101 protein-coding genes and 1 tRNA gene (2 of these 102 cut by a window edge) are annotated in these 112,430 nt (G+C 73.2%); 43 read left to right on the plus strand and 59 right to left on the minus strand.

The genetic code is table 11. The features are described 5' to 3' along the window. Positions 1-584, plus strand: the 3' portion of a protein-coding gene (locus tag ACE1OA_RS06190) for a hypothetical protein (RefSeq protein WP_432752431.1). The gene continues 124 nt to the left of window position 1, outside the view; only the last 584 of its 708 coding nucleotides appear in the window; its start codon lies off the left edge, out of view; it ends in the stop codon at positions 582-584. Between the two features lie 71 nt (positions 585-655). Here the strand turns inward: ACE1OA_RS06190 and ACE1OA_RS06195 are convergent, their stop codons facing one another. Beyond that, positions 656-913: a WhiB family transcriptional regulator gene (locus tag ACE1OA_RS06195; RefSeq protein WP_147976569.1), complete on the minus strand. Its 258-nt coding sequence runs from the start codon at positions 911-913 to the stop codon at positions 656-658. 249 nt (positions 914-1,162) lie between these two features. Here ACE1OA_RS06195 and ACE1OA_RS06200 point away from each other — a divergent pair, with 249 nt between their 5' ends. The 3 genes from ACE1OA_RS06200 to ACE1OA_RS06210 all read left to right on the plus strand — a co-directional run bounded on the left by ACE1OA_RS06200 (position 1,163) and on the right by ACE1OA_RS06210 (position 3,765). Beyond that, complete coding sequence (locus tag ACE1OA_RS06200) at positions 1,163-2,020, plus strand: hypothetical protein (RefSeq protein WP_384866286.1); 858 nt, start codon at positions 1,163-1,165, stop codon at positions 2,018-2,020. 165 nt (positions 2,021-2,185) lie between these two features. Continuing rightward, complete coding sequence (locus tag ACE1OA_RS06205) at positions 2,186-2,977, plus strand: IclR family transcriptional regulator (RefSeq protein ID WP_386544898.1); 792 nt, start codon at positions 2,186-2,188, stop codon at positions 2,975-2,977. A gap of 107 nt (positions 2,978-3,084) precedes the next feature. Beyond that, positions 3,085-3,765, plus strand: coding sequence for a TetR/AcrR family transcriptional regulator (locus ACE1OA_RS06210; protein WP_386544901.1), 681 nt, complete (start codon positions 3,085-3,087; stop codon positions 3,763-3,765). Positions 3,766-4,092: 327 nt separating this feature from the next. Here the strand turns inward: ACE1OA_RS06210 and ACE1OA_RS06215 are convergent, their stop codons facing one another. Beyond that, positions 4,093-4,974, minus strand: coding sequence for an alpha/beta fold hydrolase (locus tag ACE1OA_RS06215; RefSeq protein ID WP_386544903.1), 882 nt, complete (start codon positions 4,972-4,974; stop codon positions 4,093-4,095). A 164-nt stretch (positions 4,975-5,138) separates the two neighbouring features. Further along, complete coding sequence (gene ligD, locus ACE1OA_RS06220) at positions 5,139-6,158, minus strand: non-homologous end-joining DNA ligase (protein ID WP_356600480.1); 1,020 nt, start codon at positions 6,156-6,158, stop codon at positions 5,139-5,141. A gap of 52 nt (positions 6,159-6,210) precedes the next feature. On the opposite strand from ligD, the gene ACE1OA_RS06225 reads away from it, so the two are divergent. The 3 genes from ACE1OA_RS06225 to ACE1OA_RS06235 all read left to right on the plus strand — a co-directional run bounded on the left by ACE1OA_RS06225 (position 6,211) and on the right by ACE1OA_RS06235 (position 10,478). Continuing rightward, positions 6,211-7,272, plus strand: coding sequence for an ATP-dependent DNA ligase (locus ACE1OA_RS06225; RefSeq protein ID WP_384866278.1), 1,062 nt, complete (start codon positions 6,211-6,213; stop codon positions 7,270-7,272). A gap of 686 nt (positions 7,273-7,958) precedes the next feature. Continuing rightward, on the plus strand, positions 7,959-8,156 hold the full coding sequence (locus ACE1OA_RS06230) for a hypothetical protein (RefSeq protein ID WP_384866583.1): 198 nt from the start codon (positions 7,959-7,961) through the stop codon (positions 8,154-8,156). Between the two features lie 237 nt (positions 8,157-8,393). After that, entirely contained in the window at positions 8,394-10,478 is a 2,085-nt protein-coding gene (locus ACE1OA_RS06235; RefSeq protein ID WP_432752432.1) for an MDR family MFS transporter, read from the plus strand. Between the two features lie 24 nt (positions 10,479-10,502). On the opposite strand, the gene ACE1OA_RS06240 is transcribed toward ACE1OA_RS06235, so the two are convergent. Next, a complete protein-coding gene (locus tag ACE1OA_RS06240) occupies positions 10,503-10,946 on the minus strand; it encodes a YchJ family protein (protein ID WP_384866276.1) in 444 nt (147 codons plus the stop codon). 168 nt (positions 10,947-11,114) lie between these two features. Here ACE1OA_RS06240 and ACE1OA_RS06245 point away from each other — a divergent pair, with 168 nt between their 5' ends. Then, positions 11,115-12,896 carry a hydroxysqualene dehydroxylase gene (locus ACE1OA_RS06245; RefSeq protein ID WP_432752433.1) on the plus strand — a complete coding sequence of 594 codons (1,782 nt, stop codon included), beginning with the start codon at positions 11,115-11,117 and terminating at the stop codon, positions 12,894-12,896. Positions 12,897-12,933: 37 nt separating this feature from the next. Here the strand turns inward: ACE1OA_RS06245 and ACE1OA_RS06250 are convergent, their stop codons facing one another. Next, a complete protein-coding gene (locus tag ACE1OA_RS06250; RefSeq protein WP_356776646.1) occupies positions 12,934-13,320 on the minus strand; it encodes a VOC family protein in 387 nt (128 codons plus the stop codon). Positions 13,321-13,337: 17 nt separating this feature from the next. Here ACE1OA_RS06250 and ACE1OA_RS06255 point away from each other — a divergent pair, with 17 nt between their 5' ends. Beyond that, positions 13,338-14,681, plus strand: coding sequence for a 6-phospho-beta-glucosidase (locus ACE1OA_RS06255; protein ID WP_432752434.1), 1,344 nt, complete (start codon positions 13,338-13,340; stop codon positions 14,679-14,681). Between the two features lie 68 nt (positions 14,682-14,749). Continuing rightward, positions 14,750-16,651: a M64 family metallopeptidase gene (locus ACE1OA_RS06260; protein ID WP_384866270.1), complete on the plus strand. Its 1,902-nt coding sequence runs from the start codon at positions 14,750-14,752 to the stop codon at positions 16,649-16,651. A 241-nt stretch (positions 16,652-16,892) separates the two neighbouring features. On the opposite strand, the gene ACE1OA_RS06265 is transcribed toward ACE1OA_RS06260, so the two are convergent. From ACE1OA_RS06265 to ACE1OA_RS06275, 3 genes are all read right to left on the minus strand, one after another. Then, positions 16,893-17,699, minus strand: coding sequence for an SAM-dependent methyltransferase (locus ACE1OA_RS06265; protein ID WP_356600496.1), 807 nt, complete (start codon positions 17,697-17,699; stop codon positions 16,893-16,895). A 77-nt stretch (positions 17,700-17,776) separates the two neighbouring features. Beyond that, complete coding sequence (locus ACE1OA_RS06270) at positions 17,777-18,013, minus strand: DUF397 domain-containing protein (RefSeq protein WP_137992288.1); 237 nt, start codon at positions 18,011-18,013, stop codon at positions 17,777-17,779. After that, positions 18,014-18,886: a helix-turn-helix domain-containing protein gene (locus ACE1OA_RS06275; protein ID WP_147976581.1), complete on the minus strand. Its 873-nt coding sequence runs from the start codon at positions 18,884-18,886 to the stop codon at positions 18,014-18,016. Between the two features lie 258 nt (positions 18,887-19,144). On the opposite strand from ACE1OA_RS06275, the gene ACE1OA_RS06280 reads away from it, so the two are divergent. From ACE1OA_RS06280 to ACE1OA_RS06290, 3 genes are all read left to right on the plus strand, one after another. After that, a complete protein-coding gene (locus ACE1OA_RS06280; RefSeq protein ID WP_147976664.1) occupies positions 19,145-19,570 on the plus strand; it encodes an ATP-binding protein in 426 nt (141 codons plus the stop codon). A 5-nt stretch (positions 19,571-19,575) separates the two neighbouring features. Then, the gene (locus tag ACE1OA_RS06285; protein ID WP_432752435.1) at positions 19,576-19,980 is read left to right on the plus strand and encodes a hypothetical protein; all 405 of its coding nucleotides are present in this window, start codon (positions 19,576-19,578) and stop codon (positions 19,978-19,980) included. Positions 19,981-20,058: 78 nt separating this feature from the next. Further along, positions 20,059-20,838, plus strand: a complete 780-nt coding sequence (locus ACE1OA_RS06290; protein ID WP_386544115.1) for a class I SAM-dependent methyltransferase — start codon at positions 20,059-20,061, stop codon at positions 20,836-20,838. Here ACE1OA_RS06290 and ACE1OA_RS06295 read toward each other — a convergent pair. Together ACE1OA_RS06295 and ACE1OA_RS06300 are read right to left on the minus strand one after the other, a co-directional pair. Continuing rightward, positions 20,804-21,832, minus strand: a complete 1,029-nt coding sequence (locus ACE1OA_RS06295) for a TolB family protein (RefSeq protein ID WP_432754037.1) — start codon at positions 21,830-21,832, stop codon at positions 20,804-20,806. The genes ACE1OA_RS06290 and ACE1OA_RS06295 overlap by 35 nt on opposite strands. A 2-nt stretch (positions 21,833-21,834) precedes the next feature. After that, the gene (locus ACE1OA_RS06300) at positions 21,835-23,262 is read right to left on the minus strand and encodes an MFS transporter (RefSeq protein ID WP_432752436.1); all 1,428 of its coding nucleotides are present in this window, start codon (positions 23,260-23,262) and stop codon (positions 21,835-21,837) included. A 596-nt stretch (positions 23,263-23,858) separates the two neighbouring features. Between ACE1OA_RS06300 and ACE1OA_RS06305 the strand changes: the two genes are divergently transcribed. The 9 genes from ACE1OA_RS06305 (at position 23,859) to ACE1OA_RS06345 (ending at position 33,472) form a co-directional block, all read left to right on the plus strand. Then, complete coding sequence (locus tag ACE1OA_RS06305) at positions 23,859-25,001, plus strand: hypothetical protein (RefSeq protein ID WP_432752437.1); 1,143 nt, start codon at positions 23,859-23,861, stop codon at positions 24,999-25,001. Then, positions 24,998-25,771 carry a WecB/TagA/CpsF family glycosyltransferase gene (locus tag ACE1OA_RS06310; protein ID WP_356600507.1) on the plus strand — a complete coding sequence of 258 codons (774 nt, stop codon included), beginning with the start codon at positions 24,998-25,000 and terminating at the stop codon, positions 25,769-25,771. Before ACE1OA_RS06305 ends, ACE1OA_RS06310 begins: the two co-directional genes overlap by 4 nt. Then, positions 25,771-27,027: a nucleotide sugar dehydrogenase gene (locus ACE1OA_RS06315; protein ID WP_384866261.1), complete on the plus strand. Its 1,257-nt coding sequence runs from the start codon at positions 25,771-25,773 to the stop codon at positions 27,025-27,027. The genes ACE1OA_RS06310 and ACE1OA_RS06315 overlap by 1 nt, the downstream gene beginning before the upstream one ends. Before the next feature lie 3 nt (positions 27,028-27,030). After that, the gene (wecB, locus tag ACE1OA_RS06320; protein WP_356600511.1) at positions 27,031-28,134 is read left to right on the plus strand and encodes a non-hydrolyzing UDP-N-acetylglucosamine 2-epimerase; all 1,104 of its coding nucleotides are present in this window, start codon (positions 27,031-27,033) and stop codon (positions 28,132-28,134) included. A 151-nt stretch (positions 28,135-28,285) separates the two neighbouring features. Then, positions 28,286-29,143 carry a chain length determinant protein gene (locus tag ACE1OA_RS06325; protein WP_356600513.1) on the plus strand — a complete coding sequence of 286 codons (858 nt, stop codon included), beginning with the start codon at positions 28,286-28,288 and terminating at the stop codon, positions 29,141-29,143. A gap of 39 nt (positions 29,144-29,182) precedes the next feature. Beyond that, complete coding sequence (locus ACE1OA_RS06330) at positions 29,183-30,745, plus strand: lipopolysaccharide biosynthesis protein (protein WP_356600515.1); 1,563 nt, start codon at positions 29,183-29,185, stop codon at positions 30,743-30,745. 1 nt (position 30,746) lies between these two features. Further along, complete coding sequence (locus tag ACE1OA_RS06335; protein WP_356600517.1) at positions 30,747-31,868, plus strand: hypothetical protein; 1,122 nt, start codon at positions 30,747-30,749, stop codon at positions 31,866-31,868. Between the two features lie 99 nt (positions 31,869-31,967). Beyond that, complete coding sequence (locus ACE1OA_RS06340; RefSeq protein WP_356600519.1) at positions 31,968-32,645, plus strand: class I SAM-dependent methyltransferase; 678 nt, start codon at positions 31,968-31,970, stop codon at positions 32,643-32,645. A 35-nt stretch (positions 32,646-32,680) separates the two neighbouring features. Further along, positions 32,681-33,472 (plus strand): glycosyltransferase family 2 protein, encoded by a 792-nt coding sequence (locus ACE1OA_RS06345; protein ID WP_432752438.1) that lies wholly within the window; start codon positions 32,681-32,683, stop codon positions 33,470-33,472. Here the strand turns inward: ACE1OA_RS06345 and ACE1OA_RS06350 are convergent. Together ACE1OA_RS06350 and ACE1OA_RS06355 are read right to left on the minus strand one after the other, a co-directional pair. After that, positions 33,451-34,422 carry a glycosyltransferase family 2 protein gene (locus ACE1OA_RS06350; RefSeq protein ID WP_432752439.1) on the minus strand — a complete coding sequence of 324 codons (972 nt, stop codon included), beginning with the start codon at positions 34,420-34,422 and terminating at the stop codon, positions 33,451-33,453. The two genes, ACE1OA_RS06345 and ACE1OA_RS06350, sit on opposite strands and share 22 nt — an antisense overlap. Continuing rightward, positions 34,422-36,473 carry an O-antigen ligase family protein gene (locus ACE1OA_RS06355; protein ID WP_384866247.1) on the minus strand — a complete coding sequence of 684 codons (2,052 nt, stop codon included), beginning with the start codon at positions 36,471-36,473 and terminating at the stop codon, positions 34,422-34,424. The genes ACE1OA_RS06350 and ACE1OA_RS06355 overlap by 1 nt, the downstream gene beginning before the upstream one ends. A gap of 59 nt (positions 36,474-36,532) precedes the next feature. Between ACE1OA_RS06355 and ACE1OA_RS06360 the strand changes: the two genes are divergently transcribed. Continuing rightward, entirely contained in the window at positions 36,533-37,192 is a 660-nt protein-coding gene (locus ACE1OA_RS06360) for a hypothetical protein (protein ID WP_356600527.1), read from the plus strand. Positions 37,193-37,220: 28 nt separating this feature from the next. Here the strand turns inward: ACE1OA_RS06360 and ACE1OA_RS06365 are convergent, their stop codons facing one another. The 8 genes from ACE1OA_RS06365 to ACE1OA_RS06400 form a co-directional block, all read right to left on the minus strand. Further along, entirely contained in the window at positions 37,221-37,829 is a 609-nt protein-coding gene (locus tag ACE1OA_RS06365; protein WP_356600529.1) for an acyltransferase, read from the minus strand. A gap of 47 nt (positions 37,830-37,876) precedes the next feature. Then, positions 37,877-38,923: a glycosyltransferase family 2 protein gene (locus tag ACE1OA_RS06370; RefSeq protein ID WP_356776618.1), complete on the minus strand. Its 1,047-nt coding sequence runs from the start codon at positions 38,921-38,923 to the stop codon at positions 37,877-37,879. A gap of 96 nt (positions 38,924-39,019) precedes the next feature. Continuing rightward, the gene (locus tag ACE1OA_RS06375; RefSeq protein ID WP_356600533.1) at positions 39,020-42,280 is read right to left on the minus strand and encodes a DUF4082 domain-containing protein; all 3,261 of its coding nucleotides are present in this window, start codon (positions 42,278-42,280) and stop codon (positions 39,020-39,022) included. Positions 42,281-42,342: 62 nt separating this feature from the next. Beyond that, positions 42,343-43,458 (minus strand): DegT/DnrJ/EryC1/StrS family aminotransferase, encoded by a 1,116-nt coding sequence (locus ACE1OA_RS06380; protein ID WP_432752440.1) that lies wholly within the window; start codon positions 43,456-43,458, stop codon positions 42,343-42,345. Then, positions 43,455-44,180, minus strand: a complete 726-nt coding sequence (locus ACE1OA_RS06385) for an acetyltransferase (protein ID WP_356600537.1) — start codon at positions 44,178-44,180, stop codon at positions 43,455-43,457. The genes ACE1OA_RS06380 and ACE1OA_RS06385 overlap by 4 nt, the downstream gene beginning before the upstream one ends. Beyond that, positions 44,177-46,372 carry an aminotransferase class I/II-fold pyridoxal phosphate-dependent enzyme gene (locus ACE1OA_RS06390; RefSeq protein WP_356600539.1) on the minus strand — a complete coding sequence of 732 codons (2,196 nt, stop codon included), beginning with the start codon at positions 46,370-46,372 and terminating at the stop codon, positions 44,177-44,179. Before ACE1OA_RS06390 ends, ACE1OA_RS06385 begins: the two co-directional genes overlap by 4 nt. After that, entirely contained in the window at positions 46,369-47,478 is a 1,110-nt protein-coding gene (locus ACE1OA_RS06395) for a Gfo/Idh/MocA family protein (RefSeq protein ID WP_356600541.1), read from the minus strand. Before ACE1OA_RS06395 ends, ACE1OA_RS06390 begins: the two co-directional genes overlap by 4 nt. Before the next feature lie 16 nt (positions 47,479-47,494). Further along, a complete protein-coding gene (locus ACE1OA_RS06400; protein ID WP_356600543.1) occupies positions 47,495-48,964 on the minus strand; it encodes a sugar transferase in 1,470 nt (489 codons plus the stop codon). A gap of 351 nt (positions 48,965-49,315) precedes the next feature. On the opposite strand from ACE1OA_RS06400, the gene ACE1OA_RS06405 reads away from it, so the two are divergent. Together ACE1OA_RS06405 and ACE1OA_RS06410 are read left to right on the plus strand one after the other, a co-directional pair. Further along, entirely contained in the window at positions 49,316-50,371 is a 1,056-nt protein-coding gene (locus ACE1OA_RS06405; protein ID WP_361312321.1) for a glycosyltransferase, read from the plus strand. Positions 50,372-50,613: 242 nt separating this feature from the next. Further along, complete coding sequence (locus tag ACE1OA_RS06410; protein ID WP_432752441.1) at positions 50,614-51,492, plus strand: ABC transporter substrate-binding protein; 879 nt, start codon at positions 50,614-50,616, stop codon at positions 51,490-51,492. Positions 51,493-51,544: 52 nt separating this feature from the next. On the opposite strand, the gene ACE1OA_RS06415 is transcribed toward ACE1OA_RS06410, so the two are convergent. Together ACE1OA_RS06415 and ACE1OA_RS06420 are read right to left on the minus strand one after the other, a co-directional pair. Next, a complete protein-coding gene (locus ACE1OA_RS06415) occupies positions 51,545-54,328 on the minus strand; it encodes a SpoIIE family protein phosphatase (protein WP_384866231.1) in 2,784 nt (927 codons plus the stop codon). A gap of 158 nt (positions 54,329-54,486) precedes the next feature. Next, positions 54,487-54,574, minus strand: a tRNA-Leu gene (locus ACE1OA_RS06420). A 213-nt stretch (positions 54,575-54,787) separates the two neighbouring features. Between ACE1OA_RS06420 and ACE1OA_RS06425 the strand changes: the two genes are divergently transcribed. After that, the gene (locus ACE1OA_RS06425) at positions 54,788-56,089 is read left to right on the plus strand and encodes a DUF2254 domain-containing protein (protein ID WP_432752442.1); all 1,302 of its coding nucleotides are present in this window, start codon (positions 54,788-54,790) and stop codon (positions 56,087-56,089) included. 73 nt (positions 56,090-56,162) lie between these two features. Here ACE1OA_RS06425 and ACE1OA_RS06430 read toward each other — a convergent pair whose 3' ends face one another. The 18 genes from ACE1OA_RS06430 to ACE1OA_RS06515 form a co-directional block, all read right to left on the minus strand. After that, entirely contained in the window at positions 56,163-57,230 is a 1,068-nt protein-coding gene (locus ACE1OA_RS06430) for a sugar phosphate isomerase/epimerase family protein (RefSeq protein WP_356776600.1), read from the minus strand. 64 nt (positions 57,231-57,294) lie between these two features. Continuing rightward, positions 57,295-58,701: a nucleotide pyrophosphatase/phosphodiesterase family protein gene (locus ACE1OA_RS06435; RefSeq protein WP_432752443.1), complete on the minus strand. Its 1,407-nt coding sequence runs from the start codon at positions 58,699-58,701 to the stop codon at positions 57,295-57,297. Next, positions 58,698-59,867, minus strand: a complete 1,170-nt coding sequence (gene eboE / locus ACE1OA_RS06440) for a metabolite traffic protein EboE (protein ID WP_356600557.1) — start codon at positions 59,865-59,867, stop codon at positions 58,698-58,700. The genes ACE1OA_RS06435 and eboE overlap by 4 nt, the downstream gene beginning before the upstream one ends. Before the next feature lie 13 nt (positions 59,868-59,880). After that, positions 59,881-60,729 carry a TatD family hydrolase gene (locus ACE1OA_RS06445; RefSeq protein WP_432752444.1) on the minus strand — a complete coding sequence of 283 codons (849 nt, stop codon included), beginning with the start codon at positions 60,727-60,729 and terminating at the stop codon, positions 59,881-59,883. After that, complete coding sequence (locus ACE1OA_RS06450) at positions 60,729-61,283, minus strand: EboA domain-containing protein (protein ID WP_432752445.1); 555 nt, start codon at positions 61,281-61,283, stop codon at positions 60,729-60,731. Before ACE1OA_RS06450 ends, ACE1OA_RS06445 begins: the two co-directional genes overlap by 1 nt. After that, entirely contained in the window at positions 61,277-62,188 is a 912-nt protein-coding gene (locus ACE1OA_RS06455; RefSeq protein WP_432752446.1) for a sugar phosphate isomerase/epimerase family protein, read from the minus strand. The genes ACE1OA_RS06450 and ACE1OA_RS06455 overlap by 7 nt, the downstream gene beginning before the upstream one ends. Next, positions 62,185-63,072 carry an SCO3242 family prenyltransferase gene (locus tag ACE1OA_RS06460; protein ID WP_432752447.1) on the minus strand — a complete coding sequence of 296 codons (888 nt, stop codon included), beginning with the start codon at positions 63,070-63,072 and terminating at the stop codon, positions 62,185-62,187. The genes ACE1OA_RS06455 and ACE1OA_RS06460 overlap by 4 nt, the downstream gene beginning before the upstream one ends. A 266-nt stretch (positions 63,073-63,338) precedes the next feature. After that, entirely contained in the window at positions 63,339-64,451 is a 1,113-nt protein-coding gene (locus ACE1OA_RS06465) for an inositol-3-phosphate synthase (RefSeq protein WP_386544461.1), read from the minus strand. A gap of 207 nt (positions 64,452-64,658) precedes the next feature. Continuing rightward, positions 64,659-68,366, minus strand: coding sequence for a ThuA domain-containing protein (locus ACE1OA_RS06470; RefSeq protein WP_432752448.1), 3,708 nt, complete (start codon positions 68,364-68,366; stop codon positions 64,659-64,661). A 258-nt stretch (positions 68,367-68,624) separates the two neighbouring features. Next, positions 68,625-69,629: a sugar phosphate isomerase/epimerase family protein gene (locus ACE1OA_RS06475; RefSeq protein ID WP_356600571.1), complete on the minus strand. Its 1,005-nt coding sequence runs from the start codon at positions 69,627-69,629 to the stop codon at positions 68,625-68,627. Between the two features lie 77 nt (positions 69,630-69,706). Further along, positions 69,707-70,858: a Gfo/Idh/MocA family protein gene (locus ACE1OA_RS06480; protein ID WP_432754038.1), complete on the minus strand. Its 1,152-nt coding sequence runs from the start codon at positions 70,856-70,858 to the stop codon at positions 69,707-69,709. A 194-nt stretch (positions 70,859-71,052) separates the two neighbouring features. Next, entirely contained in the window at positions 71,053-72,090 is a 1,038-nt protein-coding gene (locus tag ACE1OA_RS06485; protein WP_356600573.1) for a substrate-binding domain-containing protein, read from the minus strand. A 113-nt stretch (positions 72,091-72,203) separates the two neighbouring features. Beyond that, on the minus strand, positions 72,204-73,211 hold the full coding sequence (locus tag ACE1OA_RS06490; RefSeq protein ID WP_356600575.1) for an ABC transporter permease: 1,008 nt from the start codon (positions 73,209-73,211) through the stop codon (positions 72,204-72,206). After that, positions 73,208-74,746, minus strand: coding sequence for a sugar ABC transporter ATP-binding protein (locus tag ACE1OA_RS06495; RefSeq protein ID WP_432752449.1), 1,539 nt, complete (start codon positions 74,744-74,746; stop codon positions 73,208-73,210). The genes ACE1OA_RS06490 and ACE1OA_RS06495 overlap by 4 nt, the downstream gene beginning before the upstream one ends. Before the next feature lie 141 nt (positions 74,747-74,887). Then, positions 74,888-76,069, minus strand: coding sequence for an ROK family transcriptional regulator (locus ACE1OA_RS06500; RefSeq protein ID WP_356776584.1), 1,182 nt, complete (start codon positions 76,067-76,069; stop codon positions 74,888-74,890). 152 nt (positions 76,070-76,221) lie between these two features. Further along, entirely contained in the window at positions 76,222-76,929 is a 708-nt protein-coding gene (locus ACE1OA_RS06505) for a class F sortase (RefSeq protein ID WP_432754039.1), read from the minus strand. A gap of 140 nt (positions 76,930-77,069) precedes the next feature. Further along, on the minus strand, positions 77,070-77,918 hold the full coding sequence (locus tag ACE1OA_RS06510) for a hypothetical protein (protein ID WP_432752450.1): 849 nt from the start codon (positions 77,916-77,918) through the stop codon (positions 77,070-77,072). A 236-nt stretch (positions 77,919-78,154) separates the two neighbouring features. Beyond that, complete coding sequence (locus ACE1OA_RS06515; RefSeq protein WP_384866206.1) at positions 78,155-79,102, minus strand: beta-ketoacyl-ACP synthase III; 948 nt, start codon at positions 79,100-79,102, stop codon at positions 78,155-78,157. A 322-nt stretch (positions 79,103-79,424) separates the two neighbouring features. On the opposite strand from ACE1OA_RS06515, the gene fdhD reads away from it, so the two are divergent. Then, on the plus strand, positions 79,425-80,273 hold the full coding sequence (fdhD, locus tag ACE1OA_RS06520; RefSeq protein WP_361312299.1) for a formate dehydrogenase accessory sulfurtransferase FdhD: 849 nt from the start codon (positions 79,425-79,427) through the stop codon (positions 80,271-80,273). Between the two features lie 311 nt (positions 80,274-80,584). Here the strand turns inward: fdhD and ACE1OA_RS06525 are convergent, their stop codons facing one another. From ACE1OA_RS06525 to ACE1OA_RS06535, 3 genes are all read right to left on the minus strand, one after another. Next, positions 80,585-80,986: a (2Fe-2S) ferredoxin domain-containing protein gene (locus ACE1OA_RS06525; protein ID WP_356776574.1), complete on the minus strand. Its 402-nt coding sequence runs from the start codon at positions 80,984-80,986 to the stop codon at positions 80,585-80,587. Continuing rightward, a complete protein-coding gene (locus ACE1OA_RS06530; protein WP_384866200.1) occupies positions 80,983-81,507 on the minus strand; it encodes an isochorismatase family protein in 525 nt (174 codons plus the stop codon). The genes ACE1OA_RS06525 and ACE1OA_RS06530 overlap by 4 nt, the downstream gene beginning before the upstream one ends. 180 nt (positions 81,508-81,687) lie before the next feature. Next, a complete protein-coding gene (locus tag ACE1OA_RS06535; protein ID WP_432752451.1) occupies positions 81,688-82,731 on the minus strand; it encodes a bile acid:sodium symporter family protein in 1,044 nt (347 codons plus the stop codon). A gap of 240 nt (positions 82,732-82,971) precedes the next feature. On the opposite strand from ACE1OA_RS06535, the gene ACE1OA_RS06540 reads away from it, so the two are divergent. Both ACE1OA_RS06540 and ACE1OA_RS06545 read left to right on the plus strand, forming a co-directional pair. After that, positions 82,972-83,838 carry a LysR substrate-binding domain-containing protein gene (locus ACE1OA_RS06540; protein ID WP_356600591.1) on the plus strand — a complete coding sequence of 289 codons (867 nt, stop codon included), beginning with the start codon at positions 82,972-82,974 and terminating at the stop codon, positions 83,836-83,838. A gap of 313 nt (positions 83,839-84,151) precedes the next feature. Continuing rightward, a complete protein-coding gene (locus tag ACE1OA_RS06545) occupies positions 84,152-85,981 on the plus strand; it encodes an AMP-dependent synthetase/ligase (RefSeq protein WP_432752452.1) in 1,830 nt (609 codons plus the stop codon). A gap of 502 nt (positions 85,982-86,483) precedes the next feature. Here the strand turns inward: ACE1OA_RS06545 and ACE1OA_RS06550 are convergent. Next, positions 86,484-86,948, minus strand: coding sequence for a DUF6221 family protein (locus ACE1OA_RS06550; protein WP_432752453.1), 465 nt, complete (start codon positions 86,946-86,948; stop codon positions 86,484-86,486). Between the two features lie 340 nt (positions 86,949-87,288). On the opposite strand from ACE1OA_RS06550, the gene ACE1OA_RS06555 reads away from it, so the two are divergent. The 6 genes from ACE1OA_RS06555 (at position 87,289) to ACE1OA_RS06580 (ending at position 91,088) form a co-directional block, all read left to right on the plus strand. Then, positions 87,289-87,417, plus strand: a complete 129-nt coding sequence (locus tag ACE1OA_RS06555; RefSeq protein ID WP_432752454.1) for a hypothetical protein — start codon at positions 87,289-87,291, stop codon at positions 87,415-87,417. A gap of 110 nt (positions 87,418-87,527) precedes the next feature. Then, positions 87,528-87,737: a hypothetical protein gene (locus tag ACE1OA_RS06560; protein WP_432752455.1), complete on the plus strand. Its 210-nt coding sequence runs from the start codon at positions 87,528-87,530 to the stop codon at positions 87,735-87,737. Between the two features lie 652 nt (positions 87,738-88,389). Then, positions 88,390-88,569, plus strand: a complete 180-nt coding sequence (locus tag ACE1OA_RS06565; protein ID WP_386542426.1) for a hypothetical protein — start codon at positions 88,390-88,392, stop codon at positions 88,567-88,569. A 63-nt stretch (positions 88,570-88,632) separates the two neighbouring features. Then, positions 88,633-89,427 carry an aldo/keto reductase gene (locus tag ACE1OA_RS06570; RefSeq protein WP_356600712.1) on the plus strand — a complete coding sequence of 265 codons (795 nt, stop codon included), beginning with the start codon at positions 88,633-88,635 and terminating at the stop codon, positions 89,425-89,427. A 144-nt stretch (positions 89,428-89,571) separates the two neighbouring features. Then, complete coding sequence (locus ACE1OA_RS06575; RefSeq protein WP_356776562.1) at positions 89,572-90,627, plus strand: GlxA family transcriptional regulator; 1,056 nt, start codon at positions 89,572-89,574, stop codon at positions 90,625-90,627. Continuing rightward, the gene (locus ACE1OA_RS06580; protein WP_432752456.1) at positions 90,624-91,088 is read left to right on the plus strand and encodes an RICIN domain-containing protein; all 465 of its coding nucleotides are present in this window, start codon (positions 90,624-90,626) and stop codon (positions 91,086-91,088) included. The genes ACE1OA_RS06575 and ACE1OA_RS06580 overlap by 4 nt, the downstream gene beginning before the upstream one ends. Positions 91,089-91,174: 86 nt before the next feature. Here ACE1OA_RS06580 and ACE1OA_RS06585 read toward each other — a convergent pair whose 3' ends face one another. Both ACE1OA_RS06585 and ACE1OA_RS06590 read right to left on the minus strand, forming a co-directional pair. Next, positions 91,175-92,188, minus strand: coding sequence for a class I SAM-dependent methyltransferase (locus ACE1OA_RS06585; RefSeq protein ID WP_432752457.1), 1,014 nt, complete (start codon positions 92,186-92,188; stop codon positions 91,175-91,177). A 76-nt stretch (positions 92,189-92,264) separates the two neighbouring features. After that, a complete protein-coding gene (locus ACE1OA_RS06590; protein WP_432752458.1) occupies positions 92,265-93,197 on the minus strand; it encodes an AraC family transcriptional regulator in 933 nt (310 codons plus the stop codon). A 133-nt stretch (positions 93,198-93,330) separates the two neighbouring features. Here ACE1OA_RS06590 and ACE1OA_RS06595 point away from each other — a divergent pair, with 133 nt between their 5' ends. Then, positions 93,331-94,182: an NmrA family transcriptional regulator gene (locus ACE1OA_RS06595; RefSeq protein WP_356600613.1), complete on the plus strand. Its 852-nt coding sequence runs from the start codon at positions 93,331-93,333 to the stop codon at positions 94,180-94,182. Positions 94,183-94,303: 121 nt separating this feature from the next. On the opposite strand, the gene ACE1OA_RS06600 is transcribed toward ACE1OA_RS06595, so the two are convergent. Continuing rightward, the gene (locus ACE1OA_RS06600; RefSeq protein ID WP_356776552.1) at positions 94,304-95,260 is read right to left on the minus strand and encodes a helix-turn-helix transcriptional regulator; all 957 of its coding nucleotides are present in this window, start codon (positions 95,258-95,260) and stop codon (positions 94,304-94,306) included. Positions 95,261-95,299: 39 nt separating this feature from the next. Here ACE1OA_RS06600 and ACE1OA_RS06605 point away from each other — a divergent pair, with 39 nt between their 5' ends. Next, the gene (locus ACE1OA_RS06605) at positions 95,300-95,779 is read left to right on the plus strand and encodes a hypothetical protein (RefSeq protein WP_356776550.1); all 480 of its coding nucleotides are present in this window, start codon (positions 95,300-95,302) and stop codon (positions 95,777-95,779) included. Then, entirely contained in the window at positions 95,776-96,246 is a 471-nt protein-coding gene (locus ACE1OA_RS06610; protein WP_386542417.1) for a hypothetical protein, read from the plus strand. The genes ACE1OA_RS06605 and ACE1OA_RS06610 overlap by 4 nt, the downstream gene beginning before the upstream one ends. Here ACE1OA_RS06610 and ACE1OA_RS06615 read toward each other — a convergent pair. After that, positions 96,224-96,979, minus strand: a complete 756-nt coding sequence (locus tag ACE1OA_RS06615; RefSeq protein ID WP_432752459.1) for a methyltransferase domain-containing protein — start codon at positions 96,977-96,979, stop codon at positions 96,224-96,226. The two genes, ACE1OA_RS06610 and ACE1OA_RS06615, sit on opposite strands and share 23 nt — an antisense overlap. Before the next feature lie 122 nt (positions 96,980-97,101). Beyond that, complete coding sequence (locus ACE1OA_RS06620; RefSeq protein WP_356600623.1) at positions 97,102-97,404, minus strand: 4a-hydroxytetrahydrobiopterin dehydratase; 303 nt, start codon at positions 97,402-97,404, stop codon at positions 97,102-97,104. Between the two features lie 209 nt (positions 97,405-97,613). Here ACE1OA_RS06620 and ACE1OA_RS06625 point away from each other — a divergent pair, with 209 nt between their 5' ends. Then, positions 97,614-98,423 (plus strand): helix-turn-helix domain-containing protein, encoded by an 810-nt coding sequence (locus ACE1OA_RS06625; RefSeq protein ID WP_432752460.1) that lies wholly within the window; start codon positions 97,614-97,616, stop codon positions 98,421-98,423. On the opposite strand, the gene ACE1OA_RS06630 is transcribed toward ACE1OA_RS06625, so the two are convergent. After that, on the minus strand, positions 98,413-98,835 hold the full coding sequence (locus ACE1OA_RS06630; RefSeq protein WP_356600627.1) for a hypothetical protein: 423 nt from the start codon (positions 98,833-98,835) through the stop codon (positions 98,413-98,415). The two genes, ACE1OA_RS06625 and ACE1OA_RS06630, sit on opposite strands and share 11 nt — an antisense overlap. A 242-nt stretch (positions 98,836-99,077) precedes the next feature. On the opposite strand from ACE1OA_RS06630, the gene catA reads away from it, so the two are divergent. After that, positions 99,078-99,746 carry a type A chloramphenicol O-acetyltransferase gene (gene catA / locus ACE1OA_RS06635; protein ID WP_432752461.1) on the plus strand — a complete coding sequence of 223 codons (669 nt, stop codon included), beginning with the start codon at positions 99,078-99,080 and terminating at the stop codon, positions 99,744-99,746. A 45-nt stretch (positions 99,747-99,791) separates the two neighbouring features. On the opposite strand, the gene ACE1OA_RS06640 is transcribed toward catA, so the two are convergent. Both ACE1OA_RS06640 and ACE1OA_RS06645 read right to left on the minus strand, forming a co-directional pair. After that, positions 99,792-100,568 carry a MerR family transcriptional regulator gene (locus tag ACE1OA_RS06640; RefSeq protein WP_432752462.1) on the minus strand — a complete coding sequence of 259 codons (777 nt, stop codon included), beginning with the start codon at positions 100,566-100,568 and terminating at the stop codon, positions 99,792-99,794. A 155-nt stretch (positions 100,569-100,723) separates the two neighbouring features. Continuing rightward, complete coding sequence (locus ACE1OA_RS06645; protein ID WP_432752463.1) at positions 100,724-101,845, minus strand: serine hydrolase domain-containing protein; 1,122 nt, start codon at positions 101,843-101,845, stop codon at positions 100,724-100,726. A gap of 272 nt (positions 101,846-102,117) precedes the next feature. On the opposite strand from ACE1OA_RS06645, the gene ACE1OA_RS06650 reads away from it, so the two are divergent. Then, positions 102,118-103,332, plus strand: a complete 1,215-nt coding sequence (locus tag ACE1OA_RS06650) for a low temperature requirement protein A (protein WP_356600635.1) — start codon at positions 102,118-102,120, stop codon at positions 103,330-103,332. Positions 103,333-103,491: 159 nt separating this feature from the next. On the opposite strand, the gene ACE1OA_RS06655 is transcribed toward ACE1OA_RS06650, so the two are convergent. The 4 genes from ACE1OA_RS06655 to ACE1OA_RS06670 all read right to left on the minus strand — a co-directional run bounded on the left by ACE1OA_RS06655 (position 103,492) and on the right by ACE1OA_RS06670 (position 107,310). Next, complete coding sequence (locus ACE1OA_RS06655; RefSeq protein ID WP_356600637.1) at positions 103,492-103,677, minus strand: hypothetical protein; 186 nt, start codon at positions 103,675-103,677, stop codon at positions 103,492-103,494. Positions 103,678-103,730: 53 nt separating this feature from the next. Beyond that, on the minus strand, positions 103,731-104,186 hold the full coding sequence (locus ACE1OA_RS06660; RefSeq protein ID WP_432752464.1) for a hypothetical protein: 456 nt from the start codon (positions 104,184-104,186) through the stop codon (positions 103,731-103,733). A 450-nt stretch (positions 104,187-104,636) separates the two neighbouring features. Further along, positions 104,637-106,778: a phage holin family protein gene (locus tag ACE1OA_RS06665; protein ID WP_432752465.1), complete on the minus strand. Its 2,142-nt coding sequence runs from the start codon at positions 106,776-106,778 to the stop codon at positions 104,637-104,639. 127 nt (positions 106,779-106,905) lie between these two features. Beyond that, positions 106,906-107,310 carry a hypothetical protein gene (locus ACE1OA_RS06670; RefSeq protein WP_386542409.1) on the minus strand — a complete coding sequence of 135 codons (405 nt, stop codon included), beginning with the start codon at positions 107,308-107,310 and terminating at the stop codon, positions 106,906-106,908. Positions 107,311-107,646: 336 nt separating this feature from the next. Here ACE1OA_RS06670 and ACE1OA_RS06675 point away from each other — a divergent pair, with 336 nt between their 5' ends. Next, on the plus strand, positions 107,647-108,426 hold the full coding sequence (locus ACE1OA_RS06675) for an MBL fold metallo-hydrolase (protein ID WP_356600645.1): 780 nt from the start codon (positions 107,647-107,649) through the stop codon (positions 108,424-108,426). Between the two features lie 11 nt (positions 108,427-108,437). After that, positions 108,438-109,154: a DedA family protein gene (locus ACE1OA_RS06680; protein WP_432754040.1), complete on the plus strand. Its 717-nt coding sequence runs from the start codon at positions 108,438-108,440 to the stop codon at positions 109,152-109,154. On the opposite strand, the gene ACE1OA_RS06685 is transcribed toward ACE1OA_RS06680, so the two are convergent. The 3 genes from ACE1OA_RS06685 to ACE1OA_RS06695 form a co-directional block, all read right to left on the minus strand. Then, a complete protein-coding gene (locus tag ACE1OA_RS06685) occupies positions 109,134-110,162 on the minus strand; it encodes an MBL fold metallo-hydrolase (protein ID WP_384866156.1) in 1,029 nt (342 codons plus the stop codon). The two genes, ACE1OA_RS06680 and ACE1OA_RS06685, sit on opposite strands and share 21 nt — an antisense overlap. 14 nt (positions 110,163-110,176) lie before the next feature. Then, positions 110,177-111,460: an aminotransferase class I/II-fold pyridoxal phosphate-dependent enzyme gene (locus ACE1OA_RS06690; protein ID WP_361312275.1), complete on the minus strand. Its 1,284-nt coding sequence runs from the start codon at positions 111,458-111,460 to the stop codon at positions 110,177-110,179. A gap of 93 nt (positions 111,461-111,553) precedes the next feature. Beyond that, positions 111,554-112,430: the 3' portion of a sulfite oxidase gene (locus tag ACE1OA_RS06695; protein ID WP_432752466.1), read on the minus strand. It continues 332 nt past the right edge of the window; 877 of the gene's 1,209 nt are visible here — the last part of the coding sequence; the start codon falls outside the window, past its right edge — the gene reads right to left on this strand; it ends in the stop codon at positions 111,554-111,556.

The raw sequence follows: 112,430 nt of genomic DNA on the forward strand, positions 1-112,430 counted from the left end.
ACCGCGCCGCTCGCGCGGCACGGGAGTCCCGGGCGCTCTTCGGCCTGCTGGAGCAGTTGCGCGGCCGGGGCGTCCTGCACACGGCGATCGGGCTCCACGCGGGCGACGAGACGCGGGCCGGCGAGGCGACGGGCGGGGAGACGCGGGACGAGACGCGGGTGTCGGTGTTCTCGCTGTCCGAGGTCGAGACGGGCGCGCCGAGCTCCGCCGCCGCGGCGGCCCGGTGCGCGCTGGATCTGGCCACGGCCGGCCTCGGCGACGTCCGGGAGTCCGGACTCGTCGACCTGCCGTGCGGCACTCCCGCCGCGCTCGTGACCTCCCTGCTGCCGGAGTCGCCCGAGGGGCCGCTCGACGGCGTGGGCGGTCCCGTGCCACGGGTGTTCCAGGCACGTCTCGCGATCGCCCGGCCGCGCGGCTCGCGCGTCGTCGTCGCCGACCTCACCACCGCGCACCCCGCCGAGGCGGCGGCGTACACGGACATCCTGCTGGCCGTCGGCGGGACGGTCCGCTTCACCGATCCGGAGGGCCCGGCCGAGCCGGACACCGCGCCGGCCCGCAGCCGGCTGCTCGACGTCCTGCTGTGACCGGAGCCCGTGCCGTCCCCGCGCCCCGGCGGTGCCGGGGCGGCCCCGGGGGAAGGCCTCGTGAGGGTCGTTCAGCCCTGCCGGCGCTTCAGGCGGAAGCGTTCCTTCTCCGAGAGCCCGCCCCAGACGCCGAAGCGCTCGTCGTGCGTCAGCGCGTACTCCAGGCACGCCACGCGCCCCTCGCAGGCGCCGCAGAGCTGCTTCGCCTCGCGGGTGGAGGAACCGGGCGCCGGGAAGAAGAACTCCGGGCCGGCCTGGGCGCACAGGGCGTTCTCCTGCCAGGACATGTCGGGCTCCGGTGCGGTCAGTACGGTCGTGTCGGTCTGCATGGCGTACACGCTGCCCGAGGGTCGTAAACGAGCCATCAACGTTCGATCAATGCGGCGCGCCGTAAGGGTTTGTCACGGACCCGCGAGTCGGCGATGATCGAACGCATGACGACCAGAAAGGGCCATGCGGCCTAGGATCCCCGCCCACCTCTCCTCCGTTCGCGCGCCCCCGGGCTCCGCCCGCCGCCCGCGCCGGACGCCCGTCGCGGCCCACGCCCCGCGTCCCGCCCCACAGAGGAGAGCCCGCCCGTGCAGAAGACCGCCCTCGAACCGTACGCCCGCCTGCCCCGCGCCCATCACGGCCGGCACGTCCTGGCCGCCACCGTCGACGACTTCGGTGTCGCCCACTGGCTCCTCGTCGACCGCCCGTCGCGGCCCGGCGGCGACCCGAAGCCCTACGACGCCCTCGTCGTGTCGGTCGGCGACGGTGGCGTGGAGGTCACCGAACTCAACGCCGTGCACGCCCGGCGGCCGCTTCTGGACCGGCTGCCGGACGGCGGGTTCGTCCTCGCGGCCGCCCGCGACCGTGGGGCGGACAAGCAGCGCCAGGTGCAGGTCTTCGACGCCCTCGGTCGCCAGACCTGGTCCTTCGGGGTCGGGGACGCGATCGAGCACCTGCTCGTCGACGCGACGGGCGAGCTGTGGGTCGGGCACTTCGACGAGAATCCGGTGGGCATCCGCCGCTGGAGCGCGACGGGCGAGCGCCGCTGGACCTCCGGTTCCGTTCCCGGAGCCGGCTGGATCATGGACTGCTACGCCCTGAACGTGGCGGGGTCCGTCGCCTGGGCCTGCCCGTACACCGACTTCCCGCTGCTGGAGATCCGGCCCGGGGAGCCCGTGCGGGTGCGGGCCAACTCCCTCCACGGCGCCCACGGTCTGGCCGTCCACGCCGACCGGGTCGCCTTCGTCGGCGGCTACGGCGAGGACCGGGACCGGGTCAGGTTCGGCGCCCTCACCGAGACCACCGTCGAGCCGGTGGAGGTCGCCGAACTGACCCGGCCCGACGGCGGCTCCCTCGGCCGCCGCCGGATCGTCTGCCGCGGCAGCAGGGTCTACGTCCTGGAGGAACCGTCCACCGAGTGGGCGGTGTTCGACATCGGCGGCTGAGCCCCGGGGCCGCGGCCGCCACGGCGGGCGTGCCGCCGCCGGGGGCACGGCGCCGCGCTCCCCTGCCGGGGCCCGTGAACGGCGTGTTTCCGGCCTCGCCACCGTGCTGATCCGGCTCCCGCCATGTGGGAGCGTGGAGGCCGACCACGCAGGGGAGCGGACGATATGACGACCCAGGCCGACGCCGGCGCCGTACGCGCGCCGTCCGGAGCCCAGGCGGTGCGGCGCGCGCTGGACGTACTGCACTGCTTCCACGACAACGGGCCGGACCTGAGCGCCTCCGACCTCGCGCGCCGGCTGGGCCTGTCGACCTCGACCGCCCACCGGCTCGCGCGGACGCTGCTCGCGACCGGATTCCTGGAGCAGGACGCCCGTACGGCCCGCTATCGGCTCGGGCCCGCCGTGACGGAGCTCGGCCGGCTCTCGTACCACCAGCGGGGTCTGCACCTGGCCGCGCCCGAGCTCGCCGATCTGGCCGAACGCACGGGCGCCGCTGCCGACTTGGCCCTGCGCAGCGGCCCGCACGCCGTCATCGTGGCGGGCGGCTCCATCACCCCCAAGGTGGGGCTGCGTCGCCCGCTGATGTCGACGGCGCTCGGCAAGGTGCTGCTGGCCTGGCCGCGGGCGGGCGAGGGCAACGCCCGCCCGCTGCCGCCGCCGTCCGCCGTCACGGAGCGCGCGCTCACGGAACCTGCCCTCCTGGAAGGCGAGTTGGCGCGCGTTCGGGAGCGTGGCTACGCACTGGACGACGGCGAGTCGGCCCACGAGGGCCGGACGGTGGCCGTCCCCGTCCTGGAGCGATCGGGGCACGCGCGCTTCGCGCTCGCGGTGCGGGCGACGGCCGAGGTGATCACGGAGGCGCGCCTGGACTGGTTCCTGGCGCAGGCCCGGTCCTGCGCGCGGGCGCTCGAGGTGCTGCTCCTGCCTCCCGGGGAACGCCGGGCCCCGGCCGCCTGAGGGCCCCGCGCGCGCGTGTCCCGATCGCCCAAGGGGACGGGTCCGGGCGCCCCGGATCCCCCTCCGCACCCATGTCCGCACGACCGTGCGTTCAGTACGATGGGGGGATGAGCGGGAGCGGCGGGACCAAGACGGACGGACGCGTCGAGCGTGGCAACCAGACGCGTCGCCTGGTGCTGGGCCGCACGATGGACATCGCCTCGGTGGAGGGCCTCGACGGCCTGTCCCTGGGCCGGATCGCGACCGAGCTGAAGCTCAGCAAGAGCGGGGTCTTCGCCCTGTTCGGCTCCAAGGAGGAGCTGCAGCTCGCCACCGTCCGCGCTGCCGTCGCCGTCTTCGCCGACCAGGTGGTGGCGCCGCTCGGCGACCTGCCGCCGGGCCCGGGCCGGGTGTGGGCGCTGTGCCGGAACTGGCTCGCGTACTCGGCCGGCCGGGTCTTCGCCGGGGGCTGCTTCTTCTACGCGGTCTCGGCCGAGTTCGACGCCCGCAGCGGTCCGGTCCACGACGCGATCGCCCGGACCCGCGCCGACTGGGCCGCGTACATGGAGCAGGAGCTGGCGGCGGCCCGCGACGCGGGCGGCCTGGTCGAGGACGTCGACGTGCCCCAGCTGGCCTTCGAGATCATCGCCCTGATGGAGGCGGCCAACGCGCAGTCCGTGCTGCTCGGCGACGCGGAGATCTACCGGCGGGCGGGCCGGGGCATCGTCCGCCGCCTGCGCGCCGAGACCTCGGACGGGGCACGCGCCGAGATCGACGGCGCCGGGTTCACACCGCCCCCCTCGGCTTGAACCCGCCGTCCGCGGGTCCGCCCACCGGGCGGCCCGCGAACGGCGGACCGGGCACGCCCGCCTGACGCCAGGGCGGCCGGCGCCTCAGCGCGCCGCGTCGGCCTCCGCCGGTGGCCGCAGGTCAGCGAGAAGTGCGCGCCGGACTGCGGCACGCTCGCCCGACCGACCACCCGAACCCCGCCGCCCCCGGCGGCGCGCACCCCCCCTCGGCGGGCCGTCCGAGCGCCTTCCGGGGCCGCGCACCCGGGCCACTTTCCCGACGCCCCTCCCGGCCCGGACATGACCTGGCGGCGTCTTGTCGATCCTGCCGGGAGGGGGCCGCCCGGCTCATCCCGCGGCCGGGGCCTCGCTCGGGCTGAGCGCGGGCGCCGTCACGAAGCGCACGGCCTCCGCGACGACCTCCGGGTCGGCGAGGATCCGGCGGTGGCCGAGGCCGCAGGTGACCACGAGACGGGCCCGGGCGCCGTGGGCGCGGGCGAGCGCCCGGGACTGGGCGGGCGGCACCATGTCGTCCTGGTCGTCGTGGAACAGCAGGACGGGCGCGGCGAGTTCCTCGGGCGCGTGGGTGGCGCTCAGCCGCCGCCAGATGTCGGGCTCACCGGGGAAGAGCGTCGTCTCCACGTGACGGCGCATCCCGTCGATGACGCGTTCGTCCAGGCCGAGACCGGTCCGGAACCCCTCGACCAGCCAGTCGAAGCGGCCTACGCCGCCGAGGCCGACGAACCGCTCGGTCCGCACCCCGTCGCGGAGCGCGAAGAGTGCGGCGAGCACACCGAAGGAGTGGGCGATCACGGCCTCGAAGTCACCGTGTTCGGCGTGCAGGTGACGGATGATCTCGCGGTACTCGCGGATGTTCGTGGCGCGCCCCTCCGAGGCGCCGTGTCCGGGGCCGTCGAACAGGACGGGGCTGTAGCCCTGTTCACGCAGGGCCCGGACGAAGGCGGCGAAGCGTGCTCCGCGCGAGGACCAGCCGTGGACCAGCAGGACCGGGCGGGATCCGTCGCCCCAGGCGTAGGTGACGACCCCCTTGCCCCGCACCTCCAGCCGGCCGGGGCGCGCTTCGGCGAGCAGCCGTTCCTCCTCCGGCCGCAGCCCGGCCCGGCCCTGCGGGCGGACGAAGAGGTGGAAGGCGGCGCGTCCGGCGAGCCCGGGAGTCAGGCGGGCGGTGGCGTTCAGGGAGGTGCGCAGGAGTGGAACCAGGGGGTGCATGCCGGGTCTCCTCGGTCGGCCGGAACGATGAGAAAATGCTAGCACGATCGTTCGTGTTGTTTCCTGGCTCGGCAATACCCCTGGCACCGAGCGGCGGACGGGCGCGGCCGGAGCCGGGCTCGTCCGCCGGTCGACCGCTTCGCCGCCGGTCGCCCGCTTCGCCGTCAGTCGGCCTTCTTCGCCCGGCTGGGCTGCACCCGCTTCGGCTCCCCCGGCATCTTGGGGTACTCCGGCGGGTACGGCAGGTCCCCCAGGCCGTGCTCGGCCTCGTCCCGCCGGGCCAGTTCCAGCAGGCTCTCCAGACTGAAGCGCTGGTCGTCCATGTCCGCGTGGACGTCGCCGACCTCGGCGTAGCGCGCGGGCATCGTCCTGATGTCGAAGTCCTGCGGCACCGCGTCGTCGATCTCGTCCCAGCGGAGCGGTGCCGAGACCGGCGCGTGCGGGCGGGGCCGTACGGAGTAGGCGGAGGCGATGGTGCGGTCGCGGGCGGTCTGGTTGTAGTCGACGAAGATCCGTTCGCCCCGCTCCTCCTTCCACCACTTGATGGTGACCCGGTCAGGCATCCGGCGCTCCAGCTGCCGGCCGCAGGCGATGGCGGCCCGCCGCACCTGGGTGAAGGTCCACCGGGGCTCGATCGGCACGAAGACGTGCAGGCCGCGCCCGCCGGAGGTCTTGGGCCAGCCGCGCAGTCCGGCCTCGTCGAGCACGGCCCTCAGTTCGTGGGCGGCGCGCACCGCGTCGGCGTAGTCCGTGCCCGGCTGCGGGTCGAGGTCGATGCGCAGCTCGTCGGGGTGGTCCGTGTCCTCGCGGCGCACCGGCCACGGATGGAAGGTGAAGGCACCCTGGTTGGCGGCCCACACGACGGCCGCCGGCTCGGTCGGGCACATCTCGTCGGCGCTGCGGCCGCTCGGGAAGGTGATGTGCGCGGTCGGGATCCAGTCGGGCATGTACTTGGGGGCCCGCTTCTGGAAGAAGGACTCGCCCGTCACCCCGTCGGGGTAGCGCTCCAGCGTCGTCGGGCGGTCGCGCAGCGCGCGGGTGATGCCGTCGCCGACCGCCAGGTAGTAGGTGACCATGTCGAGCTTGGTGTAGCCGGGTTCGGGAAAGTACACCTTGTCGGGATGGGACACACGGACCGTCCGGTCGCCGACTTCCAGTTCCACCGCTGCCGCCTTGCCTGCCATGCCCGCCAGCGTAGGGCTCGCCGACATTCCCCGCATACCGGACAATCGCTGCATGGATCTGCCGGTGATGCCGCCCGTGAAGCCGATGCTGGCCAAGGCCGTGAAGAGGATTCCGCCGGGCATGCAGTACGAGGCCAAGTGGGACGGCTTCCGCGCCCTCGTCCACCGCGACGGCCCCGAGCTCGTCATCGGCAGCCGCACCGGCAAGCCCCTGACGCGGTACTTCCCCGAACTGGTCGAGGCGCTGGCGCCCCGGTTGCCCCAGCGGTGCGTGGTCGACGGGGAGATCGTGATCGAACACGACGGCAGACTCGACTTCGACCGGCTCTCCGAGCGCATCCACCCCGCCGCGTCGCGGGTGCGGATGCTGGCGGAGACGACTCCCGCCCGGTTCATCGCCTTCGACCTGCTCGCCCTCGGTGACGAGTCGCTCCTCGACACTCCGCTGGCCGAGCGGAGGGCGGCGCTGGAGGAGGCGCTGCGCGGGGTCGACGCCCCGGTCCACCTGGCCCCGGCGACCCGGGACCCCGAGGTGGCGGCGCGCTGGTTCGAGCAGTACGAGGGGGCCGGGCTCGACGGGGTGATCGCCAAGCCCCTGGACCTGCCGTACCGGCCGGACGCGCGGCTGATGTACAAGATCAAGCACGAGCGGACGGCCGACGTGGTCGTGGCCGGCTACCGCTTCCACAAGAGCGGCCCGGTCGTCGGCTCGTTGCTGCTCGGCCTGTACGACGGCACCGGCCGGCTCCAGCACGTCGGCGTCTGCGCGGCGTTCACCGCGAAGCGCCGCGAGGAGCTGGTCGCGGAGCTGGAGCCGCTGCGGATGGACCCGCCGGACGGGCACCCGTGGGCGGCCTGGACGGACGAGTCCGCGCACGAGGGCGCCCGGCTGCCGGGGGCACCGAGCCGCTGGTCGGGGAAGAAGGACCTGTCGTGGGTGGCGCTGCGGCCGGAGCGGGTCTGCGAGGTGGGCTACGACCACATGGAGGGCGACCGGTTCCGGCACACGGCCCAGTTCAAGCGGTGGCGGCCGGACCGCGCGCCGGAGTCCTGCGGATACACCCAGCTGGAGGAGCCGGTCTCCTATGACCTGGCGGAGGTACTGGCTCCCTGAAGGGGGCCGCACCGGTCGCGCCACGTCCCGGGGGCGCGTCGCACCGATGGCGCGCACCCCACGCGGGGACGTGCCGGGACCGCCGATCCTCCTGCGCAGTCAACTTACTTACGCGTAAGGAGAATTGGACCGTCCGCACGGGATCGACCGGAACCGTCCGGACGGGATCGACCGGACGAGGCCGGCCACACCCGTACGCCCACCGGGCCGGCGGCGACCCCCACTCCGGCGCGACCTCTCGACACACCCGGGTGGTCCAGCGATCAACCGCTTCGACACCTCCTCAAACCCGGAACCGGCCCGAGAGGAGCGTGAGATGCTTCACATTCTCCGACGGCGCGTCAGGGGTCCACCCACCCTCTCTCGACGTCGCGTTCGACGAACGTCCGAGCGAAGGCGAGTCGCCGGCCGCGGGGAAGATCGCGCCACGCTCCCCGCACCTGCGGGAACGTACCGGACCGCCCCGGAGCCCGCGTGATCCACCGGCCCGCGGCCGGGCCGCACGCCCCGCCGAAGGGTCCGCGACCCGTTGCGACGCGGGGACAACCCCGTCGACGAACCCGGAACCCCATCCGGTACGTATGTAGGAGAGAGACCCACCTCGCCTCCGGACCCACAAGGACTGCCCCGTGATCACCTCGCCCGCACCCCTCGTTCCCGTCCCGATTCCCGACCGCGTGGCCGCCATGATCGGTTCCTGTCTGCCGCTGCACGTCCTGCAGGCGGAGGTCGACGCCGACAGCGCGGCGCGCGAGGTGTACCGGTTCCGCGGACCGCTGTGCGCGGAGGACCGCGCGGACCGCGAGCACGCCCTGTCGGCGCTGGCCCGGGCCAACAAGATCCTCGCCAAGCACCACCCGCTGCTGCCGGTGCTCCCGAACTGAGGCACGCCGTCGGGGGCCCGCGCCCGGCCCGACCCGGACAGCACGACCGGGACCGTGTCCCACCGGGCTCCGTACCGCCGGACCTGCCCGTCCCACCGGACCCGCGCCGCGGCCGGCACGGGCGCGCGTGCGGCCGGACTCCGCGCAGGTCACGGGCTCGGCGAGGGCGACCGCCCGCCGCACCGGTTCGGCCGTCCCCCGCATGCGGGCCGCGTCGCCCGGTGTGAGGCTGCGAGGGTGACCACCACCAGCGAAGCCGCCCCCGCACCGCAGGCGACCGAGCCCCCGGTGCTCGACGGCCGCCGCCGCAACATCGTCTTCGGCACGATCATGCTCGGCGTGCTCCTCGCCGCGCTGGACCAGACGATCGTCGGCACGGCGCTGCCCACCATCGTCGCGGACCTGGGCGGCGCCTCCCACATGTCCTGGGTGGTCACCGCCTACCTGCTGGCCGAGACCGTCGCCACCGTGCTCGTCGGCAAGTTCGGCGACCTCTTCGGCCGCAAGGTGATCTTCCAGATCTCCGCGATCGTCTTCATCACCGGTTCGTTCCTGTGCGGTCTCGCCACCAACATGAGCCTGCTGATCACCTGGCGCGGGCTCCAGGGCATCGGCGCGGGCGGCCTGATGGTGACCTCCATGGCTCTCATCGCCGACGTGATCCCGCTGCGCGACCGCGGCAAGTACCAGGGGGCGATCGGCGCGGTCTTCGGCGTCTCGACGGTCATCGGCCCGCTGCTCGGTGGTCTGTTCACCGACCACCTGACCTGGCGCTGGGCGTTCTACGTCAACGTGCCGATCGCGATCCTGGTCGTCATCGCGGCGGCCCGCACGATCCCCTCCGTCCGCTCCGCGAGCCGCCCGGTCATCGACTACGCGGGCATCGCGCTCGTCGCCGTCGGTTCGAGCGCCCTCATCCTGGCGACCAGCTGGGGCGGCAACGAGTACGCCTGGGGCTCCGCCGTCATCATCGGCCTCTTCGCCGGCGGCCTGATCGCCCTCGCGCTCTTCTGCTGGGTCGAGACCCGGGCCGCCGAACCGATGCTCCCCATGCGCCTGTTCGCCAACCCGGTGTTCACCGTGTGTTCCGTGCTGAGCTTCGTGGTCGGCTTCGCGATGCTCGGCTCGATGACGTTCCTGCCCTCGTACCTCCAGTACGTCGACGGCGACTCGGCGACGGTCTCCGGCATCCGGACCCTCCCCATGGTCGTCGGCCTGCTGATCGCCTCGATCTACAGCGGCAACGTGGTCAGCAAGACGGGCACCTACCGCATCTTCCCGATCGTGGGCTGCGCGGTGATGGGACTCGGTCTCTTCCTGCTGTCACTGATGGGCACCGGCACCAGCGCCTGGCTGGAGTCGCTGTACATGTTCGTCCTCGGCGTCGGCATCGGCCTGTGCATGCAGGTGCTGACGATCGCCGTGCAGAACACGGTCGAGTACGCCGACCTCGGCACCGCCACCTCGGGCGTCACCTTCTTCCGCACGCTCGGCAGTTCCTTCGGCACGGCCGTCTTCGGCACCATCTACACCAACGCCCTGGGGCCCAACCTGAGCCAGGGGATCGCCGAGGCGGCGGCGATCGCCGGCACCGGTGACGCGGCGGCGATCGCCGCCGCCGCACGGAGCCCCGCCGGGGTGCACGGACTGCCGGACGAGGTGGCGGCGCCCGTCGTCCAGGCGTACGCGGACACGCTCCACACGGTCTTCCTCTGGACGGTGCCGGTGGCCGCCGTCGGCTTCGTGGTGGCGCTGTTCCTCAAGCAGGTCCCGCTCCGGGACTCCGCCCGGGCCTCCGCTCCCGACATGGGCGAGGGGTTCGGCTCACCCACGATGTCGGGCGACTCGGCCAAGCTGCTGGAACTCTCGGTCGGCCGGATCATGCGGCGGATGGATCTGGAGACGGCCCGAAGAGTCGTCTCCGGCTCGGACACCCGGCTCGACACCGCGGGCGCGTGGGCGGTGATGCAGGTCGAGCTCTTCACCCGGCTGGTCGGTCACGCCAGCCTCGGCCTGATCTCGGCGGGCCGGCGGGTGCCCCCGGAGGTCCTGCTGCCGGTCTTCGACCGGATGGTGGACGAAGGCTATCTGACCCGGGAGGGCAGCCTGCTCTCGCACACGGCGGCCGGCAGCCGCGAGGCGCAGGTCATCACCCGCGCCTGGTCGGACTGGCTGAGCGAGCGGATCGAGCGGGAGCGCGGCCGGCCGAGCGGACCCGAACTGCGGGCCGCGACGGACGCCATCGCGAAGAAGCTCATCGCGGAGGACCTGGCGAACGGCCTGCCACGCGGTCCCCGCGAGCCGGTCGGCGTCACCTCCTGACCGCGCCGGCGCGGGGCACGGGCCTCACTCGACGAACTCGCCGTCCACGTAGACCCAGGCCCCCTCGTGCCGGGTGAAGCGGCTCCGCTCGTGGAGGGCACCCTCCTCGCCGCCGTGCGCGTAGCGGGCGACGAACGTCACCGTGCCCTGGCCGTGGAAGGCGGAGCCGTCGGTGGTCTCCCGGATCTCCAGACCCCGCCAGCGCAGCGACGGGTCGAAGTCGACCTCGCCGGGGCGGGTCTCCGGTGCCCAGGTGCGCAGCAGGTACGGCTCGTCGCGGACGACGAAGGCGCTGTAGCGCGAACGCATGAGGAGCTCGGCGGTGGGCGCGGCGGCGGTGCCCGCGTGGAAGCGCCCGCAGCAGTCCCCGTAGACCGCGGCGAGGCCGCAGGGGCAGGGCGAGGCCGCCGTGACGGCCGGTGCGGCGGGGGCGGCGGATCGCCGGGGGCGGGCGGTGCGTCGGGACATGACCCCATTGTCCCCTGTCGTCTCCGGTGGTCCGGTGGGGCCTCCCGGAACACGGGGGCGGGATCGCGCCATGTGCGAATCGGGCCCGCGGCTGTCTTCCGGGGGCGACGGGGCAGCCCTATGCTCCTGCGCCGGACGTCGGGTTACCTCCGGTAAAGGGGTTGGGGCATGGACCGTACGGGCACCTCGCGACGCACCCTCATGGCGGGCGCGGCCGCCGTCACCGGAGCCGCCGTCACGTCGGTCGCCGCCGGGGCCGCGCCGGCCGCCGCGGCCGGACCGGCCCGGGCCCCGTCCGTGGCCGTGCTGGGCGGCGGTGTCGCGGGCCTGACCGCCGCCCACGAGCTGGCGGAGCGCGGCTTCCGCGTCACCGTCCACGAACGCCGGGCGCTGGGCGGCAAGGCCCGCTCCATGGACGTGCCGGACAGCGCCCGCGGCGGACGGCGCCCGCTCCCCGCGGAGCACGGCTTCCGGTTCATCCCCGGCATCTACCACAACCTCCCCGACACCCTGCGGCGCATCCCCTTCCCCGGGAACGCGAACGGCGTCTGGGACAACCTCGTCGCGCCGGCCGAGATGTCCTTCTCCCGCACCGGCCGCGAGGACCTGCGCATCCCGCTCCCCTGGCCCGGGCACCGGCCGGCCGAGCTCACGCTCGACGAGATCCGCCGCGCGCTCACCGCGCTCCTGGACACCGCAGGATCCATTCCCCTCCACGAGACCGCGTACTTCGTGAACCGGTTCCTGGTCTTCCTCACCAGCTGCGACGAGCGGCGGGACGAGGTGTGGGAGCGCACGCCGTGGTGGGAGTTCCTGCGGGCCGACCGGATGAGCTACGACTACCAGCGCATCCTCGCCGTCGGACTGACCCGCAACATCGTGGCGACCAAGGCCGAGGAGGCCAGCACCCGCACGGTCGCCACCCTCCTGGAGGCCTTCGCCTTCAACGCGCTGGGGCGCGGCGCCGACGGTCCCCTCGACCGGATCCTGAACCTGCCCACCAACGAGGCCTGGATCGACCCGTGGGTGGCCCATCTGACCGGCCTGGGCGTGGAGTTCCGGATCGGCTGGACGGTACGGGAGCTGGCGTACGACTCCGGTGCCCGGCGGATCGGGGCGGTCGTCGTCGAGGACCCGCAGGGCGCCACCCACCGGGTGACCGTGGACCACTACGTCTGCGCCATGCCGGTGGAGCACGCCCGCCGGACCTGGGGCGCGGCGCTGCGGGCGGCCGATCCGCAGCTGGCCCGGTGCGACCGGCTGCAGACGGACTGGATGACGGGCATCCAGTTCTATCTGACCGAACGGGCGCCGCTGCTCGCCGGGCACGCCAACTGCATCGACTCCCCCTGGTCCCTGACGGCCATCCAGCAGGCCCGCCACTGGCCGGCGCGCGACTTCGCCGCCGACTACGGCGACGGGGCGGTCGTGGACTGCCTCTCGGTGGACATCTCCGAGTGGGACCGGCCGGGGATCCTCTACGGCAGGACCGCCAAGCAGTGCACCCGCGCGGAGGTGGCCAGGGAGGTGTGGGCGCAGCTGAAGGCGGCGTTCAACGACACGGGCCGCACGGTCCTGAAGGACGGCGCCCTGCACTCCTGGTTCCTGGACCCGGGCGTGGACGGCCTCGGCACCCCGAACCCGACCAACGAGGACCAGTTGCTGATCCATCCGGTCGGCACCTTCCACAACCGGCCGCGGGCCGCCACCGCCGTCCCGAACCTCTACCTCGCCGGCGACTACGTGGCCGTCGACATCGACCTGGCGACGATGGAGGGCGCGAACGCCTCCGCCCGGCAGGCGGTCAACGCGCTGCTCGACCGCACGGGGTCGACCGCGGCCCGCTGCACGGTGCGGCCGCTCTTCCGGGCGCCGGAGCTGGAGGGGTTCAAGCGCCATGACCGCTTCCGGTACCGCCTCGGCCTGCCGCACGCGCTCGACGTGGGCTGACCCCCGGCGGCACCGGAGCCCGGAACGGCCCCGCGCGTCAGGGCCGGTAGCGCAGCGGATGGTCCTCGGGCACCTCGACGACGGCGATGCGGACCCCGTCGGGGTCCGCGATCCACATCTCGACCAGCCCCCAGGGTTCGGTCACCGGCTCCCGCAGGACCTCGACGCCCCTCCCCCGCAGCTCCTCGTGCACGGCGCGCACGTCGGCGACCTGGAGCCAGAGCCGGAGCTCCGGCGAGGGCGACGGGGCGTCAGCGCGCCCGGAGACCTCGAGGAAGCCGCCGCCCAGGAAGTAGACCGTGCCGCGCTGCGGCCCGGTGCCGAACTCGCGGTGGACCGCCAGCCCCAGCGTCTCCCCGTAGAAGCGCCGGGAGCGCTCGGGGTCGGCGGGCCGCAGGAGGATCCGGCTGCTCAGTACGTGCATCCGAGTAGCGTACGACCATGAAACTGACGATTCTCGGAGGCGGCGGATTCCGGGTCCCGCTGGTGTACGGAGCCCTGCTCGGCGACCACGCGGAGGGGCGGGTCACCCACGTCACGCTGCACGACCTGGACGCGGGCCGGCTCTCGGCGATCGCCCGGGTCCTCGCCGAACAGGGCGCGGGGGTGCCGGACGCGCCGGAGGTCACGGCGACGACGGACCTCGACGAGGCCCTGCGCGGGGCCGACTTCGTCTTCTCCGCGATCCGCGTGGGCGGGCTGGAGGGCAGGGCGGCGGACGAGCGGATCGCGCTCGCCGAGGGGGTACTCGGCCAGGAGACCGTCGGGGCCGGCGGCATCGCCTACGGGCTGCGCACGGTGCCGGTCGCGACGCACATCGCGCGGCGCATCGCCGCCCTGGCGCCGGACGCCTGGGTCATCAACTTCACCAACCCGGCCGGTCTGGTCACCGAGGCGATGTCCCGGGTGCTCGGCGACCGGGTCGTCGGCATCTGCGACTCCCCCGTGGGGCTGGGCCGCCGGGTCGCCCGGATCCTGGGGGCGGACCCGGACGAGGCGTGGATCGACTACGTGGGCCTCAACCACCTGGGCTGGCTGCGGGGCCTGCACGTCGGGGGCCGCGACCAGCTGCCCCGGCTGCTCGCGGACGAGCGGGCGCTCGGCTCCTTCGAGGAGGGCCGGCTCTTCGGCCCCGAGTGGCTCCGCTCGCTGGGCGCGATCCCCAACGAGTACCTGCACTACTACTACTTCAACCGGGAGGCGGTGCGGGCCTACCGGCAGGCGGAACGGACGCGCGGCGCCTACCTGCTGGACCAGCAGGCGGGTTTCTACCGGGAGATGGGCAAGCCCGGCACGCCTCCGCTGGCCGCCTGGCACCGCACACTGGCCGACCGCGAGGCCACGTACATGGCGGCGAACCGGGAGGCGGCCGGGATCGGTGAGCGCAACGAGGAGGACCTGGAGTCGGGCGGCTACGAGAAGGTGGCGCTGGCGCTCATGCGGGCCGTCGCGCGCAACGAGCGCGCCACGCTGATCCTCAACGTCCGCAATCGCGGCACGCTTTCGGCGCTCGACGCGGACGCGGTCGTCGAGGTGCCGTGCTTCGTGGACGCGACGGGCGCCCACCCGGTGACCGTGGCTCCCCTGCCGTACCACGCGGTGGGGCTGGTGACGGCCGTCAAGGGCGTGGAGCGGGAGGTCCTGGCGGCGGCGGAGAGCGGCTCGCGGACCACGGCCGTCAAGGCCTTCGCGCTGCATCCGCTGGTGGACTCCGTCGCGGTGGCGCGGCGTCTGCTGGCCGGGTACACGGACGAGCACCCGGGTCTGGCCTATCTGCGAAGCTGACATGGACGGCCGATGACGGCCGACGGACACCTTTACGTCACTCGGGGCGCGGCCTACGCTCGCGCCCCATGACCTCACATGGCATACGTTTCCGGCGTGCGCGAAGGACGGTGGCCCGGCTCACCGTGGGCTGTCTGCTGACCGTCGGTCTGGTGGGAGCCGGACCGGCGGTCGTCGCCGCCCCGACGGTCGCGGACACCGCCACCGTCGTCCCCGTCCAGACCACCGGCCCCGCCGAGAAGCGCTTCAACCTGGTGGTCATGGGCGACGGCTACACGGCCGAGGAGATGCCGCGGTTCCGCGCCGACGTGGAGAAGCACCTGAACGTGCTGTGGAGCGTCGAGCCGTTCGCCTCGTACCGCTCGTACGTCAACGTGTGGGCGGTGGAGGTCCCTTCGCGCGAGTCGGGCGTGGACTGCGACCCCGCGCTGGACGCCCCGCGCCGGGACACCGCCCTGGGCATGGGCTTCTGGGGCGGCTGCGATCCCGGCAGCGTGCAGCGGCTGCTCACCGTGGACGGCCGGCTCGCCGGCGCCCTGGCCGACCTCGTGCCGGGGACGACCGGAGCGAACCGCCAGATCGTCGCCCTGGCGCACAGCGACACCTACGGCGGCGCGGGCGGCAGTTACGCGACCGCGTCGGGCGGGAACGCCCTCTCCGCGCTGATCACCCCGCACGAGATCGGGCATTCGCTGGGCAAGCTGCAGGACGAGTACGACTACTACGCGCGGGGTGTCCCGGGCGGGTCCTACTCGGGGCCCGAGCCGGCCTCGGCGCACCACACCCTGCTCACGGAGGAGCAGATGCGCGCGCAGCGCGCCAAGTGGTGGCGCTGGCTGGGCGAGGAGAGCGAGTCGGGCGGCGTCCTCGGCCGCCACGAGGGCGGGATGTACAGCACCCAGGGGGTGTGGCGGCCGAGCCGGCACTCGCTGATGAAGACCCTCGGCTACGCCTTCGACCAGGTGGAGCGGGAGGTGATGGTCCAGGCGATCTCGGCCAAGGTGGACCTCGTCCAGGACCACACGGACGACTCCGCCCCGCTGGGCGCCGACCGGACCGTCTGGGTGGACACCCTGCACCCGGTGGGCGGTGAGCTGTCGGTCCGCTGGCGGCTGGACGGCCGGCGGCTGGCCACCGGCGGCTCCCGCACCGTGGACCTGCGGAGCCTGCGCCTCTCCCCCGGCGCGCACACCCTGACCGCGACGGTGAGTGACCCGACCCCGTTCGTCCGCGACCCGGCGGTCCGCGAATCGGCGGCGCTGACCCGGACCGTGAGCTGGACGGTGGACACCCGTCTGACCACACCGACGCGGGAGACGGAGGCCGCGTTCACGGGGCACACGGCGACCGGGACCCCGGTCGGCGCACGCTCCGTCGTGTACGCCGACACCACCCATCCGACGCGCCGCACGCTCGCCGTGCGCTGGGCCCTCGACGGCCGTACCGTCGCCGATGACGGCAACGACCGTGATCTCGACCTGCGTTCGCTGCGCCTGTCCCCCGGAACGCACACGCTGACCGCCCGGATCCCGGGCAGCCGGGCCGAGTTGAGCTGGACCGTCGACGCGCGGCCGGCGACGGCGGCGTACGAGCTGTCGAAGCCGCTGCGGACCGAGCGCCGGCCGGGCGGGGGCGTCGAGTACGTCTACGACGCCGCGTTCACCATGCGGCTGACGGCCCGGGACGACCGGCCGGGCACGGTGGTGAGCCAGTTCCGGGTGGACGGCGACGGCTGGTACACGTACTACGGCTGGCCGACGGACGCGGAGGCGCCCTTCCTCTTCTCGCCGTCGGGCACGGTCGTCGACGGTCTCGTGTACGGCAAGCTGGGCCGCAGCCGGGCCGTGCCGTGGGACGACGCGACACCGGACTACGGCACGCACACGGTGGAGTACCGGACGGTCGACGCCGCCGGGAACGTGGGCACGGCCTCGTCGTTCCGGGTCACCCTGGTGAAGCCGGGCGCCTAGGTCCTGTCCGGGCGATCTTCTCGGGCCCGCGACGACGGCTGCGGCGTCTCGCGGCGTTGTCGGAGTCGCCCGAGTACGCCCAGTACGAGGGCGATCCTCCGCCTTGCGATACACCACATCCGACGCCGCGGGCCGAGCCTCGAAGACCGCCCGGACAGGACCTAGGGCCGCCGGCATGAGAAGGGGCCCGCAGCCCTCACGGTCTGCGGGCCCCTTCCGTGGAGGGACGGGCGGGACGCGGTCAGGGCTTGCGGCCGACCGCGGCCCAGCCCGGGATCGGGTCGTCGCCGAGGACCGGGACGGGCTCGCCGAGCTCCGGGTGCCACTCGGCCGTGAGCGAGACACCGGGCTCGACGAACTCGAGTCCGTCGAAGAACGCGGCCAGCTCGTCGCGCGACCGGGGCCGCAGGGTCAGGCCACGCGCCCGGTACATCCCCGCGGCCTTCGCGGCGCCCTCGGGGTCGAAGTCCCCGGTGACGTGCGAGAGCACCAGATAGCTGCCGGGTGCGAGCTTCTCCACGAGCTTGCCGACCAGGTCGTACGCCCCGTCCTCGTCGCCCACGAAGTGCAGCAGGGCGAGCATGGAGAGGGCTATCGGCTGGTCGAAATCAAGGACCTTTCCGGCCCTTTCGAGGATCATCTCGGGCTCACGGGCGTCCGCCTGGATGTACTCGGTGGCCCCTTCGGGGGTCGAGCGCAGCAGGGCGGCCGCGTGCGCGAGCACGATCGGGTCGTTGTCGCAGTAGACGATCCGCGACTCGGGCGCCACCTGCTGGGCTATCTGGTGCAGGTTGGGCTCGGTCGGGATGCCGGTGCCGATGTCCAGGTACTGGCGTACGCCGTTGGCGCCGAGCCAGCGGATGGCGCGGTGCATGAAGGCCCGGTTGACGCGGGCCATGTCCCGGCCCCGGGCGTCGACGGTGAGCAGCTGGCGGGCCATCTCCTCGTCGACCGGGTAGTTGTCCTTGCCACCCAGGAACCAGTCGTACATCCGCGCGGGATGCGGCTTGCTGGTGTCGATCCTAACGGCTGCGGGGTCCTGGGTCATCGGGGCTCCTGGTCGGCGGAGAGAACTACTGGCACTGCAGCAAGAGTTACGCGACGAGCGGGGTGTGACGGAAGAGGTCAGGTGAGCAGAAAGTCTGCCTGACCTGATTTCGCTCCCTGGATGAAGGCGGCGATCTCGCCGTGGGTGTAGATCAGGGCGGGACCTTCAGGGTCTGCGGACTGTCGCACGGCGACTCTGCCGTCGGCCAGCTTCATGGCCTCCACGCAGTTGCCCCCGTTCCCGCCGCTCCACGGCTTGTGCCAGCCTTCGGCACCGAGATCCGCGGCGGGCATGCCGTTGTATATGCGATCCATTCACAGCTCCTTGCGGAGATTCCGGAGAATCTCCTTCGTGCGTTGTGCAGTCGCGGCCTGGGCCGCCATGCGGTCCATGACCTCGAGATGGGAGGCCACCTCCGGGCGCGCGTCGAGGTAGACGGCGCCGGTCAGGTACTCGCTGTAGACCATGTCCGGGAGTTCGGGCATGGCGAAGCGGAAGAGGACGAACGGTCCGTAGGTGCCGGGGTGGTGGCCGGACGCGAACTCCGCGATCTGCAGGGTGACGTTCGGCAGCTCGGACGCTTCGAGCAGCCGGTCGAGCTGGTCGCGCATCACTTCGGGCCCGTCGCCGACCGGTCGGCGGAACACCGTCTCATCCATGATCACCCAGAACTTCGGGGCGTCGTCCCTGGTCAGCAGGGACTGGCGCTCCATCCGCAGGGCTACATGCCGTTCGGTGTCCTCGTCGTTCTCGGCATCTCTGCCGCCGACCGCCCCGCTGCGCAGAATGGCGCGGGCGTACCCCTCGGTCTGGAGCAGACCGGGGACGAACTGCGGTTCGTACGCCCGGATGAGGCTCGCGGCCCCCTCCAGGCTGACGTACATGGAGAACCAGCCGGGCAGCACGTCGTGGAACCGCTGCCACCAGCCGGGAAGGTTGGCCTCCTCGGCGAGGGCGACGAACCCCTCGGCCTCGGAGTCGGTGATGCCGTACGCCTTGAGCAGGAGCTGCACGTACGGGATCTTCAGCGCGACTTCCGCGGTCTCCATGCGCCGGATGGTCGCCGGAGCGACGCGGAGGACCTTGGCGGCCTCCTCCCGCTTCAGGCCGGCCCGCTCGCGGAGATCCTGCAGACGCTTGCCGAGAACGACCTGTCCCACCGTGGGGGCGGACCGCGGCTCGCTCACTCTCAGACCTCCCCGACGCGCTGTTTCGACCGAGTGTGCCATGAACAGCGCCAGAGAGAACACAGCACTCTGCAATTTTCAGAGTGCCACTTGCCAAGTGTCCGCGTCGGGAGCACAGTATTCCGGTGAACCAGTACGTGCTGCTGTCGTGCGCCGTCACGACCGTCGCGATGTACGGCACTGCTTACCCACTGTTGTGAGGAACCGGTCGTGGCTTCTGGTAACGCGCTTCCCCCAGGTCTCATGGGCCCCCGCGTCATGACCCAGCGCCCACATACCGCCACCTCCCGGCGTTTCGCCTTCGAGCTGCCCGCCCGCACGGAATCCGTCTCGCGCGCCCGCAGGCTGGCCGAGGAGCGCCTCATCCTGTGGGGCTGCGACCCCGACATACGCGACACGGTGACGCTGATCGTCTCCGAACTGGTCACCAACGCCGTCGTCCACACCGCGAGCAGCTACGTCGTCTGCGAACTGCGCGAAGGTGAAGAGCAGTTGCGGATAGCGGTACGGGACGAGGGAGGCGCGGCCGACCCGCGCATACGCGACTGCGGCGAGGACGAGCGGGGCCGCGGCCTGCTCCTCGTGGACGGCCTGTGCAGCGCCTGGGGCGCCGACCGCACCGGCCACGGCACGGCCAGAGTCGTCTGGGCGGAGCTCGCCCACGGCATGGGCAACCCGTGCTGAGGTCGATGGCGACCCTGCTGAACTCCAGGGGACGCAGGCCGACCGGCTCCGTCGCGACCCGGCTGATCGTCCCCGCGGGCCTCAGTACCGCCCTGGGCTGCGACGCCGTCGGAGTGCCCGCGCGGCACGGCTTCCGCGTCCTGTCCCGCCTCCCCTCCAAGGGCTGTGTCTACGCGGACACGGACTGGTGGTGGTGGCTCGTCCCCGCCGGCTCCGACCTGGACCTGACCTGGCCCCTACCGGCCTGCTACGCCCCGGGGGCGGACATCCCCGACCGCGGCCCGCGGCTCATCCACCGGCCCGACGGCACGTCCCCGTACACCCCTCCGATCCCGCTCTACCTGCTGGCCTGCCAGCTCACCGGGATCACCCCGTCCTGGAACGTCCCGCCGGTGCGCAGCGCACTCTAGGTCCCGTCCGGGCGGACAGGACCTGACCCTCACGTGGAGCGACGACACGGACACGGGGCGACGGCGTAGGGTCGAGGCATGTTCACCCCCCAGGGCCCGAGTCTCCGTGAGCTGACCGTCCAGGCGCTGTCCTCGGTGGAGCACGGCTACGACCTGCTCGCGTCGAAGTTCGACGAGACACCGTTCCGGACCTCGGACCGCCTGCTGGAGGCGGTGACGGACACCTTGCGCCCGCTGGGCCCCTTCGGCGCCGGACTGGACCTGTGCTGCGGCACCGGGGCGGGCCTGCCCGTCCTTGACGCGCTCTGCACCGGCCGGATCACGGGCGTCGACTTCAGTGCGGGCATGCTCGCCGAGGCCCGCGCGGCGCATCCCGAGGCCGAACTGGTCCGCGCGGACGCCCTGGCCCTCCCCTTCGCCGGGGCCTTCGACCTGGCGGTCAGCTTCGGCGCCTTCGGGCACTTCCTGCCGGCGCAGCAGACCCGGCTCTTCGCCCAGGTGCACACGGCGCTGCGGCCGGGCGGCACCTTCGCCTTCCCGCTGCCCGCACCGCCGCGCGTCGGCTCGCCGCTCTGGTGGACGCTGCTCGGCTTCGACGGTGCGATGAGGGTGCGGAACGCCGTGTGGCGGCCCCCCTTCGTCATGTACTACCGGACCTTCCGCCTGGCGGACGTCCGGGCCGGGCTGACGGGGGCGGGCTTCGCCGTGGAGACCCTCCCCATGGAGTCCCTCGGCCGGCGCGAGGACGGCAGCCCGCGCTGCCGGATGGTGGTGGCGCGCCGGACGGCGGAGCGACGGGTGACCCCCGCCGCTCCGCGGGCCGTCACCGCAGGCGGGACGGGGAGAGCCCGTCCTTGAGCAGGACGCGCGGGGCGCCGGTGCCGTCGGCCGGGACGGTCCAGACGTCGTGGGCGTCCTTCTGGCCGCCCTCCCCGGGCAGCGCGTAGGCGAGGGTGCGGTCGTCGAGCCAGAGCGCCTGGTCGTCGACGCTGCGGCGCTCGGCCAGCGGTGTCGACTTCATCGTGCCGAGGTCGAGCACGTGCTCGCGCCAGAGCGCGGCGGTCCCGAGCACGCGCTTCTTGTAGGCGATCCGTGTGCCGTCCGGGGAGAGCGAGGGGCATTCCACGTTCTGCGTGAGGGTGGTGACCGCGCGCCGCGTGAGGGAGCCGCGGACCAGGTAGGTGTGCTTGCCGGTGCTCAGGGTGGCGTAGAAGGTGTCGTCGTCGCCCGTGAAGGTGACGCCCCAGAAGTTGACGTCGGCCGCCCGGTAGGGCTTGCCGTCCAGGGTGATGGCGAACTCCTCCAGGCTGGGCACGAGTTTCCAGCCGCGGGTGTCCAGGATCGCGGTGCGGGTGGAGAAGAAGGCGGTCCCGTAGGACTCGCCGTTGACGAAGACGGTCCAGGCGACCAGCTTGCCGCTGGGCGAGACCCGGGCGCGGCTGGGGATTCCGGCGAGCGGATACGTCTTCACCGTGCGCAGGTCCGCGTCCAGGATCCGGGCGCGGTAGTTCTGCTGGGCCACGCCGGTCGAGGACTGGAGGCAGACGCCGGTGCCCCTGGCCGTGTGGAAGCGGAGGCAGCTGATGCCGGAGGCCGTGCGGGTGGCGCCGGTGGGGTCGACCGACGGGACGGTGACGAGCTCGTCCCGGTGCGGGCCGGTGGCCGTGTTGCGGAAGACCAGCCGCTCGGCCTGACCCAGCGTCACCTTGCCCTCGGTGACGGCCGGTCCGCCGGCCCGGGGCCGGTTCTGCCGGTCGGCCTCGTCGGCCGCGCGCAGGACGGACCAAGCGCCGACTCCGCCGAGCAGCACGATCGCGAGGGCCAGGATCAGCAGGCGGCGCTGCGGGGTCAGGTTCATCGGGTCTCTCCGGTGGGGCGCAGCGCGGCGCCGGCGACGGTGGCGCAGCAGACGAGTCCGAGCGCGGCGGCGGCCAGCGCCGGGCCGTCGCCCCACGCGGCCCACGCGGCGCCGAAGGCGAGCGAACAGCTGAAGCGGGCCAGGGCCTGCCCCGTGCCGACCAGGGCCAGCCCGCTGGCGCGCAGCCCTTCGGGCACCGTGGCGGCGACGGCGGCGGGCAGCACCCCGTCGGTGGCGGCGTAGAACGCGCCGTGGAGCAGCAGCACCAGGTAGGGCACGAAGGGGGTCTGCGGCGCCCAGAGCAGCAGGGCGTAGGCGAGGAGCAGGCCGCCGTGGCCGGCCAGGAAGACGGTGCGGCGGCCGATCCGGTCGGAGAGGCGGCCCAGCGGCATGGCGAGCAGCAGGAACACGGCGGCGGTGCCGAGCGGGAGCAGCGGGAACCACTGCTCGCCGATCCCGGTGCGGCGCTGCACGAGCAGGTAGAGGAAGGCGTCGCTGACGGTGGTGAGGCCGAGGAGGACGGCGCAGACGAACAGCGAGCGCAGCCGGCGGCCGCGCAGCAGGCCGAGGGCGGCGCGCAGGTCCGGACGCGGAGCGGCGGGCACGACCGCGGCCGGCTGCGTCGCTCCGGCCTCGGCGGCCGGAGGCTCCTCGCCCGTGCGCGCGGCGGGTACCCGGGCGGTCCCCGCGGGGTCCCCGGCCGGCGGGGCGGCGGCGTCCGGTCCGCCGGTACCCAATCCGCCCGGGGCGGGGCCGGCGGCGCGGCCCCGGCGGCCCGGCACGAACAGCACCAGGACCAGCACCCCGAGCGCGGCCACGCAGCCGCTGACCGCGAAGACCGCGTCGTAGCCGCCGGCCGCCACGCCCAGGATCAGGAAGGCGAGGACCGGGCCGAGCAGGGCGCCGGTCGTGTCCATCGCCCGGTGCACGCCGAAGACGCGGCCCTGGCGTTCGGGCGGGGCGGACAGCGAGATCATCGCGTCGCGCGGCGCGGTGCGCAGCCCCTTGCCGGTGCGGTCCAGGGTGAGGGCGGCGCCGAGGGCGCCCAGGTTGTGCACCAGGAGCAGGGGCTTGCCCAGCGCGGACAGGCCGTAGCCGATGCCGGCGATCAGCTTGTGGTTGCGCACCCGGTCGGCCAGGTGTCCGCCGGTCAGCTGGACCAGGGCGCTGACGCCGTTCTGGAGACCGTCCAGCACGCCGAAGCCGAGCGGGCTGAGGCCGAGCCCCATGACGAGGTAGAGCGGAAGGACGGCCGTGACCATCTCGGTGGACACGTCGGTGATGAGACTGACGGTGCCGAGGGCCAGTACGGTCGGGGGGACCGCCCGCAGCGGACCCCGCCTCCGTATGCCGTCGGGTGTGGCGGGCGAGGTCTCGGCGGACTCGCGGGCCTCGCGGGGTGTTGAGCGATCGGCCAGGTACACAGTCGAGGACTCCAGCTGCGGTGATGCCGACGTGGTCGGGACGCCCGGTCGAGCGGGCGGGGCCCAACTCTAGCCTCTGGACGCCCCGAGGGCCGGTGGTTCAGGTGCGGCATACCGGCTGCTTGGCACCAATTCTTCGAAACGCCTCATCGTCACCGTGTTGTGGACCTATCTTGCGGTTGTACGCTGCGAGTTGAGCACGGCATTCGCTGTGCGCTGGGGGTGTTCGTGGGGGGTATCACCGGCAGTGGGCCGGAGTGTTCGCGCTCCGATGTCGACTGCCTTTCTCGGCATGCCCGGGTACGGCCGGCCGTCGGCGGGGGTGCGTGCGACGACCGTGTCCGCGCGCCTGGGGACCGTCCGATCGGCTGAGGCCGCGCACCGTCGTGCGCGGACACTCCGGTGACCGCTCTTCTCCTTGCATCCCGGCGCGCTTCGCGCGTCGACTCGTCATTTCCACAGTCCAACAGCAAGCAGATCCGGGGCGGTTCGTCCGTCCCGGGAACGACCCGAGGGGGGTGGGTGTGTCAGCAGCTCGTCATGGCTCGGACACGCACAGACCGGGCGATCCCGCCAACACACCTGACAGTTCACGCATGCGGGCGCTCGCCGAGGCGGATCAGCCGCTGCACGCCCTGGCGACCCGACTGCTCGGCCTGGCCGAGACGGGCCTGCCGGCGATGCTGCTGCCGACCGGCGACGGCTTCGTCTTCACCAGGGTGGGCACGGCCGCCGAGGACGGCTCCTGGACGCTGGAGCAACGGGGAACCAGCCTCCGGTACGCGGCCATCACCGCACTGGGGGTCCGATTCCTCCCCCTCGACCGGCAGCGCGCCGTGCTCGGCGGGCACACCGCCGAGGAGTTCACCGGGCTGCTGATCCAGCAACTGCCGTCGGTGGTCAACCTCGGCGACGCGGCGCTCGTCGCCTGGGCCGCCGCCGAGACCAGCCACCCCAAGCTGTCGGACGCCCTGGACCGGGTCGCCGCCCTGGACGAGAGCGGGCGCCCGCAGTACACGGTCGAGGCGGCCTGGGTGCTGTCGGCGCTGGCCGCCGCCCGCTCCACGGTCGACGTCGAGGAGCGGCTCGCCGCGGCCCGTGACCGGCTGATGGGCGCGCGGATCGACGGCAGCCCGCTCTTCCCGCACGCCACGGGACCCGGCCTCAACCCCTGGTACCGCTCGCACGTCGGCTGCTTCGCCGACCAGACCTACCCGCTGCAGGCACTGGCCCGTGCGCACGCGAGCGGCGACGACCCGGAGGCCCTGGCCGCGGCGGACGCCTGCGCGGCACGCATCTGCGCGCTCCAGGGCGACGGCGGCCAGTGGTGGTGGCACTACGACGCGCCCCGCGGCGAGGTCGTGGAGGGCTATCCGGTGTACAGCGTGCACCAGCACGCGATGGCCCCGACCGCGCTCCTCGACCTGGCGGACGCGGGCGGTACCGACTTCGGCGCGGCGATCCGCCTCGGTCTTCGCTGGATGACGGACGTGCCGGAACTCGGGCCCGGCGGCGAGCCGCTGGTCCTCGACGAGCTCGGTGTCACCTGGCGCAAGGTCTACCGCGGCGACCCGAAGAAAGCGGTGCGGGCCGCCCGCGGCCTCACCACCCGGGTGGCCCCCGGTCTCAAACTCCGGCCGCTGGACCGGGTGTTCCGCCCCGCGTCGGTGGACCGCGAGTGCCGGCCGTACGAGTTCGGCTGGATGCTGTACGCGTGGCTCGGAGGTCTCCGAGGATGACGACGAAGCGCCAGACCCTTTTCGGCGTCCGGCTGGACGCCCTCACCATGGACGAGACCCTCGACCGCTGCCTCACCGCGGTCCGCGAGGGCGAGCGGCTCGAGATCGGCGTGGTCAACGCGGCGAAGCTGGTGAACATGCGGCGGGACCCCGCGCTCGCGCGGGCCGTCTCGGGCTGCGACCTCGTCCTGGCCGACGGCCAGGCGGTGGTGTGGGCCGGCCGGCTGCTGCGCCGTCCGCTGCCCGAACGCGTGGCGGGCATCGACCTGTTCATGCGGCTGCTCGCCGAGGCGGAGACCGCAGGCATGTCCGTGTACTTCCTCGGCGCCCGCCAGGAGGTACTGGAGCGGATGCTGCGCGAGGTGGCCGCGCGCTTCCCCTCGCTGCGGGTCGCCGGCAGCCGGAACGGCTACTTCGACGACAGCGAGCAGCCGGCGATCGCCGACGCCGTCAAGGAGAGCGGCGCCCAGCTGCTCTTCCTCGGCATGACCTCGCCGAAGAAGGAGATCTTCGTCGCGGGTTACGGCGAGCGGAGCGGCGTGAACCTCGTCCACGGCGTGGGAGGCTCCTTCGACATCCTGGCCGGGGTCACCCGCCGGGCCCCCGAAGGCTGGCAGCGGCTGGGCCTCGAATGGCTCTACCGCGCGGCCCAGGAGCCGCGCCGGCTGGGCCGGCGCTACCTGACCACCAACGTCGCCTTCGTCCTCATGACGGCCCGGGAGCTGCTGCGCCCCACCCCGTCGATCCGTACCGCCAGCAGGGAGTCGTGATGCGCGTCGTCGTGGTTGGACAGGGATACGTCGGACTGCCGCTGGCCATCCGCGCCGCCGAGGTCGGTCACCAGGTGATCGGGTACGACGTGGACGCGGAGCGGGTGAAGAGCCTGACCGCGGGCGAGTCGTACGTCGAGGACGTGTCCTCGGAACGAATCCGGGCGGCGATGGAGGCCGGCACCTACCGGGCGAGCGACTCCGCGCGGGACTGCGGCGGTTTCGACGTCGCCGTGGTGACCGTGCCGACGCCGCTGCACGAGGGGACGCCGGACCTCCGCTACATCGAGGAGTCCGCCCGTACGCTCGCGCGCTACCTGCGGCCCGGGGCCACCGTGGTGCTGGAGTCGACCACGTATCCGGGCACCACCCAGGAGCTGTTCGCCCCGCTCCTCGAAGAGGGCTCGGGGCTGGTCGCGGGCGCCGACTTCCATCTCGGCTACAGCCCGGAGCGCATCGACCCGGGCAATCCGGTCTGGGGCTTCGAGGAGACCCCGAAGGTGGTCTCCGGTGTCGACGAGGCCTCGCTGAAGGCCGTCCGGGACTTCTACGACGAGCTCGTGGAGACCACGGTGCCGGTGGGCTCGCCGAAGGAGGCCGAGCTGGCCAAGCTCCTGGAGAACACGTTCCGGCACGTGAACATCGCGCTGGTCAACGAGATAGCCATGTTCGCCCGCCATCTCGACATCGACGTGTGGCAGGCGATCGACGCCGCGTCCAGCAAGCCCTTCGGCTTCATGCGCTTCACCCCGGGCCCCGGCGTCGGCGGCCACTGCCTGCCGATCGACCCGTCGTACCTGTCCTGGCGGGTGCAGCGGGAACTCGGGCAGAGCTTCCGCTTCGTGGAGCTGGCCAACGACATCAACAACCACATGCCCGAGTACGTCACCCGGCGGCTGATCAACGCGTTCAACAGCCGGCGCCGCGCGGTGAACGGATCGCGTGTCCTGCTGCTCGGCCTGGCGTACAAGAAGAACACCGGCGACGCGCGCGAGTCGCCCGCCCTGCGCATCTCGCAGCTGCTGCTCGACATGGGCGCCGAGCTCAGGGCGGCGGATCCGCACGTCGTGGAGGGCCACCGGGTGGACCCGCGGCTCGTCCGGGTCGAACTGACCAAGGAGGAGCTGGAGGCGGCGGACGCCGTCGTGCTCCTCACCGACCACGACGCCTTCGACTACGCGCTCGTCGAGCAGCACGCCCCCTTCGTACTCGACTGCCGCCGGCGGCTGAGCGGACCCAGGATCGAGGTGCTCTGAACCATGCGGATCATCTGTGTCGCTGGGGCCCGCCCCAACTACATGAAGATCAAACCGGTGATGGACGCCCTGGAGCGGCGCGGCGCCGAGGTGGTCCTCGTCCACACCGGGCAGCACTACGACCCGGCCATGAACGACGTCTTCTTCGAGGACCTCGGCATCCGTCCGCCCGACCACTTCCTCGGAGTCGGCTCCGGCAGCCACGCCACCCAGACCGGGCGGGTGATGGAGTCCTTCGAGCCGCTGCTCGCGGAGCTCTCCCCCGATCTGGTCGTCGTGGTCGGGGACGTCAACTCCACACTGGCCTGCGCCCTGGTCACGGCGAAGGGCGGTCCGCTGCTCGCCCACGTGGAGGCCGGACTCCGCAGCCGCGACTGGTCGATGCCCGAGGAGGTCAACCGGGTCGCCACGGACCGGCTGAGCGACTACCTGCTGGCCCCCTCGCCCGACGCGGTGGAGAACCTGCGCGCCGAGGGCTACCGGGAGGACCAGATCCACCTCGTCGGCAACGTCATGATCGACACGCTGCTGGCGAACCGGGAGCGCGCCGCGGCCTCGGACGTCCTGGCACGGCACGGGCTCACCCCCGGCGGATACGGCCTGGTCACCCTGCACCGGCCGGCGAACGTCGACGATCCCGAGGTGCTGGCCGGACTGCTGAAGGCGCTCGGCGAGGTCGCCGGTCACTGTCCGCTCGTGCTGCCCGTGCACCCACGGGCGGCGGACCGGCTGACCGAACTCGGCGTCCCCGGCGGGATCCTGCTCGTCCCGCCCGCCGGCTACCTCGACTTCATCGCCCTGCAGGCGTCCGCCCGGATCGTCCTCACCGACTCGGGCGGGGTGCAGGAGGAGACCACCGCCCTGGGCGTGCCGTGCGTGACGCTCCGGGAGAACACGGAGCGTCCCATCACGGTCGAGGAGGGCACCAACGTGCTCGCCGGCCGCGATCCGGAACGCATCGTGTCCACGGCGGTACGCCTCCTGGCGGACCCGCCCGCGCCGCGCCGCCCCGCACTCTGGGACGGCCACGCGGGCGACCGCATCGCCTCGGTCCTCCTGGACGGGGGACCGGCGCAGGGCCGCCCGCGGCCCACCGACCACGGGTGATCGACGTACTGTTGATCCAGAACTGTTCTCTTACGGTCCTGATCCCACCTATCCTCGTGTCCGGTACGGCTGTTGCCGTCCGGGCGCGAGCCGCGACAGCCGCCGACGCCCGGGGCGCGACAGTCACAGAAAGGGCGCAAGGGGGAACGCCATGGACCTCGCAGAGATCTTTCGGGTCATCTGCCGACGCTGGTACGTCCTGGTGCCCGGACTGCTGCTGACGGCCGCCGTCACCGCCGGTGCCGGCCTGATGGTGCCGACGCAGTACGAGTCGCAGAGCACGGTGGCGCTGCTGAACTCCAAGAGGGGTACGGCCGCCGACGGCAATCCCTACCTCGTGATGGTCCCCGCGCTGACCGGCATGGCCGACAGCCTGGCGCGCAACCTCAACTCCGACGCCTCGGTGGCGGAGTTGAGGGAGCGCGGCGTCACCGCCAAGTACGAGGCGAAGATCGCGGACAACGCCCAAGGCCCGCTCCTCTGGCTCACCGTGACCGGTGAGGACGAGGACGGGGTGCTGGCGGCGAACCACACGCTGATGAAGTACTCCGCCGAGAAGCTGGAGGAGCTGCAGGCCACACAGTCGGTGCCGGCGGACTCGATGATAAGGATGACGACCATCGTCCCGCCGCAGAAGCCGCAGGCCCAGCTCAAGTCCAAGATCCAGTACCTGGTCATGGCGGGTGCGGCGGGCCTGGTCCTCAGTCTGGCCGCGTCCTTCTTCGTCGAGGCGCGCCGCCGGCACGAGGCGCTCCCGAAGCACCGCCAGAACCGCTCCCGGGACACGGACGAGGCTCCCGCGGAGGAGAGCGAGGCCACGCCCGCCGGCGACGAGCGGGCCGGCACGCGCCGTTCCCGTACCGAACGGCCCGGCGCCGGGGAGTCCGACGGCGAACCCGCGGGCGGTCCGGAGGGCGGGCGGCAGCTCGACCAGCCGACCGTCCAGCTGCCGCTGCTGCCGTCGTCCGAGCGCGCCGGGAAGAAGCGACCGCCGTCCTGGGTGAAGTGACCCCACCACCGCACAACCCGTTCGACGAGGAGTCCTCCCATGGACACGGCGCCGACCACCGGGACCGAGGCCACCGCGGCCTCGCTGGGCACGAAGGTCCGCTCGGCCGCCCGGTGGAGCCTGATCAACACCATGGTCATGCGCCTGGGCAACTTCGCCACCGGCATCATCCTGGCCCGGTTCGTCCTGGACCCCGCGGCCTGGGGCGTGTACGGGGTCGCCCAGACCGTGCTGATGGTGCTGCTCGCCGCGAACGAGCTCGGCGTGACGCTGGCCGTGGTGCGCTGGGAGGGCGACGTCCGGTCCTTCGCACCGACCGTGCTGACCCTGAGCACGATCTCCAGCAGCCTGCTCTACCTGGGCATCTTCGCGGCCGCGCCGGGCGTGGCCGGTCTGCTCGGCTCGCCCGAGGCGTCGAGCGTGCTGCGGGTGATGTGCGTCTGCCTGGTGCTCGACGGCCTGTCCCAGGTGCCGGCGGGCGTCCTCACCCGTGAGTTCGCCCAGGGCCGGCGGATGGTCATCGACGCGCTCAACTTCGCGCTCAGCACGTCGGTCACCCTCGTCCTGGCCCTCCAGGGCTGGGGCGCGATGAGCTTCGCGTGCGGGGCCGTGGCGGGCAACCTGGTCGCCCTGGCGGGCTGCGCGCTGGCCGCCCCGGGCTATCTGCGCTTCGGCTGGAACCCGGACCAGGCCCGCGCGCTGCTCCGCTTCGGCCTGCCGCTGGCCGGCGCCAGCATGCTGTCCCTGGCCGTCGTCAACGCGGACGCCATGGTGGTCGGAGCCGTCCTGGGGAACGTGTCCCTGGGCTTCTACATGCTCGCCTTCAACATGGCGGGCTGGCCCGTCCGCGTCATCTCGGAGGCCGCGCGCCGCGTCTCGTTCGCCGGCTTCTCCCGCCTGGCGGACTCGCCCAAGGCCCTGTCCGACGGCTTCGGCCGGGCCCTCGCGATGCTGGTGACATGCACGGTGCCGGCCTGCGTGCTGCTCGGCGCGCTGGCCCGCCCGGCCGTGGAGCTGCTGTACGGATCCAAGTGGTCGCCGGCCGCCGCCGCGCTGCCCTGCCTGATGGCGCTCGGACTGGCCCGGATCGCGGCGGAGCTCACGTACGACTGCCTGGTCGCGATCGGCCGCCGCCGTTCGCTCGTCCTGATCCAGGCCCTGTGGCTGGTGGCCCTGGTCCCCACCCTGATCGTGGCGGCGCGCACCGGGGGCATCGCCTCCGTCGCCGCCGGACACGTCCTGGTGGCCGGGCTCGTGGTGCTGCCCGCCTTCGTCCTGGCGCTGCGCCGCGGCGGGATCGCGACCCGCTCGCTCGCCCGGGCCTGTGCCTGGCCCCTGCTCGGCGGGGTCGTGATGACCGTGGTCGTCACGATGCTGCGGCAGCGCCTCGGCGAGGGGGTGCTCGCCCTGTGCGCCACCAGTGTCATCGGGCTCGTGTGCTACGCGTTGTGCGTGCTGCCCAGCCGCAGACTGATCCGGGGTTCGCTTCCCGGGCACAGCCGGAGCCGGGAGGAGGACGAGGGCGTCGTCACCACCGCTCCCACCGTCCCCGTACTCCCGGCTCAGGAGAATCAGCCGGCCGCGCCGGCTCACGAACGATGAGGTGAGTTCCCTGGCCCGAACCGGCCGCCGCAGGCTCCTCGGGGGTCTGCTGCTGACCGCCGTGCTCCTCTTCGCCCTGGTGACCTGCGCCGGTGTGGGCGGCAAGGCGATCTGTCTCGGGGGTGCCGCGCTGTGCGACTCCCGCGCGATCACCTCCCCCGGCGCCACCGGCTCCCCCGCCCCGCCGCGGACCACCGTGCCGGGCACCTCGGGCACCCCGTCGGGCACACCGGCGACCCCGGCCAAGCCCTCCTCGACGGCGTCCGGGCCGCCGGTCCGCTCGGACAAGCCGCCGGCGCCGAAGGGCTGCGCGAGCCCGCGCGCCTGCGGCTACCCCGACGCCTCGACCACCGGGCCCCGGATCCGCCTGACCCCGCAGAGCACCGGCAACGCGGCGATCCGCACCGACGGCACGGTCATCAAGGGCTGGGACATCACCGGCTCGCTCGACATCTACGCGAACAACGTGACGGTGATCGACAGCCGGATCACCTCGACCAACTGGTGGGGCGTCAACCTCCGGCCGGGCTACTCCGGGCTGCGGATCCTGCACACCGAGATCCGGGCCGTACCCGGCAAGGGCCCGAACAACGGCGGCTCGGACTACGCGGTGTCGAACATGGGGACCAGCTCGGTCGAGGTCGGCTGGTGCGACGTCTCGGTGTTCGGTGACGCCCTGTCCATGGGCCAGGGAAACCTGCACGACAACTACGTGCACGACATCCGGCCCTTCAAGAACCTCGACGGCGAGTGGCAGCACACCAACGCCGTGATCAGCAACGGTGGCGGCAAGGGCAAGCTGATCATCCGCCACAACACGCTGATCAACGCCACTCCGGTGGACAAGGGCGCCTCGGCGAGCGTCGGCCTGTTCGCCGACACCGCCCCGGTCACCCACACCGTGGTCGACGACAACTGGCTGGCGGGCGGGGCGTACACGCTCTACGCGGGCGGCAAGGACTCGGCCGGGATCGAGGTCACCGACAACGTGTTCTCGCCCGAGTTGCACCCCAAGAGCGGGCTCTACGGCCCCGTCGCCTACTGGAACGCCGCGGGCAAGGGGAACGTGTGGCGCGGCAACCGGATGGCCGACGGGACGCCGATCGTCCCCGAACCGCTCTGACGCTTTATTGAGAACATCCGATCGCCTGATAAATCCCCTCTTCCCGACTACCGTTGATCGCGACTCCCCGTAGGCCCGAAACCCCAGGTGGTTGATGCGATGCCGCTCACCCGTGCTCTCCGCAACCGATTCGTCGACGCGCCCGACTCTCTCGGCGAACGGTTCCGCGCGGCCCGCTGGGAGCGTTTCCGGTCCTGCTTCCCCCGCATCACGGAGATGAGCGTGGTGGACCTGGGCGGCACGGCGGACAACTGGCTGCGGTCGCCTCTCCGCCCCAAGCACGTGCACCTCGTGAACCTGGAGGAGCACCCCGCCGAGCTGCCCGACTGGATCAGCGCGGAGATCGCCGACGTCACCGACCCGTCGATCCCCTCCTCCCTGGGCGAGTTCGACCTGGTGGTGTCCAACTCCACGATCGAGCACGTGGGCGGGCACGCCCAGCGCCGGCGCTTCGTCTCCGCGATCGAGGCGCTGGCACCGCTGCACTGGGTGCAGACCCCGTACCGCTACTTCCCCGTGGAGCCGCACTTCCTGGCGCCCGGCTTCCAGTTCCTCCCGCTGGCCGCGCAGGCCAAGCTCGTACGGCACTGGCCGCTCACCCACAGCCGGCCGGGCAGCCCCGAGGAGGGCATGGACGCGGTGATCAACATCGAGCTGCTGACCCGGGCCGAGATGCGCTACCTCTTCCCCCGCTCCGTGATCCTCAGCGAGCGGGTGGCCGGACTCACCAAGTCCCTCACGGCCGTCCGCACGGAGGCGTCCCTCCAGCGCCTCTGAACGCGGACCGGACTCGGGAGAGGGACACCGACACCATGCGCCGGATCCTCCGGGGCCCCTGGGAGCTGCTGAAGCGGATCTTCGGGTGGCTGGTGCTGTACGAGGCACGCAACAAGCTGCTGCTCGCGCCCACGGCCCTGCGGCTGCGCAGGGCCGAGGACGCCGAGGTCACCCGCCTCGCGGCGGTGTGGCCGGACCCGCCGGCCGCGCGGGTCGTGACCGTCATCGCCACCCATCGCCGTCCGGAGGAGCTGCTCCGGGCGGTGGGGTCGGCGCTGGGCCAGACCGTCGAGGACCATGTCGTGATCGTCGTCGACGACGGCGCCGGGCTGCCCGAACTCCCCTCGGACCCGCGTCTGTTCGCCGTCTCCCTGTCGCGCAACACCGGCGTGGCGGGGATCGTGCGCAACGTCGGGATCCGGCTGACCCGGTCCCGCTACGTCGCCTTCCTCGACGACGACAACCTCTGGGAACCGGACCACCTCCGGCGGGCGTTGGAGGTGCTCGACTCCCCCGGCGGTCCCGACGGCGTGTACACCGCGCTGCGCCGCGTCCTGCCGGACGGCACCGACATGGACATCCTGTCCGTGCCGTTCGACCGGCGGAGGGCGGCGCACGAGTCCTTCCTGGACACCAACGCGTTCGTCGCCCGCCGCAACCGGGCCCTGCACTTCAGCCGGCTGCGGCGACGCCCCGAGGTACTGCCCCGGGAGGACTGGGAGCTGGTCCGGCGCTACGGCCGGACCCACAGGGTGGAGCACCTGCCGGAGCCCACCGTGCGCTACCTGGTGAACCCGGGCAGCTTCTACACCTCCTGGCGGGACTGACCCCCGGCGGCCGGCGAGGTCGCGGCCGTCGTGAGCAGCGCCGCGACGGCCGCCCTGCTGGGCGCCCGGCCGAGGGCGGCCCGGGAGAGTTCCCGCAGGAGCACGGCCCCCCGGAAGGCCACGGTGGCCGCGAATCCGTGCCGGCGCCGGTAGAGCCTCACCCGGTTGACGGTCAGCAGCGACCACAGGCGCGGCGAGACACGGGAGTCGCCGCCGAGGTGGACGGCGCGGGCCGCGGGTTCGAGCCGGGTGACATGGCCGAGGTCCCGGGCGCGCAGGCAGAACTCCGTCTCCTCCGAGTAGAGGAAGAAGGATTCGTCCCACGGCCCGCAGGCGTCCAGGCACTCCCTGGACAGCGCCATCAGCGCGCCCGTCGCCCAGTCCGCGCGGGTCCGGCCGGCGTAGGCGGCGGGGTCGGTGACCAGTTCGCTGAGGGCGGGGAAGCGGCCCGCCCGGCGATTGCCCAGCACCGCCTCGCCGAACGCCCGGGACACGCTCGACTCGCGGCGCAGCGAGTGGATGAGCGCGTCGTCCTCCTCGTACAGCAGCGGGACGGCGATCCCGACCCGGTCACCGTCGGGAAGTTCCGTGCCGAGCGCGTCCACCAGGGCCGCCGCACAGCCCTCGCTCATCCGGATGTCCGGGTTGCACACCAGCGCGGCGGAGAAGCCGCCCTCCCAGCCGCCGGCGGCCCGCAGGGCGGCGTTGACACCGAAGGAGTACCCGCCGTTGCGCCCGGTCTCCACGACGGTGGCTTCGGGGGCCAGGGCCCGGACGACGGCGACGGTGTCGTCGGCGGAGTCGTTGTCGGCGACGACGAGCCGCCAGTCGAGGCCCGCCATCGCCTTCGGGAGGGCGGCGAGGAACCCGGGCAGCACCGCGGCGCTGTTCCAGGTGACGACGAGGACGGCGACGGGGCCGCGGTCGGCGGCCTCGTGCTGAGGGTGCATCAGATCTCCACAAGGTGCGGTGGGGCGTCGGGTGTCGGGCGCCGCGGGGGCTCTTCGGCCTTCCCGGCGGACGCCGGGCCGGAGCTCTCCCCGGCGGCCTCGCGCCGGACGAAGCCGAGGCAGCCGGCGCCCGCGCCCAGCAACAGGAAGAACACTCCGGCGAACATCGGGAAGCTGAGGGTGTCGAAGGTGGCGCTGATGACCAGGGCGACCAGGGCGGAGGCGAAGAACGCCTGGCCGAGCTCCCGGTCGGACTCGGTTCGGGCCAGCCGGCGGATCGAGCCGCCGTTGTGCACGCCGGTCAGGCCCAGGACGAGCAGGGCGAGCACACCGAGGGCGCCCAGCTCGGCCAGGGTCAGCAGGTACTGGTTGTCCGTGAAGAAGTAGCGCTCCGGGGTGAAGGTGCCGAACCCGCGTCCCAGGACCGGGTCCTCCATGAAGTACTCGGCGATCTTGGGGTACTTGATGGTGCGCGCCTGGGTGCTGCTGTCGGCGTTGTTCAGGCTGCCGGAGAACAGGCCGGTGATGGTGCCGATCAGGCCGGGCACCAGCACCTTGAACACGGCCACGGCGGCCAGCAGGACCCCGATGGCCGTCCAGCGCCGCTGCGGCTTCCAGCGGGGCACCATGACCAGGACGACGACGAGCAGACCGATGATCGAGGTCCGGGACACGGTGAGGGGCAGTCCCCCGCCGAGCAGGACGACCGGTGCCCAGCGGCGGAAGGTGCTCAGGTGGGCCCGCGCCGGGTCGAAGGCCTGGGCGATGGCGAAGGGCACCAGGATTGCCAGCATGCCGCTGAACTCGAGCGGATGGGCGGTGAGCGAGCGGGGCCGGGTGAACGAACCCCGGTCGAGGACGGCCACGTTGGCGACGCTCGAGTTCAGCCCGGGGATGCGCAGCGAGTCGGCGATGTTGGTGCCGGTGAAGAAGTCGTACAGGCCGAGCAGGGCGACGACCGAGCCCATCACCACGAGCCGGCGCATCAGCACGTCGAGCCGGGCGCGGTCCTGGATGCCGGCGGAGGCCAGGACGATCAGGGCGACCCACACCAGGAGCACGATCAGCCCGCGGTCGGCGGCCAGGACCTCTTTCTGGGAGCTGATCCGGGCCGTGTTCGCGACGTAGGAGAGCAGCACCACGAAGCCGAGCAGCAGGACCGCCGTCCGTACCGTGCGGGTGCCGGGCGCGGGGGCCAGCCGGCCGGTGCACCAGGTGGCCAGGTACCAGAAGAGACCGAGGAGGGCGAAGACGTTGGCGGGGGTGCCGGCGCCGCCCAGCGCGGGCAGGGCGAGGTTGGACGGCAGGAAGAGCGCCAGGGCCAGGTAGCCGGTGAGGACGGTCGTGGCGTCCAGCGGCCGGGTCAGCTGCCTGCGCAGCCGTGAGGCGCCCGGCCGGGGCCCGCGGGGGCCGTCGTCGAGGGACGGCAGGCCGCGCGAGCGGCGGCGCGCGGCCACCCACACGTCGGTGACGAAGGAGAGCAGGAAGGCACTGGTGAGGCAGAGGACCAGGACCGCGGCGACCTTCTGGTAGCGGGACTTGGGCTGCGAGACCGGCTTCTGCGGCGGGACGATCGGCGCGGCCCGCACCGAGTAGTCCGACGGCACCCGCGCCTCGCTCTGGAGCGCCACCAGCTGCTCGGCGGCGAAGTCGGTGATGGTCTTCGTCTCGGCGAACACCTTGTCCCGGTCCTCGCCGGTCACGGTGAGGGTGAGCAGCGGACCCTCGGCCTTGGCGGCGAAGTCGACGGTGTAGGCGTCGGTCACGCCGTGCCCGCGCAGCGCCTCGGCGGACTCGGGCGACTGGAGGGCCCGGATCAGCACGTCGGCGGTGCTGATCAGCGAACCGCTGGCGTAGGCCAGCGGGTTGCCGTAGCTCGGGGCCGGCTTGGCGATGCGGGGCGAGTTCAGCAGGGTGAGCTGGCTCTGGGACTCGTACGTCACGGGGACGGTGGAATAGAGGAATCCGCCCGCGAGGAGTCCGAGCACCGTCAGCGGCACCATCACGTACCACCGCCTGCGCAGTACGCGGAAGATCTCGGCGATGCTCACGAACCCTCCCCCGGTTCCTCTTCGTGGTGCCAGTATCGGTTCTGATGGAAAGAGATGTCTTGTCGCCCGAAGGACTCGTCGGCGTGCTGCTGCGCCGGTGGTACGTGCTGGCCCTCGTCCTGCTCGTCACCACCGCGGCCTGCTACCCGGTGCTGCGTCCCGAGCCGCGGTTCCTGAGCTCGGCCGTGCTGGTGGTCAAGCCGCCGCGGACCGACAACCAGCCGAACCAGCTCACCAACCTCCAGCCGGCGCTGGCCGCCGTCTCGTACGCCGTCGTGCAGCAACTGCGCTCGCCCGAGGGGCAGGCGGAGCTGCGCGCGGACGGTGTGCACGGGACGTACCGCCTGAGCCCGCGCAACAGCGGCACCAGCGCCACGCCGTTCTACTCGATCCCCACGCTGCAGATCGAGGCGGAACAGCCCGAGGCCGCCGAGGCCGACCGCGTGGTGCAGCTGATCATCGCGGCCTACGGCCGGCACCTGGGCGCGCTCCAGGCCACCCAGCACGTGCCCGAGGACTCGCTGATGAGCGTCGACCTGGTGAACCGGCCGGGCACCGTGTCGCTGCCGCCGAACCGGACCCGGGCCGTGGCCGGTGTCGGCGCGCTGGGTCTGCTCTGCGGGGTGATGGCCGCGCTGTGGAGCGAGCGGTACGCGGTCCGGCGCAGGCACAGGGCCGCGCCGGCCCCGCGGCCCGAGCCGGCGCCCCTGCCGGTCTGACGGGCGGGGCGCCGCGACCGCGGGAACGTCAGCGCGCCGCACGGTGTTCGGTGAGGCGCCCGTCCTTCTCCTCGTACAGCGCGCCGGTCTGCGGGCACTCCCACACCCCGGGACGCTCGGCGTGCTCGGTCAGCCGGACACCGGCCCGGCCGACCCAGCCCGCCTGTCGCGCCGGGACGCCCATCACGAGGGCGAAGTCGGGGACGTCGGCGGTGACGACCGATCCGGCCGCGACGAGCGCCCAGCGGCCGATCTCGACCGGCGCCACGCACACCGAGCGGGCGCCGATGGCCGCGCCCTCGCCGATCCGGACGGCCACGGGCTCCCAGTCCCCGCCCCGCTTCAACGTGCCCTCGGGGTCCACGGCGCGCGGGTTGTGGTCGTTGGTGAGGACCACGGACGGGCCGATGAAGACGCCGTCGGCCAGCACGGCCGGTTCGTAGACCAGGGCGTAGTTCTGCAGCTTGCAGTTGTCGCCGATGACCACGCCGGGGCCGACGTACGCGCCGCGGCCCACGACGCACCGGGCGCCGAGGCGGGCGTCCTCGCGGATCTGGGCGAGTTCCCAGACGCTGGTGCCGTCGCCGATCTCGGCGGTCTTGTCGACGTCCGCCGTGGGCTGGACCCGGTAGTTCACTGTGGTGCCTTTCGTCTCTGGAGGGTGCGGGCGGTCCGGCCTCGGCGTCAGATGCCGCGGCGCTGCCAGGAACGCCACCAGAACCACTCGCGTATCCGGTCGCGTACCGCCGACAGCACCAGGGGCTGCAGGTACGGCATGGTGCGCGCGCCGATCCGCCGGCGCAGCCGCAGCGCCCGGTACTCCGGGAGGGTCTCCGCGTCGGGGCGGCACTCCCGGGCGAGGGCGAGGAGTTCGTCGACGGGGACGACATCGGTGCGCCCCCGGTCGTAGGCGCGGTAGGCGCGCCGCAGGGCCTGGCGGGCGAGGCTGGTGTTCACCAGCGCGGAGAGCCGGTCCGCCTGCGGAAGCCGGTCGGCGCACTTGTCGAGCACCGCGCCGAACGCGGCGCGGCGCTGCCGGATGTCGTCGAGCTGGCCGCCGAAGTCCGTGGTGGACATGTTGTTGCCGTGGACGCGGTAGTAGGCCTGGTCCGCGCCGCTGACGTAGCCGACGTCGGCGTGCGCGGCCAGCCGCATCCACATCTCGATGTCGCCGGCGTGCGGAAGTGCCGGGTCGTAGCCGCCGACCTCGCGCTGGAGGCTGGTGCGGACGACGACCTCGGGCGAGGTGATGCAGCCGGAGCCCTCGCGGAAGCGTCGCTCCAGCCACCAGTGCCCGGGGTAGACCACGGCGCCGGACTCGCCGGTGCGGGCCCGGGGCAGCGGTCCGCCGTGCTGGAAGCGCAGCGGCCTGCCGTAGGCGAAACCGGCCTCCGGGTGGGCGTCGAGGAGCGCGACGGCGCGGACCAGCGCCCCCGGCACCAGCCGGTCGTCGGCGGAGAGGAGCACGACGTAGTCGCCGTCGGCCCACTCCAGCAGTCCTTCGTTGTACGTGGCGATGTGGCCGCGGTTCTGTTCGTGGACCCGGACCTCGATCCGCGGGTCGGACGCGGCCAGTTTCAGCGCCGCCTCCGCCGAGTCGTCGGGGGACGCGTCGTCGATGATCAGCACCCGGACGTCGAGGCCGGGCTGCTCGTCGAGCACGCTGCGCACGCAGTCGGCCAGGAAGTGGCCGTACTTGTAGCAGGGAATCACGACGCTGACGGAGCTCATGGTTGGAGGGCCCAATCCCCGGTTTCTGCCGGTGTGTTCGGTACGGACGAGTGCGCCGGGCCGGGTCTGGACGACCCGGCCCGGCGCACCCGGGTGTCAGCCGGCGTCGGTCGTGAAGACCGGGCCGACCCAGTAGTTCGTCGCGTTGTAGGAGCTGGTCGGGAAGCCCGACGTGCTCCCGTACCGGTAGAGGCCGTTGGCACGGCCGCTCGTGTCGGCGAGGGCCGTCAGCGGATAGGACAGGTGCGCCCCCGCGAAGTAGCCCGCGTCGGCGGCGTAGCGCCCGTTCGGCGCGTGGTACGAGACGATGTAGCGGGTGTTGGCCGTGATGGCGACCGGTGTGGCGAAGGTGAGCGTCTGCCAGCCGGACGCGGTCTCACCGGTGAAGGTGCCGCTGGCGAGCAGGTCGCCGTCCTCGGTCCACAGGTTGCCGGTGTGCACGCCGGTGTTGCCCGCGCCCTTGTAGAAGGTGACCCCGGTGACCCGGCCGTTCAGGGCCGACTCGAAGCGGGTCCCCAGCTCCAGGGGGTTGGTGTCGGCCGTGACCTCGGGCTTGGTGGGCACCGAGTCCGTGCTCCACAGCAGGCACGGGCAGGTGGCCGGCGGCGGGGTCGCGCTCGTGGTGAAGGTCCACGTCACGGGCGCCGCCATCACGTTGCCCCACAGGTCCGCGGCCTGCACGGACGCGGTGTACGTGGTGCCCAGGGCGAGCTGGCTGGAGAGGGTGAAGGCGGCGGTCTTGCCGTCGCTGCTGAGTGCGGCGCTGCCCGGGACCGCGGTGTTGCCCGGTCCCTTCACCGTGAACACCAGGGTGCTGCTGTCGATGCTCTGGCTGAAGGTGGCGGACAGCGGCGCGGTGGTCGCCACTCCGGTGGCCCCGACGGCCGGGGTGCGGCCGGTGACCGTGGGCGGGTCGGTGGAGGCCGAGCCGGTCTCCAGGATCGCGTCCACCCAGTAGTTGCTTCCGGACGACGCCGAGGACGGGAAGGCGCTGGTGGAGGTGTAGCGGTAGACGCCGTTGCCTCCGTCGGTGCCGGACTTCAGCGCCGTCAGGGGTGCCAGGCCGGCGTCCTTGTCGGCGAAGTAGCCCGCGTCGAAGGAGTAGCCGCCGTTCGGGGCGAAGTAGGAGGCGATGTAGGTGGTGTTCGCCTTGACCGGGACCGGGGTGGCGAACTTCAGCTGCTGCCAGCCGGACGCGGTCTCGTTGGCGAAGGTGCCGGTGGCCAGCAGCTGGCCGCTGCTGCTCCACAGGCTGCCCTTGTGGGTGCCGGTGTTCGCGGCGGACTTGTAGAAGCGGACGCCCGTGATGCTGCCGGGCACGGAGCTGCGGACCTTCACCCCGAGTTCGACGGAGCTGCCGTCGCCGCCGTTGACCTTGGTCGGCGTGGTGGAGGGGGGCCAGACCGTGCAGGGGCACTTCTGCGGCTCGACGGTCAGGGGCACGGTGGTGACGGCGCCCATGTTGACGCTGTCGTCGACCGCGCGGACCTTGATCTGGGCGGGCCCGGTGGTCATCGGGGTCCAGGTGTAGTTCCACGAGGCCGTGCCGTTGGCGGCGTGCCAGGTGGTGCCGCCGTCGGTGGAGACCTCCACCCGGGCGACCACACCGCCGCCGGAGTCGGCCGCGGTTCCCGTGACGGTGACCTGCTGGAGGGCGGAGACGGAGCTGCCCGAGGCCGGGCTGGTGACCGTGACGGCCGGACCCGTGGTGTCACTGGAGGCGGAGGCCGCGACCAGTCCGGACTGGAGGGTCTTGGGCTGGATGCCCATGTCGGCGAGGATGTTGACGGTCGCCTGCTGCATCCGCTTGTCCTCGGTCACCACGCCGCCGCCGGGGTCGGCGGTCGGGACGTTGGTCAGACCCCAGGACCACTGCACGGTGCCGGTGCCGAACACCAGGGCGTGCGAGGTCTGGTCGCGGAAGGCGACGAGGCTGTGCGTGGCGGTGCCGTTGCCGTAGTTGTTGCCCCAGTCGAGCAGGTAGGTGCCGTCGTTGACCTCCACGGTGGTGGAGGACATCCGGATCTGGCCGGCCGGACGGCTGGCGTTCTCGACGTCGCTGTCCCACTCGTAACCGAGGGTGCCCGCCGGGAAGGTGGCGACCTGGTTGCCGGTCAGGCCGGCGACCGTGGTGTTCCGCCACAGGCGCATCTTGGAGTAGGCGGCGGGCACCGTGATCGCGTCGTTGCGGGGCCCGTTCACCTGGAACAGCGAACCGGTGAGGATGTTCTGCGGCTGGTAGGGCGCGCCTTCCTTGGTGCTGTCCGGGTCGACCCAGGTGCCGGTCCACTCGGGGCTCGGGTCGGGAACGCCGTTGGGCGTGGGGAACTTGAGCTTGGTCTCCTTGTAGCAGACCAGCGTCCGGTCGGCGGTGTTGGTGCCGTCGATGCTGGGCTCGAAGCGGGTCTTCCAGAAGATCTCGTTGCCCGCGAAGTAGGTCTGGTGCTGGCCCGCCTTCCGCGCGTTGAGCACGTTGGTGAACTGCTCCTGGGTCCAGTACTCGTCGTGGCCCTGGGACATGAACATCTTGTGGTTCGGCAGCAGCGAGGCGCCGCGGCCCGCGGTGTCCACGCCGGAGACGTAGCTGGTGTCGTAGCCGTTGCGCTCCAGCCAGGCGATCATCTCGAACTCGGAGCCGTAGATGCCGTTGTCACCGCCGATGTCCATGGGGCGGTTGTAGCTGACCTTGTAGGCGCGTCCGTCGGGCGCGGGGCCCTGGCCGTCGTAGAGGTTCGTCCCGCCCCAGTCGTTGTACGCCTGCCAGGTCTGGTCCGAGGTCTGCACGAGGATGTCGGAGTGGCTGGAGTCGTTGCGCACGACGAAGGGGTAGGGCATGAGGCCGTTGCCGTCGGCCTGGTCGAAGTTGGCGATGTACAGGCCGGAGACGGCGTCGCTCGGCACGGTCCAGGTCGCGGTGGTGGGCCAGTTGCCGCAGTCCATGAGCCCGGTGGGCTGGTTCTTCAGGCAGTCGGCGTGCTTGGTCGTGTAGTTGGCGGGGTAGGTCTGGGCCGCCTGGGCGGCGGTGGACATCAGCCGGGCGCCGTCGCCGCCGTACCAGCCGAGCCGGTAGATCTTGACGTGGTAGGCCGAGGGGGACTGGACCTTGAAGCCGATGCTCTCCCCGGCCTGGAGGCTCGTCTTCGTGGGGAAGCCGGCGATGTCGCCGTAGGAGTTGGCGGCGAACCAGTCGGACATCGGCGTGCCCGGCTTGGAGTTCTCGCACACGATGGGATTGCTGCCCGCCCCGCAGGGATCGGCGACCGCGCTCGCGCTCCCCACCGGTGGCAGGACGATCGATAGCAATGCCGCGACCAGGGCGAACACGGCGCCCCTGGCCCGACTGAGGTGGTTCTTCATCGCTGTACCTTTCAGGGCAGTACAGGTCCTGGCCTACCGGCCGGGGGTGGTGAGGGTGAGCGTCAGCTCAGTGCGCCCGCCAGCGCATCCACGACCTGCTGCTGCTGGTCGGGGGTGATCTGCGGGAAGAGCGGCAGCGAGAGGATCTCGTCGGCCGCGCGTTCGGCGTGCGGGAAGTCCCCGCGGTGGTGCCCGAGGGAGCGGTAGGCGGGCGTCAGGTGGACCGGGGTCGGGTAGTGCACGCCCGCGCCGATGCCGCTCGCGTTGAGTTTGCCCACCACCTCGTCCCGGTCGGCCCCGGCGACGCGGACCACGTACAGGTGCCACACGTGCACGTTTCCGTCGACCGTCGTCGGCCGCACGAGGCGGCCCGCGTCGGCGAGCGGCGCGAGCAGCTCGTCGTAGCGCGCCGCGGCCGTCCGCCGGGCCTCGTTCCCGGCGGCCAGCCGGCGCAGCTTCGCGCGCAGGACGACGGCCTGCAGCCCGTCGAGCCGGCTGTTGAACCCGGGCAGGTCGTGCCGGTACTTCTGGACGCCGCCGTGGTTGGCGATCGCCCGTACGACGGCCGCCGCCTCGGGGTCGTCGGTGAGCACCGCGCCCGCGTCGCCGTACGCGCCCAGGTTCTTGCCCGGATAGAAGCTGGTGGCCGCGATGCCGCCGCTGCCGGCCTGACGGCCGTCCCGGGTGGCGCCCTGGCTCTGGGCCGCGTCCTCGACGATGCGGACGGAGTCCGGCACGCCGGCCGCCAGCCGCGCGGCGTCGGCGCTCTGCCCGTACAGGTGGACCGGTACCACCGCGCGGGTGGCGGGGCCGACCGCGTCGAGCGCGGCCTGTGTGTCGATCAGCAGACTGTCGGGGTCGCAGTCGACGAGCACGGGGCGGGCGCCCGTCCGGGCCACGGCGCCGGCGGTGGCGATGAAGGTGTTGGCGGGCAGGACGACCTCGTGGCCCGGCCCGACGCCGCTCGCCCGCAGGGCCAGCTCCAGTGCGTCCGTGCCGTTGGCGACGCCGACGCAGTGGGCGACGCCGGCGAATTCGGCGTACTCGCGCTCGAACTCCCGCACCTCCTCGCCGCCGATGAAGGCGGTACCGGCCAGGACGCGGTCGAAGCCCTCCCGGACCTCGTCGGCGACTTCGGAGTGGGCCGCCTTGAGGTCGACCAGCGGTATCTGGTTCATCTGCCCTTCACTTCCCTTGCCTCGGCCTGCTGCGCGAGGGCGTCGGTGTCGTCCGACCGGAGTTGTTCCAGCGCCGCGGGGTTCGCCGCGCGCAGCCGGCGGGCCGGGCTGCCGACCCAGACCTCGCCGGGCGGCACGTCGGCCAGAACGGTGCTTCCCATACCGACCAGCGACCAGGCGCCGATCGTCGTGTACTCGCGGACCAGGGACCCGGCCCCGACGTACGCGCCCGGCTCCAGCCGGGCACCGCCGCCGAGCCGGACCCCGGAGGCGAGGGTGCAGTAGTCCCCGACCTCGTCGTCGTGGGTGAGGACGGTCTGCGGCATCACCGCGACATGGCTGCCCACCCGCACCGCGGCGGTGAGGACGGTCTGCGCGAGGATCACCGAGCCCGGGCCCACCGTGCAGCCGGCGGGCACGACGGCGCTGGGGTGCACCACCGTGGCGTACCGGTCGGCCGGCAGGCCGAGCCGTCGTACCAGGCGGGCCCGCACGGTGTAGTCGCGCGGGCTGCCGACACAGACCACGAAGGACGCGTGCGGCAGTTCGCGCGCCAGGTCGCAGCCTCCGAGCACGGGCACGCCGTCCACCTCGACGCCGTGCAGCGCCGGGTCGTCGTCGAGGTGGCCGAGCAGCCGGTGGCCGCCGGCTCCGGCGTCCCGCACGGCCTGGGCGGTCTCCCGTGCGAGACCGCCCGCGCCGATGATGACCAGATCGTTCACGCGCGGCCCGCCGCTTCCCGCAGCACCTCGACCACCCGGTCCTGCTGGACTTCGGTCATGGTGTGGAACAGCGGCAGGATCAGCGAGTCGCGGCTGATCCGCTCGGTCACCGGGAGGGGTGCCGCCGGATGCCCCGCGTAGGCGGGCTCCAGGTGTGACGCCATGATGCCGCGGCGGGCGGAGATCCCGGCCTCGGCGAGGACGGCGAGGAGCTCGTCGCGGCCCACCGGGAAGTCCTCGGCGAGCAGCACCCAGTAGGACTGGAAGTTGCCCTGTCCGTGGCCGGGGTCGCTGACCGGCCGCAGGCCGGGGATGCCGCGCAGCAGTTCGCCGTAGCGGGCGGCCAGAGCGCGGCGGCGTGCCACCATCGCGTCCAGCTTGCCGAGCTGCACCAGTCCGACCGCGGCCTGGATGTCGGTCATCCGGTAGTTGAAGCCGGTCTCCAGGTAGTTCTCCAGCACCGGCTTCCCGCTGGCGTGGCGCTCGGCGGCGGAGACGTTCATGCCGTGCTCGCGCAGCCGCCGCAGACGGGCCGCCCAGGCGGCGTCGTCCGTGGTCACCATCCCGCCCTCGCCGGTGGTGAGGAGCTTGCGCGGGTGGAAGGACCAGGCGGCGAGCAGGGCCCCGCGTCCGACGGACGCGCCGTCGACGGTGGAGCCGATGGCGCAGGCCGCGTCCTCCACCACCGGCAGGTCCCAGCCGGCGCACGCGGCCCGTACGGCCCGGACGTCGGCGGGCACGCCGCCCTGGTGCACCAGGACGACCGCCTTGGTCCGCGGGGTGCGGACCGCGTCCACGGTGTCGGCGGTGAGGTTGCCGGTGTCGAGGTCGACGTCGGCGAAGACGGGCTCCGCGCCGACGTAGCGCACGGCGTTGGCCGTGGCGATGAACGACAGCGACGGGACCACGACCTCGTCGCCCGGCCCCAGGTCGAGGGCGAGCAGGGCGAGGTGCAGGGCCGTCGTGCAGGAGCTGACCGCGACGGCGTGTGCGGCGCCCACCCGCTCGGCGAAGGCGTTCTCGAAGGCGGCGACCCGGGGGCCCTGCGCGACCCAGCCGGAACGTACGGCCTCGGCCGCTGCCTCCGCCTCCTCCTCGCCGAGCCACGGCACCATCACCGGCGTACGGGCGGGGCCGGCGGCCGGAGACGCGGCAGGGGCCTCCTCCGGCTCGGCCACGGGTGCCGTGACGGCCGGCGCCGGGGCGGTCGCGGTGGCCGGGGCGGACCCGGCGGCGCGCTCGGACCGCCACCAGTCGACCAGGTCCTTCAGACCGGTCCGCAGGTCGATCTCCGCCTTGAAGCCGAGGCGCTGCTCGGCCTGCGTGGTGTCCGCGAGCCGGCGGGTCACACCGTTCACGGCGCGGGCGGGGCCGTGTACCGGCTCCAGGTCGGAGCCCATCACCTCGAGAAGGTTCAGGGCGAGTTCCCGCAGCGAGGTCTCGGTCGCGCTCGCGACGTTGAACACCTCGTCGGTGAGGTCCGACTGCGCGGCGAGCAGGTTGGCCCTGGCGATGTCCCGGACGTCGACGAAGTCCATCGTCTGGGTGCCGTCGCCGAGGATCAGCGGCGGCTCGCCCGCCTCGATCCGCTCCATCCAGCGGATGAGGACCTCGGTGTACAGGCCGTGGATGTCCATCCGCGGTCCGTACACGTTGAAGTAGCGCAGCGCCACGTAGTCCAGGCCGTACATGGCGTGGAAGCTGCGCAGCATGCCTTCGTTGAAGGCCTTGGCCGCGCCGTAGAAGGTGTCGTTGTTGTACGGGTGGTGGCGCTCGGTCGTGGGGAAGGTCTCCGCCAGGCCGTAGACGGAGGCGGAGGACGAGGCGATCACCTTGCCCACTCCGGCGGCGGCGGCCGCCTCCAGCACGTTGAACGTGCCGTCCACCATGACCTCGTTGGCGAGGCGGGGCTCCTCCGCGCACTGGGTGATGCGGATGGCGGCGAGGTGGAAGACGAGATCGGCGCCCTCGGTGACCCGGTGGACCGTGGCCGCGTCCCGGATGTCCCCCTCGACGAGGTCGACGACGCCGCTCTCCAGGGCACGCGCGAGATTGGCCCGGCGCCCCCGTACGAAGTTGTCGAGGACGACGATCTCCCGCGCGCCCCCCGCCACGAGAAGGTCGGTCACATGGGAGCCGATCGTGCCGGCACCGCCGGTGACCAGGACCTTCTTACCGCGAATATCGCTCAACGCCGTTCCCCCACAGAATCGTTCACCGTACGAAGGGACCGGCCGGCGCCGGTCCGCAGCCCGACGACCGCGCCGCGGAACTCAAGGCTCCGCGACGCCGCCTCGAGAATGTCCAGGACGCGCAGGCCCGCCCGCCCGTCGGTCAGCGGCGCCCGGCGCTCGCGGATCGCGGCGGCGAACTCGTCGACCATGCTGCGCAGGGCCTCCTTCTCCCCGATCGCGGGCGCGACCATGTCGCCGCTGCGGTAGGAGATGAGCGCCTGGCGCCGCTCGTCCGCGCCGAGTTCCTGCGGGGTCGCCAGGTCGACGCCCCGGTCGAAGACGGCGACCCGCTGGGCCGGGTTCAGGTCGTCCCAGATCAGGGTGCGCTTGGCGCCGCCGACCATGGTGGTGCGCACCTTGGTGGGCGACAGCCAGTTGACGTGCACGTGGGCGATGGCGCCGGTGTTGAGCTGGAGGGTCAGGTAGGCGATGCAGTCCTGGCCCGCGCCGATCGGGTCGGCGCCGTGCGCGGCGACCGCGACCGGCTCCACGTGGTCGGGGAGGATGAAGTCGAGGATCGACAGGTCGTGCGGGGCGAGGTCCCACAGCACGTCGACGTCCTTCTGGACCAGCCCGAGGTTGATCCGGACCGAGTCGACGTAGTGGATCTCGCCCAGCTCGCCCGAGTGGACCAGCTCGCGGATCCGGCCCACGGCCGGGGTGTAGCAGTAGGTGTGGTCGCACATCAGGGTCAGGCCGCGCTCCTCGGCCTCGGCGACCAGGCGCGCGCCGTCGGCATAGGTGGTCGCCAGCGGCTTCTCGACGAGCACGTGCTTGCCGGCGCGCAGGGCGGCCAGGGCGACGTCCAGGTGCGTTCCGGCCGGGGTCGCGACGGCGATGGCGTCCACGGAGGGGTCGGCGAGCACCGCCTCGAAGTCGTCGGTCGCCTGGACGGTGGAGTATCCGCCGAGGACCCGCTGGGCGCGCGTGACGTCCAGGTCGCAGAGCCAGCGCAGCAGGAAGCGGTCGCTGGCCTGGAAGTTGCGCACGAGGTTGGGTCCCCAGTAGCCGGCGCCCACGACCGCGACTCCGAGCCGCTCGTCGGGCCGATCCACGTCCTTCACTTTGTTCCCCTTCATGTCAGTAAGCCCCCGTTCCGCGCATCACGGCGGGGCCGGTGCGCAGCAGAATCGACGCGTCCAGTCCGAGGGACCAGTTGTCGACGTACGCCAGGTCGAGCCGGACCGCCTCGTCCCACGGCAGGTCCGAGCGTCCGCTCACCTGCCACAGGCCGGTGAGCCCCGGTTTGACGAGCAGCCGGCGCCGGACCTCGTGGCCGTAGCCGGCCACCTCCTCGGGCAGCGGCGGGCGCGGCCCGATCAGCGACATTCGGCCGCTCAGGACGTTGATCAGCTGCGGCAGTTCGTCGATCGAGTAGCGGCGGAGCGTGGCGCCCACACGTGTGACGCGCGGATCGTCCCGCACCTTGAACAGCAGACCGTCGCTGTTGTGGTTGGCGTGCTCCAGTTCCGCCCGGCACGCCTCCGCGTCGGGCCGCATGGTGCGGAACTTCAGCATGGTGAAGTGCTTTCCGTGGAGACCCACGCGGCTCTGCCGGAACAGCGCCGGGCCGTTGCTGCCGAGCCGGATCGTCACCGCGACCACGCACAGCAGCGGCGCGAGGAGCAGCAGGAGGGTCGCGGCGACGAGCCGCTCCGCGAACTCCTTGGGCAGCCGGGCGGTCCGCGACAGCCGGGGCGCCCGGACCCGGACCATGGGCACGCCTCCGACCGGCCGGACCGCGACCCGGGCGACGGCCGTCTCGCCCAGGGCGGGGGCCAGCAGGAAGTCGCAGCCCGCGGCGTCGGCGGTCCACGCGAGCCGGCGCAGCTGGGCCGCGTCGATCTCGGAGGTCGGCAGGACCACCAGGGCCGTACCGCCGTGGGCGCGGATCGCCCCGGGCACGTCCGCGACCCCGCCGAGCACCGGAATGCCCAGCTCGGCGACGACCGGCGCGTTCCCCGGGTCGGTGAGGCACACGCCGGCGATGTCGAGGCCCCGCAGGTCGGGACCCATGGGCGCGAAGCCCTGGCCGCGGCGCCAGAGCGCCTCGACCAGTTCGACGGCGGAGGCCGATGACCCGACCAGGACCGCCGTGGTGCGGTGTCGGCCCTGGGCCCAGCGCCGGTGCAGCCAGCGGCGCATCACGAACCGGGCGGCCAGGGCCAGCAGCGCCGTCGGCGGAGCCGCCAGGATCATGTCGTGCAGCAGGTCGAGGTCACCGGCCATCCCCCAGCCGATGGCCGCGGCGAGGGCCGGCAGCACGAGGGCGCCGCGCAGCACCCGCCGGTACAGCTCGCTCCCGGCCCCCAGCGAGCTGTGCTCGTAGGCCTGGTGGCCGTACATCATCGCGATCCAGGCCGGCGGCAGTCCGAGGACCACGTGCCAGCGTCCGACCGCCTCCAGGACCAGCAGCGAGGCAGCGGAGGCCGCGACCAGGTCCGCGACCAGCAGGACGATCTGATGTCTCCGTTTCCACCACAGCCGGTGGACGTCGAAGTGTGTGGATTCAACACGATGCCGCTCATGTGTGACCGGCAGGACGGTCATCCATTCCCCCCAAGGGCGCTTCGCGCGTACCCCGTTGAGCCACCCGTGCCCACATGTCCCGCCCGCGCGAGCGCACAACTCGCGTGGTGGAGGACGGGCATTGATGGCGCGTCGAGGGAACGCGGGTCTTCCGCCTGACCAAACGGTGCGAACCGATCGCAAGAAGCCCCCCCGCGACCGGAGTCCGCACAACGACGCAGAATCCACCCGTCGCGAGGGGTGCTCGCGTCCGCGCGGATCCGGCAGCGCTCAATCTAGAGCAAGTGGGGCAGGTCATGAAGGAGTTGTGGAAAACTCCCACCAAGCGTCAAAGAAACGGTGAGCGTGGCGTGGATTCGTCATACTGGCCCGGTGCCCAGCATCGTGATCCCTGCCCACAACGAAGAGCGCACACTCGGCCGACTCCTGGACTCGCTCCTGGCCGAGCCGGGCGGTCCTTCCGGGTCCTCCGATCCCTCCGCTTCCGGTGATTCCGCCGCTCCTGCTGCTCCCACCGACAGACCCGACCGTTCCGGTTCCGCCGCCGGCGACCCGTCCGCCCCGTCACTCGTACCCGCGGCACCGGACCGGCCCTCCGCGGACGACTTCGACATCGTCGTCGTCTGCAACGGCTGCACGGACGACACCGCGGGCGTGGCCGCCGCCCGCGGGCCGCGGGTCCGCGTGGTCGAGATACCGGTCCCCTCGAAGCACGCCGCGCTGCGCGCCGGCGACGAGCACGCGCGCGGCTTCCCCCGGCTGTACGTGGACGCGGACGTGGTCCTCGGAGCGGCCGACGCCCGGGCCCTCGCGGCGGCCCTCGACGGCCCGGACGCCAAGCTGGCCGCCGCCCCGGAGCGGCATCTGCCGATGACCGGCTGCGGCTGGCGTGTGCGTGCGTACTACCGCGTGTGGCAGCGGTTGCCCGCGGTACGGGAGGGACTGTTCGGGCGAGGGGTGATCGCGATGTCCGGAGCCGGCCATGCCCGCATCGCCGCACTGCCTCCCCTGATGGCCGACGACCTGGCCGCCTCGCTCGCCTTCGGGCCCGAGGAGCGGACGGTGGTCGGCGCGGCCCGCGTCGTGGTCCACCCGCCGCGGACCTGGTCCGACCTGATCCGCCGGCGCGTCCGGGCGGCCACGTCGACGGCCCAGCTGGAGAGCGAGCAGGAGCGCGCGGCACGGAACGAGCCGGCCGCGGACCCCGCACCGGCGGGGGAGGCCGCACCCGGCCGACCGGCGGACCGCCCGTCCGCGCGCACCAGCATGGGCGACCTCCGCGCGCTGCTGCGCGCCGAGCCCCGGCTGCTGCCTTCCGTCCTGGTCTTCGTGGCTGCGGCGGTCTCCGCGCGGAGGGGTGCGAAGAAGGCGATCCGGGCGGGCGACTTCCACACCTGGCTGCGCGACGAGAGCAGCCGGCAGGGCTGAGGGCGGCGGAGACGACGGGGCCGGCGCGTGGCCGCCGGGCCCGTGCCGCCCGCGGGTGCGGCACGACCGGGACCCGACGCGGCCGGGACACGGCTCGCGCCTCCGGCCGGCCACTGCGCCACCACCGGAGGACGGGCGACCCGGCCCGCGACCCGCGGTCCTCCCCCGTGGCTCGGGCAGTCGTATGGTTCGGGGTGTTTTATGGTGACTCAAGGAGTACGCCCCCTACCGGAGGTGCAATGATGCGCGCCGCGGCAGCGATCGTCTCTCTGGCTGTCAGCGTGGCGCTCATCGTCGCGACATCGGCTTGCGACGACGGCGGGTCGAACTCGTCGAACGCCCGGTACGGCGACTGTCCGATCTCGGGACATCACGGGGAGTTCCAGCTGTCACCCAGGACGGCGGGTGCCCTCACGGTCAAGACGACCCTGCCCGCGCCCGGCTGGTGGAACGGCGACACGCCGGACTCCATCAAGAGCGGCTACGAGTACTGCATGGCCGCCAACATCGCGTACCGGTCCGGACTCGACCGGCTGGAGGTGCAGAACGCCCCCTTCCCGGAGGTCGTGTCCGGCCGGACCAAGGACTTCGACCTGGCCCTGGCGCAGATCACGATCACCCCGGAACGGAGCAAGGTCGCCGACTTCTCCCCGCCCTACCTCTCCTCGACCCTGGGAGTGCTGATCAGGGACGGTGAGAAGATCGACGAAGGCAACATCCGTGACGTCCGCATCGGAGTGGCCGAGGGCACCACGGGCGAGGAGTTCGTCAAGAAGCGCCTCAAGCCGACCAAACCCGTCACCGCCTTCGCCAACGACCCGGAGCTGGTCACGGCGCTGGAGGAGGGACGCATCGACGCGGTCGTCCACGACACGACGATTCTGCTGGCCTATCCCCAGAAGCGGGAGAGCAGGGTGCGCCTCGTGGGCCAGTACAGGACCGACCAGGGGTACGGCGCCCTGTACCCGAAGGGGTCACCCGACAAGGACGAGCTGGACCGGATCATCAGGCAGCTGATCGACGACGGAACGCTCACCAAACTGTCGGCCGTCTATCTCGGGGCCGCTTTCGGCCAGGACCCGGCCAAGATCCCGTATTTCACGGTCGACGAAGGCTCCTGAACGCTTCGGGAGCGCCCACGCCCCGGGGCGGCGGTCCGGTCTCCGTCCCGCGTCACAGGTCCGCCATCAGGAGACCGCTCAGGTCCCCGGCGCCGCCGGCGTCGAGCGCCTGCTCAGCCCAGATGATCTTGCCTCGGTCGGTGTACCGGGTCCCCCAGCGGCGGGACATCTGCGCGACGAGGAACAGACCACGGCCCCCCTCGTCGGTGAAGGCCGCGCGGCGCAGGTGCGGGGAGGTGCTGGTGCCGTCGGCGACCTCGCAGATCAGGCTGTCGCCGTCGCGCAGCAGTCGCACGCTGATGGGGCTCGCTCCGTACCGGATGGCGTTCGTCACGAGTTCGCTCAGGATCAGCTCGGTCGTGAAGGCGGCCTCGCCGAGGCCCCAGGATTCCAGCCTGCGGGTGGCCTCGGCGCGGATCCGGGAGACCGCGGCGGGGTCGTCGGGCACGTCCCACTCCTCGACCTGCTCCGGGTCGAGCAGCCGGGTGCGCGCGACGAGCAGGGCGACATCGTCACTCGACCTGGTGCGCAGCATCGCGTCGAGCACCGCCCGGCAGGTGTCGTCCGGGGTGGCGCCGTCCGTACGGGCGAGCGCCTCACTCAGCATGCCGAGCCCGGTGTCGATGTCACGGCCGCGGGCCTCGACGAGGCCGTCGGTGTAGAGCACCAGCCGGCTGTCGGCCGCCAGCCGGAGTACGGCCGTCTCGACCGGCAGACCGCCCCCCACACCGAGCGGCGGGGCGACGGGGATGTCGGGGAAGGTCACGGAGCCGTCGGGCGAGACCAGCGCCGGACCGGGATGACCGGCCCGGGCGAGCACACACCGCCCGGAGACCGGATCGTAGACCGCGTACAGGCAGGTGGCACCGGTGACGGACTCGGTCTCGCCCTCGGCCGCCGCGTCCTGGTCGATCCGGGTGATCAGCTCGTCCAGGTGCGCGAGAAGCTCATCCGGAGGCAGGTCCAGGGCGGCGAAGTTGTGCACCGCGGTCCTCAGGCGTCCCATCGTCGCGGCGGCGTGCAGACCGTGTCCGACGACGTCCCCGACCACCAGGGCCACCCGGGCCCCCGGCAGCGGGATGACGTCGTACCAGTCGCCGCCCACGCCCGCCTGGGCGGGCAGGTACCGGTGCCCGACCTCCAGGGCGGACAGCTCGGGAAGTGCGCCGGGCAGCAGGCTGCGCTGGAGGGTGACGGCCGTGGTGTGCTCGCGGGTGTACCGGCGCGCGTTGTCGATGCACACGGCCGCCCGGGCGGCGAGTTCCTCGGCCGGGGACAGGTCGTCCGGTTCGAAGGGGTCCTGCTCCGAACGCCAGAACTCCACGACACCCAGCAATTGGCCCCGGGCCCGGAGCGGCACGGAGATCATGGAGTGGATACCGAATTCGATGACCTTCCGGGCCCGCTCCGGGTTCTGGACCCGCCATCCGTCGGCCAGGGCGAGATCGGCCACCAGGACCGGCCGGCCGGTGGCCATACCGATGGCCACGGGGTTGCCGGGCGCGTAGTTCATACGCCTCCCGACGGGGTAGAGGGGCACGTCGTCCCGGATGCCCTCGGTTGCGACACGGCGCAACTCCATGCTCCCCCCCGTCGGTTCACCCCCTTGCAGCACGGACTCCGCCAGCTCGACGGTGGCGAAGTCGGCGAAGCGCGGGACCGCCACCTCGGTCAGCTCCTCGGCGGTGCGCTCCATGTCGAGCGTCGTACCGATCCGCGTACTGGCCTCGTAGAGCAGTTGCAGGCGCCCACCCGCCACGTCCGCACGGCCCGCGAGGGCGCGCAGCTCGGTGGTGTCCCGCAGGGTGGCCACACTGCCCCCCTGCGGGCCGACGACCGGCCGCACGCTGACGGCGAGCAGGGTGTCCCCGGCCAGGAAGACCTCGTCCGTGGCCGCCCGGCCCGATCCCAGCAGTTCCGCCAGGGCCGGGCTCAGCCCGAGTTCGGTGACCGGCCTGCCCTCGGCCTCCGGCGGCAGTGCGAGCAGCCGGCGCGCCTCGTCGTTGACCAGCAGCAGCCTTCCGTCACCGTCCAGAATGATCACGCCTTCCCGGACCGCGTGCAGCACCGCGTCGTGGTGCTCGTACATGCGGGTCATCTCCACCGGCCCCAGGCCCCGGGTCTGGCGCCGCAGACGGCCGCTGACCAGTGCCGACCCACCCGCGGCCAGCAGCAGCGCGACTCCGCCGGCGGCGAAGATCACCGGCAGCTGGTCCTGCACCACGCTGGTCACCTTGTCCACCGTGACCCCCACGGTCACGAGGCCCACCGCGTTCCCCTTCTCGTCGAAGACGGCCACGGTCGAGTCGACCGCCTTCCCCAGGCTGCTGTCGAACGTGGTCTGGTGGGGTTCGCCTTCGAGCGCCTGGCCGTAGGAGGTGGAGACGTGCTTCCCGATCTGGTCCGGGTCCGGGTGGGTCCACCGGAAGCCGTAGGGGCTCAGCGCCACGACGTAGTCGACGCCGGTCTTCTTGCGCACCACCTCGGCATGTGGCTGGAGGGCCGCCGTCGGGTCGTCGCTCTCCATCGCCTCCGCGGTGCCGGGGGCGTTCGCGAACGACTCGGCCGCCACCAGCGAACGGTCGCCGGCTTCGTGGATCGCGCGGTTCCGGTCCTGGATCACGAGCACCAGCACGGCTGTGGCGATGAGCAGCAGGACGACGCCCAGTTGCAGCAGGAAGACCTGACTGGCGACGCTGCGCGGCAACCGCAACGACGGCACACGCCGACCGGCCGAACGGTGACGGGTCTTGGGGCCGGCTTCCGGCGGCCCTGCCTCCGATGACACGCGGTCGCGCCGGCGGCTCGCTGGGACGTATCGCCCGAGTCTGCCCATTTTCCCAGTATCAGCGACCGACCCGGCGGGCGCGGCTCAGAACGGGCCCGGGCCGGTCCGGTGGGGCGGGAGAGCTCCAGGAACGAAAAATTACCGGTGAGTCACATGACTCACCGGTAATTCATGAACGCACGGGGAACGATCGCGATCGTCCCGGCTGGTGTCCGAGGGGGGACTTGAACCCCCACGCCCGATAAAGGGCACTAGCACCTCAAGCTAGCGCGTCTGCCATTCCGCCACCCGGACCAGGTGTGTGCCGCTTTGGGGTGTTTCCCGCGGCGACATGGATAACTCTACCAGGGGTTCGAGGTGGCTTTCACCCGCGTTTTCCGTGGTCAGTGCGGTGCGGCGACCCCGACGGCCTTGATCACCCACGCGTTGCACCGCCAGACGTACAGAATGTGGCGATTCCCCTACGGAGTGTGCGTTTCCCGGCGTGCGGCCCCCTAGCCTGCCCGGGTGAGCTACTCCGAGTACCGCAGACCCCGGATCCTGACGCCGCTGCGGGAGCACCTGAGGGACACGTTCTGGTTCGCGCCGGTCGCCGCCATGGCCGGCGTCTTCGTGCTGTGGGTCGTCGCCGACGAGCTGGACCGGGCCCTCGTCGAGTATCTCCAGGGCGAGCAGGCCTACGACGACGTCGCCGACCTGATCAAGATCGCCGAGGACGCGAAGACGATCGTGACGACGATCAGCTCGGCGATGATGACCTTCATCGGTGTGGTGTTCTCGATCTCCCTGGTCGCCCTGCAGATGGCCAGCGGGCAGCTCAGCCCCCGGGTGGTGCCGATGTTCATCCGGAGCCGGATCACCAAGGCGACCTTCTCCGTCTTCCTGGCGACGTTCCTGCTCTCCCTGCTGGTCCTCGCCGCGTACGAGGGCGAGACCGACCCTCGGCGCGTCGCGGCCGTGCCGTTGGTGCAGTCGATCCTGACGCTCCTCATGCTGGGGCTGAGCCTGCTGCTCTTCGTGGCGTACGTGAACACCACGCTGCGGCTGATGCGGGTGGGACACGTGGTCGACCTGATCACGAGCGAGGCGTTCCGGGTGCTGGCGAAGCAGCCCCGGTACGAGGGCGTGGCCGAGGACCTCGGGCCCGCGACGGGGTTCCTCACCCACCGGGGCCGGGCCGGCGTGCTGCGCGACGTGAACGTCGCGCTCCTGGTGCGGGCCGCCCGGCGGCACGGGGTGGTGCTGCGGCTGATCCCCCGCATCGGCGACTTCGTCCTGCCGGGTACGCGGATCCTGGCCGTCCACGGTGGCGGGCAGGTGCCCCGCCTGCTGTCCTCGGCCGTGTCGGTCGGCATCGAGCGGTCGTTCTACCAGGACCTCTCCTTCGGGCTGCGGCAGCTCTCCGACATCGCGCTGCGGGCCCTCTCCTCCTCCGTGAACGATCCGACGACGGCCGTGCAGTGCCTGGACCGGACCACCCAGTTCCTCGCGGCGCTCGCGGACCGCCCGCTGGGCACGGTCCGCCATCGCGACCGTAAGGGCGCGGTCCGGCTGGTCCAGGACGTGCCGGGGTGGACGGATCTGGTGGACCTGGGGTTCGCCGAGGTCCGGGCCTGCGCGGAGGGCAACCCGCAGGTGATCCGCCGGCTCCTGGCGGGTCTGGACGATCTGCTCTCGCTGGTACCCGCCGAACGCCGGCAGCCGCTCCTGCGGCACCGCACGCTCCTGGTGCAGCTGGTGGAGCGCACGATTCCGGAGCCGGCCGACCGGGACTTCGCCCTGAAGGCCGACCGTCAGGGGATCGGCTGATCCCGGGCCGGGGCCCGGGGCCTCCGCGGCCCCGGGCCCTTCGGTCGGCAGTCCTTCTCGCGCAGGGAGTGGATCAGCAGTCCTTCTCGCGCAGGGAGTGGAGGTGGGCGCTGGACTTGCGGGCGAAGGCGAAGGACTCGACGGGGTTGTCGTGCTCGGCCTGCCAGTGGTGGGCGTTGCGTCCGTGGCGGGTGCGGTTCACCGCGGAGATGAAGCGCCGGTAGTCGATGTCCCCGTCGCCGACGTCCGACATCCGGTAGCCGTCGCGCACCGAGTCGTCGTGCTCGCCGTCCTTGACGTGGAAGAGCGGGTACCGGTGGGGCTGGCGCAGGACGTAGTCGAGCGGGTCGAAGGGGGCCGGGGTGCCGTCGACGCGGCGGGAGAAGCGGAACTGGGCCACGTACGCCCAGTAGATGTCGAGTTCGAGATGGACGAGCTCGGGGTCGGTCTCGGCGAGCAGGACGTCGTAGAGACGGACGTCGGGGCGGTCGGTGGCGAAGGAGAACTCCTCGGCGTGGTTGTGCTGGTAGAACTTCATGCCGCGCTTCTTCGCCTCGGCGCCGTACCGGTTGAACTCCTCGGCGCAGCGCTTCCAGCCGTCGACGGTGCTGCCGTAGCGCCAGGGGCCCGAGGCCGTGCCGATGTGCGGGAGGCCGAGGGCCTGGGCGTCGTCGAGGACCCGGGTGAGGTTCTGGGCGAAGGTGTAGGCGTTCGGGTCGGAGGAGTAGTAGCCGACGTGGCTGCCGATGGCCCGCAGCCCGTGGTCGCGGGTGAGGCGGCTGAGCTCGGGCAGGGTGATGGCGCCCGCCGAACCCTGGGTGTAGCCGGCGAACTCGACCTCGTCGTATCCGTACTTCTTGAGCTCGGCGAAGACCGTGTCGAAGCCGAGCGTGGCGACCTTGTCCCGCAGCGAGTAGAGCTGGATGCCCAGACGGCCGGGCGGCAGGACGGGGCGGCCGTGGCCCTTGCCCCGGGTGGCGGGGTCGGCCGCGGAGGGCGCGGGTCCGGCCGCCGAGGCGGCCGGGGCGGCGGCCGCGAGGATGCCGGCGGCGGTCGCGCCGGCCGCGACGCCCAACATGGCCCGCCGGCTGAGCTTGTGGGTGAGTTCCGGGTCCACGGACGTACGGGGGATGCGGCTCATCTGTGGATAACTCCTCGTTGTCGGATTCGTCTGCTTCACTGGATTCCGTTGGACCGGGATCGGGTCAGTGGAGACCGGCGAGTCGAAGCAGCAGGGATTTCACATCGGTGGCCGCGACGCGGCCGCTTACGGCGCGGGGGGTGGAGCACAGAATGAGCGGACCTTCGTCATCGCTCGTGGGGAGGCGGCCGTGGCTGCCGCGAATAGGTGAGGGATCGAGCGGCACGACCGCCAGCCGGTAGCGCATGCCGAGCTTCTTGCGGGCGATCGCCGTGGCCGCCTTGACCCGGACGTAGGGGTCGAGCGGGTCCATGAACAGTTCGGCGGGGTCGTAACCGGGTTTCCGGTGGATCTCGACGAGCTGGGCGAAGTCGGGGGCCTTCGCGTCGTCGAGCCAGTAGTAGTACGTGAACCAGGCGTCGGGCTCGGCGAGGGCGACGAACTCCCCGGAGCGGGGGTGGTCGAGGCCGAACTCCTTCTTGCCTTCGTCGTCGAGGAGCCGCTCGATGCCGGGCACGCCCGCGAGGGCGTCGCGGACGCGGGCCATCTCCCCGGGATCGCCGTGGTCGCGGACGTAGACGTGGGCGAGCTGGTGGTCGGCGACCGCGAAGGCGCGGGACGTCATCGGGTCCAGGTACTCCATGCCGTCCTGGGTGTGCACCTCCAGGAGTCCCGCCCGGCGCAGGGCCCGGTTGATGTCGACGGGACGGCTGACACGGGTGATGCCGTACTCGGACAGGGCGACGACCGTGCGGCCTTCGGCACGGGCGTCGTCGAGGAGCGGGGCGAGGGCGGCGTCGAGTTCGGCGGCCGCGCGGAAGGAGCGGGGGTCGTCGGGGCCGTAGCGCTGGAGGTCGTAGTCGAGGTGGGGGACGTAGCAGAGGGCCAGGTCCGGGCGGCGGGTGCGCAGGATGTGGCGGGTGGCGTCGATGATCCACCGGCTGGAGACGAGGTCGGCGCCGGGTCCCCAGAAGTGGAAGAGGGGGAACGTGCCGAGTGTGCCGGTGAGTTCGTCGTGCAGGGCCGGGGGCCGGGTGTAGCAGTCGGGTTCCTTGCGGCCGTCCGCGTAGTAGACGGGACGGGGGGTGACGGTGATGTCGGTGTCCGCGCCCATGGCGTACCACCAGCAGATGTTGGCGACGGTGTAGCCGGGGTGGGCGCGGCGGGCCGCGTCCCAGATCCGGTCGCCGGACACGAGTCCGTTGTGCTGGCGCCAGAGCAGGACGTCGCCGAGTTCGCGGAAGTACCAGCCGTTGGCGACGATGCCGTGCTCGGAGGGGAGCGTGCCGGTGAGGAAGGTGGACTGGGCGGTGCAGGTGACGGCCGGCAGGACGGTGGAGAGGAGGGCTTCGGAGCCGGAGCGGGCGAGGGCCTGCAGGCGGGGCATGTGGGGCAGCAGCCGGGGGGTGAGGCCGACGACGTCGAGGACGAGAAGGGGGGTGGGCGGGGTGTCGCTCCGGGGGCCGGTCATGGGAGTTCCTTGAGGCCGAGTTCGGTCAGGAGGTCCCGGGCCAGCGTGAGTTCGGCGGCGATGCCGTCGGCGAGGCGGGCGCGGGTGCGGGGCCGTTGTGCGGCCGGGAGGGCCTGCCAGGTGTAGGTCTCCACCTCCAGGTGGTGGGTGCGGGGGCGCGGTCCGCCGACGAGGAGGGCGAGCGCGTCCTGGAGCACGGGCAGCGTGGAGGTGAGCGGCGGGGCGGGAGGGCTGTGCAGGGGGACGTGGAAGTGGGCGCGCCAGGGAGCGCCGTCGGGGAGGGTGTGGCCCGCGAGGGCTTCGGCGAGGTCGTCGGTGCCGCGCAGTCCGGCGGAGGTGCGGGTGCGGGTCTGGTGGAGGAATCGGGGCTCGTCGAAGGCGGCGAGGGCGGCGCGCACGTCGGGGAGGTGGGGGTGCTCGGCGTGCAGGGCGGCGGAGAGCTGGGCCTTGGGCACGGAGATGCCGGCCGCGGCGAGGGCGTCCAGGGCGGTGCGGGGATCTTCGAAGGAGGTGGCGAGGTGGCAGGTGTCGACACAGACGCCGATACGGGGGCTCGCCACGGCGGTGAGCGGGGCGATGGCGTCGGCGGTGGTCTCGACGGTGCAGCCGGGCTCCGGTTCGAGGCCGATCCGGACGGACTTCCCGGTGAGCTCTTCGAGGGCGTCGAGGCGTTCGGCGAGGGTGGTCAGGGCGGCGCGGGCGGTGTCCGCGGCGTGGGAGTCGAAGGGGGTGCGCCAGGCGAGCGGGAGGGTGGAGACGGATCCCTCGGTGATGTCGTCGGGAAGGAGCGCGGCGAGGAGGCGGGCGAGGTCGGTGGTGTGGGCGAGGCGTTCGGGGCGGGTCCAGTCCGGCTGGTAGACGCGGTACTTGACCGCTTCGGCGCCGAACCCCTCGTAGGGGAAGCCGTTGAGGGTGACGACCTCCAGGCCGCGGCGATCGGTCTCGGCGCGCAGGCCGCGGAGCGAGACGGGGTCGGTGATGAGGGAGCGGACGGCGTCCCGGGCGAGCCAGAGTCCGATGCCGAGGCGGTCGCGGCCGAGGCGGCGGCGGATCGGCTCGCAGTGGTCGCGGAGTTGGGCGAGGACGCCGTCGAGGGTCTCCGCGGGGTGGACGTTGGTGCAGTAGGCGAGGTGGACGGTCGAGCCGTCGGGGTGGCGGAAGCGCACGGTTCGATCCTCGCTACTCGCCGCCGCGCAGGACGGAGTTGCCCTCGTGGGTGGCGTCGGTGGAGGGGAGGTCGAGTCGCAGCCGGCCGCTGAGGCCGTAGAAGGCGACGGGGTTGCGCCACAGGACCCGGTCGACGTCGTCGTCGGAGAAGCCCGCGGCGAGCATGGCGTCGCCGACCCGGCGGGTCTTGAGGGGGTCGCTGTCGCCCCAGTCGGCGGCCGAGTTGACGAGGACGCGGTCCGGCCCGTGGTCCTTGAGGATGGCGACCATCCGGTCCTCGTCCATCTTGGTGTCGGGATAGACGGAGAAGCCGAGCCAGGCGCCGCTGTCGGCGGCCTCCTTGACGGTGGTCTCGTTGAGGTGGTCGAGGAGGACCCGGTCGGGCGCGAGCGCCGATTCGCGCACGACGTCGAGGGTGCGGCGCAGGCCGGCGAGCTTGTCGCGGTGCGGGGTGTGGACGAGGGCGGGCAGGTCGTGGTCGGCGGCGAGCTGGAGCTGGGCGGCGAGGGCGTGGTCCTCGGCCGGGGTCATGGAGTCGTAGCCGATCTCGCCGACGGCGACGACGTGGTCCTTGACCAGGTAGCGGGGCAGCGCGTCGAGGACGGGGGTGCAGCGGGGGTCGTTGGCCTCCTTGGGGTTGAGGGCGAGGGTGCAGTGGTGGGCGATGCCGTACTGGGCGGCGCGGAAGGGTTCCCAGCCGAGGAGGGAGTCGAAGTAGTCGAGGAAGGAGTCGGGCGAGGTGCGGGGCTGGCCGAGCCAGAAGGAGGGTTCGACGAGGGCGCGGACACCGGCGGCGTACAGGGCGCGGTAGTCGTCCGTGGTGCGCGAGGACATGTGGATGTGGGGGTCGAAGATGCGCATCAGGACTCCTCGGTGGGGGTGGCGAGCGCGAGGACGCGGGGGAGGTCGGCGGGGACGGCGCGGCTGGCGGCGGTGCGCTCGGCGGCGTAGTCGGCGAGCATCCGGGCGAGTTCGCCGTCGCCGCGGGCCCGGCGGGGCAGGTCGGCGACGGCGTCGGTCGGGACGCCGGTGAAGAGGCACTTGAGCACGGCCTGGCGCCAGAGGTGGGGGGTCAGGTGGGTGGCGCCGTAGGGGCCGAGGGCCGCGGCGATCAGCGTGGTGTCGTGGGTGCGCAGGGCGTCCTCGACGATCGGCAGGGCGTCGGGGCCGGAGACGAGTGAGGGGAGGGCGAGGAGGACGGCGCGGCGCTCGGCGGCGGTGCCGTGCCGGTAGAGGCGGGTGAGGGTGGCCGCGTCCGCCGCGGCCTCCTTCAACAGGAGGGTGCGGACGGTGTCGGCGTGGGCGGGACCGCAGTGACGACCGGCGGAGGCGAAGCGCAGCTCCCAGGCGGGGGTGCGGGCGGCTGCGTCGGCGAGGGCCGCTTCGAGCCAGTGGCGGGCGGGTTCGGTCAGCATGCCGGGGCCTCCTCGGGGGCGAGTCGGCTGCGGAGGAACGACAGGGAGGTGCGGGCGAGTTCGGGGCCGGCGTGGGAGTGGCGGGGCAGTTCGACCACCGTGAGACCCGGGTAGCCGCCGGCGGCGAGTTCGGTGAGGGCGTCGAGGAGGGGCGGGAAGTCGATCTCGCCGTCACCGAAGGGCAGGTGCTCGTGGACGCCGCGGCGCATGTCCTCGATCTGGATGTGGCGTATCCAGGGGGCGGCGGCGCGGACGCAGTCGGCCGGCGGGAGGGGTTCCAGGCACTGGCAGTGGCCGAGGTCGAGGGTGAGCCCGAGGAGGTCGGGACCGGGGGCGCCGAGGAGTTCCCGCAGGTGGTGGAAGTCGTCCAGGGTGGCGAGGAGGTGTCCCGGTTCGGGTTCGACGGCGAGGGGGACGCGGGCGGCGGATGCGGCCTCGAGGACGGGGGTGAGGGACTCCGTCAGGCGCTTCCAGGCGGTGGTGCCGGAGGTCGCGGGCGGGGTGATGCCGCTGAAGCAGTGGAGGGCGTGGGCGCCGAGGTCGGCGGCGACCCGGACGGCGCGCAGGAGGAACCGGGTGCGGGTGGCGCGGGCCTCGGGGTCCGGGTCGAGGAGGGACGGGCCGTGCTTGCGGCGCGGGTCGAGGACGTAGCGGGCGCCGGTCTCGACGGTGACGCCCAGGCCGAGCCGCTCCAGCCGGCGCGCGACGGCGGCGGTGCGGGCGGGGAGGTCGGCGGCGAGGGGGTCGAGGTGCATGTGGTCGAGGGTCAGGCCGACGCCGTCGTAGCCGAGGTCGGCGAGGAGGGTGAGCGCGTCGTCGAGGCGCAGGTCGGTGAGGCCGTTGGTGCCGTAGCCGAGACGCGGGGCGTGGGGCCGGGTAGGGGCGCCGGAGGGTGTGGGTCTCATGTGGGGCTCACCTTCCGGGCGAGGGCGCGGGCGAGCGGGGCGAGGGCCAGCAGCGCGAGGCCGGTGCCGGGGGCGCCGGCGCGGAGGGCGAGCGTGGCCTGGAGGGGGATGAGGGCGCGGATCCCGGCGCCGACGGAGCGCTGGACGAGCGGTGGGGAGGGGTGGAGGGCCGCGTGGAGGTACGGGGCGGCGGGAGTGCGGGCGTAGCCCGCGGCGGCGACGGCGGTGAGCAGCCGGCCGGCCGTCACACCGAGGGGGGCTGCCGCGGGTCGTCCGGGGACGGACGGGGACGGTGAGCGCCGGACGGAGGGGCGTGGGCGGGCCGCCGTGACGGCCACCCCGAGGGTGGCCGCCAGCGCCAGTGATGGGGCTCGGCTGGAGCCGCCTCGCGTCTCGTGCCGGGAGACCATGGTGACGGCCCAGGTGTGCGCGGCCAGGAGGGCGGCGGAGGGGAGGGGGCGGGGGGAAAGGGGTGCCGTGGCCGTGGCGCCGAGCAGCAGGTCGAGGCCCCGCGCCGCCGCCATCGCCGCGGGGCCGGCCGGAGTGTGCTTGAGGTGCAGGTCGTAGGACCAGACGGTGGCGGCCAGCGCGGTGGCGACCACGAGGGAGGGACGGCCCGCGCGTGCGGCGAGGCCGAGGCCGGCCGCTGTCAGGGCCACGGAGGCGGTGAGGGCGGCCCGCGGGGTGATGCGGCCGGAGGGGAGGGGGCGGTGGGGGCGGTCGAGGGCGTCCTCGTCACGGTCCGCCCAGTCGTTGAGCGTCATGCCCGCCTCGTAGAGGCAGAGGGAGGAGCAGACGGCGAGCAGGGTGCGACGGTTCGGGCGCGTGCCTGCCGCGGCCGCCCCGGCCAGGGCGTCTCCGGGCACCGTGAACAGTGCGGACACACGGAGCAGTTCGGCCCAGGCCGCGCACACGGTGCCGCCGCCGGCCAGTGGCCGGCGTCCCGCGGACCTCGTCGACCCTTCGCCGCTGGTGTCGCGCGCGTCGCTGGTACCGCGCCCGTCACTCGGGGCGGCCTCCGCGCTCACCCTCGCCCTCGGGTCGACCTCCGCGCTCGTGCTCGCGCTCGCCCTCGCCCTCGCCGTCGCGCTCGTGGGTCGAGCGCCCGGTGCGCGGTCGGTGTCATGCGCGGGGCCCGCGTCCGGCGTGCTCATCGGCTCTCCCCCAGCCGCGTCGCGAACGCCACGAGTCGCGTGTACTGCTCGGCGAGGTCCGCCGGTGCCGCGCCCTCGGGGTCCTTGAAGTAGAAGGCCAGGTCCTCCAACGGGCCGCTCATGCCCCGTTCGTGGGCGCGGGCGGTGAGCCGCGCCAGGTCGAGGACGAGCGGGGCGGCGAGCGCCGAGTCGCAGCCCTGCCAGGTGGTCTGGAGGGTCATCCGGGAGGAGAGGAATCCGTCGAAGGCGATGTGGTCCCAGGCCGTCTTCCACTCCCCCAGCGCCGGTACGTCGTCGATGTGCACCTCGCCCTCCGGGGCGCGGCCGAACACCTCGGCCAGCACGCGTTCCTTGCCGGCGTTCTTCGCCGCGGCGGCGGCCGGGTCGGCGAGGGCCGCGCCGTCCCCGCCGCCGAGCAGGTTCGTGCCGGACCAGGCCCGTACGGTCAGCGCCCGCCGGAGGAACATCGGCGCGAGGACGGAGCGCAGCAGCGTCTGGCCGGTCTTCCCGTCGCGTCCGGCGTACGGCAGGCCGCTCGCGGCGACGTCGGCGGCGAGGGCGGGATGGCGCAGTCCGGAGGAGGGGGTGAAGTTGACGTAGGGGCAGCCGGCGCGCAGCGCAGCGGCGGCGTAGAGCGAGCTGGGCGGGAGCCCGGCGCCCCCCGACGCCGGCTCCGTGGAGGCCACGTTGATCACGACCACGCGGTCGAGGTCCAGTCGGGATCCGAAGTCCGTCAGGTCGGCGGCGAACGCGGAGACCAGTTCCTCCTCGCTCCGGTTCTCGCCCGGCTGCGGGCCGCCCGGTCTGATCTCGTCCTCCGCGGCCCGCAGTTCTCCGGCGACGGCCGCCGCCAGCCCGTGCGGGAGGACTCCGGCGACGGTCAGCTGCTCGGCCCGTTTGGGCAGCGGACACGCCGCCGTGTCGTGTCCGCCGAAGACCAGGGTGGCGAGGGGCGGGAGACCGGCCGGGGCGAACGCCTCGATCTCGGTCACCATCCCGGTGGGCGGGTGCAGTCCGGCCGTGACCGCGGCCCAGCCGGCGACCGTCGTGGTGGCGACGGAGCCTCTCGCCCCGATCAGCCAGACTCCTGTGCGTGTTCCCGTGGTCACGACACTGCCTCCCTGACTGCGGTGGTGGTGGAGACGGCGGGCGGGGGGTACGGCGCCTCCCCGCCCGCCGCCGGCTGTGACCGGCCCGGGCCCGGGTGACCGGAGCCCGAGCCGGGCCCCCTGGCCAGGAACCCGGGCCGGGCCCCCCGGCCAGGAACCCGGGCCCGAGGCCGCCCGATCAAGAAGCCCCTGCGGGCGTCTCACGGATCAGGCCGGAAGCTCCTTGAGCCGGATGTTGCGGAAGGACACCTGGTCGTCGGCCCCGTGGTTCTGGAGGCCGATGTAGCCGTCCTTGAGGCTCCGGGCCGGGTCGGTGTTCGTGAAGTCGTTGATCTTCACCCCGTTGAGGAACACCTGGAGCCGTTCGCCGCGGACCCGGATCTCGTAGCTGTTCCACTGGCCCGGGGGCCGCAGGACCGCGTCCCGCGCCGCGAGGTCGGCCGACTTGAAGCCGTAGACGGCTCCGGTCGTCCGGTCGGCGGCGTCGGTCGCGTCGATCTGGATCTCGTAGCCCTTGTTCACGGCCGACCAGGGGTCGTCCGAGGCGGGGAAGCCGACGAAGACACCGGAGTTGTCGTCTCCCGCGGCCTTCCAGTCCAGGGTGAGCGAGTAGGAGGAGAACTCCTTGGCCTGGTACCAGAGCATGCCCATGCCGCCGGTGGAGCGGAGTTCGCCGTCGACGACGTCGAAGCCGCCGGGGCCGGCCTGCTTCCAGCCCTCCCGTGTCACGCCGTTGAAGAGGTCGCGGTAACCCGACTGCGGACGGCAGTCGGCCGTGACCTGGCCGGTGGCGTAGCGCAGTCCGCCGAGCAGGTGGGCGCGGAAGGCGGGTTCGGCGTACGACTCCTTGGTGTGGCCGCCGCCCGTGTAGAAGGACCGGCCGCCCCCGTAGGTCTGGCACCAGGCGATCGGGTGGTCGCCCTTCATCGTGCCGCCCTGGTAGGTCGTCTCGTCGAGGGTGGCCAGGACGCGGGCGGTGCCCCGCGGGTTGGTGCGGTAGTTGTACCACTCGTCGGTCCGCTCCCAGGGGCCGTCCAGGTGGGCGGTGGCCGGGTGGGCGTGGTCCTCGACGCGGACGGTGGCGGGCTGGATCTGCGGATGGGAGCTGAAGTAGGCGCCGACGAGGCCGCCGTAGAACCCCCAGTCGTACTCGGTGTCGGCGGCGGCGTGGACGCCCATGTAGCCGCCGCCGGCCGCCACGTACGTCTCGAACGCCGCCTGCTGGGTGGCGTCGAGGACGTCGCCGGTGGTGGAGAGGAAGACGACGGCGTCGTAGCGGGCGAGGTTGGAGGTGGTGAACTGGCGTGGTTCCTCGGTCGCGTCCACGGTGATCTTGCTGTCGGCGCCGAGTTCCTTCAGTGCGGTGATGCCGCTGCCGATGGAGTCGTGCCGGAATCCGGCCGTGCGGGAGAAGACCAGGACCCGCTTGGCGCTGCGGTCGACCGGCGCGTCGGAGAAGGTGAAGTCGTCCAGGTCGTAGAGCGCTCCGGCGCCTCCCTTGAAGACGAGGAAGAGCTCGGTGGTCCGGCGCGGGACGTTGCGCAGGGGTACGTCGACGTCCTGGAAGGTCTCCCAGCCGCCGGTGACCGGGATCGGCGCGGAGCCGAGCAGGGTGCCGGCGGGTGATCCGGTGCGGACCTCCAGGAAGCCGCCGGCGCCGCCGGAGGAGACCCTGGCCGTGAGTCGGGTGGAGCCGGTCAGGTTGTAGGGCGTGAAGGAGATCCAGTCGCCGTCCTCGATGTCCCCGACGGTCCGCCCGCCGTGGGCCTCGGTCTTGTCGTAGGTCCTGATGCCGTGCTGGGCGTCGAAGTGCTCGGCCTGACGGTGGTTCGGCTGGAGCTTGGCCTGGTCGTGGCCGGTGAGCGGGGCCTGGCCGCCGCCTCCGCCGTCGGTGTACTCGGCGTTGAAGACGGCGAAGATGTTGGCGTCGTCGTCGTGGCCGCCGTCGGCCGAGGTCTTGATGGTCCCGGTGCAGCCGTTGGCGGAGGTGACGGGGTGGCCGTGGCTGTCGTGGCCCAGGACGTAGGTCACCTTCACCTTGGAGCAGTCGATCGTCCCGTCCTCGGGGTCGGTGACCCGCACGGTGAAGGGGATCTCGTCGCCGAAGTCGAACAGAGCGCCCTCGGCGGGGAGCTGCAGGGTCACCTTCGGCGCGGTGTTGCCGACGACCACGTGGACGGAGGCGGAGCCGGTGCGGCCCGAGGGGTCGCGGGCGGTGACGGTGGCGACGTAGGTGCCGTTCGTTCGGTAGGTGTGCGTGGGGTCGGCCTCGGTGGAGGTGGTGCCGTCGCCGAAGTCCCAGCTGTAGCCGAGGGCGTCGCCGTCGGCGTCGGTGGTGCCGGCCGAGGAGAAGGCGACCCTGAGCGGCGCGGTGCCGGAGGTCCTGTTCGCGCTCGCCTCGGCGACCGGCGAGCGGCCTCCGGTGGCGTTCTCGATGCGGTAGAGGCCGGAGTTCTCGTCTCCGCCGAACCAGGCGGTGCCGTAGTCGAGGACGTAGAGCGCGCCGTCGGGGCCGAAGGCCATGTCCATGATCTGGGTGCCGGTCCACGGCACGGGGTTGATGGACTGGACGGCGCCGTCCGGGCCCTGCTCGATGCGCTTGATCCAGCGCCGGCCGAACTCTCCGGCGAAGAAGTCGCCGTCGTACGCTTCCGGGAACTTCACCGGGGAGGTGGAGGCGGCGTCGTAGCGGTAGACGGGCCCGCCCATGGGGGATTCGGAGCCGCTGCCGAACTCGGGTACGGAGCCGCCGTTGTACGGGATCCAGGCGGGCTCGGCCGGCGGCAGGTCGACGAGGCCGGTGTTGTGGGGCGAGTCGTTCTTCGGTGCGGCGCAGTCGAAGGCCGCTCCGGAGGTCTTGGTGGCGAAGTCGTAGTCGACGTAGGCGTCGTTGTTTCCGGTGCAGAAGGGCCAGCCGAAGTTGGCGGGCTTGGTGATCCGGGCGAACTCGACCTGGCCGGCGGGTCCGCGGGCGGGGTCGGCCGCTCCCGCGTCGGGGCCGTAGTCGCCGACGTAGAGGACGCCGGTGGCCTTGTCGACGCTGAAGCGGAAGGGGTTGCGGAAGCCCATTGCGTAGATCTCGGGCCGGGTCCGGTCGGTGCCGGGCGCGAAGAGGTTGCCGCCGGGGACGGTGTACGAGCCGTCGTCGGCGACCTTGATGCGCAGGATCTTGCCGCGCAGGTCGTTGGTGTTGCCGGAGGTGCGGCGGGCGTCGTAGGCGGGGTTGCGGCCGGCGCGCTCGTCGATGGGGGTGTAGCCGTCGGAGGCGAAGGGGTTGGAGTCGTCGCCGGTCGACAGGTAGAGGTTGCCCTGCGCGTCGAAGTCGATGTCGCCGCCGACGTGGCAGCAGATGCCCCGGGTGGCGGGGATGTCGATGACCTTCTTCTCGCTGGCGTTGTCGAGGGTGCCGTCGGCCTTCAGCGTGAAGCGGGAGAGCCGGTTGACTCCGTCGTACGGGGCGAAGTCGGCGGCGGTGCCGTCGTTGGGCGCGTCGCCCGCGGGGGTGTTCAGCGGGGGCGCGTAGTAGAGGTAGAGGGCCTTGTTGCGGGCGAAGTCGGGGTCGAGGCCGATGCCCTGGAGGCCCTCCTCGTCGTGGGAGTAGACCGGGATCGTGCCGATGACCTGTGTGTTGCCCGCGGCGTCGGTGCGGCGCAGTTCGCCGTTCCGGGAGGTGTGCAGGACGCTGCGGTCGGGCATCACGGCCAGCGACATGGGCTCGCCGACCTCTTCACCGCCCTTGGCGAGGGTGACCTGCTGGAAGTCCTCGGCGGCGGCCGGTCCGGCGGGGGCGGCCGGTCCGGCGGGGGCGGCCGGGCCGGCCGGGTCGGCGGCGAAGCCCTGCGGCGTGGCCAGGGCGAGCAGTCCGACGGTGATCAGGGCGAGTGGCTTGCTGGCTCGGAGTCGTTTTCCGTACACGAATGTCCTCCGGAGTAGGGCCGGGTGTGCGGGGGTGTCCGGGGAGCCGGCGTGCGCCGTCACGCTGGTCGAATCCCATAGTTACGTCATGTACACATCAGGGACCGTAGCGGGGTTCGTCCCTGACGGAAAGCCCTTGCGCGGCAGTTCGGTCGAACTTTTCCCAGAGAGAGGACAAAGCCTTCCGCGGGCAGGGCGGACCGACCCGGCGACGTGACCCGCCACCGGGCCTGACCTGCGTTCAGAGCGGACGGAGCGTCAGCGATCGCCCCCGAAGGCGGCGTCGAAGGAGGCCGCCGGCGGATCGAAGTCGTACCGCTTGAGGACGGAGAGCGCTTCCGGAGCGCCGGTCAGCCGGTCCATCCCCGCGTCCTCCCACTCCACCGACACGGGACCCGCGTAACCGATCGAGCGGAGCATCCGGAACACGTCCTCCCACGGCACGTCCCCGTGCCCGGCCGAGACGAAGTCCCAGCCGCGCCGCGGATCGCCCCAGGGCAGGTGCGAGCCCAGCCGCCCGTTGCGCCCGTCGAGGCGACGCCGGGCCTCCTTGCAGTCGACGTGGTAGATCCGGTCGCGGAAGTCCCAGAGGAAGCCCACCGGATCGAGGTCCTGCCAGACGAAGTGGCTCGGGTCGAAGTTCAGCCCGAAGGCCGGCCGGTGGTCCACCGCCTCCAGGGCCCGCTGCGTGGTCCAGTAGTCGTACGCGATCTCGCTGGGGTGCACCTCGTGCGCGAAGCGGACGCCCTCGGCGTCGAAGACGTCCAGGATCGGGTTCCAGCGCTCCGCGAAGTCCTCGAAGCCGCGCTCGATCATCCGCTCCGGCACCGGCGGGAACATCGCGACCAGGTGCCAGATCGACGAGCCGGTGAAGCCGATGACGGTGTCGACGCCGAAGGCCGAGGCGGCCCGGGCGGTGTCCGCCAGCTCGCGCGCCGCCCGCCGGCGCACCCCCTCCGCGTCGCCGTCGCCCCAGATCCGGGACGGCACGATCGCCTGGTGCCGTTCGTCGATCGGATGGTCGCAGACCGCCTGGCCCACCAGGTGGTTGGAGATCGCCCAGCACTTCAGCCCGTACTTGTCGAGCAGCGCCCGCCGCCCGTCCAGGTACGAGGGGTCGGAGAGCGCCTTGTCGACCTCGAAGTGGTCTCCCCAGCAGGCGAGTTCGAGGCCGTCGTAGCCGAAGTCGCGGGCGAGCCGGCAGACCTCCTCCAGCGGCAGGTCGGCCCACTGGCCGGTGAAGAGGGTGAAGGGACGGGGCACGGGGACGGCCTCCTTCTGGGCGGTTCGTACAGGGCGACGGGGCGGGCGCCCCGGGGCGTCGGGAGCGGGCGCCCGGACTACTGCGGTACGGGGGTGTAGACGGCGTTCTTCTGCGCGCTCTCCTCCACCGCGGCGAGCACCCGCTGCACCTGGAGGCCGTCCGCGAAGGACGGCGCGGGCGCGGTCCCGGACGCGACGGCGAGGACGAGGTCGCGCGCCTGGTGCACGAAGGTGTGCTCGTAGCCGAGCGCGTGGCCCGGAGGCCACCAGCCCTCCAGGTACGGGTGGTCCGGCTCGGTCACCAGGATGCGGCGGAACCCGGCCGAGACGGCCGGCTCGGTGTGGTCGTGGAAGGACAGTTCGTTGAGCCGCTCCAGGTCGAAGGCGAGCGAGCCCTTCTCCCCGTTGATCTCCAGACGCAGGGCGTTCTTGCGGCCTGCCGCCATCCGGGTCGCCTCGAACGAGGCGAGCGCCCCGGAAGCGAGGCGTCCGGTGAACAGTGCCGCGTCGTCCACCGTCACCGCCCCGTACGCCCCGTCCACCGCGGCCCCCGCGAGGCCCGCCGACACCCCGGCGAGCCGGGGCCGTTCCCGGACGAAGGTCTCGGTGAGCGCCGACACCCCGACCAGCAGCTCCCCCGTCAGGTGCTGGGCCAGGTCGACGGCGTGCGCCCCGAGGTCCCCGAGGGCCCCCGATCCGGCGTGCTCCCGCTCCAGGCGCCAGGTCAGCGGGAAGTCCGGGTCGACCAGCCAGTCCTGGAGATAGCTCACCCGGACGTGGCGCAATGCACCGAGCCGGCCCTGCGTGATCAGGCGGCGTGCGTACGCGATCGCGGGCACCCGGCGGTAGTTGAAGCCGACCATGGCCACCTGGCCGCGGGCGGCGGCGGCCTCGGCAGCGGCCACCATGGCCTCCGCCTCGGCGACGGAGTTGGCGAGCGGCTTCTCGCACAGCACGTGCTTGCCCGCCTCCAGGGCGGCGACGGCGATCTCCGCATGGCTGTCGCCGGGCGTGCACACGTCCACCAGCTGGACGTCGTCCCGGGCGACGAGGGCGCGCCAGTCCGTCTCGGCCGCCGCCCAGCCGTGCCGGTCGGCGGCGGCCCGGACGGCGGCCGGGTCACGGCCCGCGACGGCGGCGAGCACCGGCCGCATCGGCAGGTCGAAGACGCGTCCGGCGGTGCGCCAGCCCTGGGAGTGCGCGGCGCCCATGAACGCGTATCCGACCATGCCGACGCCCAGGGTCGGCGGCACGCCCGGCCCGCTCCCCCGCGCGGCGCTCCCGGCCTCTCCTGCCTCTGCGGAGGCGGCGGCCTCGCCGGGCTCCCCGGCGGCACTCTCCCGCTGTTCCATACGGTTCCTCCGTTTCGTCGTACGCGGCGGCGATCGGTGCGGCGGGGCGGTCGACCCCGCGCCCGCGCCGGTCAGCTGAAGCCGGTGGGCAGGTACTCGTCGACGTTCTCCTTGGTCACGACCGCCGAGTAGAGGGTGATGGAGGCGGGGATCTCCAGCTCCGACATCCCCCCGACCCCCTTCTGCTGGCCGAGGGCCCGGGCCAGGTCGATGGCGGAGGCGGCCATGGTCGGCGGGTAGAGGACGGTCGCCTTGAGCACCCCGTCGTCGGCCTTGATGGCGTCCATCGCGGACTTGGCGCCGGCGCCGCCGACCATGAGGAAGTCCTTGCGGCCGGCCTGCGCGATGGCGCGCAGCGCGCCCACGCCCTGGTCGTCGTCGTGGTTCCACAGGGCGTCGAACTTCGGCTGCGCCTGCAGGAGCTGGGCCATCTTGGCCTGGCCCGACTCGACGGTGAAGTCGGCCGCCTGGCGGGCCACCTTGCGGATGTTGGGGTAGTTCTTCAGGGCGTCGTCGAAGCCCTGGGTGCGCTGCTTGGTCAGCTCCAGGCTGTCCATGCCGGCCAGCTCGATGACCGTGGCGCCCGGCTTGTCCTTGAGCTTCTCGCCGATGTAGCGCCCGGCGTTGAGGCCCATCCCGTAGTTGTCGCCGCCGATCCAGCAGCGGTAGGCCTGCGGGGAGGCGAAGATCCGGTCCAGGTTGATGACCGGGATGCCGGCCTTCATGGCCTGGAGGCCGACCTGGGTGAGCGCCTTGCCGTCGGCGGGCAGGATGACCAGGACGTCGACCTTCTTGTTGATCAGGGTCTGGATCTGGCCGATCTGGGTCGCGGTGTCGTTGGAGCCCTCGGTGATCTCCAGGGTCACGTCGGAGTACTTCTTGGCCCGGTTCTTGGCGTTCTGGTTGATCGCGTTGAGCCAGCCGTGGTCGGCCTGGGGGCCGGCGAAGCCGATGGTGACGGGGGTGCCGGGCTTGTCGTCGGCGGCCGGGACGTTGCTCGCGGCGGGTGCCTGGTTCTTGGGCTCGTTGCTGGTACAGGCGGTCAGCAGCGCCCCGGCGGAGACGGCGGCGGTGCCGAACAGCAGTCCTCTGCGGCTGGTCTGTTGCATGGCGGTGGATCCCTTCGACGAGAGGGGCGGGAGAGAACGGGGTGGAGAGGGCGGGGAGACGGGGGGCGAGGGCGGGGAGACGGGGGCGACGGGGTGGCGCCGCTCGAGGCGGGTCAACCCTCGCCGCCCCGCACGGTGCGGCGCTGGACCAGGACGGCGGCGACGATGATCGCGCCCTTGGCGATCTGCTGGACGTCGCTCTGGAGGTTGTTGAGCGCGAAGATGTTGGTGATGGTGGTGAAGACCAGGACGCCGAGGACCGAGCCGACGATCGTGCCCCGTCCGCCGGTGAGGAGGGTGCCGCCGATGATCGCGGCGGCGATGGCGTCGAGTTCGTACAGGTTGCCGTTGGTGTTCTGGCCGGACCCGGACAGGATGATCAGCAGGAACGCGGCGATGCCGCAGCAGAGTCCGGAGAGCAGGTAGAGGTAGAGACGCTGGCGCCGCACGTCGATGCCGGCGAGGCGCGCGGCCTCGGCGTTGCCGCCGACGGCGACCGTGCGCCGGCCGAAGGTGGTGCGGTTCAGGACGAGCCAGCCGGCGACGGTGACCGCGGCGAAGACGAGGACGAGCGGCGGGATGCCGAGCAGGTACGCGTCGGGGATGCCGAGGTCGAGCACGGAGTCGACGGTGACGATCTGGGTGCGGCCGTCGGTGATCTGGAGGGCGAGGCCGCGGGCGGAGGCGAGCATGGCCAGGGTGGCGATGAAGGGGACCATGCCGCCGTAGGCGACGAGCAGGCCGTTCACCAGACCGCAGCCGAGACCGACGAGCACGGCGGTGAAGAGGATGCCGGCGAAGCCGAACTCCTGGGTGGCGACGGTGGTGGCCCACACGGAGGCGAGGGCGACGATCGCGCCGACCGAGAGGTCGATGCCGCCGCTGGTGATGACGAAGGTCATGCCGACCGTGACGACGCCGATCACGGACGCCTGCGTCAGGACGAGTTGGAGGTTGGAGGTGGCCAGGAACTCGTCCGGTCTCGTGATGCCGCCGACCGCGATCAGTACGGCGAGCACGCCGAGCAGGGAGAGGTTGCGGACGTCGGCCCTGAGTCCGAGGGGGCGCCGGCCGCCCTCCTGCGCGGGTGCGGGGGTGTTCTTGGCGGTGGACAGCGTCATGACGTCGGGCTCCCTTCCATCACGAGGTCGAGGACACGGTGTTCGTCGAGGTCACGGGCGGGCGCGGTGTGGACGACGCTGCCCTCTCGGAGCACCAGGACGCGGTCGGCGAGGCCGAGGACCTCGGGCACTTCGCTCGACACGAGGAGGACGGCGAGGCCGTCGTCGGCGAGGCGGCGGATCACGGCGTAGAGCTCGGCGCGGGCGCCGACGTCGACACCGCGGGTCGGCTCGTCGAGCAGCAGGACCCGGCAGCCGCGCAGCAGCCAGCGGGCGAGGACGGCCTTCTGCTGGTTGCCGCCGGAGAGCGTGCGGATCGGGGCGTCGGGGTTGTCGGGCCGCAGGGAGAGCTCCCGGGTGGCCGCGCGGGAGGCCGCGCGTTCGCCGGCCCGGTCGATCCAGCCGGCGCGGGAGAAGCGGGCCAGCGAGGAGACGGAGACGTTGCGGGTGACCGACTCCAGCATCAGCAGGCCCTGCGCCTTGCGCTCCTCGGGGGCGAGACCGATGCCGGCGCGTACGGCGGCCCGGACGCTGCCGGGGCGCAGGGGCCGGCCGTCGACGAGGACCCGGCCTGCGCCGGGGCGGCGGGCGCCGTAGATCGTCTCCAGGATCTCGGAGCGTCCGGAGCCGACGAGTCCGGCCAGTCCGACGATCTCGCCGGGCCGCAGCTCCAGGTCGAGGGGGGCGAACTCGCCCTCCCTGTACAGCCCCTGGACCTGGAGAACGGGGGCGGCGGACGGCGGATCGGCGGGGCGCTCGGGGAAGACGTACTCAACGTTCCGGCCGGTCATCAGCGCGACGATGTCCCGGGTCGGGGTGGACGCGGCGGGCAGTACGCCCGCCACCGCACGTCCGTCCTTGAGGACGGTGACCCGGTCGCCGATGCGGCGGATCTCCTCCAGGCGGTGCGAGATGTAGACGACGGCGACCCCGTCGGCGGTGAGGTCGGCGACGATGCGGAAGAGGTTGTCGACCTCGTCGGGGTCGAGTGCGGCGGACGGCTCGTCCATCACGATGAGGCGTACCTCGTGCGAGAGCGCGCGGGCCATCGAGACGATCTGCTGCTGGGCGGCGGAGAGGTCGCCGACGAGGCGGGCGGGGTCGATCTCGGGATGCCCGAGACGGGCGAGGAGCCGGGCGGCCGAGGCCCGGGCGGCGCGGCCCCGGACGACGAAGCCGGCCGTGGTCGGTTCGTGCCCGAGATGGACGTTCTCCGCCACGGACAGCCCCTCGACCAGGTCGAGTTCCTGGTAGATCGTGGCGATGCCCAGGCGCATGGCGGCGATCGGCGAGCGGAGCCGGACGGGATCCCCGCGCCAGGTGATCTGCCCGTCGTCGGGCTGGTGGGCGCCGGCGAGGACCTTGATGAGCGTGGATTTCCCGGCGCCGTTCTGGCCGAGGAGGCAGTGCACCTCGCCGGGCGTGACCTCCAGGTCGACCCCGTCGAGGGCGCGGACGCCGGGGAACGACTTGGTGATGCCGGACATGGTGAGCAGGGGCTGGGCGGGGGCGTGCGGAGGCGGTTCTGAAGCCATGGCGGACTTCCCCTCGGCGGGTGCGGGTGACGCCTGAGTGGGTGGGCTGAGGACCGGCGGGCGCGTCCGGTGGGCGGCCGGGATCGCCGTGCCACCGCCGGCCCGGGGGCGGGGTGGTACGGGAAGCCGCCGCGGCGGGCGCTACGCCGGGGAGAAGAGGTGGTCGCTGATGAGGCGGGCCGCGCCGGTGACCCCGGCGGTCTGGCCCAGCTCGCCGAGCACGATGGGGAGATTGCCGGTGGCCAGGGGGAGGGACTGCCGGTAGACCTGGGTGCGGATACTGGCGAGGAGGTTGTGACCGAGGCCGGTGACCCCGCCGCCGATCACCACCAGACCGGGGTTGAAGAAGCTGACGAGTCCGGCGATGACCTGCCCGACCCGGTTGCCGCCCTCACGGATGAGGTCGAGCGAGGTGGCGTCGCCGGCGGCGGCCGCCGCGGCGACGTCCACGGCGGTGAGCCGGCCGTTCGCCGCGAGGCGCGCGGCGAGCTCGTCCGATCTGCCGCCGCGTGCCGCGTCCTCGGCGTCGCGGGCGAGCGCGGCGCCGCTGAAGTGGGCTTCCAGGCAGCCCTTGTTGCCGCAGGCGCAGGCGCGGCCGTCGGGTTCGACCTGGATGTGCCCGATGTCGCCGGCGCTGCCCGTCGTCCCTCGGTAGACGTCACCGCCGACGACGATGCCGCAGCCGATGCCCGTACCGATCTTGACGCAGAGGAAGTCGGCGACGGAGCGGGCGACGCCGGCGTGCTGCTCCCCCATGGCCATCAGGTTCACGTCGTTGTCGACCATGACGGGGCAGCCGAGTTCCTGGCTGAGGGCCTCCCGTACGGGGAAGCCGTCCCAGCCGGGCATGATCGGCGGGGCGACCGGGACGCCTTCCGGGAAGCGGACCGGGCCGGGGACCCCGATGCCGGCGCCGTCGAAGCCTTCGGCGAGCCCGGAGGCGCGCAGTTTGGCGGCCATCGACAGGGCCTGCTCGAAGATGGCGACGGGCCCTTCGCGGACGTCCATCGGGTGGTTGAGATGCCCGAGCACCTCCAACTCGGCGTTGGTGACGGCGACGTCGATGGACGTGGCGCCGATGTCGATGCCGAGGAAGCGGAGTTCGGGGGCGAGCCGGATGTTGTGCGACCGGCGTCCGCCGCGGGAGGCGGCGAGGCCGTCCGCGACGACGAGGCCGGTCTCCAGGAGCCGGTCGACCTCGACGGCGAGCTTGGAACGCGAGAGGTCGATCTGATCGCCCAGCTGCGCGCGGGAGTTGGGGCCTCCGTCGCGCAGCAGTCGGAGCAGTCGCGCCTGGTGCGCGTTGGCAGGTCGTGCCGTCATGCGTCTCACGCGCCCCTCCCCTGTCGAAGTCCGCCGGCGTTCCGTCGTGCTTTCGAGGGGAACGTAGCAGCGGTGTCCCGGAGTGGGAAGGACTTGCGCAGCAATCCATCACGACTTCTTCCCGACTGAGGACAAAGCCGTTCGGGGAGCGTTCAGACGGCGGCCCGGTGGACCCCGGCGGGGCGGACCGTGCCGGGGTCCACGCGGGGAGCGGCCGGTGCGGGTCGGACCTCGGCCAGGCGGGCGAAGACGACGACGTTGCCGTCGTAGCCGGCGCCCTCGGTGAAGTGGCCCCCGCAGGTGAGGACGCGCAGTTCGGGCGCGGCGGCGGGCCGGTAGACCCGTTCGGCAGGGAAGCCCTCCTGGGGGACGACCTCGACGCCGTACACGGAGAAGACGGCCGTGCGGCCGTCCTGGCGGGCGACCTCGATGCGCTGCCCCTTGCGCAGCGCTCCGAGGTCGAAGAAGACGGCCCGGCCGGCCGGGGTGTCGACATGGCCCACGACGACGGCAGTCCCCTTCTCCCCCGGCGTGACGGCGCCGGTGAACCAGCCGGCCAGGTTCCGGTCCCGGGCCGTCGGGGTGTCGATGCCGCCCTGCCCGTCGAGGCCGACGGCGACGACCGGGGCGTCGATGCCCGCGCCCGGCACCCGGACGCGCGCCGGGCGGGAGGCGGGCAGCGGGCCGGGGGCGGCAGGCGGGTCGGCCGCGGCGGCGCGGGGATCGGGGGCCGCGGCGGCGAGGGGCTGCGGCGGCGGCCGGTCGGCACGCCACTCCGCCGTACCGGTGCGCACGAGGTGCACACCGATCAGCAGCACGACGATCACGACGCCCCAGGCGCCGCGGCTGCCCACGCCCATCTGTCCCTGCACGTTCCGTACCGTTCCCTTCCCGCTCGCCGCTCGCGCGCGGCCCGAACCCGGCCGCCCGCGCGATGACGCCCCTCCGCCCCGGGCCTCGTCACCCCGGGGCGGAGGGGCCGCTTCCGCCGGGCCCGCCGTCAGCCGCGGCCGACGGCGCGGCGGCGGCGCATCAGCAGGAGGCCGCCTCCGCCGAGCGCGCCCGCGATCAACGCGGAGCCCGCGGCCACCTCGGCGGTGCCGAGCCCGCCGGCGTCCGCGGAGCCGCTGCCGAAGCCGGCCCTGACGCCCCGGTGGGCGCCGGTGTCACCGGTGCCGGTCGTCGTGCCGGTGTGACCGCCCGCGTCGCGGGCGACGGTGAGCATGGCGGTGCCGCGCTCGCCCTTGCAGTCGAAGGTCACCTCGTACTGCGCGTCCACCCTGGCCTCGACGTCGATGACGGCCGTGCCCTGGCCGCCGCCGTCGAGCGTGACGGTGTCGAAGATGCCCGAGGTGACGGTCACGGACGGCACCTCGCAGCCGTCGGACTTGAGGGTGACCGTGCCGCCGGGGGCGATCCTCGCCGGTGTCACCGAGTAGCCGAACGAGGTGATGTCGCTCCCGGTCCCGTCCGTTCCGGTGCCGTCGGCCCCCGCGCCGCCCGTCGCGGTGCCGGGGGTGCCGGTGCCGGGGAGACCCGGGGTGCCGGTGCCGGTGCCGGGGCTGCCGGTGCCGGGGAGACCCGGGGTGCCGGTGCCGGTGCCGCCCGCGGCATCGCTCCCGGTCCCGTGCGCCGCGGCGCCGTCGCCGGCAACGCCTGTGACCGCGCCGTCGCCGGCGCCTCCCGTGGCCGCGCCGCCCGTACCGCCGCTCGCCGTACCGCCGTCGCCGGTGGTGCCGTTGCCCGGGACGTCACCCACGGGCACCTCGTCGGCCAGCGCCGGCGGCGTGACGAGGGACAGGGCGACGGTGGCGAGCAGGGCGGCGGAAGCGACGCGTATCGCGCGCATGACGGTCCTCCAGATCACGCGAGGGTCCCGTGCGGGATTTTCCGCATACGGCAGGAAACGACCCTCACCGCGATCGAAGCTAGGCCGCCCCCCGGCACGCCGCCACCGGGCTCCGCCGGACGGAGCACCGGACCACTCTCAGGGGGTGCCCCGCCGATCGGCCCGGGAGCGGCGAGCGGCCGGGAAGCCCGCGGGACCGCGGGAGACCGGGGGGACACCCCAGGGCCTGTCCCGTACTACGGGACCCGGACGACCTGACCGGCGTACGAGAGGTTGCCGCCGAAGCCGAAGAGCAGTGCGGGCGCGCCGGAGGGCAGTTCGCCGCGCTCGACCAGCTTGGACAGGGCCATCGGGATCGAGGCGGCCGAGGTGTTGCCGGACTCGACCACGTCCCGGGCGACGATCGCGTTGACCGCGCCGATCTTCGCGGCGAGGGGCTCGATGATCCGCAGGTTGGCCTGGTGCAGCACCACGCCCGCGAGGTCCTCCGGCGTCAGGCCGGACCGCTCGCACGCCTGCCGGGCGAGCGCGGGCAGCTGCTGGGTGGCCCAGCGGTAGACCGACTGGCCCTCCTGGGCGAAGCGCGGCGGGGTGCCCTCGATGCGGACGGCGTGGCCCATCTCCGGGACCGAGCCCCACAGGACCGGGCCGATGCCCGGCTCCTGGCCTTCCGGGACCGGCTCGACGATCGCCGCGCCGGCGCCGTCCCCCACCAGGACACAGGTGGTGCGGTCGCTCCAGTCCACCACCTCGGTCATCTTGTCCGCGCCGATCACCAGCGCGCGACGGGCCGCGCCCGCCCGCACCGTGTGGTCGGCGGTGGCGAGCGCGTGGGTGAATCCGGCGCAGACCACGTTCAGGTCGAGGGTGGCGGGCGAGCGCATGCCGAGCCGGGCGGCGACCCGGGCGGCCGTGTTCGGCGAACGGTCGATCGCCGTGGACGTGGCGACCAGCACGAGGTCGATGTCCTCGGGGCCGAGTCCGGCGGTGGCGAGCGCCTTGCCCGCGGCGTACGCGGCCAGCTCGTCGACCGGCTCGTCGGGCCTCGCGACGTGACGGGTGCGGATGCCGACCCTGCTCCGGATCCACTCGTCGCTGGTGTCGACCAGCGCGGCCAGGTCCTCGTTGGTCAGTGTCTTCGCGGGCTGGTAGTGCCCGAGCGCGGCGATACGAGTGCCGGTCATGCCCGGGACCCCCTAGGAGCTCGAAAGTGCAGGAACCACACAGTCTTGCCAGCGACTCATGGGTAACAGGACACGTAAACCACCAAGATTCACCCGCACCTGTTGGGCGACCGTGACAACGGCCGCACCGGGCGCGGCCCGGGCCGCGCCCGGTGCGGCTCCGGCTCGGGCCCGCTCCACGGCCCGGTTCGTCCGCTCCCCCGGGGTGCAGGACAATGGGGCGTCGAGGTCAGCGCCGCCCCGGGGTCCCGTCGATCCTGCCGGATCCAGGGAGGGCTCCGCCGCGGGGTTTCCCGCACGTACAGAATCGGGTGTAGGCACCATGGGACGGGTCACCGAACGACGACGCGTCATCCGGATCCGGGGCGGCGCCGTGAACGAGCGCCCCGACACCCTGGTCGCCGAGGAGCCCCTGGAGATCCGGCTGAACGGCCGGCCGCTCGCCATCACCATGCGCACGCCGGGCGACGACTTCGCCCTGGCCGCCGGGTTCCTGGTGAGCGAGGGGGTGCTGGGCGCCGCCGCCGAGGTCCGGAACATCGTCTACTGCGCGGGCGCCAGGGACGACGGCACGAACACGTACAACGTGGTGGACGTGCAGTTGGCACCCGGTGTCCCGGTCCCGGACATCAGCCTGGAGCGGAACGTCTACACGACGTCGTCGTGCGGGCTGTGCGGCAAGGCCAGCCTGGACGCCGTACGGACCACGACGCGGTTCCCGATCGCCGACGCTCCCCCGGTCCGCCTCACCCCCGAGCTGCTGTCCCTGCTTCCGGAGCGGCTGCGGGCCGCGCAGCGGGTCTTCGACCGGACCGGCGGTCTGCACGCGGCGGCACTGTTCTCCGAGGACGGCGAGCTGCTCGACGTCCGCGAGGACGTGGGCCGCCACAACGCGGTGGACAAACTCGTGGGCCGCGCGCTGCGGGAGGATCTGCTGCCCCTGGACCGGGCGGTCCTGCTGGTCTCCGGCCGGGCCTCGTTCGAACTGGCGCAGAAGGCGGTGATGGCCGGCATCCCCGTGCTCGCGGCGGTCTCGGCGCCGTCGTCACTGGCGGTGGACCTGGCGGCGGAGACCGGCCTGACGCTGGTGGGCTTCCTGCGCGGCGCCGACATGAACGTGTACGCGGGCGAGCACCGGATCGCCCTCGGGGCGGCGGCCTCCCGGAACTGACGTAGCCCGGCCCGGGGGACGGTCCTCGGACGAGGGGCGGCCCCCGGACAAGCAACAGCCCCCGGACGAGCGACGGTCCTCGGACCAGCGACGGTCCCCGGACAGGAGCCGCCCCCGGACGAGGGGGGTCCGCGCGTGGCCGGCCGCCGTGCGGGACGGGGCCGCGGCGGGCAGCGGGGTGCTCGCCGCGGTCACGTCCCCGCGGCAGATGCGGTCCCTGATCCGGCCGGTGTCCGGGTCCGGAACCGTCGCCCCGGGTGCGGGCCCGCCAAGGTCGGCGGACCCCGTGCGGCCGCCCTCGGGCGGGCGCGTCAGCGGGCCCGGCGCTTCGCCTCGGCGGGCGGGTCGATCATCTGGAGGGTGAGGGTGGCCGGGGCCTCGGCGATGCCGGGGCCGCCCGCCGCCGTCCAGGCGAGGATGTCGTCGACGCAGTCGTCGTCCGCGGTGAAGCCGATCCACGCGGCCCTGCCGCCGCGCCGCCGGCCCTCGGTGGACGGCTGGACGACCACGACGTTGGCCTGGGCGCAGGGGCCGAGGCAGTCGCTGACGCGGACCGCGAGCCGGCCGCCGGAGTCGGCCGCGGCCCGGCGGAGCCGGGCGAGCTGGCCGGCGTGGTCGACGCCGGGGTTCTTGCGGGCGTCGCCGCAGCAGCAGCCACGGCAGACGACGAGGGAGCAGGGGCGGGCTCCGTAACGTATCGGGACCGGGCTCACTCCGGCTTCCCGTCCAGGGTGATCGCCGCGCTCTCGGCGACGGTGCCGAGGCGGGGGAAGTCGAGCGTGACCGACGCGTGGTGCTCGTCGGCGGTGAGCGCGGCCATGGCGTCCTCGGCGAAGACCAGGTCGTAGCCGAGGTCGGCCGCGGCGCGGGCGGTGGACTCGACGCCGAGGTTGGTGGCGATGCCGCCGAACACCACGGTGGAGACGGACCGTTCGGCGAGGAGTTCGTGAAGTCCGGTGCCCTGGAAGCCGCCGATGGTCCGCTTGACGACGACGTGGTCGCCCTCGTGGACGAGGGAGGACACGAGTTCGCTGCCGGGGGGCTGGGTGTCGACGTGGGGACGCTCGACCCGGATGTGGACGACGGGTGCGCCGGCGGCCCGGAAGGTGTCGGCGAGCCGGGTCGCGGCCGTGACGACATCGGATCCGGCACGGGGGGCGAGGGGCAGCGCGACGATGCGTTCCATCAGGTCGACGAGGACGAGCGCCGCGCGGCGGGGATCGAGTGCGGTCATGGGAGCACCGTAGCGGGCTCGTTGATCATCGCGGCGCGGACCGTATGTGATCCCGCCGACGCCGGAACCGAGGCCCGACGCCGGAACCGAGGCCCGGCGCCGGGGCCGACGACGTGCCGTCCGGCGCGGACCGGGTGGGAACCCGCCGCCGGCGTCGGGAGCCCGGACGTGCCATGCCGGTCAGGCCGGGTCCGGGACCACCGTGGCCCGTTCCGCTTCCCCGGCCGCCCCGCGGGCCGCGGCCGGCTCCTCGGGGTCGCGGGAGCGGCGCTTCGCGATGACCGCGCAGACCATGAGCTGCATCTGGTGGAAGAGCATCAGCGGCAGCACGGCCAGCGAGGCGTGGGCCCCGAACAGCACGCTCGCCATCGGCAGCCCCGCGGCCAGGCTCTTCTTCGAGCCGGCGAACTGGATGGCGATCCGGTCCTCCCGGCCGAAGCCGAGCCGCCTCGCCCCGTACCCGGTCAGCGTCAGCATCACCGCGAGCAGCACGGCCTCGACGGCCAGCAGCAGCCCCAGCCGGGCCGGGGTGACCTGGTGCCAGATCCCGGCGACCATGCCCTGGCTGAAGGCGGTGTGGACGACGAGCAGGATCGAACCGCGGTCGACGTACCCGAGCACCTTCCGGCGCCGGGCGAGGAATCCGCCCACCCACGGGCGCAGGAGCTGCCCGGCCAGGAAGGGGACCAGCAGCTGGAGCACGATCCGCGCCAGGGAGTCCGCGGAGAAGCCGCCCGCGTCGCCGCCGAGCAGGGCCGCGGCGAGCAGCGGGGTCAGCACGATGCCGGCGAGGGAGGAGAAGGAGCCCGCGCAGATCGCGGCCGGCACGTTGCCGCGGGCGATCGAGGTGAACGCGATCGAGGACTGGATCGTGGAGGGCACCAGGCACAGGAAGAGGAACCCGCTGTACAGCTCGGGCGTCAGAACGGCCGGAACGAGCCCCCGCGCGGCCAGTCCGAGCAGCGGGAAGACCAGGAAGGTGGCGCCGAGGACGGTCAGGTGGAGCCGCCAGTGCCGGAGTCCGTCGAGTGCCTCGCGGGTGGACAGCCGGGCGCCGTAGAGGAAGAAGAGCAGCGCGATCACCGCCGTCGACGCGCCCTCCTCGAGGTCCGCCGCCGCCCCCGAGGCGGGCAGCAGGGCCGCGAGGCCGACCGTGCCGAGCAGCGCCAGGACGTACGGATCGAGGGGCAGCCAGGACGGCAGGAGGGTCGTACGGCGGCTCATGGGCTCCACTGCTCTGTTCGCTGATGCGGGGTCGCGCCGCCCCCGGGCGGCCGCACCGGCCCGACGGCTCGCGCGGCCGGGACGGGGTCGTACGGCTCGGCAGGGTGCCGTCGCGTCCGGGCGGAGTCGTACCCTCCCATCCTGCTCCGGGCACCTGAGATCGGGAATCCCGTACAGCGCTCTGACTGTCATCACGTTTCGCGATGGCCGAGGGCGGTGGGCGCCGTTAGCCTCGGGTGCGTGTACGAACCGTCCCAGCTGCGCACCTTCCTCGCGGTCGCCCAGACGCTGAGCTTCACCCAGGCCGCACGGCGGCTCGGGCTGCGGCAGTCGACCGTCAGCCAGCACGTCCGACGGCTGGAGGAGGCCACGGGCCGGCCCCTGTTCACCCGGGACACCCACAGCGTGGAGCTCACCGAGGACGGCGAGGCGATGCTCGGCTTCGCCCGGACGATCCTGCAGGCCCACGAGCGGGCCGCGGCCTTCTTCACCGGGACGCGGTTGCGGGGGCGGTTGCGGTTCGGGGCCTCGGAGGACTTCGTGGTGACCCGGCTGCCCGAGATCCTCGAGTCGTTCCGGCGCGAGCACCCCGAGGTGGATCTGGAGCTCACGGTCGAGCTGTCCGGGACGCTGAACGCCCGCCTGGAGGCGGGGCGGCTGGATCTGATCCTGGCGAAGCGACGGGCCGAGGAGACCGGCGGCGAGCTGGTCTGGCAGGACGCCCTGATCTGGATCGGGTCGCCGCAGCTGCGTCTCGATCCGGAGCGCCCGGTGCCGCTGATCGTCTTCCCGCCGCCGGGCATCACCCGCGCCCGGGCGCTCGAGGCGTTGGAGGCGCAGGGCCGGGCCTGGCGGATCGTGTGCACGAGTACGAGCCTGAGCGGCACGGTCGCGGCGGCGCGCGCCGGTCTCGGGGTGATGGCCCACACCCGCGGCCTGGTCCCGCCGGGGCTCACGCCCGTGCCGGCCCGGGCGGGGCTGCCGGATCTCGGGGAGGTCGACTTCGTCCTGCGCAAGGGACGGCGGCGCGGTGCGGCTCAGGAGGCGGCCGACGCCCTGGCCGCGGCGATCCTGGCGGGCGGCGACCGTCTGCACCGTCCGCGCTGATCGCCGACGGGTCCGACGGGCGCCCCGCCCCGGCCCCCACCTCGCCGTTCGGCCGCGTCCGGCCCCGCTCCGCCCCGGCTCGGGACGGCGAGTGATCGCTCGGTACAGATTCCGTGGAGATTCGGGCCCGGGCTGCTTACCGATGAGTCAGTAACGAGGCCCGGGCCGCCGTCACTTGCCCGCTCCCGCGCCCCTGACCTGTGACAACGCCCAATGTCCCGGCTTGGTGAAGGCCCTCCCGCCCGGCAGTCGGGTGGGGTACCGTCACCCGCGCCGTACGGAGCGCGACAACGAGCGGTCGAGGAGCAGGTCATTGCGCGAGTTCACCGTGCCGCCCGTCGAGGCGGCGCCTCAGGTCGGCGGTCTGGCGGACGCCGTGTTCGACCACGCCCAGGAACACCCGGACCACGTCGCCCTCGGCCGGAAGGACGCCGCGGGGCAGTGGCGGGAGGTCACGTCCGCCCAGTTCCGGGACCAGGTGCTCGCCCTCGCGAAGGGCCTGATCGCCCACGGCGTCCGGTTCGGCGACCGGGTCGCCATCATGTCGAGGACCCGCTACGAGTGGACCCTGTTCGACTTCGCCCTGTGGACCCTGGGCGCCCAGCCCGTGCCGATCTACCCGACGTCGTCCGCCGACCAGGTCTACTGGATGCTGCACGACGCCGAGGTCACGGCGTGCGTCGTGGAGCACGAGGACCACGCCATGACCATCGGCTCGGTCATCGACCGGCTGCCGCGGCTCCAGCGCCTGTGGCAGCTGGACTCGGGCGACGGCGCGGTCGCCGAGCTGGTGGCGGCCGGGGCGGAGATCGACGAGGACGTCGTGCACCGGCACCGGCGGGCGGTCACTCCCGACTCCGTCGCCACGGTCATCTACACCTCGGGCACCACCGGCCGCCCCAAGGGCTGCGTGATCACCCACGCCAACTTCATGTTCGAGACGGACATGCTGATCGGACGCTGGGAGCCGGTCTTCCACTCCAAGCCGGGTGACGAGGCGTCCACGCTGCTCTTCCTCCCGCTGGCGCACGTCTTCGGGCGGATGGTGGAGGTCGCGGCGATCCGGGGCGGGGTGAAGCTGGGGCACCAGCCGGCGCTCAACGCGGCCGCGCTGCTGCCGGACCTCGCCGCCTTCCGGCCGACGTTCATCCTGGCCGTCCCCTACGTCCTGGAGAAGGTCTTCCACGCGGCGCGCCGCAAGGCGGAGACCGACGGGAAGGCGGGCCCGTACGACAAGGCCGTCGACGTGGCGGTCAAGTACGCGGAGGCCCTGGAGCACAAGGCGTTCGGCCTCGGCCCCGGGCCGTCGGCCGGGCTGCGGATGCAGCACCAGTTCTTCGAGAAGATGGTCTACGGCAAGGTCCGGGAGGCGATGGGCGGCCGGGTCCGGCACGCGATGTCGGGCGGCTCCGGTATGGACCGGAGACTCGGCCTGTTCTTCGAGGGGGCCGGGGTGACCGTCTTCGAGGGGTACGGCCTGACGGAGTCCTCGGCGGCGGCGACGGCGAACCCGCCCGAGCGGACGAAGTACGGGACGGTGGGGCAGCCGGTCCCGGGGACGACGGTGCACATCGCGGAGGACGGGGAGGTGTGGCTGCACGGCGGCCACATCTTCTCGGGGTACCTGAACAACCCGCAGGCCACCGCCGCCGTGCTGAACGACGGCTGGCTCGCCACGGGCGACCTGGGGATGCTCGACGAGGACGGCTACCTGACGATCACCGGGCGGAAGAAGGAGATCCTGGTGACCTCGGGCGGCAAGAGCGTGTCGCCGACCGGGCTGGAGGAGCGGGTGCGCGCGCATCCGCTGATCGCGCAGTGCATCGTGGTGGGCAACGACCGGCCCTACATCGCCGCGCTGGTGACGATGGATCAGGAGGCGGTGGAGCACTGGCTGTCGATCCAGGGGCGGCCACCGATGCCCCCGGCCGACCTGGTGCGCGACCCGAGCCTGGAGACCGAGATCAGGCGGGCGGTGGTGGCCGCCAACACCCTGGTGTCGCAGGCCGAGTCCATCCGTACGTTCCGGATCCTGGCGCATCCGTTCAGCGAGGAGCACGGTCTGCTCACCCCTTCGCTGAAGCTGAAGCGGAAGGCGATCGAGAAGGCGTACGCGACGGAGGTCGAGGCGCTGTACGGCTGATTCCTGCTCCGGTGAGCGTTTCTGATGGTCCATCAATTGACGGTGCATCAGTTATTGACGCTTCATCAGGTCGGTCACAGAATGCGGTCACCCGACGGAGGGACGACCGACCGTGTCGCGACCGATCCGCACCCTCGCCGCCGCAGCGGCGGCCCTGCTCCTCGTCACCGCCTGCAACAGCTTGAGCAGCAGGCGTGGACCGAGATCCAGGCCGCGCACTGACCGTGGAGGCCGCGCAGGCAGTCCAGACCGCGGTCACCGAGCATGCTGCAGCGACCGGGCAGGACCGGTAGTAGGTCGAGCGGGCACTGAAGAAGCGGGTCCGGCACCCGGAGGACTAGGTCCTGTCCGGGCGATCTTCGAGGATCGGCCCGCGGCGTCGGATGTGGTGCATCGCAAGGCGGAGGATCGCCCTCGTACCGGGCGTACTCGGGCGACTCCGACAACGCCGCGAGACGCCGCAGCCGTCGTCGCGGGCCCGAGGAGATCGCCCGGACAGGACCTAGGGGCGCCACGCCTCGTCGTAGTCGGGGTGGTCGGCGTAGGGCATGGCGAGCAGGCCGAGGATCGGCGTCATCTTGTCGGCGTACCACCACGGGTTGTCCCCGCCGGAGTCGTCCAATTCGGCCGCCACGTGGGCAAGGATCCGCCGCTTGGCGTCGACCTCCGCAGCGATCCGACGCGGGTCGAAGCGGGCGATGTGCCGCGCGATGGCGTCCTCGTCCGAGGACTCGCTCGCAGCGATGGCCACACCGAAGGCGCGGCCTGCCTCGTCGGTCGCAAGGTCCGAAATGAGAGCGACGCAGTTGTCCTCGTGGTCCTCCACGATCAGTCGCCGCTCGTGCCACTCCTGATCGCCGCGGTACACCGACCAGCTGGTCTCATCCGGGCAGCCGCCCCAGTGCGCAGCGGTGGCCGTCTGCTCGTCCTCGTCGAGGCGGGCGGTCAGGAACTTCACCAGGTCCATGGGGCCTCCAAATGCGTCCCGCCCGTCGGGCGCTGTCCCCGGTGGGGTCCGACGGGCGGGTTCGATTCACGGTGCCGCCAGCAGGCGCGAATGTGATGTGTACACCGTAGCGGGCGGCGCTGACAGTGCCGGGTGGCTGCGGATGACCGTCACCCGTAATTCGCCCTGGTCGTCGCCTACCGGCGCCAGCGCGTCGACGAGGACGGCGCCTTGCGCGACGCCACCCGCCTGCACACCGCACATCGGTCGCACCAGCACGCTCGGCCCGCACTACCTGGACCGGGCGCGCACGCAGGCAATGCGCGTCAACGGCTGGACGCATAGCGAGTTGGATGCCCACATGACGGAGGCTCGGCGCCTCTGGGAAGAGCGCAGCCAGTGGGAGTGGAAGCTCGACGTGACCGTGCTCAAGAATGCTGGCGGCCGTCTCCTCCCGGCCCGGCGCGACCGCGAGGTCAGCTGGGACTAGTGGCGGGCTCTCTGCCGATTCTCTACCGCGGCCGATGACTCCTTCGGGTACGGCCCAGGGTGGCATCCGGTCCGCTACGTTGGCGCTCTCAACTCTCCGCTGGGGGCTGCGTGAAGACGTTCTGGACCATCCTTACCTTCGCCCTGACGGCCCTGGCCGTCGGCGGCCTCATGAATGCACAGAAGGCAGCCGACGGGCCGTCTCTCGTTGGCGACGTCGTCATCGCGGGCGTGCTGGGCCTGGGTGCCGCAGCCAGCTGGCGCAAGCGCAAGGCACTGGACACCAGCTCCCAGCGCTCCCTTACTTGCTCCCTCGATTGACCCTCTGCGCCGCGAGCAGTAGCACCTTGTACTGCCCCAGGGCTCGTCGCTGCTTGCGAGTCTTGCCGGGTGGAAGAAGGTCCGCGTACCGCCACGCCTCACTACGCAGTACCCATGCCCGCCGAAAGTCCTTCGCGACCAAGGCGAGACGGATTCCGACCAGCGCTTCATCCAGCGCCATCAGCGCGTCGGCTTCCGGCACAAGAGGCTGCGGATGCTGTTGCCGTGGCGGCTTCGTGCGCAGCTCCCACGTCGGTCCCCCGCCAGTGAGCCGAGCGCGGGGACGGTTACCACTCATCAACGCCCTCCTTCAGTGAACCTGGACTATAGGCCGATGTCTTGGGACGCCGCGTGGGACCAGCGATCGGCCTCGTCGGCCTCCGCCTCCAGAGCCGGCCCGGCTTCTTTGCCCGTGACCGGATTGATGTAGCGAACGGTCACGCCAAGAATCGCTGCTGGTGGGCGTTGCCGGTAGCGCTCGAAGATGGTGTCCCCCTCGTGGTGAGTTCCCTCCGCCGCGTTACAGGACCGGGACGAGCCGGCGTCCGGCACCACCGCCGAGGAGCGGGTCCGGCTCGCCGAGGTGGTCCGGCGGACGGCGCGCACGGAGGGCTGCGCCGTCCTGCTGGTGGAGCACGACGTGGCCTTCGTCATGGAGTTGTGCTCGCGGGTCGTCGTCCTCGATCTGGGCCGGGTCCTGGCCGAGGGCCCGCCGGACGCGGTCCGCGCCGACCCGGCCGTCCGCGCGGCGTATCTCGGTTCGAGTCTCCCGGAACGGAATGCGAGCGGCCACGGAATCGTTGACCCTGGGAGTACCACCCGACGACGTTAGGATCGACCCCTCGTGAGCACGGACAACAAGGTCCCCTCCCTCACTCTGAACAACGGCGTGGAGATGCCGCAGCTCGGATTCGGCGTCTGGCAGGTGCCGGACGACGAGGCCACGCAGGCCGTGACCACGGCCCTGGAGGCCGGCTACCGCTCCATCGACACCGCCGCGATCTACGGCAACGAGGAGGGCACCGGCCGCGCCCTCACCGGCTCGGGGATCGCCCGTGGCGAGCTGTTCGTGACCACCAAGCTGTGGAACAGCGAGCAGGGCTACGACTCGACCCTGCGCGCCTTCGACGCCTCCCTCGACAAGCTGGGGCTGGACTACGTCGACCTGTACCTGATCCACTGGCCGCTGCCGGCCAAGGACGCCTACCTCGACACGTACCGGGCCTTCGAGAAGATCCACGCCGACGGCCGGGCCAAGGCGATCGGTGTGTCCAACTTCCTCCCGGAGCACCTGGAGCGGCTGATCGGCGAGACCTCGGTCGTGCCCGCGGTCAACCAGATCGAGCTCCACCCGCATCTGCAGCAGCAGGAGTCCCGTGCGGCGCACGCCCGCCACGGGATCGCCACCGAGGCGTGGTCTCCGCTGGGTCAGGGCAGGGGCCTCCTCGAGGTGCCGGCGATCGTCGCGATCGGGCGGAAGCACGACCGCACCCCGGCCCAGGTGGTACTGCGCTGGCACCTCCAGACGGGGAACGTGGTCATCCCGAAGTCGGTGACCCCGGCCCGCATCCGCGAGAACATCGACGTCTTCGGCTTCGAGCTGGACGCCGAGGACATGGCCGCGATCGCCGCCCTCGACGAGAACCGGCGGCTCGGGCCGGACCCGGCCGAGTTCAGCGTCGGCGCCTGAGGCTCCCGCGCGAGACGTGCGGAGGGGCGCGGTCCCGGTACGGCCCGCGCCGCGCCCCTTCGACGTCCGGGGCGGGACCCCCGCCCCGGACCGCCCGGACCGGCCTGGACCTGGCCGGATATCCGGGTGTGACAGAATCTGGCCATGAGCGTTTCCGTTCCCCCGCCCCACCGGGTCGCCGTCCTCGCCCTGGACGGCGTGATCCCCTTCGAGCTGGGCATCCCGTCCCGGATCTTCGGCTGCGCCGTCGCCGAGGACGGCTCCGCCCTCTACGACGTGCGCGTCTGCACCCTGGACGGCGGGCCCGTCCGGACCGCCGACGGGTACGCGATCGTCGCCGAGCACGGAGCCGAGGAGCTGGCGTGGGCGGACACCGTCGTCGTCCCGCCGACCCACGAGCTGCGCACCCTCGCCGAGGAGGGCTCGCTGGGCGCCGTCCTGGCCGAGGCCCTGGGCCGGGTCCGGCCGGGCACCCGCGTCGTGTCCATCTGCACCGGTGCGTACGCGCTCGCCGCCGCCGGCCTCCTGGACGGCCGCCGCGCCACCACCCACTGGTGGGAGGCCGCGCACTTCCAGTCGCTGTTCCCGGAGGTCCTGCTCGACGAGGACGTGCTGTTCGTCGACGACGACGACGTCCTCACCTCGGCGGGCGCCGCCGCGGGCGTCGACCTCTGCCTGCACCTGGTCCGCAAGGACCACGGCAGCGCCACCGCCAACAAGGTGGCCCGGAGCTGCGTGGTCCCGCCGTGGCGGGACGGCGGCCAGGCGCAGTACATCGAGCGCCCCGTCCCGGAGCCGACGGCCACCACCACCGCGCCCACCCGCGCCTGGGCCCTGGAGCGGCTCGACCGCCCGCTGACCCTCAACGAGCTGGCGGGACACGCCCGGATGAGCGTACGGACCTTCACGCGCCGCTTCCGTGACGAGGCGGGCACCACGCCGGGACAGTGGCTAACGGCGCAACGGGTCGAGCTGGCGAAGACGTTGCTGGAGACCAGCGACCTGACGGTCGATCACATCGCGGACCGGACCGGGTTCGGCAGCGGCAACTCCCTGCGCCAGCACATGCGCAGCCTGGTCGGGATCTCGCCGGCCGCCTACCGGCGCGCCTTCCACCGGGCGGCGGACACCACCCTGACCGCGTCCGGTCACGCGGCGGCGGGCGTCACCCGGGCGCCGGACCGGGAGTTCGCACGGTGAGCGCGTCTCCGCCGCCCCTCGCCGAGGGCGTCTACCGGGTGCGGAACGTGGCCAGCGGCCTGCTCCTGGAGGTGTACGGCGGATCGACCCGCAACGGCGCCGACGTGCGGCAGGGCACCGAGAACGGCACTCCGGCCCAGCACTGGCACATCAGCCCGGTACCCAACGGCAGCGGGCTCTACCACCTGGTGAACGTGGCGGGCGGCAAGCGGCTGGACGTCGCGGGCGCCTCGACGGAGAACGGCGCCAACGTCCAGCAGTGGAAGGCGAACAACTTCGGCGCCCAGGAGTGGATCATCGAGCAGGACCTCCAGTCGCCCGGCATCGTCGCGCTGGTCAGCTTCGTCAGCGGCCTGCTGCTGGAGGTCGAGGACGCCTCGCCGGACGACGGCGGGAACGTACGCCAGTGGGAGGACACCGACTCCCCCGCCCAGTGGTGGCGGCTGGAACCGGTGGCCTGACCCGCCGGCGGGGGCTGCGTCCGGCGTCGACCGGCCCGCTCGGCGGTGGCGGCGGGCCCGGTGGGACCGAGCCCGCCGGGCCCGCGTCAGCCCTTGATCGCGGTGTGGACGGTGCGGGCGGCCAGGTGGAACAGGTCCGCGCGCCGGTACAGGGACTCCGGGTCCGCCGGGTCGAGCAGCCGGTCGAGCACCTTCACGTCGTCCTCGGCGAGACGGTCCGCCTGCCCTTCGCGCAGCCGGGCGAAGGTGTCGACGACCTGGTCCCGGACGACGGGCGCGACCGGCGCCGGCGCGTCGACCAGGAACGAGCGGGTACCGCTCGGCGTGAGACCGGCGCCGGCGAGCAGCCCGCGCCAGTCGTCCACCTCGTCCTTGCTGTCGCGCAGCGAGGCCCGCATGTCGCCGAACGAGTCCGCGATCACCGCGTCCATCCGCGCCTCCAGGCCGGGCCGGCCCATGCCGATGTTCCACGGCAGGTGACGGGCGGGCAGTCCGCCCTCGACCAGCACCATCAGACCGCCGGGGCGCAGCAGTCCGGCGAAGGCGGCGAGGGCGGCGCTCTGGTCGCCGATGTGGTGGAGGGAGTTGCCGGCCCAGATCAGGTCGGCCTCGCCCAGTTCGCCGATGGCGTCGGGGAGTTCGGCGTGCAGGGTGGAGACGCGGTCGCCCAGCCCGTTGGCCTCGGCGCGGGCGCGGGCCCGTTCCAGGAGCTCCGGAGTGCCGTCGACGGCGACGACCTCGGCGGCCGGGAACGCCTCGGCGAGCAGCGCGGTGAGGACACCGGGCCCGCTGCCGATGTCGAGGATCCGGCGGACTCCGGCGACGGGCACGAGTTCGCCGAGCCAGGCGGTCGCCGCGGTGTAGACGGGGCTCTGGATCTCGGCCTGGCGCTCCAGGTGCGTGGCCATCTCGGCCCACGGCATGTGGGCGCTGTCGTGGTGGTGGCCGTGGCCCGCGCCATGCGCGTGGCCGGCGCCCTGGGCATGGCCTTCGTGACCCGCGCCGTGCTTCCCGCCGTGGCCTTCGTGGCCTTCGGCGTGGACGTGGCCGGGTTCCTGGCAGCGCTCGGACCGCTCGGTCTCGTTCTCGTGTCGACTCATGCGGCAAGGGTCCGACGAGCTGCCCGAAAGCGCCAGAAGTCTTGCCGCTTCGGCAAGTCCCGTCACCGGCGGCCGCTCACACCCGCGTGCGATGCTCCTGCGGGCTGACGCCCCGCACCCGCTTGAACGAGGCGCTGAGCGCGAACGCGCTGCTGTAGCCGACCTGCCGGGCCACCGACTCGACCGTGAGGTCGGTCTCCCGCAGCAGGTCGGCGGCGAGCGCGAGCCGCCAGCCGGTGAGGTAGGCCATGGGCGGCTCCCCCACCAGCCCGGTGAACCGCCGGGCCAGCGCTGCCCGCGACACCCCGGCCGCGCCGGCGAGCGAGGCCACCGTCCAGGGACGGGCCGGATCGTTCTGCAGGAGCCGCAGCGCCCGCCCCACCACGGGGTCGGCCATCGCGTTGTACCAGGCCGGGGGCTCGGCGCCGGGCCGGGCGAACCAGGCCCGGACGGCGGCGATCAGGAGCAGGTCCAGGACCCGGTCCAGGAAGACACTCTGGCCGGGTTCGTCGCGGGAGATCTCCTCGTCGAGGAAGGGCATCAGCGGACAGGTCCACACCTCCGCGGGCAGGTGCAGCAGGGGCGGCAGCGCGTCGAGGAGCCGCCGGCTGACCTCCCCGTCCATCTGGTAGGTGCCCACGAGCATGGTGTTCGCCCCGTCCGGGGAGTTGCCCCAGGTCCGCACGCCGAGCCGCATGGACTCCGAGAGCGGCTCGCCGCTCAGCGTGGTGCAGACGCCGCCGGGCCCGATCGTCGCGGTCGGCGCGGCGCCCGGCTCGTGGGCGACGGTGTACGGCTCCGGACCGCGGGCGACGGCGATGTCACCGGGCCGCAGGCGGACGGTGTCACCCTCGGCGGGCACGATCCACGCCTCGCCCTCGGTGACGCACATCAGGCAGAGCGGCGCGCGGTCCTCGATCCGTACCGACCACGGCGGCTCCATGACCATCCGCAGCAGGAAGGCGCCTTTGGCCCGAGGCCCGTCGAGAAGTCCGGCGAGTGCGTCCATGGGCCGCAAGCCTAAGGGCGCCGCCCCGTCGACCGGGCGTCCGCGCGGGATCCGGGGCCGGGTGGGACGACGGCGTATGGGAGTGAGTCTCCGGAGCATGGGAAGCGGGGCCGCCGGACGCGAGTCTGGATGCATGACGACGCACACGAACCACACGAACAGCACGCGGACGACTCCGGCGGCGCGGACGATCCTGGTCACGAGCGCCACCGGCAAGACCGGACGCCGCGTGGCCGAGCGACTCCGGGCGCGCGGGGCGGCCGTACGGGCCGGGTCCCGCTCCGGCACGGTCCGCTTCGACTGGGAGGACACGGGAACCTGGGCCCCGGCCCTGGCGGGCGCGGACGCCGCGTACGTGAACTACTACCCGGACCTCGCCGCTCCCGGTGCGGTCGCGGCGATGGAGCACTTCGGCCGGCTGGCTGTGGACGCCGGGGTGCGGCGGCTGACACTGCTCTCCGGGCGCGGTGAGCCCGAGGCGGTCCACGCGGAGGAGGCCCTGCGTGCCTCGGTCGCCGAACTCACCGTCGTACGGGCCTCGTTCTTCGCCCAGAACTTCGACGAGGGAGCGATGGCCGACGGCGTGGCGGCCGGGACGCTGGCGTTCCCGGCGGGTGACACGGCCGAACCGTTCATCGACGCCGACGACCTGGCCGACGTGATCGTCGAGACCCTGACGCGCGACGGTCACGCGGGCCTGGTCCACGAGGTGACGGGGCCGCGGCTGCTGACCTTCGCCGAGGTGGCCGCCGAGATCGCCCGGGCGTCGGGACGGCCGGTGGCGTACGTGCCGATGAGCGAGGCCGAGTACGCCGGCCTGCTGGTGCGGTTCGGGCTCCCGGAGCCCGAGGCGCAGTGGCTCTCGGGCCTCTTCGCGATGCTCCTCGACGGCCACAACGCCACGGTGACGGACGGGGTGAAGCGGGTGCTGGGCCGCGAGCCGCGCGACTTCACCGCTTTCGCGGCCGGGGCGTGGGACGCCTGAGCCGCCGGACGCCGCGGGCCGGCCCGGTGCGGGCGAGCACCCCGGGCCCGGGCGCACGGGAAACGGGTGGGCGCGGGCGCCCGTGTCCCGGACCCGTACCCGGGTCCGGGTCCGGGTCCGGTCAGGGGGCGGCGTACCGGGCCGCCAGCGCGGTGACGGTCGCGGTGAGACGGGCCCGGAGTTCGGCGGGCTCCAGGACCTCCACGTCGGCGCCCAGGGCGAGGAAGGTGTCGTGAGCGTGGGCGAGGGACTCGATCGGGAGGGTGGCCCGGGTCCAGCCGTCCGGCTCCGGGGTTCGGGTCTCGGCCCACGCGCGGGCCGCCGGCCCCGTGAGACGTCCGCCGCCCTCCACCGTCAGCCGCACCACCGCCTCGCCCTGGTGGAGCCGCTCCCGGAAGCCCGCCTGGTACTCCCGCCAGTACGCGGCCAGCTCGAACCCCTCCGGGATGACGGACTCCGCCTCGTCCAGGACGAGTTCGAGGATCTGGTCGACGCGGTAGGTGCGCGGGCCCGGCCCGGCGACCAGGTACCAGCGGCCGGCCTTGAGCACCAGACCGTAGGGCTCCAGGCGCCGGTCGACGTCCGTCGGCTCCTTCCAGCGGCGGTACCGGACCCGCAGGACCCGTCCCCGGCGCACCGCGTCGGCGACCTCCGTCAGGAAGGGCGTCCCGGTGTCCTCGGCGTACCAGCTCGGTGCGTCGATGTGGAACCGCGTCCGCAGCCGGTCGACATGCTCCCGCAGCGGTGCCGGGAGCGCGGCGCGCAGTTTGAGCTGCGCGTCCACGAAGTGGGAGCCGAGGCCGAGTTCGTCCGCCGCGCCCGGGACACCGGCCAGGAAGAGGGCCTCCGCCTCCCCGGCGTACAGGTCGGTGAGACGGGTGCGGTGGCCGGCCAGGAGCCGGTAGCCGCCGCTGTGGCCGGCGTCGCCGTAGAGCGGCACCCCGGCGGCGTGCAGCGACTCGATGTCGCGGTAGACGGTCCGGACGGACACCTCGAGCTGCTCGGCGAGCTGCGCGGCGGTCATCCGGCCCCGGGTCTGGAGCAGCAGCAGGAGCGAGATGAGTCGGCTGGACTTCACTGACACAAGGTGTCAGTGAACGGTCCCTACAGTCCAGCCATGGCTTTCAGCGAGAAACTGCTCTTCGTTCCGCCGCCGGTCGAGGTGTCCGGCCGTCGCGTCAAGCGCTACCACGTCACCGCCGACCCCGCCGGCATCGAGCCCGAGATCGAGAAGGCGGCGTACGCGCTGCTGCCCGAGCTGCTGCCCGCGCCGGACGGCACCCCGCCGGCCACCTTCGTGGTGCTGCACCGCGGTGGTGACAGCGGCGCCTACCTCAACGCGTACAGCTGGGTGTGGGACAACGTCCTGCACTTCGCCGGTGCGGCGGCCGGGCAGCCGGCCCTGGACTGCCCGGACACCGACCCGACGCACTTCGTGCCGACCGGCCGGCCGTGGATCGGCTGTGTCTGGGAGCTTCCCCCGGTCCTGCACGAACGGGACGCCTGGGTACGGCACATGCTGACACCGGACACCCCCGACCTCGACGGGTACGTACACGACTCCCTGCCCGCCGGCACGACGGGAGACCGCCCGTGAGCGCCGCCGGCGACGGCTTCGCCTTCCTCGACGGCGACTGGCTCGTCCACAACCGCCGCCTCGGCGACTTCCTCGACCCGGACAGCGGCTGGGAGGAGTTCGAGGGACACACCACGGGACGGCTCTTCCGGGACGGCCGGGCGCACGTCGACGAGATCGTCTTCCCGTCGAAGGGGTTCAGCGGTCTGACGCTGCGGCTGTACGAGCCGGAGACCGGCGAATGGACGCTGAACTGGTCCAGCAGCCGGACGGGACGTCTCGACCCGCCGGTCAGGGGCCGGTTCGCCGAGGACGGCACGGGCACGTTCCACGGCGAGGACCGCTACGCCGGCAAGGACGTGCGGGTCCGCTTCCGCTGGTCGGGCATCTCGGCCCGTACGGCCCGGTGGGAGCAGGCGTTCGCCCTGGACGGCGGGGAGTGGGTGACCAACTGGGTGATGGAGTTCAGGCGCGCGGGCCGCGCCTGAGGTAGCGGACCAGCCGGTATTCGGGGTCGTCACGGGGGCGGTCCTGGTCCGGCAGGTCGGCGAGCGCCGCACAGAGCGCGCCGACGGTCGCGGCGTCGCCGCGGAACCACGAGGCGTAGTGGCCGCGGCGCAGGTTCCCGGCCACGCGCCGAGGGGTGTTCCCCTGGCCGTGGCCGGTGAACCGGGTCTCGCCGGCCGGGTCGAGGCCGTGGGCGGCGGCTTCCACGGTCACCCGGTCGGCCCGGTCCGTGCTCCGCTCGTGGGTGCGGTACGGGCGGAGGACTCGGTCGACGTCGCTGCCGACGTCGTGGGCGGCGTCCTTGTCGACGGTGACGATCAGCGCGCCGCCGGGGCGCAGGACCCGGGCCGCCTCGGCGACGATCGCGTCGGCGAAGGGGACGAGGTGCAGCAGCCAGACGGCGCTGACCACGTCCACCGAGGCGTCCGGGAGGGGGAGGCGCCGCGCGTCGGCGAGCACGATCCCGCCGGGCACGCGCTCGTGCGCCTTGCGCGCCATGCCGGCGGACGCGTCGGCGCCGTACACGCGCAGACCGGGGCGGTTCAGCCGCTCGGTGACCAGGCCGGTGCCGCACGCGAGGTCCAGCAGGGTGCGGGCCCCGGGCGGGACCAGGCGCAGCACGGCGTCGGCGGCCGCCCGGGCGCGGGGTACGCCGCCGCGGGTCGCGTCGTAGCGGCCGGCCTCGGCGTCGTAGTCGAGCAGGGTCTGCGTCATCCCGCAGAGGGTACGCGGCACACGTCCGGCCGGGGGCCGGGCGTGCGCGCGTATCCGCGCCTCGTACGCGCGCGGCCCGCGGGCGCGGTGTACGTGCCCGGCCGGACGGTGCGGGCGGTGCGTCAGCTGGCGCCGTGGGCCGGTGCGACGCCCTCCACGCGGGCGGCGAGTTCGAAGTCCTTGTCGGTGATGCCGCCGGCGCTGTGCGTGTTCACGGAGACCGCGACACTGTCGTAACCGAGCGTCAGATCCGAGTGGTGGTTCAACTCCTGCTGGATCTGGGCGACATGGACGACGAGCGCGGTGGCGGCGAAGTGGTCGCCGAGCCGGTAGCGGCGCTCGATGCGGTCACCGGCCAGGGACCAGCCGGGGAGTTCCCGCAGCCGGTCCTCGATCTCCTTCTGCGACAGCGGCTCCGTGGGCATGCGCGGACTCCCTCCGGTCGGGTGACGACCTGGGCGACGGCCGACGACGGCAACGGCGTGACGACGGCGACGACCCGGTCGACGGTGACAGCGCCGTGGTGACGGCGCCGTACGGACGATGACGGTGACGATACGGTCTCCGGCCCCCGCCTCCGGGTCAACACATGGGCGACGCCCGATCGGCGCAGCGCCTGGGTTACGTTCTCCCCATGACGACTGTCGCCACGGACACGGGAGTGGGGCCGCTGCTGCGCGGCTGGCGCGAGCAGCGCCGGCTGAGCCAGCTGGAGCTGGCACTGCGGGCCGACTCCTCGGCCCGCCACATCTCCTTCGTCGAGACGGGCCGGTCCCGGCCGAGCGAGGAGATGATCCTGCGCCTGGCCGAGCACCTGGACGTACCGATGCGGGAGCGCAACACCCTGCTGCTCGCGGCGGGTTACGCGCCGCGGTACGCCGAGTCGACGCTCGACGAGCCGCGGCTGGAGACGCTGCGGGAGGGCATCGAGCAGCTGCTGGCGGGGTACGACCCGTATCCGGCGCTCGTCGTGGACGGCACGTACACGGTGGTGGCGGCGAACCGCGGCATCGGCATGCTGATGGCGGGGCTTCCCGAGCACCTGCTGACCCCGCCGCTGAACGCGATGCGGATCACGCTGCACCCGGAGGGGCTGGCGCCGCGGATCCTCAACCTGCGGGAGTGGCGGGGGCACCTGCTGGCCCAGATGCGGCGTCAGATCGGCCTGGCCCGCTCGGAGTCGCTGCGAGCGCTGTACGAGGAGGTCGCCGGATACCCCCTGCCGGCGGGTCCGGGAGGCGAGGCGGACCGGGAGGACCCGCAGCCCTGTCCGTACTTCGCGCTGCCGATGCGGATCGAGCACGACGGACGGGTGCTGTCCTTCGTCTCGTCGATCTCGACGTTCAACACTCCGATGGACGTGACGGTCGCCGAGCTGGCCATCGAGACGTTCCTCCCGGCCGACCCGGCGACGGTCGCGTATCTGCGGTCCCTCAAGGAGTAGCGGAGGCGGCGCGCAGGGCCGTCCACTGGAGCGCGGCGAAGCCGGCGACGGTGGCGGCCTGCATCGGGACCCACACCAGTCCGGCGGTGCCGGGCTCCAGCCAGCCGACGAGGGCGACAACACTGAGGACGGCCCACAGGACGTTGGCGTCGACGACGAGCTTGACCCCGAAGGCCGGCGGCCGGCGCCGGCTCGCGAGCCAGGCGACTCCGGCGGCGAAGGCCGTGAGGAAGAGCCCGAGCCCGAACAGCAGCCGGGACCCGATCCCGAGCAGCTCCCCGAGCGGCCCGGAGGCGGCGACGTAGGCGAGCCCGTTCCCGCCGGTGACGACGGCGTCGAGGGCGAGAAACCGCCGCACCGCGACCTGCGGCCGAGAGGTACGGGCAAGACCGGTGAACAGGGCCTGGGACATGACGGATCACCCTCCACGGGGACGTTGTCGCTGACGACGAGCCCGGAACTCGGCCGGAGTGCGCCGCCCGAGTCCCGGTGACCACGAGCTTGCCGGGCGGGGGGAGGGGGGTCGATTACGTGGGGGGTAATGGGGGGCCTCCGGGATCTCGTCCCGGGGCGCCGGTACTTCAGCGGTGGCTCCCCGGTCGGCCCTCCAAAAAGCATTCCGGGGCGGATGCCGACCGCTGGCAGGATGATCGGATGGACGCTCCCACCCCGATCGACCTGGACACATGGCCGCGCCGCCAGCACTTCGAGCACTACCGACGGCTCGTTCCGTGCACGTACTCGATGACGGTGGAGCTCGACGTCACCGCGTTCACCGCGGCGCTGCGTGCCTCGCGTCGCAAGTCCTACATCGCGCAGGTCTGGGCACTCGCGACGGTCGTCAACCGTCACGACGAGTTCAGGATGTGCCTCACCGCTTCGGGCGACCCGGCCGTCTGGCCCGTCGTGCACCCGGCCTTCACGGTGCTCAACGCGGAACGCGAGACGTTCGCGTGCGTGTGGGCGCCCTACGATCCGGACTTCGGCAGGTTCCACGACGTCGCCGCCCCGCTGCTCGCGGAGCACGGTGCGGCCACCGAGTTCTTCCCGCAGGGGACGCTGCCGCCCAACGCGTTCGACGTGTCGAGCCTGCCGTGGGCGTCCTTCACCGGGTTCGACCTCCACATCCGCGACGCCTGGGACCACCTCGCGCCGATCTTCACGCTCGGCCGGTACGTCGAGCGGGACGACCGCGTCCTGCTCCCGCTCGCCCTGCAGGTGCACCACGCCGCCGCGGACGGCTTCCACTCGGCACGTCTCGTCAACGAGCTGCAGGCCCTCGTGACGGATCCGACCTGGCTGGAGGAGACCCCGAAGCCCTGAAGCCGTTCCGTGCGTCGAGGAACGGCCCGACGTCGTGGGTTCCCGTCAGCGCTGCGGAAGCGGAACCCCGGCGGCGCGCAGTCGGGCCTCCGTGAGCGCGGTCAGCCGGGCCGCTATCGGCGCCTGGTCCTCGCGGTGGTTGTTGATCAGCCCGTACCGGGCGGAGGCCCGGGCCCAGGCGCGCAGGCTGGTGGGGTCGCCGAGCAGCGCGGGGTTCGCGAGGTAGTGCTCGGCCATGTCGGTCGCGAGTTCCTCGATCCTCGGGTCGTCCGGTGCCCAGGTCTCGGCTTCCTGGCCGCGCTTGGTCAGGTCGACGTACCCGGGGTCGTCGAGGCAGTGTTCCAGCTGGCTCAGGAAGCCGTCGAAGCCGTCCGGCACCAGCGCCCGGGCCAGGACCAGGGCCTCGCGTTGCCCGGCCACGAAGTCGGGACCGAAGCCGAGTCCGAGCATCCGGTCCAGGACCGCGGCCGCGCGCTCGGGCAGCAGGGCCCGGTCGCCTTCGGCGAGCCGGTGCAGCGTGTCCCGGCGCGCGGTCAGGTCCGCGATCCGGTCGGTCAGCCGCCGCTCGACGCCGGTCAGCGCGGCGGCGAACTCCGCGGCGTCGGCGTCGAGCAGGGGCCCGATCTCGGCCAGCGGCACCCCGGCTGCGGCCAGCGTCCTGACCTGTACCAGCCGCAGCAGCTCGGCCGATCCGTACCGTCGATAGCCGGAGGCGTCGCGTCGCGGTTCCTCGACCAGCCCCTGCCGGTGGTAGTGCCGCACCGTCTTCACCGTGACGCCGACGAATGCCGCCGCCTGCCCGATCGTGACTCCGTTCACCATCTGCTCGGCCTGCCTCGTGCTCGGGCTCGGCGGCTGCGCACACCACGGCCGAGCGGGGGACGGGCCACGCCGAGGTCGGCGTGGCCCCGGTCCGCGTACCGCCCCCACGCGTGACGGGAACGGATCGGTCGTCGAAGCGTACGGGGCGCGGCCGGTCAGCTTGTCCGCCGGGCCGGAGAGACCTGTCCGGCGCGGAACACCGCTTCGACGAGGCGTTGTTGGGCGTTCTGGAACGCCGGCGCTATGGCCAGGCCGGGATCGTCCACGTAGTTCAGTCCGGCGGTCAGGGTCGTGCCGCCGTCGGGTGTGCCGTACATCAGCGCCGCCGAGCCGATGGTGGCGCCGTTGTGGTGGAAGACGGTGCCGGCGCCCGGGCCCAGGTCCTGCGCGAACATGCCCAGGCCGTAGCCGACGGTCGCCTCCGGCGAGCGCATCTCGGCCAGCAGCTCGGGCGGCAGGAGCTTGCCGGCCATCAGCGCGGAGAAGTAGGTGTGCAGGTCCCGCGTGGTCGAGATCATGTCGCCGCCGGCCGCCACCCAGGAGGGGTCGTGGCGGGTGACGTCGACGGTCGTCTCCTGCCCGGCGTCCTCGTAGCGGTAGTAGCTGTGGTGGTGCGGCTCGGGGATCTCCGGGGAGCTGCCCGGCGCCACGGTGCCGGCCATCCCCAGCGGGTCCAGGACCAGCCGCCGCAGTTCCTCGGCGAACGGGCGGCCGGTGACGCTCTCGATCACCAGGCGGGCCAGCACGTAGTTGGTGTTGGCGTAGCTCCAGCCCGTCCCCGGCGCGAACCGCGCCGGCCGGGACAGCGACAGCCGCACCAGCTCCTCGGGCCGGTAGGTGTGGAACCGCCTGTCGACCCACTCCTTGCCCCGCCAGGGGATCCCTTCGGCGATCGTCCCGTCCTCGTAGAGCTCGCCGGTGTGGTTGAAGATCCCGCTGGTGTGCTGCAGCAGCGTCCGTACCGTGATCCTGCGGTCGAGCCCGAACTCCGGCAGGTAGTCGTCGACCGGGGTGTCCACGCCGAGCCTGCCCTCGGCCGCCAGCATCAGCACCGTGGTCGCGACGAAGCTCTTGGTGGTGCTGCCGATGCGGAAGTGCCCGTCGGTCAGCGGCTCGGCGCTCCGGCCGAGCTCGCGTGCGCCGGCGCTGCCGACCCACTCGCCGTGCTCGTCGTTCACCCGCAGCTGCACGCCGAGGAAGCCGGACTCGACGATCTCCTCGATCGCCCGCTGCAGCTCCGGGCGATCCTGCCGCCGGCCGGAAGGGGAGAGATTCATGACGCTCCTTCATATCGCGTGCGTCCGGGGCGATCCCGGGCCGCTGCGACGAGCCTTCACCCTGACCCCAGGTCAACCTCAACGGTGTTCCGGCTCACAACCGCCCCGCGCCGACGAGGGGGCGGGGAGCGAGGGAACGACACTGCCGCTCCCAAGTGCCGTGACGCACAGAGGATTTCCGGACTGCGTCCGTCGGCGCTCGCGGCGCGGCGGGCATGGGTATCGTTCGCGCCGGGGCGGCCGGGGGGCCGCGCCGGAGGGGGATCGACGCGATGGCATGGGGCAGGGAACGGGCCGGACTGGTGGCCACCGGGGACGATCACAAGGTGACGCCCGCGGAGCTCTTCTTCGACCTGGTGTTCGTGTACGCGATCACGCAGGTCACCGCGCTGATGGCGGCGGCGCCGTCGCCGACGCGGGTGGTCGGGGCGATGGTGGTGCTGGCGCTGCTGTGGTGGTGCTGGTGCTGCTTCGCCTGGCTGGGCAACGTCGTCCGGGCGGACTCCGGTGCCCTGTTCGCCGTCCTCGTCACGGTGATGGCCGTCGTCCTGATCGTGTCGCTCGCCGTGCCGGAGGTACTGGCGGACGCGCCCGGCGGGATCCCGGCGCCGCTGCTCTTCGTGCTCTGCTACGGGGCGGTCCGCGTCCTGCACCTCGTCTCGTACCGGCTCGCCAGTCCGGGCGACGCGGCACTGCACGCCACGCTGCGGCGCACGGCGCTCATCTCCGTACTGCCGCCGCTGGTCCTGCTGCTGGCCGGATGCGCGTTCAGCGGGCGGCTCCAGCTGGCCCTGTGGCTGGGGGCGGTGGCCGTCGACTACGGCGGGATCTACCTCACCGGTTCCTCCGGCTGGCGCGTCAACTCGCCGGGGCACTTCGCGGAGCGCCACGGCCTGATCGTCATCATCGCGCTCGGCGAGTCCATCGTGGCGATGGGCGTGGGGGTGGCCGGCTTCCCGCTGACCTACGCCGTGCTCGGTGCCTCGGCGGCGGGGCTGCTGCTGGCGGCCGGGCTGTGGCGCCTGTACTTCCGGCAGCTCGGCGAGGCCGCCGAGCACCGGCTGGGCGGGCTCGCGGACGACGAGCGCACCCGGTTCGCCCGGGACGTCTACACCTTCCTGCACCTGCCGTTGGTGGCGGGCGTCGTGCTCTGCGCGCTGGGCATGAAGAAGGTCCTCGCGCAGGTCGCCGACACCGGGCACTACGGTCTCGCGGAGCCGCTGCACGGGGTGGTGGCCTGGTCGCTGACCGGTGGCGTGGGCGTCTTCCTGCTCGGCGCCGCCGCCATCGTCCTGCGCACGTCGGGCCGGCGTCCGACGGCGCTGCTGGTGGGCGGGGTGTGCTGTCTGGCCGCCGGGCCGCTCGTCGGGCTGGTGCCCGCGCTGGTGGCGCTCGCGGTCCTGGCCACCGTGGCGACGGTCCTCGTGGCCCTGCACGGCCGGCTGGGCCGCGGCGGGTCCGGGGCCCGGCTCGCTCCGCAGGTCTGACGGGCACGGATCACGTCGTCGGACCGGGGCACCGTGTGAGCGGCGTCCGTCCGGGAGGAGCGGGGCGGCCCGGGCGACGACGGCCCGAACCGGGCGGGCGGCCCGGGTCGGACCGCCCGCCCGCCCCGGCGCGTCGGTGAACGGCCGGGGCATGCCGGATCAGCGCGCGGCGTTCTCGTCGCCGCCGGGCGCGGGTGCGGCGGCGGCCCGGTCCCGGCGGCCGGGTTCGTCGCGTTCAGAAGCGGCCCCGGACCGGGTGGCCCGGGTGGTGGGGCGGGAGCCGGCGGTGCGGGCGGCCTCGGCGCGCACGAGGGCGCTGAGGACGGCGAAGGGGTCGAGAGGCATGACGAAGCTCCTTGCGGTGGGGGGTGGAACGGGCTGCGAGAGGTACGGGCCTCTCAGCAGCGCATCACCACGCACCGGCTGTCGGCGTCCTCGCCCGGGAGCCGTACGGCTGCCCGGGCCCCGAGGGCCGGCAGGCCCGGAACCGGGGCGGACGGCCGGGTGAAGCGCTGTCCTCCGCAGGGCCGTACGGCGGCCCTGCGGGGGGAGGTCGCCTCGGCCTCGGCGACTTCGGTGGTCTCGCCGCCGGGGTCAGGCGCGGCGCTCGCCGCGGGCCTGAGTTCGCCGCCCGACGCTCCGGCGGCCCCGCCGCAGACGCCGAACAGCGCGGCGAGCACGAGCCCCAGCACCAGCACGGCACGCCGTGCGCGGTGCCGGCCCGCGATGCCGGACCCGTAACGCGCCCGGTGCCGTCCCGCGATGCCGGGCGCCCGGTTCTCGGGCCGGCCCGCGCGCGTCCGCCCGCCCGCCGGGGCGGCGGCTTCGGCGTGGTGCGCGGGCGCGGGGCTCATGAAGATGCCTCCTGCCCCGGCACGGCCCCGACGTGCCGGAGGCCGCACCGGAACCGCCCGACCGGCCTACGCGGCGGACCCGAATGCCCCGCCGCGGCCGCGCCGGTACGGCCGGGTGGCCGAGCGCCCCCGTACCGCCGGGTGGCGGAGCGGCCGGTGGAGTGCCGGGTGGCCCAGCGGTCCGCGGAGTGCCGGCCCGGTGGCGGCACGCCGGCACGTCCGCGCACACGGGGTGGGGTGCGGGCGCCGGAGAGCGAGGTGGACGCCCGGGACGACGGGGGCAGGCAGTGGTGGCGGAGACCGTGCTCCTGCCGGGACGTCGCCGGCGCCGCGTCGCAACCGTGCTCGGGCGGGACGCCACCGTCGGAATCCCTGATCGTGCTCCCGCCAGACAGGACAGGTGCGCCGCCGGCCGGCACGGGCAATGGCCGCCGGTCGACACGGCCGACGTCAGTCGCTCGGCTCCCGGAGGGACGGCTCGTCCACCGGGAGCAGTGCCCGTGCCGCCTCGGGCCGGGGCATCGTCTCCAGCGGGACCTGCGGGCCCGCGCACTCGCGCAGCCAGCCGCGCAGCACCCGGTGCACCTGCTCGGCGCCGACCAGGGGCTCCGGCGGGGCGGCGAGGGCCGTCGGCGACAGCAGGAAGGGGCGCGTCTGCTCGCCGCCGAGGCCGCCGTGCGAACCGATCTGCTCCTCGAAGGCGTGGACCGTGCCCGTCGCCGGGTCGTACATCGAGTTGACCATGATGTCGGCGACGTGGGGGAAGCCGTCCGTGCGCCGCACCGCGTCCGCCGCGCCCGGGCCGAAGACCGCGAGCGGTCCGTCGTCGGCGAGCGCGCCGACCGGGATCTCGGCGCCGTCCGGTCCCAGGACGACCGAGCCGTGCTCGGCGCTCGCGACGAGCAGGAAGCCGATGCCCGGGTGGTTGGCGAGGGTGCGGAGCAGTGCGGGGTGGCTGCGGTCGATCTCCTCGCGGGTCATGCGGTGCGGCACGCCCGGGAAGGAGACGAGGCCGAGGTTGCCGGAGGCGAGCACGACCGGCTCGGACGGCCGGACGGGACCCAGGTCCTCGGTCTCCCGCCCGATCTCGTCCAGGGGCCGGTGCAGCGCGCTGCGCAGCGCGTCGCGGGCGGCGTCCCGGGCCTCCGAACCGCTGCGGGTGCGCCGGACGCGGCGCGAGACGGGCAGCCCGCAGCCGGCCCGCACCAGGTCCTTGAGGGTGAGTCCGTAGACGCCCTCGAAGGTCGGGCCGGGGCTCTGGCCGTGATCGGAGAGCAGCACGAAGTGGTACGGGCGGGGCGCGTGCTCGGCGACCTGCGCGATGAGCGCGAGGGACCGGTCGAGCCGGACGAGGACCTGGTCGGTGTCGTGTCCGTGGGGGCCGGAGTGGTGGGCCACCTCGTCGTAGGCGACGAGGTCGGCGTAGACGGCGGTGCGGCCCGCGAGTATGTCGCCGACGACGGCCGCCACGACCACGTCCCGCTCCACGACCGTGGCGAAGGCCCGGATGAAGGGGTAGGAGTAGCCGCGCGAGACCCGTGGGGTCTGTCCCCGCAGGCGTGCCCGGGTGGACTGGACGGCTTCGCGGACCGCCTCGGCGACGAACGAGCCCGCCGTGCGGACCGCGTTGGCGGGATCGCAGAAGTAGGCGAAGTAGCCGGAGCGCGAGCGGTTGCGCCGGCCGCGGCGGGCGGCCACGGACAGGACGAGGGCGATCTGGTCGGCGCCGCCGCTGAAGAGGTTGCCGCGGGAGGCGCCGTCCACGGTGAGCAGTCCGCCGTCCCGGGTGCGGGCGACGGCCCGGCGTTGGAGCTCGACGGCGCTCGCGGGACGGTTGCTGACCATCAGGCGGCCGGTGTCCTTCTCGTACCAGCGGAAGGCGGGCACGTCCTCGTTCGAGCCGTGCAGGATGCCGAGCTGGCTGGCGCCGGTCTGGCTGGACCAGTCGGTGCGCCAGGGGGTGAGCCGGTGGCTGGTGTCGAGCCAGTGGGCGACGGTCGGCATCAGGCCGCTGGCGACGGCGTCGCGCAGCACCTGGTGGCCGACGCCGTCGAGTTGCAGGAAGACGGTGCCGTGGGCGGGCTCGGGGGCTCCCTCGGCGGTCCGGCTCCGGGGTCTGGTGCGGTCGGCGAGCCGGTAGAGGCGGCGGCGGTAGGCGTCGTCGTCGCGGACGGCGAGGGCGGTGGAGGTGGCGGAGGCGACGGCCGACATCACGGCGGCGACCACGACGGCGGTCTCGGGAGCGGCGGCGGCGCTGCTGTCCGGCACCAGCCGGAGCGCGACGAGCAGCAGGGAGCCGTTGAGGAAGAACACCAACAGGCCGAGGACGAGGGCCGGGACGAGCAGCAGCGCCCGGACTATCACCGGCCACACCAGAGCGCTGAGGAGACCGAACGCGCCGGCGCCCAGGGCGGCGGTGACGGCGAGGCGGGTGGGACTGTCTCCGTCGGCGGACTGGAGCCGGAAGTCGGGGAGCAGGCCCGCCAGGGCGAGCAGGGTGAGGGTCGAGACGGCCCAGACGACGATGACGCGCACCAGGGCGCTCCCCGCGGTCCGCCAGCGTCCGGCGGTTCGCCCTCGCCCGTCACCCACGCCCGGTGCACCTTTCACCCGTTTCCTGCCTCAAGCGTGACACAACGCCTGGCGGCGGGGGCGGTCAGGGGGTGGCGGCCAGGGTCGGCGAACGGCGCCACGGCTCGCGCCGGGGCGGCGGGCCGGGTCAGCAGCCGTTGTAACCGGCGGTGGGCATGGACAGCCGGCGGTGGACACCGGCCTTGCCGGCCGCGTCGTAGGCCGGCTCGTCGAGACCCACGGTCTCCAGGCGCACACCGCGGCGCTCGCACTCGGCGAGGAAGCCGGAGACGTCGGTCAACGCCCGCCCGAGGACCCGGTCGTTCGGCGCGACGAACATGTCGACCTCACCGGCGTCCACGTCGGCCCACAGGGCGTCGTGGTCGGGACGCATCCCGTAGAAGAGCAGTTGTCTCGTCACCACGTAGCCCTTGTCCACGGCCCAGCGGGCACACATGGCGTGCTGGGTGCGCGTGTCGACCAGGAAGGGGTCGCAGTCGAGTTCCTCGAGCGGGGTGAGGCTGGCGATCGCCGCCACCCGAACGTCGTCCATGGACCGACCCTACTCCGATCGCCGCTCGTGGAGGAGGGCGCCAGGGAACGGAGGGGGCGCACGCGAACGCGAGCGCGATCCGGAAGTCCGGGGAGCGAAGGAGCACATGGTCGCGCGCCATCCGGGGAGGCGGGCGGGCAGGACCCGAGGGCGCCGAACGGAGGGAAGCCTGCTCGCGGCCACCGGGCGCGCCCGGCGTCCCGGGTCCCCGCCGAGGACTCCCCGCATCGTCCGCCCGGCGTCCCGGGTCCCCGCCGAGGACTCCCCGCATCGTCCGCCGCGGACATCTACCCTCGTGGGAGGAGTTCCGAAGTCGTCGACGCGCGAAGGGCGGGCATGCCGGTGGAGGTCACCTGGTGGGGTCACGCCACGTGCACGGTCGAGGACTCCGGGGTCCGCTTCCTCACCGATCCGCTGTTCGCGCGCCGACTCGCGCATCTGCGCCGTCGGCGGGGCGCGTTGCCGCCGCCCGAGGCCGCGGTCGCCGAGGCGGTGCTCGTCTCCCACCTGCACGCGGATCACCTGCACCTGCCCTCGCTGGCCCGGCTCGCCCCCGGCACGCGGGTGCTCGTGCCGCGCGGCGCGCCGCTGGCCGTGCCCGCGCTGCGGAAGCTGGACGCGCGCGGTCTGCGGCTGACCGAGATGGCACCGGGCGACACGGTGTCGGTCGAGGGGCTGACGGTCCGGGCCGTGCCGGCCCTGCACGACGGCCGCCGGCTGCCGATGGGGCCGCACCGCTCCCCCGCGCTCGGGTACGTCGTCGAGGGCGAGGCGCGGACGTACTTCGCCGGCGACACCGGTCTCTTCGACGCGATGGCGGAGTCGGTCGGCCCGGTCGACGTGGCGCTGCTGCCGGTGGGCGGCTGGGGCCCCTTCCTGGGGCACGGGCACCTGAACGCGGGGAGGGCCGCGCAGGCGCTGGCGGAGCTGTCCCCGGCGGCGGCCGTGCCGGTGCACTACGGCACCTACTGGCCGGTCGGGCTCGACGCGGTGCGCCCGCATGAGTTCCACGCGCCGGGCGCGGAGTTCGTACGGCACGCGGCCCGGCTCGCGCCGAAGGTGGCGGTGCATCTGCTCGGCCACGGGGAGCGGGTACGGCCCGAGGTCGCCCGGTGATCGACGGGCTGATGCGCGCCGTACGGGAGCTGCCGCCGGAGTCGACGCAGCAGGCGGTCGGCTACCCGTCGCTCTTCCTGCTGGTGGCGCTCGGCGCGCTGGTGCCGGTGGTGCCGACGGGCGCGATCGTCAGCTCGGCGGCCGTGGTGGCCTTCCACCACCAGACGCCGTACGCGCTGCTGCTGGTCTTCCTGGTGTCGGCCTCCGCCGCGTTCCTGGGTGATGTGGCGCTGTACTGGCTGGGGCAGCGCGGGGTCCGGTCGAGGAACGGATCGCGGTGGCTGGCCGCGCTGCGCGGCCGGGTCACCGCGGACCGGCTGGCCCAGGCCCAGGCGAAGCTGGACACCCACCAGGTGTCGGTGCTGGTGCTCTCGCGGCTGGTGCCGGCGGGCAGGATCCCGGTGATGCTGGCGTGCCTGCTGGCCCGGATGCCGCTGCGACGGTTCGTCCGCGGGGACCTTCCGGCGTGTCTGGCCTGGGCGGCGACGTACCAGCTGATCGGGATCCTGGGGGGTTCGCTGTTCCCCGAACCGTGGCAGGGCGTGGTGGCGGCGATCGGCCTGACCGTGCTGGTCAGCGTGATCCCGGCGCTCTGGCGGCGCGTCCGCGGTACGCGGCGGGACGCGTCAGGGGCCTCGGACGCGTCAGGGTCTTCAGGGTCCGGGGGCGCGGCCGGGTCCACGGGCACGGCCGGGTCGTCGGAGACGTCACGGGGCGAGCACCCGTGACGCGCCGACCGGCAGGTCCCACAGGTTCTCGCGGGACAGCCCGGCCTTCTCCCAGGCGGCTCTGACCCTCGTCAGCGGTTCGAGGACCGGCTCGGCGGAGAGGACGAAGGTCGCCCAGTGCATCGGCGCCATCCGGCGCGCCCCCAGGTCCTGGAAGGCGCGGACCGCCTCCTCGGGGTCGGTGTGGACGTCGCTGAGCCACCAGCGCGGGTCGTAGGCCCCGATGGGCAGGAGGGCGAGGTCGATACCGGGATGGCGGCGGCCGATCTCGGTGAACCAGTGGCCGTAGCCGGTGTCCCCGGCGAAGTACACCCTGCGCCCGGCGCGGTCGGTGAGGAGCCAGCCGCCCCAGAGCGAGCGGCAGGTGTCGAGCAGGGTCCGCTTGGACCAGTGGTGGGCGGGCACGAACTCGAAGCGGACGCCGTCCAGTTCGGCCGCCTCCCACCAGTCGAGCTCGGTGACGCGGGTGTACCTGCGGCGGGCGAACCAGCGGCCGAGGCCGGCGGGGACGAAGAGCGGGGTGTTCCGGGGCAGGCGCCGGAGGGTCGGGGCGTCGAGGTGGTCGAAGTGGTTGTGGCTGATGACGACGGCGTCGACGGGCGGGAGGTCCTCCCACCGCACCCCGACGGGCGTGATGCGGGCCGGGGTGCCGAGGATCCGGCGGGACCACACGGGGTCGGTCAGTACGGTGAGGCCGCCGACCCGCAGGATCCAGCTGGCGTGACCCGCCCAGGTGACGGCGAGGGTGTCGGGGCCGGCGGCGGGGAGCGGTCCGGGCGCGAACGGCAGCAGGGGGATGTCGCGCAGCCCGTCGGGGCGGGGGCGGACGGCGCCTTCGCGGGCGAGCCGGGCCATGGCGCGGACGCCGGGCAGCGGGGCGGTGAGCCGGTCGGCGAAGGAACGGGGCCAGTCCAGCCGAATCCGGCCGAGCGGCTGGAGGGCGGGAGCGGTGCGCGCCTCGCGGGCCTTTTGCGGGGACTCGGCCGGGCGCGCCGTCTGTTCCGTCATCTGCGGGCTCCGTTCTACGCGTGGCGACGCGGTCCGTCGGGGTGCTGCGCAGGGCTTGCCGGCTCCGTCCGGAGTTCTTCGAGGGCGGCACCGAGACTGTTCAACGCCCTTGCCACGTGCGGTAGTTCCTCCGGCGTCGCCGAACCGAGGGATTCCGTCCGCTCCTCCTCGTCCGAGCCGAGCAGCGGGCCGGTGTCGAACCGGACGCGCAGGGCGCCGAGTTCGTCGCCGAAGCGGTGGCCGCCGGGGACGGGGGTGCCGAGCCGCCGGGTGAGGTGGTTCTCCAGCTCCATGGAGTCGGTGACCCCGCGGGCGGCCAGCCCGGCCCGCAACGGTCCGAGATCGGCGTAGAGATGGCGGCCCGCCTGCGGGGGGCGGGCGACGGCGCCGGCCGCGAGGGCGACGCGGTGCGCCGCGGCGGCCACCCGCCCGTGGAGTGCGGCGGCGCGGGCGGCGCGCACGACGACCTCCTCCGGTTCGTCGAGGGCGTGCGCCGCCGCGGGGGCGACGGGCCCGGTGACGACGGCACCGAGGGCGGTGAGGACGTCGAGGGTGCGGGCGCGGCGGTCGGTGTAGCGGTCGGCGCGGGAGGGGGCGGTGGGCGGGAATCGGGCCACCGCGCAGGGCCAGGCGGCGGGCGCGAGGGCGGCGCCGAGGTCGCACAGGACGGTGACGTCGTCCGGGCACATCTCGGCGGGGCTCAGGAGGACGGTGTCGTGGGGGCGGTGCAGGGTGTCGCGCCAGGTCTCGTCGCTGATGATGTGCAGGCCCTCTCCGACGGCGGCCTCGCAGGCCTCCCGGACCAGTTCGGGCGGGGCGACGGTGGCGGTGGGGTCGTCGGCGACGGAGAGCAGCAGCACCCGGGGCCGCCCGCCCTCGGCGCGGACCCGCCGGACGGTTTCGAGCAGGGCGTACGGGTCGGGTACGCCGCCGCACTCGGCGGGGGTGGGCACGTGGTAGGCGGGGCGGCCGAGGAGGCGGGCCTGCGGGGTCCACCACGGCGGGCAGGGCCGGGGCAGCAGGACGTCGCCGCCGTGCGCCGCGAGCAGGGCGAGGAGCAGGGGTGGCGCGCCGGGGGCGGCGACGACGTCCTCGGCGTGGGTGCGCAGGCCGCGGCGCCACCAGTAGCCGGCGGCGGCCTCGCGCAGGACGGGGCCGCCGCCGGGCGGTTCGACGCCGGTGCGGCCGGCGGACGCGGCGAGGATCGCGGCGAGGCCGGGGAGCACGGGCAGGTCCGGCTCCGGAGCCGGCGGTCCGTAGCGCACCGGTCCGCGCCCTTCCGGAGCCGTCTGCCGCATCTCCCGTACCTCCTGAGCACCGAGCGGCGCCTGGACGGCGCCCCAGTGCCTTTATACGGAGGATCGGGGTGATTCGCCCTTCAGGGGTGCGGATCAGGCGACGGTGACGGGGTGCCGCACGACCGCGTCGAAGAGGTACCCCTGGGTGTTGTGGACCGCGCGCTCGGGCTGGACGTTCCCGGCCTCGTCGGTGGTCCGGGAGAGCAGGGTCGCGGGCCCGGTGCGGTGCGGGCGCCACACCGTGCTCCAGCGGACCCAGCCGTTCCGCCGGGGCGCGTCGTGGAGCCGGGCGGGACGCCAGTGGGCGCCGCCGTCCGTGGAGACCTCGACCATGCGGACGGGTGCGTGGGCGGACCAGGCGCGGCCGGTGAGCCGATGCGTGCGGCCGGCCCGAAGGGTGGCGTCGAAGGGGAGTTCCCAGCCGCTCTTGAGGACCTGCCGGGAGATCGGGGCACTGCCCCCGGGCGGGTGGGCGGCGCCGAAGAGGCGGTAGTAGTCGGTGGACCAGGGCGAGGAGAGCGGGACGGTGGAGACCTCGATGTCGCCGAGCCACTTGATCGAGGCGATGCCCACCCAGGACGGCACGACGAGACGGACCGGGTACCCGTGGTCGTACGGGAGGGGCTCGCCGTTCATCTCGTAGGCGAGGATCACGTCGTCCAGTGCCTTGGCCACCGGCAGCGGACGGCGGACGCGGCCGAGGTTGACGCCGCCGGTGACGTACTCGTCGTCGAGCCCGCGGGGCTGTACGGCGACGGCGTCGGAGGCGATGCCGGCACGCCTCAGCACGTCGCGGAGGCGGGCGCCCCGCCAGCGGGCGGCCCCGACCGCGCCGAGGGTCCAGGCGGTGCCGGTCACGGCCTCGCCCTGCTGGGTGGTGTAGAGGCTGCGGCCGTTTCCGGCGCACTCGACGAGGGCCGTCCGGGTGACGGAGGGCAGGTCGCGGAGCTGTCCGTAGGTGAGGTGGACG

The sequence above is a fragment of the Streptomyces sp. JL2001 genome (assembly GCF_050917515.1).
In the GTDB taxonomy this organism is placed as follows: Bacteria; Actinomycetota; Actinomycetes; order Streptomycetales; family Streptomycetaceae; genus Streptomyces.

Excerpts from the sequence above, each read along its gene's own strand:
- ACE1OA_RS06210 (WP_386544901.1), top strand. The coding sequence starts at position 3,085 with ATGAGCGGGAGCGGCGGGACCAAGACGGACGGACGCGTCGAGCGTGGC.
- ACE1OA_RS06585 (WP_432752457.1), bottom strand. The coding sequence starts at position 92,188 with ATGAGTCGACACGAGAACGAGACCGAGCGGTCCGAGCGCTGCCAGGAA.
- ACE1OA_RS06480 (WP_432754038.1), bottom strand. The coding sequence starts at position 70,858 with ATGGTCGGATACGCGTTCATGGGCGCCGCGCACTCCCAGGGCTGGCGC.
- ACE1OA_RS06495 (WP_432752449.1), bottom strand. The coding sequence starts at position 74,746 with ATGGCTTCAGAACCGCCTCCGCACGCCCCCGCCCAGCCCCTGCTCACC.
- ACE1OA_RS06400 (WP_356600543.1), bottom strand. The coding sequence starts at position 48,964 with ATGACCGTCCTGCCGGTCACACATGAGCGGCATCGTGTTGAATCCACA.
- ACE1OA_RS06415 (WP_384866231.1), bottom strand. The coding sequence starts at position 54,328 with ATGGGCAGACTCGGGCGATACGTCCCAGCGAGCCGCCGGCGCGACCGC.
- ACE1OA_RS06575 (WP_356776562.1), top strand. The coding sequence starts at position 89,572 with ATGAGCGTTTCCGTTCCCCCGCCCCACCGGGTCGCCGTCCTCGCCCTG.
- ACE1OA_RS06590 (WP_432752458.1), bottom strand. The coding sequence starts at position 93,197 with ATGGACGCACTCGCCGGACTTCTCGACGGGCCTCGGGCCAAAGGCGCC.
- fdhD (WP_361312299.1), top strand. The coding sequence starts at position 79,425 with ATGGGACGGGTCACCGAACGACGACGCGTCATCCGGATCCGGGGCGGC.
- ACE1OA_RS06350 (WP_432752439.1), bottom strand. The coding sequence starts at position 34,422 with ATGCACCCTCAGCACGAGGCCGCCGACCGCGGCCCCGTCGCCGTCCTC.
- ACE1OA_RS06640 (WP_432752462.1), bottom strand. The coding sequence starts at position 100,568 with ATGGTGAACGGAGTCACGATCGGGCAGGCGGCGGCATTCGTCGGCGTC.
- ACE1OA_RS06290 (WP_386544115.1), top strand. The coding sequence starts at position 20,059 with ATGTTCACCCCCCAGGGCCCGAGTCTCCGTGAGCTGACCGTCCAGGCG.
- ACE1OA_RS06485 (WP_356600573.1), bottom strand. The coding sequence starts at position 72,090 with ATGCAACAGACCAGCCGCAGAGGACTGCTGTTCGGCACCGCCGCCGTC.
- ACE1OA_RS06620 (WP_356600623.1), bottom strand. The coding sequence starts at position 97,404 with ATGCCCACGGAGCCGCTGTCGCAGAAGGAGATCGAGGACCGGCTGCGG.
- ACE1OA_RS06530 (WP_384866200.1), bottom strand. The coding sequence starts at position 81,507 with ATGACCGCACTCGATCCCCGCCGCGCGGCGCTCGTCCTCGTCGACCTG.
- ligD (WP_356600480.1), bottom strand. The coding sequence starts at position 6,158 with ATGGCAGGCAAGGCGGCAGCGGTGGAACTGGAAGTCGGCGACCGGACG.
- ACE1OA_RS06625 (WP_432752460.1), top strand. The coding sequence starts at position 97,614 with ATGACGACTGTCGCCACGGACACGGGAGTGGGGCCGCTGCTGCGCGGC.
- ACE1OA_RS06500 (WP_356776584.1), bottom strand. The coding sequence starts at position 76,069 with ATGACGGCACGACCTGCCAACGCGCACCAGGCGCGACTGCTCCGACTG.
- ACE1OA_RS06615 (WP_432752459.1), bottom strand. The coding sequence starts at position 96,979 with ATGACGCAGACCCTGCTCGACTACGACGCCGAGGCCGGCCGCTACGAC.
- wecB (WP_356600511.1), top strand. The coding sequence starts at position 27,031 with ATGCGGATCATCTGTGTCGCTGGGGCCCGCCCCAACTACATGAAGATC.
- ACE1OA_RS06550 (WP_432752453.1), bottom strand. The coding sequence starts at position 86,948 with ATGGACCTGGTGAAGTTCCTGACCGCCCGCCTCGACGAGGACGAGCAG.
- ACE1OA_RS06380 (WP_432752440.1), bottom strand. The coding sequence starts at position 43,458 with ATGAACCAGATACCGCTGGTCGACCTCAAGGCGGCCCACTCCGAAGTC.
- ACE1OA_RS06685 (WP_384866156.1), bottom strand. The coding sequence starts at position 110,162 with ATGACGGAACAGACGGCGCGCCCGGCCGAGTCCCCGCAAAAGGCCCGC.
- ACE1OA_RS06570 (WP_356600712.1), top strand. The coding sequence starts at position 88,633 with ATGCCGCAGCTCGGATTCGGCGTCTGGCAGGTGCCGGACGACGAGGCC.
- ACE1OA_RS06345 (WP_432752438.1), top strand. The coding sequence starts at position 32,681 with ATGCGCCGGATCCTCCGGGGCCCCTGGGAGCTGCTGAAGCGGATCTTC.
- ACE1OA_RS06315 (WP_384866261.1), top strand. The coding sequence starts at position 25,771 with ATGCGCGTCGTCGTGGTTGGACAGGGATACGTCGGACTGCCGCTGGCC.
- ACE1OA_RS06605 (WP_356776550.1), top strand. The coding sequence starts at position 95,300 with ATGGCTTTCAGCGAGAAACTGCTCTTCGTTCCGCCGCCGGTCGAGGTG.
- ACE1OA_RS06310 (WP_356600507.1), top strand. The coding sequence starts at position 24,998 with ATGACGACGAAGCGCCAGACCCTTTTCGGCGTCCGGCTGGACGCCCTC.
- ACE1OA_RS06555 (WP_432752454.1), top strand. The coding sequence starts at position 87,289 with ATGACGGAGGCTCGGCGCCTCTGGGAAGAGCGCAGCCAGTGGGAGTGG.
- ACE1OA_RS06255 (WP_432752434.1), top strand. The coding sequence starts at position 13,338 with ATGAAACTGACGATTCTCGGAGGCGGCGGATTCCGGGTCCCGCTGGTG.
- ACE1OA_RS06505 (WP_432754039.1), bottom strand. The coding sequence starts at position 76,929 with ATGGGCGTGGGCAGCCGCGGCGCCTGGGGCGTCGTGATCGTCGTGCTG.
- ACE1OA_RS06205 (WP_386544898.1), top strand. The coding sequence starts at position 2,186 with ATGACGACCCAGGCCGACGCCGGCGCCGTACGCGCGCCGTCCGGAGCC.
- ACE1OA_RS06370 (WP_356776618.1), bottom strand. The coding sequence starts at position 38,923 with ATGAGCTCCGTCAGCGTCGTGATTCCCTGCTACAAGTACGGCCACTTC.
- ACE1OA_RS06250 (WP_356776646.1), bottom strand. The coding sequence starts at position 13,320 with ATGCACGTACTGAGCAGCCGGATCCTCCTGCGGCCCGCCGACCCCGAG.
- ACE1OA_RS06375 (WP_356600533.1), bottom strand. The coding sequence starts at position 42,280 with ATGAAGAACCACCTCAGTCGGGCCAGGGGCGCCGTGTTCGCCCTGGTC.
- ACE1OA_RS06280 (WP_147976664.1), top strand. The coding sequence starts at position 19,145 with ATGACCCAGCGCCCACATACCGCCACCTCCCGGCGTTTCGCCTTCGAG.
- ACE1OA_RS06325 (WP_356600513.1), top strand. The coding sequence starts at position 28,286 with ATGGACCTCGCAGAGATCTTTCGGGTCATCTGCCGACGCTGGTACGTC.
- ACE1OA_RS06215 (WP_386544903.1), bottom strand. The coding sequence starts at position 4,974 with ATGCACCCCCTGGTTCCACTCCTGCGCACCTCCCTGAACGCCACCGCC.
- ACE1OA_RS06595 (WP_356600613.1), top strand. The coding sequence starts at position 93,331 with ATGACGACGCACACGAACCACACGAACAGCACGCGGACGACTCCGGCG.
- ACE1OA_RS06510 (WP_432752450.1), bottom strand. The coding sequence starts at position 77,918 with ATGCGCGCGATACGCGTCGCTTCCGCCGCCCTGCTCGCCACCGTCGCC.
- ACE1OA_RS06240 (WP_384866276.1), bottom strand. The coding sequence starts at position 10,946 with ATGTCCCGACGCACCGCCCGCCCCCGGCGATCCGCCGCCCCCGCCGCA.
- ACE1OA_RS06655 (WP_356600637.1), bottom strand. The coding sequence starts at position 103,677 with ATGCCTCTCGACCCCTTCGCCGTCCTCAGCGCCCTCGTGCGCGCCGAG.
- ACE1OA_RS06535 (WP_432752451.1), bottom strand. The coding sequence starts at position 82,731 with ATGAGCCGCCGTACGACCCTCCTGCCGTCCTGGCTGCCCCTCGATCCG.
- ACE1OA_RS06450 (WP_432752445.1), bottom strand. The coding sequence starts at position 61,283 with ATGCTGACCGAACCCGCCCGCCACTGGCTCGAAGCGGCCCTCGCCGAC.
- ACE1OA_RS06565 (WP_386542426.1), top strand. The coding sequence starts at position 88,390 with ATGGAGTTGTGCTCGCGGGTCGTCGTCCTCGATCTGGGCCGGGTCCTG.
- ACE1OA_RS06330 (WP_356600515.1), top strand. The coding sequence starts at position 29,183 with ATGGACACGGCGCCGACCACCGGGACCGAGGCCACCGCGGCCTCGCTG.
- ACE1OA_RS06670 (WP_386542409.1), bottom strand. The coding sequence starts at position 107,310 with ATGGACGACGTTCGGGTGGCGGCGATCGCCAGCCTCACCCCGCTCGAG.
- ACE1OA_RS06690 (WP_361312275.1), bottom strand. The coding sequence starts at position 111,460 with ATGCGGCAGACGGCTCCGGAAGGGCGCGGACCGGTGCGCTACGGACCG.
- ACE1OA_RS06195 (WP_147976569.1), bottom strand. The coding sequence starts at position 913 with ATGCAGACCGACACGACCGTACTGACCGCACCGGAGCCCGACATGTCC.
- ACE1OA_RS06270 (WP_137992288.1), bottom strand. The coding sequence starts at position 18,013 with ATGGATCGCATATACAACGGCATGCCCGCCGCGGATCTCGGTGCCGAA.
- ACE1OA_RS06675 (WP_356600645.1), top strand. The coding sequence starts at position 107,647 with ATGCCGGTGGAGGTCACCTGGTGGGGTCACGCCACGTGCACGGTCGAG.
- ACE1OA_RS06515 (WP_384866206.1), bottom strand. The coding sequence starts at position 79,102 with ATGACCGGCACTCGTATCGCCGCGCTCGGGCACTACCAGCCCGCGAAG.
- ACE1OA_RS06650 (WP_356600635.1), top strand. The coding sequence starts at position 102,118 with ATGGCATGGGGCAGGGAACGGGCCGGACTGGTGGCCACCGGGGACGAT.
- ACE1OA_RS06445 (WP_432752444.1), bottom strand. The coding sequence starts at position 60,729 with ATGCGCATCTTCGACCCCCACATCCACATGTCCTCGCGCACCACGGAC.
- ACE1OA_RS06225 (WP_384866278.1), top strand. The coding sequence starts at position 6,211 with ATGGATCTGCCGGTGATGCCGCCCGTGAAGCCGATGCTGGCCAAGGCC.
- ACE1OA_RS06230 (WP_384866583.1), top strand. The coding sequence starts at position 7,959 with ATGATCGGTTCCTGTCTGCCGCTGCACGTCCTGCAGGCGGAGGTCGAC.
- ACE1OA_RS06680 (WP_432754040.1), top strand. The coding sequence starts at position 108,438 with ATGCGCGCCGTACGGGAGCTGCCGCCGGAGTCGACGCAGCAGGCGGTC.
- ACE1OA_RS06305 (WP_432752437.1), top strand. The coding sequence starts at position 23,859 with ATGCGGGCGCTCGCCGAGGCGGATCAGCCGCTGCACGCCCTGGCGACC.
- ACE1OA_RS06340 (WP_356600519.1), top strand. The coding sequence starts at position 31,968 with ATGCCGCTCACCCGTGCTCTCCGCAACCGATTCGTCGACGCGCCCGAC.
- ACE1OA_RS06435 (WP_432752443.1), bottom strand. The coding sequence starts at position 58,701 with ATGACCGGCCCCCGGAGCGACACCCCGCCCACCCCCCTTCTCGTCCTC.
- ACE1OA_RS06630 (WP_356600627.1), bottom strand. The coding sequence starts at position 98,835 with ATGTCCCAGGCCCTGTTCACCGGTCTTGCCCGTACCTCTCGGCCGCAG.
- ACE1OA_RS06260 (WP_384866270.1), top strand. The coding sequence starts at position 14,750 with ATGACCTCACATGGCATACGTTTCCGGCGTGCGCGAAGGACGGTGGCC.
- ACE1OA_RS06265 (WP_356600496.1), bottom strand. The coding sequence starts at position 17,699 with ATGACCCAGGACCCCGCAGCCGTTAGGATCGACACCAGCAAGCCGCAT.
- ACE1OA_RS06410 (WP_432752441.1), top strand. The coding sequence starts at position 50,614 with ATGCGCGCCGCGGCAGCGATCGTCTCTCTGGCTGTCAGCGTGGCGCTC.
- ACE1OA_RS06645 (WP_432752463.1), bottom strand. The coding sequence starts at position 101,845 with ATGAATCTCTCCCCTTCCGGCCGGCGGCAGGATCGCCCGGAGCTGCAG.
- ACE1OA_RS06660 (WP_432752464.1), bottom strand. The coding sequence starts at position 104,186 with ATGAGCCCCGCGCCCGCGCACCACGCCGAAGCCGCCGCCCCGGCGGGC.
- catA (WP_432752461.1), top strand. The coding sequence starts at position 99,078 with ATGGACGCTCCCACCCCGATCGACCTGGACACATGGCCGCGCCGCCAG.
- ACE1OA_RS06490 (WP_356600575.1), bottom strand. The coding sequence starts at position 73,211 with ATGACGCTGTCCACCGCCAAGAACACCCCCGCACCCGCGCAGGAGGGC.
- ACE1OA_RS06245 (WP_432752433.1), top strand. The coding sequence starts at position 11,115 with ATGGACCGTACGGGCACCTCGCGACGCACCCTCATGGCGGGCGCGGCC.
- ACE1OA_RS06455 (WP_432752446.1), bottom strand. The coding sequence starts at position 62,188 with ATGAGACCCACACCCTCCGGCGCCCCTACCCGGCCCCACGCCCCGCGT.
- ACE1OA_RS06430 (WP_356776600.1), bottom strand. The coding sequence starts at position 57,230 with ATGAGCCGCATCCCCCGTACGTCCGTGGACCCGGAACTCACCCACAAG.
- ACE1OA_RS06285 (WP_432752435.1), top strand. The coding sequence starts at position 19,576 with ATGGCGACCCTGCTGAACTCCAGGGGACGCAGGCCGACCGGCTCCGTC.